This window comes from Modestobacter sp. VKM Ac-2977 (genome assembly GCF_026968045.1).
Taxonomy (GTDB): domain Bacteria; phylum Actinomycetota; class Actinomycetes; order Mycobacteriales; family Geodermatophilaceae; genus Modestobacter.
Map to the genome: position 1 here is coordinate 840782 of NZ_JAPVBQ010000002.1, position 115343 is coordinate 956124.

Genomic DNA, 115343 nt, shown 5'->3' on the forward strand with positions numbered 1-115343 from the left:
CCAGGGCGAGCTCGGCCCCGCCGTCGAGCGGCTGGTCGACCTCGACGCCGGCCGCACCACGGTGATCGACGACGTCGGCCTCACCCTCGATCCGGCCACCCTGCGGCAGGGCGGAGAGCGCCGTCCGGGCTGGGTGCAGGTGGAGCTGACGGCCGCAGGCCGGGTGCTGGCCGAGCACCGGGTGCCGGTGACGGTGCTGGCCGCCGCCCAGTGGCTGGCCGCACCCCTGCCGCTGGCCCTGGAGGTGCTCGCCGCCCACGTGCAGCCGCAGCACCCGGCGATCGCCGCGCTGGTCGCCGACGCTGCCACCCTCCTCCAGGAGGGCACCGACAGCGGGAGCATGACCGGCTACGCCGACGGGCCCGAGCGGGTCGACGAGGTGGTCGAGGCGCTCACCTGGGCGGTGCGCCGCCGCGAGGTCCGGCACGGTCAGCCGCCGGCCAGCTGGACCGGGTCCGGGCAGCACGTCCGCGACCCCGGTGAGGTCCTCGACGGCCGGACCGGCACCTGCCTGGACACCGTCGTCACCCTCGCCGCCGCACTGGAGCACGCCGGTCTTCGCCCGCTGCTGTGGGTGGTCGAGGGGCACGCCTTCCTGGGCTACTGGCGGGAGGAGCGCAGCGCCGAGACGGCTGCGACCACCGACGTCGCGGCGCTGGTGGAGCTGGTCGACCAGCGCGTGATCGGTCTGGTCGAGACCACCCTGCTGACCGACCGCGGCAACACCACGCCGGACCTGCACGGCCCGGCCTACACCGCCTGGTTGTCCGGTGACCTCTCCCGGGTCCTCGGCGTCACCGACGTCCACCGCGCCCGCCTCGCGGGCGTCCGCCCGCTCCCCGTCCACACCCCCTCCGCGGACGGCGCGGTGCAGGACGTCGGGGACGCGCCTGCCCCGGGCCGGGCGCCGGCCCTCCTCACCACCCCGACGGCGACCGGGACCGACCACCGCCCGTCTGCCCCGGCGCGGGTCCAGCAGTGGCAGGACGAGCTGCTCGACCTGAGTCCGCGCAACCAGCTGATCGACTGCACCGAGGGCTCCGGGCTCCCGCTCGCGGTGCCGCAGGACGCGCTGACGACGCTGGCGGAACTGGTCAGCGGCGGGGCCGCGCTGACCCTCCTGCCCAGTGACCGGGTCACCGGTGTGCAGGCCGAGCCCGGGGTGCGCACCGCCGGCGATCTGCCACCCCAGCAGCTGCTCCAGCAGCTCACCGAGCGTCGGGCGGTGCACGTCGACGTCCCCTCCGCCGGCTACCCGTCCCGGCTGCGCAGCCTCGCCCACCGGGCGCGCACGGTGGTCGAGCAGACCGGCGCCAACGGCCTGTACCTCGCCCTGGGCAGCCTGGTCTGGGAGCTCGACGGCCGCCCGCTGCGGTCACCGCTGGTGCTCGTCCCCGTCCTGCTCACCCTGCCGTCCCGCGGCGGCGAGTACCGGCTGACGGTCGACGAGGCCGGCAGCAGCCTGGCGAACGGCGCCCTGCTGGAGGAACTCCGCCGGGTGCACGGGTTGACCGTGCCCGGGCTGAGCGCCCTGGCCGACGACGGCGCCGATCTCGACCTGGCCACGGCGTTGCAGGCGCTGCGCGAGGCGCTGGCCGCCGCCTCGCTCCCCCACCGGGTGGTGGCGACCGCGGAGCTGGCCGTCCTGCCGGTCGCGGCGTACCGGCTGTGGCGTGACCTCGACGAGCACTGGGCGCAGCTCGCGACCAACCCGCTGGTCGCCCACCTGGTGCACGCCCCGACCGAGGCCTTCCTCGACCCGGTGCCCGCCTCCGCCGACCCGGTCGACCTGGACGAGCTCGCCGCGCAGTGCCCGGTGCCGGCGGACGCCGCCCAGCTGCACGCGATCGCCGAGGCCACCGCCGGGCGGACGTTCGTGCTCGAGGGCGCACCCGGCACCGGCAAGTCCCAGACCGTCACCAACCTGCTCACCCGGGCCGTCGCCGAGGGCAAGCGGGTCCTGTTCGTCGCCGGGAAGCGCGCCGCGCTCGACGTCGTCGCCCGCCGGCTCGACGCGGTCGGCATGGGCACGTTCGCGCTCGACCTGTACGACAAGGGCAGCCGGCCGGCCGTCGTCCGGGCCCAGGTCCGTGCCGCGCTGGAGCACGCGGTGGACGTCGACGCCCAGGGCCTGGCGGCCGACGCCGAGGAGCTGCGGTCGGCCCGGCGCAGCCTGCAGCACTACGCGGAGCGGCTGCACGCGGAGAACCCAGCGGGCCTGTCGCTCCACTCCGCCCGCACCGCCGTGCTGGCCGCCGCCCCCGACGTCGACCCGCTGCCGGTGACCGCCCGCTTCGCCGCTCGGGCCACCGCCGAGGTGGTCACCGAGGTGCACCGCGCACTGGCGTTGCTGCCGGACATCGCCGGCCTGGCCCGCCCGTCGGCCGGGCACGCGTGGGCCTTCATCGACACCATCGAACTCGACATCACCGAGGTGCAGCAGGCCGCGGTCGCCGTCGACGCCGCGATCCGGGAGCTGCCGGGCGAGGGTGGTCTGGCCGCGGTCCTCCGGGCCGCCCGCACCCCGGAGGACCTGGACGCCCTGGTGCACCTGCTCGGCGGCCCCCGGATCGGGCTGGCCGTGCTCGACGAGGTGCGCTCCTCGCGCTGGGCGACGGCCACCGACGACCTGCTCGGCGAGATCGCCGCGCTGGTCGCCGCGCCGCACCCCGGCCTGGACGCGCTCACCCCGGCCGCCCTCGACCTGCCGCTGGCCGACCTGTTCGTGCAGGCCCAGGAGGCCGCCGCGACGAGCTGGGTGGCGCGGCGCGGCAAGCTGGCCGCCGTCCGGGACCAGCTGACCCCGGCGCTGCGCCCGGGCGCCTCGATCAGGCCCGGCGAGGTCCCGGAGCTGACCGCCGAGCTGCGGCGGGTGCAGACCGCCGTCCGGGCCCTGGCCTCGCGGGCCGCCGGGACCCCGGGCCTGCAGGTGCCGCCCGGCTGGAACCCCTTCACCGAACCCGGCCGGTCGGTGTTCGACGCCGAGGTGCGCTGGCTGCGCCGCGCTGCCGCCACGGTCGACGGCAGCGCCGGCTTCCCCGCTGCCGTCCGCCGGTTCCTCGCCGCCGGCCCGGTGACCGACGCCTTCGGGGCACGCACCGTGGCCCGGCTGCGCGACGCGCTCCGCCAGCTGCTGACGGTCTGCGCCAGCAGCTCGGCGCAGGTGGGCGCGTGGAGCGGCGAGGACGGGGTGGTGCTGCGCTGGACGCTGACCCGACCGGAGCGCGGCGTCGAGTACGTGCATCCGATGTCCCTGCGCCGATGGGTCAGCCTGCTGGACACCCTCGAACCGCTGCGGCTGGCCGGGCTCACCGAGGCGCGGCTGCAGCTGCTGCACGGCGAGGTGCCAGCCGACGACGCGGTGCGTGCCTTCGACCGGGGGCTGGCCGAGGCCTCGGTCCTCGAGCGGCAGCAGGCCACCGGGCTGGACACCTTCGACGCCGGGCTGCACGAGCGCGCCGTCGCCCGCTTCGGCGCGGCGTCCCGCGCGGTGCGGTCGCACCTGGTCGAGGCCGTGCCGGCCGCGGTGCTGGCGGCCCGCCCGTTCGACGCCGCCAGCAACGGGCAGGTCGACGCCCTGCTGCGCGAGCTGGCCGAGCAGCGGCTGGGGGTGCGCGGCCTGCTCTCGGCCCACGGCGACCTGGTCACCGCCGTCCTCCCCTGCGTGCTGGCCACCCCGGAGTCGGTGGCGCGGTTCCTCCCCGCGGTCCCCGACCAGTTCGACCTCGTCGTGTTCGACGAGGCCTCGCAGCTCCGGGTCGCCGACGCCATCGGCGCACTGGGCCGGGCCCGGTCCGCGGTGGTGGTCGGGGACAGTGCGCAGCTGCCCCCGCTGCCCGCCGGCCTCGACGACGACGCCGACACCGACGCGCTCCACGCCGAGGCCAGCATCCTGTCCGAGTGCGTCCAGGTACAGGTGCCCCAGCGGCGGCTGACCTGGCACTACCGCAGCCAGGACGAGTCGCTGATCGCGTTCAGCAACGCCCGGTACTACGGCGGCCGGCTCTCCTCCTTCCCGGCGCCGGTGCACGGGCCGGCCTCCGCCGCCCCGGACGGCCACGGGATCTCCCTGGTGCAGGTCGAGGGCACCTTCGTGCGCTCCGGCCCCGGCCTGCGCACCAACCCCGTGGAGGCCCGCGCGGTCGTCGCCGAGGTGGTGCGCCGGTTCTCCTCGGCCGCCCCGGCGGTGCCGTCGATCGGGGTGGTCACCACGACCGCGCCGCAGCGGACGCTGATCGAGGAGCTGCTGCGCGACTCCGGCGACGAGCGCGTGGTCGACGCCCTGGACCGCAGCGACGGCGAGGGGCTCTTCGTCAAGGACCTGGGCCACGTGCAGGGCGACGAGCGGGACGTCGTCTTCTTCTCCCTCGGGTTCAGCCCCGATGCGCGGGGCCGGCTGCCCCTCGACCTCGGCCCGCTGAGCCGCAGCGGCGGCGAACGGTGGCTGAACGTGGCCATCACCCGCGCCCGCCGGCAGGTCGTCGTCGTCAGCTCCTTCGCCCCCGGGCAGCTGCACGCCGAGCAGACCACGTCGGTGGGGGTGGAGCACCTGCGCGCCTACCTCGACCTCGCCGCCGGCGGCACCGGCGCCCTCCCCCGCACCGGGACGCCGCTCGACCGGCACCGCGACGACGTGGCCGCCGCGCTGCGCGACCGGGGACTGGTGGTGCGCACCGACGTCGGCCTGTCGGGCTTCCGCATCGACCTGACCATCGCCCGCGAGTCGGCACCGGACGCCCCGGTGCTGGCCGTGCTGCTCGACGGCCCGGCCTGGGCGGCGCGCCGCACGGTCGGGGACCGCGACGACCTCCCGGTCGAGGTGCTCCGGGAGCTGCGCTGGCCGGCGGTGGAGCGGGTGTGGCTGCCGAGCTGGCTGGCCGACCGCGCGGCCGTGCTGACCGCGCTCGAGGCGGCGGTGGACGCAGCGTCCCCCGCCCCGGCCCCGGCAGCGGTCGAACCCCAGATCCAGGCCGAGGTCGAGGTCGAGGTCGAGGTCGAGGAGCCGCCCTACGACGGCCCGCTGGCCGACGTCATCCCGATCCGCCCGCTCGCGACGCGGGTGCCCCCGGCCCCCGAGCCCGACCCCGTCGTCGTCGAGCCGGTCGTCGTCGAGCCCGTCGAACCCGAGCCCGAGCCCGAGCCGGTCGCCGTCGCCGAACCGGCCGCCGTCCTGGAGCCGGTCGCCCCGCAGCCGGCGGAGACGGCGGCTTCGGCGGCGACGGCCCCGCCGAAGCGCACCACCGGGACGTCGCCGAAGGCGCCGGCCAAGGCCGCCCACACCCGTGCGCCGCTGGACGAGGAACAGCCGTTCATCGCCTGGACGCCGAAGCCCGCCGGCGAGAAGAAGCAGCTGGACCAGTTGAGCGACCCCGCCGTCGCCCGCCTGGTCCGCCGGGTGCTCACCGCCGGCCTCAAGGCGGAGGGGCCGGTGCACCGCGACCGGCTGACCCGGCTCACCGCCGCGGCGTTCGGGCTGTCCCGGGTGACCGAGGCCCGGCGGGACGCCCTGCTCGCCCTGCTGCCGGCCACCGCCGTCGACGGCGACTTCCTGTGGCCGGCGTCGATCGACCGGGCGACGTGGAGCTGGTTCCGCCGTCAGGCCACCAGCGCCGCGCGCCCCCTGGAGCACGTGGCGCCGCAGGAGATCGCCAACGCGATGGTGGCGCTGTGCCGGGCCGGCACCGGGCTGTCCCGCGACGAGCTGCAGCTCGGGACGCTCGAGCTCTTCGGCCACCGCCGGCGCACCGCGGCCCTGCTGCCCCTGCTGGACGCCGCCCTGGCCGGCGCCCTGGCCGCGGGTCGGCTCACCGAGCAGCCGTCCGGGCTGCTCACCGTCTGATCCGGTCCAGCGGGTTGTCCCGCACCCGGCCGGCGAAGCCCTCGGCGACGAACTGCCCGGCCAGGGACGAGGGCTTGCGGCGCGCTTGCTCGGTGAAGCAGCCGAGGAACTCCTCGGCCAGTCCCAGTCGCGGGTGGGCGTCCAGCACCTCGGCCCGGAAGTCGGCCGGCCAGTCCTCGGGACGGCGGCCGGAGACGTCGAGCCCGGTGCCCAGCTCGAGCAGGTGGCCCTCCGGGTCGGCCTCGACGTCCACCTCCCGGGCCATGTGGGCGACGATGACCTCGGCGGTGCGCCGACGGCGACCGACGTCCCACCCGGCGCCCGCGCCGAAGACCCAGGCGACGGCCCCGCCGGCCTCTTCGAACGGCACCGTGGCGCTGTCGAAGACCGGCACCAGCCCGATGTCGTGCAGCATCGCCGCGACGTAGAGCAGCTCGGCGTCGAAGGCGATCCCGCGCTCCCGGCCGCACTCGGCGGCCCAGAGGTGGACGCGGAGGCAGTGGTTCAGCAGCGCGGCCGAGTGGAAGGCCTGGGCCACCTCGAACGCGGAGGTGGCAGCGGCGGTGTCGGGGACGAGGTCGTCGAGGGGCACGGACGGCAGTCTGGCCGCCGATCGGGTGCCACGTCGTGGGCCCGGGCCGACCTGGCAGGAACGCCGCGATCGGCGGCGCGAACGACGCACGGTCGGTGACCTGGTCGGGCCGGCCGCGCGCGGCTGATCGAGCTGTCGAGCTCGATCAGCCGCAACGCCGGTGACGTCGGCCCGGACCCGTACGGGCCCCGGCCGCGCTCCGGCGAGCGGAGACGCTGGGTCAGCCGCGACGGCTGGTGCCGCTGCCGCCGCTCTTCTTGCCGCGCATCGAGGAGATGGCGCTCTTGATCTTGGCCTGGTTCTGCGGCTTCTTCGCCTCGGTCATGGCCTTCTTGGCGACAGCGCCCTTGGTGAGCTTGCTCATGAGTCCCATGGTGTTCTCCTTCGTCTCGTCCGACAGCTGTTCCTCCTGTCGTTGCCCGCCCAGCGCGCGCTCAACCGGCCCCCGGTGGTCTCGTTCAGCTGGACGCCGGCCGGCCCTCGTCGGCGTCCCGGGCGCCTGCGTCCTCGTCTGGGTCCTCGTCAGCGTCCTCGTCAGCGTCCTCGTCAGGATCCGGCGCGTCCCCCAGGCCGCTGTCCCGAGCCAACAGGTAGGTCGCCCCGCCCAGCAGCGCCCCGGCGATGACCGAGAGCACCACGACCACCGGTGGGCTGACGGGGCCCAGCGCCCAGGTGAGCAGCGACCGGGAGCGGGAGGTCGGGTCCGCCAGGACCACGCCCACGAAGACGCCGGCGAGCAGACCCGCGCCGGCCGCGAAGACGGCGGAGGCCCGGCCGGTCCACCCCAGGCGGGCGGCGAGCTCCCGGGCGGCCCGCACGATCCGGCCGGCCCGCAGCACCCGGAGCGCCCCGACCGCACGGACCAGCCGCAGCAGCTGCACCGGGCCGACCGCCAGCACGATGGCCACCAGCACGGCGAAGCTGAGCAGCAGCAGCCCCGCGTGCCCCCGGATCCAGGCCCGCTTGTCCTCGGCCACGACCAGCAGCACGACCACCTCGCCGACGAGGACGACGCCGCTGGCGACGTCCACCCAGCGCCCGGCCGTGCCCAGCGGACCGCCGGCGAAGGTGAGGAACATCGCCGGTACCGACGCCAGCGCCGCGACCAGCACCGGGAGCGCCAGCCGGCGTTCCCACCGCTCCTCCCGGCTCACGGCACACCTCGCACGGGGATCAGGACGACGGGGTCAGCGAACGCACCCGCTCGATGAGCTCGCCCTTGCAGACCTCCAGGAAGCCGTCGGGGTCCGGACCGGCGTTCATGAAGACGAGGTGGTCGAAGCCGGCGTCGACGTAGGGCTGCGCCTTGTCGACGAGCCGGTCCAGGTCGGGGCCGCAGGCGAACTGGCCCTGGATGTCCGCGGGCGTGACGGTCGCGCTGGCCGCGTCGAAGTTCACCGGGTTGGGCAGCTCGCTCATCACCGGCCAGCCGCTGAGGGCCCAGCGGCTGGTCTGCAGCGCGGCCTGCACGGCGGCGTCCTCGTCGGGCGCCCAGGCCATCGGCACCTCGGCGTACTTCGGGCCGCTGCCCCCGTGCTCGGCGTAGGCCTCGACGAGCTCGGACTTCGGCTCGGTGGCGAACAGCCCGCTGCCGTACTGGGCCGCGAGCTTGGAGGCCCCCGGCCCGCCGCTGGCGACCGCGATCACCGGGAGCTGGTCGGGCAGGTCGAAGACCCGGGCGTCCTCCAGCGTGAGGTACTCCCCCTCGTAGGACTGGTAGCCGCCCTGCCACAGCAGGTTGATGATCTCCAGCGCCTCGCGGAGCATGTGGTGCCGGATCCGGACGGCGGGCCAGCCGCCCCCGACCACGTGCTCGTTGAGCCGTTCACCGGCCCCGATGCCCAGGGTGAACCGGTTGTCCGACAGCAGCTGCACGGTGGCGGCGGCCTGGGCGATGATCGCCGGGTGGTACCGGATCATCGGGCAGGTCACGCCGGTGGCCAGGCCGATCCGCTCGGTCTTCGCCGCCATGCTGCCCAGCATCGACCAGGTGAACCCGCTGTGGCCCTGCTCCTCCAGCCACGGGTGGTAGTGGTCGCTCAGCTCGACGAAGTCGAAGCCGGCCTCCTCGGCCGCCACCGTCTGCTCGACGATCTCCATCGGGCTGAAGGCCTCGGTGGCGAGCTTGTAGCCGACCTGCATGGGGTGTCCCTCCGTCGTCACGTGCTGTCTCCGACGGCGGTGCCCGGGAGGTCGGCGGCGGAAACCGGCCGGTCAGCCGGCGACCAGGCCCCAGGGGTCGGCGGCCACCTCGTCGGCCTGGGCGCGGGTCAGCTCACCGACGTCCACCAGCCGGTCCAGCACGTGCTCCTGCCGGCCGGCGGCCCGATCCGGGTGCTGCACCGGGTCGTAGGCGCTCGGGGCCTGCAGCAGGCCGGCCAGCAGCGTGGCCTGCGCCCAGCTGAGCTCCTCGGGCGGCACGCCGAAGTACCCCTGCGCCGCGGCGGTGGCACCGGTGAAGCCGTGCCCGAAGTAGGCGTCGTCGAGGTACATCCGGAGCACGGCGTCCTCGCTCCAGGTGTGGTCCAGCTTCAGCGCCAGCACCACCGCGGAGACCCGGTCCAGGAACCCGTTCTCCCCGCCCTCGTAGACGTTCTTGGCCAGCTGCTGGTGCAGCGTCGACCCGCCCAGGTCGACGCCGGTCAGCGCACCGCGGGCCGCCCGCACGACACCGCGGGGGTCGACGCCCGGGTGGCTGCGGAAGTGGCTGTCCTCGGTGGCCAGCACGGCCGCCGACAGCCGCGCCGGCGGCGGGCCGGACAACGGCGGCGCTGCGGCGGCGGCCAGCCGGGCGTCCACCCGGTCCCGGGCGTCGCCGACGTCGGGGGTCAGCTGCCAGGCCACGGCCAGGGACAGCAGCCCGACGAGGGCGAGGGCGACCACGGCCCGGACCGCTCGGCGCAGCACCCGGCGCCCCCAGGACACCCGCCGTGGTGGCGGTGCGGGTGCCGGCGACCAGGTGGGCCGGGACGCGGTCGTCACCACGTCGGCCCACCGGTGGACGTCGGGGCGTGCGGTGCGGACATCGGGTGCTCCTCGGCTGGGGTGCGGTGCTCCCCCAGTCGACCGCAGGCCACCGCGGCGCGCATCGGCCCGCGCGCTGACCTCCGTCGTCCCACCTGCACCTCCGGGCGGACCCCGACCTCCGCTCCTGGGTGGACCCGGTCAGGCCGGGGCGGCCAGCCGGGTCAGCAGCCGGTCCAGGAACGGCACCTGGCCCTTGACCAGCTTGACCCGCGCCTCGGCGACCGGGAACCACCCGGCCCGGTCGATCTCCGGGAACTGCTGGACCCGGCCCGACCGGGGTGGCCACTCCAGGTCGAAGGTGTTGCTGGTGCAGGCTGCGGCGTCCAGGTCGCCCGCCGCGGCGAAGACGGTGAGCAGCTTGCCGCTGGTCACCCGCAGCTCACCGAGGTGGAGGAACTCCTGCGCCGGCACCGGCGAGCCGAGCTCCTCGGCGAACTCCCGGCGGGCCACGTCCAGCGGCTCCTCCCCCGGACCGTGCTCGCCCTTGGGGATCGACCACCCGCCGTCGTCCTTGCGCGCCCAGAACGGGCCACCCATGTGCCCGAGCAGCACCTCGACCTCACCGTCGCCGGCGACCCGGTGGAGCAGCACCCCGGCGCTGCGCGTGACTGGCACGCCCCGCAGCGTCGCACGGGGCCGGCCGGGTAATGCGGGTGCGGGTCCAGCCGGCGTCGCGTTGACTGCCCCGGCCGCGCGGCACCACCGACACCCCCGCAGTCCCACCAAGACGGCCATCGTGGTGGACGGGGCGGAACACACCGGAAGGGACCATGGAGACCATCAACGGACGGCTGCTGAGCTGGGCGTCCATCCTCGAGCCCAGCACCCGCGAGCAGGCCGAGCGCACCGCGGCGATGCCGTTCATCCACCCGTACCTGGCCTTGATGCCCGACGCCCACCTGGGCAAGGGCGCGACCGTCGGCTCGGTCATCCCGACTAAGGGCGCCATCATCCCGGCCGCGGTCGGGGTCGACATCGGCTGCGGGATGATGGCGGTGCGCACCCAGTTCAGCGCCGCCGACCTCACCGGCAAGGACCTCAGCGCGCTGCACGGGCAGATCTCCCGCTCGGTGCCGCTGTCGGCCGGCCGGTACAACAAGGAGGTGCGGCCCACCGCCGAGGCCCGGGTCGCCGAGCTCCGCGCGCTGCCCGGCGTCGCCCAGGCCGACGGCGCCGCCGGCAACTGGCCGCTGCAGCTGGGCTCGCTCGGCTCGGGCAACCACTTCATCGAGGTGTCGCTGGACGAGCAGGACCGGGTCTGGCTGTTCCTGCACTCCGGCTCCCGCGGGGTCGGCAACAAGCTCGCGTCGGTGCACATCCGCCGGGCCCAGGAGTGGTGCCGGGCGCAGGGCGTCGAGCTGGCCGACCGCGACCTGGCGTACCTGCCGGAGGGGACGCCGGAGTTCGACGCGTACCTGGAGGCGCTGCGCTGGGCGCAGCGGTTCGCCTGGCTGAACCGCGAGGAGATGATGGACCGGGTCGACGAGCAGCTGGGCCGGTTCCTGGAGGACGACGTCCAGCGGCTGGAGACGGTGCAGTGCCACCACAACTACACCGAGCGCGAGCGGCACGACGGGCGCGAGGTGTGGCTGTCCCGCAAGGGCGCGATCTCCGCGCGCCGGGGGCAGGCCGGGCTGATCCCCGGCTCGATGGGGACGGCGTCCTACGTCGTCTCCGGGCTGGGCAACGCGACGGCGCTGATGTCGGCTCCGCACGGGGCCGGCCGCAACCACTCGCGGAACGCCGCCCGCCGGCTGTTCAGCCGGGCGGACCTGGAGCAGCGGATGACCGGGATCGCCTGGGGGCACTCCGACGCGTTCCTGGACGAGCACCCGGATGCCTACAAGCCGATCGACCAGGTGATGGCCGACGCGGCCGACCTGGTGGAGGTCCGGCACACGCTCCGGCAGGTCGTCAACGTCAAGGGCGACTGAAGAAGGACCCCGTCAGCTGGTGACCAGACCCCAGTCGTCGGCGGCGATCTCGGCGGCCTCGCCGCTGCCCAGCACACCCTCGTCGACCAGTCGGCCCAGCACGTGCGCCTGCCGCTGGGCGGCGAGGGTCGGGTACACCAGCGGGTCGTAGGCGGTGGGCGCGGCGAACAGGCCGGCGAGCAGGGTCGCCTGCGCCCAGCTCAGCTGGTCGGGCGACACCCCGAAGTAGCCCTCGGTGGCCGCGGTCAGCCCGACGAAGCCGTGGCCGTAGTACCCGTTGTCCAGGTACATCCGCAGCAGCTCGTCCTTGCTGTACGCGGCGTCCAGCTTGAGCGCGAGGACCACGGCCTCGGCCTTCTGCACCGGGCCGTTCTCCCCGTCCAGGTACACGTTCTTGGCCAGCTGCTGCACCAGCGTCGACCCGCCCTGGTCGGTGCCCGACACCAGCCCCCAGAACGCCCGGACCGCCCCGGTCGGGCTCACCCCGAGGTGGCTGGCGAAGCCGGTGTCCTCGGTCGCGACCAGGGCCTGCACGAAGGCCGGTGCGGGCTCCACCTGCAGCGGGGGCGCACCGTTCTCGGCCAGGTGCGCCGCGACCCGCGCTCCGGCGTCGTCGACCGGCGGCGTCCGCGCCCAGCCGATGCCGACAACGGCCACGCCGAGGAACACCAGCACCAGGGCCAGCGCACCGAGGCGGCGCAGCACGCGCCGGGGCCACGGCCGCCGAGGAGGCGGTGGCTCGGCCGTCGCCCGGGCACGCTGCAGGGTGCCTGCTGACACCGGTCGACCGCCTTCCCGTCCGGCCGCACCGGGACCGGGACGGCACCGATCATGATCGGTGCCGTGGTCGGGTCCGGGGAGCCCGGACGGCGGCCGGAGCGGCCCTGGACGCCGGACTCCACCCTTCCGGGGGACGCACGGGGCGGGCGTCGCTCAGCGGACGGTCACTCCGGCAGCGGCCAGGGGCGCTCGTCACTGATGCCGAGCCCGGTGCTGCAGAGCCGGTCCGGGTCGATGTCCTGCGGGCGGAAGTAGACCGTCGAGGCGGTCACGTCGTCGCCGAAGTCCCGCGGGGAGTCCGCCGTCGGCGGGGCCACCAACGCCGGCTGCGTCGACTCGATCGAGAAGCGGATCACCCGGGTGAACTGGCAGTCGGTGGCGACCGACACGATGCTGAACTCGATCGGCGGGCGGTCGGTGCCGCGCACGATGTTGTCCAGCCCGCCCGCCCCGGTCGAGCCCTCGACGAGGTCGATCGCCCCGTCCTCGTCCTGCACCTCGGAGCTGTCGTTCTGGGCGTGGACGTGGCCGGAGACCGTCTGCCGGATCCGCCCGGGCAGGACCTCGCGCAGCTCCTCGGCGGCGACCGGCTCGTGGACGGCGAAGACGTCGATCGTCTCCAGGCCGTCGGCGGACTCCCCCGTCTCGGCGTCGATGCCGTCCAGCACGGCGGCGCCGTCGCCGAGGAGGGGGTCGTCACCGACGAGGGCGCCGTCCCCGGCTGCCACCGCGCCGTCCCCGGCTGCGACCGCGCCGTCGGCGGGGTCACGGTCGCCGCCCCAGAGGAGCACCTCGTCGTCGGCGGGGGCACCGTCGAGGACGATCTCCTCGCCCGCCGGGATCTCCTCGTCCTCCAGCACGCCGAGTGCCTCGCGGACCGCCTCCCGCTGCAGCGGCTCCACCACGTCGGCCGCATCGGCGCCGTACCGGCCGGGGCCGCCGTAGACCCGGGGGTCCGACAGGCCGGCGACGGTGAGTCCGTAGGCGTCCACGACGCCGGCGGTCACGGCGTAGCCGTCCTCGGTGGCGACCTTGGTGCCCAGCACGGTGACGCCGGGGACGGCGCGCATGACCTCGGCCGTGGCCGGGGAGTCGTGGTTGCCCGCCACCCAGAGCATCGGGGCGATGTCGGTGAGGGCGGCGATCGCCTCCAGGTAGGCCGGGGTCAGCTCCTGGCGGGTGCCGAACGCGCTCTCGTCGCCGGTGTTGATGATCAGGTCGACGTCGTAGTTGTCCGCGTAGCGCGCCACGAGCGGGTAGTTCGCCGACAGGTGCATGTCGGAGATGGTCATGATCTGCAGCGCCGTCTCCGGCGTCTGGTCGTCCTCGATCTGGGCCTGCAGCGCTGCCTGGATGCCGACCACCGAGCCGAGCACGTCCAGGGCCTTGTTGGACTGGCTGTAGTAGGCGTTCAACTCGCTGGGGAACAGCTGCGCCGCGGCGAGCGTGCCGGTCAGCTGCGAGTCCCGCACCCAGTTCGGGTTGTAGCTGAGCAGCCCGTACCCGGCGACGGCCACCGTGACGGCGGCGGCGCCCGCGGCCTGCAGCGACCGGTACCGGAGCTCGTGCGGGCGGCGCGACCGGCCCCGCAGGTAGCGGACCGACATGTTGATCGCGGCGGCGATGAGCAAGCCGGCGACGAGCCCCAGCAGGAGCTCGGCGATCAGCCAGGTGGCGATCCGCGGCAGCTGGGCGGTGAAGTCGGCCTGCAACCGCTCCACGAAGCCGGGCAGGTCCCCGCCGGCCAACTTGGTGAGCTGCAGGACGTCGACGTCGACCGGGCTGATGTGCACGCCGAAGGGCACCCCGCTGACCTCCGGGAACTCCCAGCTCCCCAGCGTGGTGTCGGCGCTGAGCCCCGGCCGGCTGAGCAGTGTGCCGCGCACCTCGAACGGCACGCCCTGCACGGTCGCCTCGTACGGGAACGCACGCAGCGCCGCAGCGGCGCAGACCAGCGGCAGGACCAGCCGCAGCGCCCACCGCAGCAGCCCCTGGACGACGCGGGAGACGACCGATCCGGTGCGCCGGGTGATCTGCTCCACCTCCTGGCGGCGGGTGAACGGGAGTGGGAGAGGGAGCTGGTCGCCGCCCCGGGTGCTGGACATCGGGATCGATTCTCTCGCGTGGTGCGGCGCGCCGCCCCCCTGCCCTGCCTCTCCGGCGCGTCCGGCAGGGGATCACCGAGCCGGGGAGGAGGCCGGAGGTGACACGCTCCCGGCCCGACGTGGGACGCTGGACCCTGACCGACGACGACGCGCTCGCTGACTCGCCGCCGACGAACGGGGCTCCCTTGGCACTGATCACCTGCCCCACCTGCAATTCCGAGGAGATCTCGGGCAAGCCGCAGCCGGACGGCCGGCTGCTGATCCACTGCGACGACTGCGGCGCCGAGTGGCTGCGCGGGGAGACCCGCCGCGACCCGGCCCGGCCCGCCGTCCAGTCCTTCGACTCCCTGCAGGCGGCCTTCCCGACCCCGGCCGACGTCCGTCCCGACGTGCGGGAGCGGGTGATGCTGCTGCAGTCGGAGTTCGCCATGGACCGGCCCGAGCCGGACCCGGACGTCGAGCCCTACCGCGAGCGGTACGCGGCGTTGTTCTCCCGCGAGAACCTGCCCTCGGCGACGCCGGAGCAGCTGCTGCACTTCGCCAACTCCACGACCGTCGCCGACCCGGGCAACGTGTCCGGCTTCAACCGGGCGTGGAAGACCGCCGGCCCGGACAAGGCGGCCGCGCAGGTGCGGCAGACGATCGAGCACCTGCTGTACGGGCCGGAGAGCCTGCGGCTCGAGGACCGGATGACCCAGCTGATCGACGGCAGCAAGAAGGGCCTGGGCTTCCCCTCGTTCAAGGAGGCGCTGCTGACCAAGGTCCTCTGCGTCGTGGAGCCCGAGCGCTTCCTGCCCGTGGTCCGGTACACCGCCGCGAACGGTGGGAAGAAGGAGCTGGCCAAGACGGTCTTCGAGCTGGACCTCCCGCCGGTGGAGAAGACGGCGTGGACCAGTGGCCGGCTGGCGGTCTGGAGCAACGACCTGCTCCGCTCACTGGTCGGCAACGACCTCCCAGACCTGCAGCAGGCGGCGCGCTTCCTGCAGTGGGCCAAGGACCGCCCGGTGATGTCCCGCAGCGACAGCTGACCGCCCGCAGCGACAGCCGACCGCCCCGCCCCGGCCTCCCGGGTGCGGGGCGGCCGGCGTTCAGCTGACGGCGACCGCGCCACCGGAGTTGGGCACCAGCTCGACCCAGGTGTTCCCCGGGGCCAGCCGGACCGGGTTGCCGTCGGCCCCGCGCAGCACCACGCGCTCCCCGACGCCGGTCTTGACCCAGGTGGCGGCCACCGTCTTGCCGCCGGTGGCGACGAGGGCCTCGCCCTCTCCGACCAGGACCGTCTCCGGCACCGGGTTGCCGGCCGGGTCGCGGGCCGCGGTCGCCAGGACGTCGACCCGCAGCACCACGACGTTGGTGGCGCCGAGCCGAGCGCCGTCGGCACCGACGGCCGGGGTGCTGCCCTCCGTCCGCAGCCATCGGGCGTCGGGCGGGCTCCAGGTCCACTGCGGGCGGCTGACCCCGGACAGGGTCAACGCGAGGTTCGTGGCCGGCGTGCCGGCGGTGACCGCGCTGGCCTCCTCGGCCGTGGCGGCCAGGTCGAACTGCGGAGGCGGCGCCGCCTGGTGGGCGGGGTCGGCCTGGGCGAGGAGGAGCAGCGGGTCGGCGTGCACGTTGTGCGGGGCCGGCCGGTCGCTCGTGCGGAAGAAGCCGTCGGCGCCGGCGTCGTTGCTGAGCACCTGCATCCCGGCGGCGGCGATCGCATCGACGTAGCCGGCCTGGCCCCCGGAGAAGGCGAACAGGCCGTGCAGTGGGGCGGCGATGGCGGGGTCCATCGGACGCACGGAACGGATCGGCCCGATCTGGGCCGGCAGGTTCGAGTGGTAGACCGCGACGTAGCGGGGGATGCCGCCCTCGACGACCTGCTCCCAGACCAGGTCCGCGGCGCCCAGGCCGGTCTGCGGTCGAGCGTCGGAGGAGTTCTCGACCTTGACGGCCAGTGCGGGGTGCGGGTCGACCGGGCCGCTCTCCAGCCCGGTGAGCGGCCAGAGCACCGGCGGGGGCGGAGGCGGCGGTGGGGGCGGGGTCGTCGCGGGGGTGCTCTGCGCCACGGGCGTCGTCCCCGCTGAGCTGCCACACGCCACCACCCCGGTCAGGGCCACCCCCACCAGCAGCGCGGCGGCGAGCGAACGCCGGGGGCGGTGACCGACCGCCGGACCGGCGTCGGCGGAGGAACGGGAACGGGTCACGGCGGGCGCTCCTCGGTCAGCGGGTGTCGGGGCCGCCCGGCGGGCGGCCGGACCACCGTAGGTCGGCGAGGGCCCGTGGTCGGGCTGCCGCACCGCGGACACCCCCGCTACCGCTCGATCGGTGTGTCGTCACGCGGCGTGTCCGTCCGACCCGGTGCGGTTCGTCCGCGAAGACCCGCCGTCGCCACCAGCGCGTTCGCTCCGGGCGGGGCACCGACATGCGGAACCGGCCGGGACCGGGACCCTCGGCCGGCTCTCGACGGGGACCCCCGGCCGTGCCTAGGTTGCCGTCACCGGCCGCCGCACGGGAACGGCGGCCGCTCCCCCGAGAGGACGTCGATGTCGCTCCGCACCCGCCGATCAGCGCTCACCCTGACCACCGCAGCGGCCACCTTCGCCGGCTCGGTGCTCATCGCTGCACCGGCCAGCGCCGGGGGCAACCCCCACCCCCACGGCTTCGCCCAGCGGGTGTCGACCGAGGAGGTCGCCGCGCACCTCGCCGCGTTCCAGGAGATCGCCGACGCGAACGGCGGGAACCGGGCCAGTGGCACCCCCGGGTACGACGCCTCGGCCGACTACGTGCAGGGGCTGCTGGAGGAAGCGGGCTACCAGGTCGAGCGGCAGTACTTCGACTTCGTCGCCTCGTCCACGACCGCTCAGGAACTGACCGTTGCCGGTGCGCCGGTCGACGTCGTCGCGATGGAGTACTCGCCGTCGGGCGAGGTCACCGCACCGCTCTCGGCGCTGGCCCGCGACGACGCGACGCCGGGCTGCGAGGCTGCCGACTACCCGGAGACGGTGGCCAGCACCGTCGTCCTCGTCTCCCGCGGCGCCTGCTCCTTCACGGTCAAGCAGCAGCTGGCCACCACGGCCGGCGCAGTGGGCGTCCTGGTCTACAACAACGTCCCCGACGAGCCGCTGAACGGCACCCTGGGCGAGGCCGTCCCCGGCGCCCCGGCCGGCGGGCTCACCCAGGCGGCCGGACAGGCACTGCTCGGCCAGGTGGGGCAGCAGGCCACCCTCGACATCCAGGTCGAGGTCACCGAGACCACCACCTCCAACGTCATCGCCCAGACCCCCTACGGCGACACCGACCAGGTGATCATGCTCGGCGCACACCTGGACTCGGTCGCCGATGGCCCGGGGATCAACGACAACGCCACCGGTTCTGCCGGCATCCTGCAGACGGCGCTCGAGCTCGCCGAGATCAAGCCGACGACCAACGCCGTGCGGTTCGCGTGGTGGGGTGCCGAGGAGTCCGGGCTGGTCGGCTCCTGGGAGTACGTGGAGTCGTTGACCGAGGCCGAGCGCGCCCAGATCGCCGGCTACCTGAACTTCGACATGATCGGGTCGCCGAATCACATCATCGGGGTCTACGACGCCGACCAGTCGACGTACACCGCACCGGTCGCGGTGCCGGAGGGATCGGCGTCGCTGGAGCAGGTGTTCACCGGCTACTTCGACCGCACCCGCCAGCCGTGGGTCGACACCGAGTTCTCCGGGCGGTCGGACTACCAGGGCTTCATCGAGTACGGCATCCCCGCCACCGGGCTGTTCACCGGCGCGGACGACATCAAGACCGCGGAGGAGGTCGCGCTCTTCGGCGGCACCGCCGGGATCCCGCACGACCCGAACTACCACTCCCCCGCCGACGACCTCAGCAACGTCGACCTGGCCGCACTGGGGATCAACAGCCAGGCGATCGCCTTCGCCACGCTCTCGCTCGCCCAGGACCCGACGCCGCTCGACCTGACCGACAACCACCCGGGCAAGGGGAAGGGCAAGGACAAGGGGAAGGGCAAGGACAAGGGGAAGGGCCACGACCGCGGGCACGGGGGCGGGGACGACCGGGGCCACGGCGTCGCTGCCTGATCCCTCCCGCGCCATCCACGGGGCCGGACACCCACTGGTGTCCGGCCCCGCTGTCGTGTCCGGCCCGGTCGTGACCGGGGGCCGGGTGGCATAGCGTGCGGGAGCCGTCGTCCCGGACGGCCGGAGGAGGGCACCGCATGACGATCACCCGGTCCGACGTCCGGCAGGCGGCCGCCCGGATCGCACCGTTCGTCCGCCGGACACCGGTCGTCGTGCTGGCCGGCTCCGGTCTGGGGCTGCCACACGACGTCGTCGTCAAGCTCGAGCAGCTCCAGCACTCCGGGTCGTTCAAGGCGCGCGGGGCGTTCAACACCCTGCTGTCCGCCGACGTCCCGGCGACGGGGGTCATCGCCGCCTCCGGCGGCAACCACGGCGCCGCCGTCGCGTACGCCGCCCAGCGGCTCGGGCACCGAGCGACGATCTTCGTCCCCGCCGCCGCACCGGCGGCCAAGCTGGAGCGGATCCGGCGTTACGGCGCCGACGTGGTGGCCGTCGGCCGGGACTACGCCGAGGCGCACCGGGCCAGCGTCGAGGAGGAGGGCCGCACCGGCGCCCTGCGGGTGCACGCCTACGACCAGCCCGAGGTGGTCGCCGGGCAGGGCACCGTCGCCCACGAGCTGAGCGAGCAGGCGCCCGACCTGGACACGGTGCTCATCGCCGTCGGCGGCGGTGGGCTGATCGCCGGCTGCGCCAGCTGGTACACCGACAGCCTGCGGGTGGTCGGGGTCGAGCCGGAGCGGGCGCCGACGCTGCACGCCGCCCGGGCGGCCGGGCACCCGGTGGACGTCGAGGTGGGTGGGCGGGCCGCCGACGCGCTGGGCGCCCGCCGGCTGGGCAGCATCGCCGCCGAGGTCGCCGACCGGTACGTCGACGACGCCGTGCTGGTGCCCGACGACGCGATCCGGGAGGCGCAGCGGCTGCTCTGGGAGGAGCTGCGGGTGCTCGCCGAACCCGGCGGGGCCACCGCGCTGGCCGCCCTGCTGTCCGGCGCACACGCCGCCGCCGCCGGGGACCGGGTGGGCGTCGTGGTGTGCGGGGCGAACCTCGATCCGGCGTCCTGGTCGGTGCTGCCCGAGACGGGGGTCTGACGTGCCGGTGCTGCTGCGCGGCCGGGTGCTGCCGGTCCTGGCCGACCCGATCCCGCGCGGCGCCGTCGTCATCGAGGGCGGCGTGATCACCTACGTCGGCCCCGCGGCCCGGGCCCCGCACCTGACCGGGGAGGTGACCGAGGTCGACGCCGGCGACGGCGCGGTGGTGCCGGGGCTGGTCGACGCCCACGTGCACCTGGTCGCCGACGGCGCCGCCGACTTCGCCGGCTCGGTGCTGCGGTCGGGCACCGAGCAGCTGGCCGCCACCGCTGCGGCCAACGCCCGGCGCACCCTCGCCGCCGGCACGGTCGCGGTGCGCGACCTCGGCGCGCCCGACGGGATCGCCGTCGCCCTCGGGCAGCAGATCGCCGCGGGCCGGGCGCCCGGCCCGGAGGTCACCGCGGCCGGCCGGGCGCTGACCGCTCCCGGCGGCCACATCCCCTACCTCGGCGTCGAGGTGCGTGGCGCCGGGGAGATGGCCGACGCCGCCCGCGTGGAGCTGTCCGCCGGCGCCGGCGGCATCAAGCTGGTCGCCACCGGCGGGGTGCTCACCCCGGGCGCCGCCCTCGGCAACGCCCCCTTCGCCGAGGCCGAGTTGGCCGCGGCGGCCGCGGTCGCCCGCGACCAGGGCCGGTGGGTCGCCGCCCATGCCATCGGGCACGAGGGCACCAGGCGGGCGCTGCGCGCCGGGGCGACCAGCGTCGAGCACGGCTACCTCCTCGACGACGAGACGGTCGAGCTGATGGCCACGACCGGGGCGGTGCTGGTGACCACCCAGGTCGCAGTGGCCCGCATGCTGCGCAACCGGCACCTGGTCGACCCGGCCGTGGTCGCCCGGGCCGAGGAGGTGCAGGAGGTCGCCATCACCTCGCTGCGGCGCGCGGCGCGGGCCGGCATCCCGATCGCCGGGGCCACCGACGCCGGCACCCCGTTCAACCCGCACGGCGGGGTGGCCGAGGAGGCGGCGCTGCTGGTCGCCGACATCGGGCTGACGACGGCGCAGGCGCTGCGGGCGGTCACCGCCACCGCCGCCCGCTGCCTGCTGCGGCCGGACCTGGGGCACCTGTCGGTCGGCGCCCCCGGACACGTCGTGGTCACCGGCGCCGATCCGCTGGACGACGTGACCGCCCTGACCGACGTCCGCGCCGTCGTCCTCGCCGGCCGGCTGGTCGACACCCCCGGGGGGACGACATGACCGCAGTGCACGTCGACGCGCAGCTGCTCGGCACCTACGTCGAGGAGCTGGGTGCCCTCGGCGAGACCCCCGACGGCATGTACCGCTTCATGTACGACGAGGCCTGGCAGCAGGCGCGGGACGCCCTGCTGCGATGGATCGACGACGCCGGCCTGGAGGGCCGGGTCGACGCGGTCGGGAACGTGTTCGGGCGGCTGCCGGGCTCCGGCGAGGGCGTCGTCCTCACCGGCTCGCACGTCGACACCGTCCCCTCCGGCGGGAAGTACGACGGCGCGCTCGGCGTGGTCGGCGGGCTGGCGGCGCTGGCCGCGCTGCGTGCCCAGCACGGCACCCCGGTGCGCACGCTGGAGGTGGTCGCCCTGTGCGAGGAGGAGAGCAGCCGCTTCCCGGCCAACTTCTTCGGCACCCGCGGGATGCTGGGCCTGGTCGCCCCGGACGAGCCGGACCGGCTCCGCGACCGGGACGGCGTGCTGCTCGCCGACGCCATGCGGCAGGCGGGCCTGGACCCGACGGCGGTGGCGAGCGCGGAGCGGCACGACCTCCGCGCCTTCCTGGAGCTGCACATCGAGCAGGGCCGGGTGCTGGCCGACGAGGGCGTCGACGTGGGCCTGGTGGAGGTCATCCCGGGCATCGCCTGGGAGACGGTCACCGTGCGCGGCCGGCAGGACCACGCCGGCGCCACCCCGATGGACCTGCGCCGGGACGCCCTCCAGGCCGCGGCGCAGATGGCCCGGGAGATCACCACAGCGGTCGAGCAGGAGGGCCGGCCGGCCGTGGTCACCACCGGGCGCTGGACCGTCGAACCGGGTCAGCCGAGCATCGTGCCGGGGTTGGCGCGGTTCTCCGTGGACCTCCGCCACCCCGACCTCGGGGTCCGGGACCGGCTGCTGGACACGGTGCACCGGATCTGCACGGCCGTGGCCGAGCGGCACGGGGTCGAGGTGGACGTCGTCCGGGACAAGGACGAGGAGCCGGCGACGATGGACGCCGACCTGCTGGAGGTGCTCCGCGGCTCCGCCGAGGAGTGTGGTGCCAGCTGGCGGCGGATGCCCAGCGGCGCCGGTCACGACAGCCAGCTGATGGCCTCCCGGGTGCCGACGGCGATGGTCTTCGTGCCCAGCGTCGAGGGCCGCTCGCACACCCCGGCCGAGTACACCTCACCGGAGGACTGCGCCCGCGGCGCCTCCGTCCTGGCCACCGCCCTCCACCACCTCGCCTACTGACGCCCCGGGTGGGGCCAAAATCGCGACTTTGGCCCCTACCGGGGTCGGGCGGTGGGGACGGCGGGGCCGGTGTCGGGGAGCTCGTCGCGGTGGACGACGCCGTCCTTGACCACCAGGACCACCCGGCCGGTCGCGGTGATGTCGGCGACCGGGTCACCGTCGACCACGACCAGGTCGGCGAGCTTGCCGACCTCGAGGGTGCCGAGCTCGTGCGCCAGCCCGAGGTTCTCCGCGGCCCCGCGGGTGGCGGCGATGAGCGTCTGCATCGGCGTCAGGCCGTGCTGCACCATCAGCGCGAGCTCGCGGGAGAGGTCGCCGTGCGGGTTGAACGGCGTGCCGGCGTCCGTGCCGGCGGCGATCTTCATCCCGGAGGCGACCGCGGCCGCGAAGCTCTCCCGCTGCTTGGCCGCCTCCCGCTCGGCCTTGTCCACCACCCACTCCGGGATGCCGGCGGCCATGCCGTTCCGGATGATCCCGTCGACGGCGAGGATCGTCGGCACCAGGAACGTGCCCTGGGCGACGGCGATGTCCAGCAGCTCGTCGTCGAGGTAGAAGCCGTGCTCGATGGAGTCGATGCCGGAGATCAGCGCGTTGTGGATGCCGGACCGGCCGATGGCGTGGGTGGTCACCCGGCGGCCGGAGTTGTGCGCCTCCTGGGCGACGACCGCGAGCTCCTCGGGCAGCAGCGCGGTCTGGGTCGGTGAGACGCCGGGGGTCAGCACGCCTCCGGTGGCCATCACCTTGATCACCGCGGCGCCGGCCTTGATCTCCGCGCGGGTGGCCTTGCGCACCTCGTCGGGGCCGTCGGCCTCGCGGCCGATGAAGTGCCCGTGCCCGCCGGTCATGGTGATCACCCGGCCGGCCGCCTGCACCCGCGGCCCGGGCACCAGGCCGCGGTCGATCGCCTTGGCCAGCTCGACCACCACGTCGTCGGCGGCGCCGCAGTCGCGCACGGTGGTGACGCCGGACATCAGCGTCTCCACCGCGCCGGCGGCCGCCCGGAGGGTGGCCAGCGGCACCGTGTCACCGGCGGTCTGCGCCATCAGGTCCGGGGCGCCGTCGGCGGTCAGGTGCACGTGGCAGTTGATCAGCCCGGGCAGCACGGTGCGGCCGCCGCCGTCGACGACGTTCTCCGGGGCGGTGCTCGGTGCGTCGGCGACCGGGCCGATCCAGACGATCCGGCGGCCCTCGACCACCAGCGCCTGCCCGGGGACGGGTGCGGAGCCGGTGCCGTCGACGACGGTGACGTTGCGGAGCAGGAAGCTGGCGGGGGTCATGCGGTGCCTTCCGGTCAGGTGGTCAGGCGGCCGAACAGGGTCAGGTCGACGTTGCCGCCGCTGGCGATCGAGACGACCCGGGCGCCCGGGGGCAGGTCGAGGACGCCGGTCATCAGCGCTGCCAGCGGGGCGGCGGCCGAGGGCTCCAGCAGCAGCTTGGTGCGGGAGACCGCCAGCGGCAGTGCCCGCAGGATGTCCTCGTCGCTGACCGTCACCACCTGCTCGACGAAGGCCTGCACGTGGTCGACGGTGACCTGCCCGCTCATCGGCGCAGCCAGGCCGTCGGCGACGCTGCGGGCGGTGGGGAGCCGCACCGGCCCCCCGGCGGCCAGGCTGCGGGTCATCACGTCGGCGGCCTCCGGCTCCACGCCGATCACCCGGACCCCCGGCGCCAACCGGGCCAGCGCCGCGGCGACCCCGGAGATCAGCCCACCCCCGCCGACCGGCACCAGCACCACCTCGGCGTCGGGCACGTCCTCGGCGATCTCCAGGCCGACGGTGCCGGTGCCGGCGACGACCGCGGGGTCGTCGAACGGGTGCACCGGCACCCGGCCGGTCTCGGCGACGGTGGCGGCGTAGGTCTCCAGCAGGTCGCCGTCGGTGAGGACGACGTCGGCCCCGTACCCGCGGCAGGCGGCGATCTTCGCCGGCACCGCGGTCGCCGGCATGACCACCGTGCCGGGCACGCCGACGCTGGCGGCCGCGTAGGCGACCGCGGCCCCGGCGTTGCCCGCGGACAGCGTGATCACCCCGCGGGCGCGCTCGTCGGGCGGCAGCGACAGCACCTTGTTCAGCGCCCCGCGGGCCTTGAAGCTGCCGGTCCGCTGGAACACCTCGGCCTTGAGGTCCAGCCGCACCCCCCACAGCTCCCCGAGGCTGGTGGAGCGGAGCACCGGGGTGCGGTGCACCCGGCCGGTGAGCCGGGTCGCCGCCGCCCGGACGTCGTCCAGGGTGACCAGCGGAGCCGCGTGCAGGTCGGCGGTCACCCGGCCGGCCCGTCGACGGTCCGCATCCGCGGGTCCAGGGCGTCACGCAGGCCGTCGCCGAGCAGGTTGAAGGCGAGGATGGCCAGGAAGATCGCGATCCCGGGGAACGTGGTGAGGTGCGGGGCGCTGAAGATGAACTGCCGCCCCTCCCCCAGCATCGTGCCCCACTCGGCGGTGGGTGACTGCACGCCCAGCCCGAGGAAGCCCAGGCCGGCGGCGAGCAGGATGCTCACCCCGATGCTGAGCGTGCCGTGCACCAGCACCGGGGTCAGCGAGTTGCGGAACACGTGCCGGGTGATGATCCGCAGGTTGCTGGCGCCCAGCGCCCGCGCCGCCTCGACGTAGGGCTCCTCGCGCAGGCTGAGCACCGAGGAGCGCACCAGCCGGATGATCACCGGGATCACGCTGATCCCGACCGCGATGATCACGTTCTGCAGGCTGACGCCCAGGACGGCGACCAGCGTGAGGGCCAGCAGGATGGAGGTGAAGGCGAACATCATGTCGGCGAACCGGGAGATCGCCAGGTCGGCCCAGCCGCCGTAGTAGCCGGCGATCATCCCCAGCGGGACGCCGATGACCAGGCCGATCGAGACGGCCAGGACGCCGATCAGCAGCGAGATCCGGGCGCCGTACATCAGCCGGGTGGCGATGTCCCGGCCCAGCTGGTCGGTGCCCAGCCAGTGTTCGGCCGACGGCCCCTCGATCGCCTCCGCGAGGTTCTGGGCGTTCGGGTCGTACGGCGAGATCAGCGGGGCGAAGATCGCCAGCACGACGAACGTGACGATGATGCCCAGCCCGATCATCGCCGGCGTGTGGTGCCGGAACCGGCCCCATGCCCTCATGACGCGGCCCTCATGCCGTGGCTCCCATCGTCAGTACCGGATCCGCGGGTCGACCACGACGTAGAGCACGTCGACGATCACGTTGAGCAGGATGAAGGCCGCGGCGTAGACCAGGACGATCCCCTGGACGACGGCGAAGTCGCGGGCACCGATCGAGTCGACCAGCAGCCGCCCGATGCCGGGCCAGCCGAACACCGTCTCGGTCAGCACCGCGCCACCGAGCAGGGCGCCGAACTGCAGGCTGATGACCGTCAGGATCGGGATGAACGCGTTGCGCAGCCCGTGCCGGATGATCACCGTGGTCGGCGGGGCGCCCTTGGCCTCGGCGGTGCGGACGTAGTCCTGACCGAGCACCTCGAGCATGCTGGCCCGGGTCATCCGGGAGATCAGCGCCGTGGAGAAGGCTGCCAGCGTCACCGCCGGCAGCACGATGCTCAGCGGCTCCCCGCTGCCCGCGGCCGGGAGCCAGCCGAGGGTGACCGCGAAGAGCAGGATGAGCAGCAGGCCCAGCCAGTAGACCGGCATGGACACGCCCATCATCGCCACGCTGGAGATCACGTGGTCGACGATCGAGTTGCGCCGGACGGCGGCGACCACCCCGGCGGTGACCCCGGCGATGGTGCCGATGATCGTCGCCACGACCGCCAGGATCAGCGTCGCCGGGAGCCGGACGGCGATCTCGCTGGACACCGGGGCCGAGGTGCGCGCCGAGGTGCCCAGGTCACCGGTCAGCACGCCGGTGATGAACGACCAGTACTGCGTCAGCAGGGACTGGTCGAGCCCCAGCTCGGCCCGGAGCCGGGCGACCTGCTCCTCGCTGGCGTTCAGCCCGGCCAGCACCCGCGCGGGGTCGCCGGGCAGCACGCGCAGCATCAGGAAGATCAGGATCGACACCCCGAAGAGGGTGATCAGCGACAGCAGCAGGGTGCGCACGATGTGCGCGGCGGTGCCCTTCATCCCCGTCCTCTCCCGTACCCGGACCGGCGGCCTGCGTGCACCGCCGGGCGGTGGCCGCCCCTGCCCGCAGGCAGGGGCGGCCGCCCGATGGTGGTCAGCTCTCCGGCCGCGCGTACATGGCGTCGAACTTCTCGACCGGGGTGGCGCCGATGCCGGTCAGGTCCGCGTCGTAGACGATCGGGAAGGACTGCGTCCAGAGGAAGATCCAGGGCGCGTCGTCCCAGATGATCTGCGAGGCGTCGCAGTACAGCTGCTCCCGGACGTCGGGGTCGGTCTCCACGTCCGCCTGGGCGAGGATCTCCTCGACCTCCGGGTTGGTGTAGAACGACGTCCCCAGACCGGCCGGCGGGTGCGTGGCCTGGCGGAACATCTGCATCTGGAAGTCCGCGTCGAGGTAGGCGGGTGCCCAGCCGAGCAGGTGCGCCTCCGGTGTGTTCTCCGTGACCGGTGCGTTCACCCGGGCGAGGAACGACGGGAAGTCACTGGTGGAGACGGTGACGTCCAGCCCGACCTCGCGCAGGTAGCCGGCGATGGCCTCGGCCGCCTGGGCGTCCTGCACGTACCGGCCGCTGGGGGTGAGCAGCTCGATGCTCGCCCCCACCGCACCGGCCTCCTCCAGCAGCTGCCGGGCCAGCTCCGGGTCGTACTCGTAGGAGCCGGTCTCGCAGTAGCCGAACAGGCTCGGGGCCATCGGTGCATCCAGCACCTCGGCGGCGCCGAAGAGCACGTTGTCGATGATCGCCTGCTTGTCGACCGCGTAGTTCATCGCCTGGCGGACCAGGGGGTTGGACGTCACCGGGTCGGTGTTGTCCAGCGCGATGAAGATGGTGCGGTCGCTCTCGGCGAGCAGCACCTCGACGTCCTCGTTGGCCTGCAGCGACTCGATGTCCGACACCGGCGGCAGGATGATCATGTCGACCTGGCCGGCGAGCAGCAGGCTCTCCCGGGTCGCCGCCTCGGGGACCACCCGGAAGACGACGGTCTCGTAGTAGGGCTCCTCACCCCAGTAGTCGTCGTACTTGGTGACGGTGAGGCTCTCCCCGGCGGTGTACTCGCCGAACTCGTACGGCCCGGTCCCGACCGGCCGGGTGTACTCCTGGTAGCTGTTGCCCTCCGCGTCGACCGAGGTCGGGGAGATGATCCCGGCGACCGTGGCCGACAGCGCGCTGACGAAGCCGGGCGAGGGCTGGCTGAGGGTGACCTCGACGGTGTTCTCGTCGACGGCGGTGGCCGACTCGAAGGCCGCGAACGCCGCGCCCTGCGGCACGGTCAGCTCCGGGTCGGTGATCCGCTCGAGGTTGTAGACGACGGCCTCGGCGTCGAACGGCGTCCCGTCCTGGAACGTGACGCCCTCGCGCAGCTCGAAGGTGAGCGTGAGGCCGTCCTCGGAGACCTCGTAGGACTCGGCGAGGACCCCGGCGATCTCGCCTTCGTCGTCGATCTCCACCAGCGTCTCGACCACGTAGTCGACCATGTTGGACACGGTCGTCGTGGTCTGCCCGGCCGGGTCGAACGTGTCCGGGTCGATGCCCACGGCGATGGAGAAGGTGGCGTCCCCGCCCTCCCCGTCGGCCGCGGGCGCTTCCGGGTCGCTGACGCTGCAGGCGCTGAGCAGCAGGCCCAGCGCCGCGGCGGCGGCCAGGGACCTGATCCGGGAGGGGCTGCGTCGTGCTCGGGTCGTGTTCATCGGCTTCCGCTCTGACGAGGTGACACGCAACGGGACGGACGGTGGGACGGTGTCGTCGGCGACGACGGGGCTGGGGAGGAGGCGGGACCGGTCACGCGATCACCGGCTTGACCTCGGCGAAGTGGCAGGCGCTGGGGTGGCCCGAGCCGGCGCGGTCGATCAGCGCCGGCTCCTCCTCGGCGCAGATCTGCTGGGCCTTGGGGCACCGGGTCCGGAAGTTGCAGCCGGACGGCGGGTTCGCCGGGCTGGGCACGTCGCCGGTGAGGATCATCCGTTCCCGGCTGCCGCGCTTGGTCGGGTCCGGGATGGGCACCGCGGACAGCAGCGCCTGGGTGTACGGGTGGGTGGGGCGGGCGTAGATGTCGGCCCGGTCGCCGATCTCGACGACCTTGCCCAGGTACATCACCGCGACCCGGGTGGAGATGTGCCGCACGACCGACAGGTCGTGGGCGATGAACACGTAGGCCAGGCCCAGCCGGTCCTGCAGCTCCTGGAGCAGGTTGACCACCTGGGCCTGGATCGAGACGTCGAGGGCCGAGACCGGCTCGTCGAGCACCAGGACCTGGGGGTCCAGCGCCAGCGCCCGGGCGATGCCGATCCGCTGCCGCTGCCCACCGGAGAACTCGTGCGGGTACCGGCTGGCCTGCTCGGCGCTGAGCCCCACCGACTCCAGCAGCTCGTCGACCCGGGCGCGCAGTTCGCTGCCGGAGGCCAGGCCGTGGATCTGCAGTGGCTCGGCGACGATGCCGCGCACCGTCATCCGCGGGTTCAGCGAGGTGTAGGGGTCCTGGAAGACGAACTGCATCTCCCGGCGGACCGCCTTCATCTGCGCCCGGCCGAAGCCGGTGATGTCCACGCCCTTGAAGTGCACCGAGCCGGACGTCGGCTCCAGCAGCTTGACCAGGGTGCGGCCGGTGGTGGTCTTCCCGCAGCCGGACTCCCCGACCAGGCCGAGGGTCTCCCCCGCGGTCAGCGTGAAGCTGACCCCGTCGACCGCGTAGACCGTGCCGACCTGCCGCCGGGTGACCCCGCCCCGGATCGGGAAGTGGGTCTTGAGGTCGGTGACCCGGAGGATCTCGGTGCCGTGCGCGGCGCGGGTGTGCAGGTCCTGGGGCGCGCCGGTCGGCTCCTGGGCAGCGCCTCTCGACGGCATGGCGACGGAGCTCATGCGCCGCCGCTCCCCAGCCGGGCGCCCATCTCGCGGTAGACGACGGCCATCTCGGCGGGGACCTCCTCGGTGAAGTGGCAGGCGGCGCGCGTGCCGTCGCCGGTGTCGTACAGCGGCGGCACCTCGGTGCGGCAGCGCTCGCGGCCCTTGGACACCCGGCAGCGCGGGTGGAAGGAGCAGCCGGGGGGCAGGTCGATCAGGTTCGGCGGCGAGCCGGGGATCGGGTCGAGTCGGGCCAGGTCGACGTCCAGCCGGGGCAGGCTGGTCATCAACCCGAGCGTGTACGGGTGCCGCGGGGCGGCGAAGATCGAGAAGACGTCGGCGACCTCGACCACCTTGCCGCCGTACATGACCACCACCCGGTCGGCGTGCTCGGCGATCAGGCCGAGGTCGTGGGTGATGAGGATGGTGGCGGCGTTGGTGCGTTCCTTCGCCGTCTTCAGCACGTCGAGCACCTGGGCCTGGATCGTCACGTCCAGGGCGGTGGTGGGCTCGTCGGCGATGAGCACCTTCGGGTCGTTGGCGATCGCCATCGCGATCATCGCCCGCTGCCGCATCCCGCCGGAGTGCTCGTGCGGGTACTGGTCGACGCGGCCCTCGGGGTTGGGGACGCCGACCATCGTCAGCAGCTCGACCGCCCGGGTGCGAGCGGCGTCCTTGCTCAGCTTCTTGTCGTGCAGCCGGAGCGCCTCGGAGATCTGGGCCCCGACGGTCAGCACCGGGTTCAGGCTGGTCATCGGGTCCTGGAAGATCATCCCGATCTCGCTGCCGCGCAGCCGCCGCAGTTCCTTGGCCGGCATGGTCAGCAGGTCGCGCCCCTCGAAGAGGATCTCCCCGCCGGTGATCCGCCCCGGGGGGCTCTGGATCAGGCCGAGGATCGACATCGCGGTGACGCTCTTGCCGGAGCCGGACTCACCGACCACGCCGAGGGTCTCGCCGGGGAACAGGTCCCAGCTGACGTCGTTGACGGCCTTCACGACGCCGGCGGGGGTGACGAATTCCGTCGTCAGGCCCCGGACGGAGAGAACAGGACTGCTCACAAACAGCGCCTCCTCGACCGATCAGTGGCTGAAAGCTAGATCACTGTGACCGGGTTTGGGTGACGGTCGTGTCACGACGGTGAGTCCGTGCATTCCGTGTGACCGGCCTCACACTCTGTGTGTCGAAGGCGGCAGCCTACTGCTCGCCGGGCACCGGATCGGACCAGACGTCCATCCGCACCGTGCCGGTCGCGCGCCCCTCGACGTCGAGCAGGTGACCCATCCGCTTGACCGCGCGCAGCACCACCAGCCGGTCGACCACGACGACGTCGGGCACCACGTGGGAGAGCTCCTGCTCGAAGCGGTGCACCTCCTCCAGCGAGGCCAGCCAGGCCACCACGAGCAGGCTCGGGGTGCCGGCCAGCGTCGTCGACAGGCGCACCTGGCGCAGCCGGCCCAGCCGGGCCGCGGCGTCGTCCAGCCGCCCGGCCGGGGCGTCGGCCGACAGCACGACCATCACCGGCAGCCCGGCCAGCGGCGCGGCCACCTCGGTGCGCAGCAGCACCGCGCCGGAGCTGATCAAGCGGTCGACCCGGCGGCGCGCGGTCGGCTGGCTGATCCCGGTCGCCCCGGCGAGGGCGGCGTAGGACGCGCGACCGTCCTCCCCCAGCGCCGACATCAGCTCCCGGTCGACCTCGTCGAGCACGGTCGGGCGGATCAGCTGCGGCGGCCCGCCGCTGGCCCCGGTCGAGGACAGCACGCCCAGCCGCCAGGTGCTGCCCTCGGCGTAGAGCCGGGTGGCGATCCGCGCCCGGGTGCCGGTGACCCCGGGCACCCGGTCCAGCCGCTCCAGCAGGTAGCGGCCCAGGGTGGGCAGGTCGACGGCGGCCACGGTCAGCATCAGGTCCCGGCCACCGGCGGTGATGTCCACCGACAGCGCGTGCGCGTCGCCGGCCAGCTCGTTGGCGACCCGGGTCTTCTCACTCGGCAGGCAGGTCACGTCGACGTAGGCCAGCACCTGGGCGTGGTGCGACCCCGGCCCGGGCGTGCCGGTGACCCAGGCGGCGCCGGCGGCGCGCAGCCGCTCCCACCGCCGGGACGCGGTGACCGCGTTGGTGCCGACCATCGCCGCCACCTCGGTCCACGGGGCGCGCGGGTCGCGCTGCAACGCCTCGACGAGGGCGAGGTCGTCCTCGTCCAGCACAACCGATCGAGTCACTTCAGGCGCCTCTCATGACGGATGACTGCAAATCCTGTCGGAGAACCTGCCGAACTCCTAACGTCCCGCCCACCGATCCGAGGAGGGCACGTGATCCGGTCAGGCGCGCTGCGCGAGGACGCCCGCGCGATGCAGGACGAACTGGTCCAGTTGCGGCACGCGCTGCACCGGCGGCCCGAGGTGGGGCTGCAGCTGCCCCGGACCCAGGAGACCGTGCTGACCGCACTCGACGGCCTGGGCCTGGAGCTCAGCACGGGCACCGCGCTGACCTCGGTGACGGCGGTGCTGCGCGGCGGCCGGCCCGGCCCGGCGGTGCTGCTGCGCGGTGACATGGACGCCCTCCCCGTGCAGGAACAGACCGGGGTGGAGTTCACCAGCCAGGTCGACGGCACGATGCACGCCTGCGGGCACGACCTGCACACCGCGATGCTGGTCGGCGCCGCACGGCTGCTGAGCGCCCACCGGGAGTCCCTCGCCGGCGACGTCGTCCTGATGTTCCAGCCGGGCGAGGAGGGCTGGGACGGCGCCGGGTACATGCTGCGCGAGGGCGTGCTGGACGCCGCCGGGTCCCGGGTCACCTCCGCCTACGGGATGCACGTAATGTCGGCGATGAGCCCCCGCGGGGAGTTCACCACCCGCCCGGGCACGCTGATGGCGGCCAGCGACGAGCTGCGGGTGACCGTGCGCGGCAGCGGCGGGCACGGCTCGGCCCCGCACCTGGCACGCGACCCGATCTCGGTGGCCGCTCAGCTGATCGGTGACCTGCAGACGATGGTCACCCGCCAGTTCGACGTCTTCGACCCGGTGGTGCTCACCGTCGGGCTGTTCTCCGCCGGCACGAAGCGCAACATCATCCCCGACGAGGCGACCTTCCAGGCGACCGTGCGCACCTTCTCGGCCGAGGCCCGGGAGCGGATGCGGATCGCCTCGGTGCGGCTGTGCGAGTCGGTCGCGGCCGGCTACGGGCTGGAGGCCGAGGCGCTGTACCTGGAGGAGTACCCCGTGACGGTCAACGACCCGGCGCACACGGCGTTCGCGGCCGGGGTGGCGCGGGAGGTCTTCGGCGAGGACCGGTACGCGCCGAAGCTGTTCCCGCAGTCGGGGTCCGAGGACTTCTCCCGGGTGCTGGCGGAGGTGCCCGGCTGCTACCTGTTCCTGGGCGCCGCCGTGGGCGAGGACCACGCCGACGCCCCGAACAACCACAGCCCGCGGGCCCGGTTCAGCGACGAGGTGCTCGCCGACGGCGCCCTGCTGCACGCCGAGCTGGCGCTGCGGGCACTGGAGCGCGACGCCGCCGCCTGACCCGCCGGCCGGGCCGAGGGCCGCGCGGGGCGACCCTCCCGCCCCAGTTGTCACACCCCCGCCCGGGCTCCCCGATCCGCGGGCCCGACGGAGGTAGAACGACTCCATGGGCGTCTCCCCGTGCCCGCAGCACACCGCGGCAGCCGATCTCCGGCTCTCCGTGGCCCTCGACTGCGTGCCGGTGGTCGGCGAGGCGCTGGCCCGCGCCGGCGTGTCCGTCGTCGCCGGCCTCACGCTGACCGGCGCCGGCGAGCCGGTGCACGGCGCGCGGGTGGTCGTCACGATCGCCACCCCCGACGGCCCGCTGGGCGACCCCGTCGAGCTGACCGTCGACGTCGAGCCCGGCCGGACGACGGTGTTCACCGACCTCGACCTGCGGCTGGACCCGGCCGTCCTCGCCGCCGTCGCCGAACCCGGCACGGCCACCGTCGAGGCCCGGGTCGAGCGCGATGGCCAGCTGCTGGGCTGCACCCGCACCGCCGTGCGGGTGCTCGCCGCCGGGCAGTGGCTGGCCGCGCCGACGCCGCTGGCCCTGGAACTGCTGGCCGCACACGTGCAGCCGGGCTCCCCCGCGGTGGCCGGGCTGGTCGGCGCGGCCGCCGACCTGCTGCGCCAGCGCACCGGTGACCCCACGGTCGGCGGGCACCCGACCGGCAGCGCACGCATCGACGGCACCGCACGCATCGACGGGACGCGCATCGACGAGACGGCCGCGGCGATCGTGGAGGCCATGCGGCGCCGGGCGATCCGGCCGCGCCCCGCGGTCGCGAGCTGGGCCGACGTCCCGCAGCGGGTGCGCACCCCCGACCAGGTGCTCGACGACCGGGCCGGCACCAGCCTGGACACCGTGCTCACCCTGGCCGCCGCGCTGGAGCACGCCGGGATCCGCCCGCTGCTGTGGATCGCCGCCGACGGCGCGACCTGCCCCGGCCACGCCTTCCTCGGCTACTGGCGCGTCGAACGCTGCGCCGAGAGCGCGGCCACCACCGAGGTCTCCGGGCTCGCCGAGCTGGTCGAGCAGGGCGCGATCGCGCTGGTCGAGACCACGATGCTGGGGATCGCCGCGGAGCCGGCGACCTTCGGGGACCTGCACCGCACGGCCGCCGCCGCCTGGCTCGCCGGTGACCTGCACCGGGTGCTCGGGGTCACCGACGTGCACCGCGCACGGCTGGACGGCGTCGACCCGCTCCCGCTGCCGGGGCTGCCCGACCGCAGCCCGACCGGGAGCCCGACCCGCGCGGGAGCCCGACCGGCGGGGACGGCGGCCGCGCTGCTGGACCTGGACCGGGCCGACGGCGGCGTCGTGCCGCTCACCGTGCCGCCCGGGCGGCTGACCGTCCTCGCCGAGCGGCTGGCCGCCGACGCCGCGCTCACCCTGGTGCCCACCGACCAGCTCGGTGCCGCGGCCCGGCGGCGTGGCATCCGGTCGGCCCGGGACCTGCCACCGCACCAGCTCGGCGAGCTGCTCGTCGAGCACGGCGGGCTGTACGCCGAGCTGGGCTCGGTCGACTACGCGCGCCGGCTGGCCGTGCTCGCCGACCGGGCGGCCGCGCTGGTCGAGGAGACCGGCACCGGTGACCTGTACCTGGCGCTGGGGTCGGTGACCTGGGAGCTCGACGGGCAGCCGGTGCGCTCGCCGCTGGTGCTGGCGCCGGTCCTCCTCTCCCGGGTGGCGAGCACCGGCGCCTACCGGCTGACCGCCGACCCGGCGGGGGCGATCGGCCCGAACGGGCACCTGCTGGCCGAGCTGCGCCGCCGTACCGGCGTGGCCGTCCCGGCTCTGGACGGCGGCGGCGACGGCGACCTGGACCTGGCCGTTGCCCTGCCGGCGCTGCGGCAGGAGCTGGCCCAGCGCGGGCTGCCGCACCGGGTCGAGCCGACCGCCGACCTGGCGGTGCTGCCCGCGGCGTCCGCCCGGATCCGGCAGGACGTCGACCAGCTCGGCGCGGCCGCCCTGCGCAACCCGCTGGTGCCGGTGCTGCTGCGCCCCGGCCAGCCCTTCGTCGACCCCGTGCCGGCACCCGGCAGCGCACTGGCCACCGACCTGGCCGAGCTCGCCGCGACCCTGCCGCTGCCCGCCGACACCGACCAGCTGCAGGCGATCACCGACGCCACCACCGGGCGGACCTTCGTGCTCGAGGGCGCGCCCGGCACCGGCAAGTCGCAGACGATCGCCAACCTGGTCGCCGCGGCCGCGGCCGGCGGTCAGCGGGTGCTGGTCCTCGCCGCCCAGCAGTCCGCGCTGGACGCGGTGTCCCGGCGGCTCGACGGCGTGGGGCTCGGCGGGCTGGTCACCGGCCTGCGCCGTCCCGCCGCCGTCCCGTCCGATGCCGGGGACCTCCCGGCGGTCGCCCCGCTCCCTGACGAGCTGCGGACGGCGCGGCGCGAGCTGGCCGACTACGCCGAGCGGCTGCACGCCCTCAACTCCGCCGGGCTGTCGCTGTACGCCGCGCGCGCCGGCGTGCTCTCCGCGGTGCCCGGCACCCCGGCGCTGCCGCTGGCGGCGACGTTCGTCGCGACCGCGTCGGCGCGCACCACCGCCAAGGTCCACCAGCTGCTGACCACCCTCCCCGAGGTCGCCGCGCGCACCCGGCCCCGGCCGCGGCACCCGTGGGGGTTCCTCGACTCCGCCGACGCCGACCCGGTGGCGGTGCACGCCGCGGTGCTCGCCGTCGACACGGCGCTGCGCGCGCTGCCGCCGGCCGGGCCGTTGGCGCGGGTGATCGCCGCGGCGCGGACCCCCGAGGACCTGGACGCGGTCGCCACCGTGCTGGCGGGCCCGGACGTGCCGCTCGCCGCGGTGGACGCCGTCCGCACCCCGGAGTGGGCGGAGGACGTCGCCGTCCTGCTCGCCGAGATCTCCGCCTTCGTCACCGCGGCGCACCCCGGGCTCGACGTGGCCCTGCCCGAGGCGCTGGACCTGCCGCTGGCCGGGATCGCCGAGGACGCCGAGCAGGCGGCGGTGTCCGGGCGGTTCGGCCGGGCCAAGCGGCTGGCGGCGGTGCTCACCGAGCTCACCCCGTCGCTGCGGCCGGACGCGCACGTCGAGCCGACCGACGTCCCGGTGCTGACCGCGGAGCTGCTCCAGGTGCAGGGAGCGGCCCGCGAACTGACCCTGCGCTGCTCGGAGGTGGCGGGGCTCGCGGTGCCGTGGAACTGGAACCCACTCACCGACCCGCAGCTGGTCGAGCGGCAGGTCGCCGCGTTGCGCCGGCTCGGCTCCGCGCTGGACGGCGACCCGGCCTTCACTCCCCCGCTGCGGCGCTTCCTGGACACCGCGCCGGCACCGGACCCGGCCCGGGCGGTGGCGGTCCGGAAGCTGCGGGCCGCGCTGACCGCCCTGCCGGTGGCCTGTCTGGGCTCGCTGGACCAGCTCGTCGCGTGGGCCGGGGACACCGGCCTGGTGCGGCTGTGGGACACGACGCAGGACGAGCGGGCCGTCGAGCAGTTCGGCGTCCCCTCGCTCGGGCACTGGCTGGACCTCCTGCGGCACCTGCACCTGCTGGAGGCCGCCGGGCTGGCCGAGGCGCGCGCCGCACTGCTGTCCGGAGCGGTGCCGGCCGACGACGCCGTCGCCGCCTTCGACCGCGGGGTGGCCGAGGCGTCGTTCGCCGAGCGCTCGGCGGCCGGTGGGCTCGGCGCCGCCGACGCGCGGGCCGCGGAGCAGGCGGTCCACCGGGCGCTCGCGGCGTCGGCGGCGGCCCGGACCCAGGCGGCCGCGTCCCTCGCCGGGGGCGACCGGACCCGGGCGGTGCTGGCCACCCCGGACGCCGTCGCCCGTTTCCTCCCCCCGACCGCCGGCTCGTTCGACCTGGTGGTGATCGAGGACGCGTCGTCGCTGCGGGTGCCCGACGCGCTCGGTGCACTGGGCCGGGCGAGCGCGGCGGTGGTGGTCGGCGACCGCCAGCAGCTGCCGCCGCGTGCTGCGGTCGACGAGGTCCCCGACGAGGGGCTGCTCGCCGCCTGCCTGCGCGCCGGGGTGCCGCGCCGGGAGCTGACCTGGCACCACCGCAGCGCCGACGAGTCGCTGGTCGCGTTCACCAACGCCGTGGCCCACGGCTCCCGGCTGAGAACGGTGCCCGGCCCGCCGGCCGGGCCGGCGATCTCGCTGGTGCAGGTGGACGGCGTCTTCCTGCGGGCGGGCGAGCAGCGGGGCACCAACCCGGCCGAGGCGGAGGCGGTGGTCGCCGAGCTGCGGCAGCGGTTCGCGGCGGCGGCGGAGTCGGTGCCCTCGGTCGCCGTGGTGACGCTGCACGCGCCGCAGCGCCGGCTGATCGAGGGCCTGCTGCGGGTGGGCCGGGACCGGGCGGCCGAGGCGCTGGACCGGGGCGAGCTGCGGGTGCGGGAGGTGGAGGCCGCGCAGGGCGAGGAGGCCGACGTCGTCCTGCTGTCGCTGGGGTGCGCGGCCGACGAGCGCGGCTGCCTGCCGCTGGACCTCGGGCCGCTGAACCGGGCCGGCGGTGAGCGACGGCTGACCGTGGCGGTGAGCCGGGCCCGCCGACAGGTGGTGGTGTTCGCGTCGTTCCCGCTGTCGCTGCTGCGGCCGGTGACGACGACCCAACCGGGGGTGCGTCGGCTGCGGACCTACCTGGAGCAGGCGGTGCACGGCACGGACACTGTCCCGCGGCGCGCCGGGGCGGTGCCGGACCCGCACCGGGAGGAGGTCGCCGCGGCGCTGCGGGGTCGCGGGCTCGTGGTGCGCACCGACGTCGGCATCTCCCCGTTCCGGGTCGACCTGACCGTCGCCCGGGCGGAGACGCCGGCGCGACCGGTGCTGGCGGTGCTGCTGGACAGCCCGGCGTGGGCGGAGCGGGCGCCGGTGGACCGCGAGCTGGCGTACCTGGAGCTGGCGGAGCTGCGCGGCTGGCCGGCGGTGGAGCGGGTGTGGCTGCCGGAGTGGCTGGCCGAGGAGGAGACGGTGCTCGACCGGCTGGTCACGGCCGTGGAGGGTGCTGCTCCGGTGGCGCCGCTGCTGCCACCGCTGCCGGCCCCGGTCGCCGAGATCCCCGAGCCGGAGGAGGAGATCGACCCGTTCGACCCGGACGCTCCGGACGTGGAGGACGAGGTGTCGACGGCGGAGCCGGTGCGCTGCGCGGCGCACCCGGTGGTGACGCCGGCGCTGCTGGCGGGTGAGGTGCCGTTCCGGGCGTGGACGCCGAAGCCGGTGGGCGAGCCGCAGATGCTGCGGCAGCTGGCGAACCCGGAGGCGGCCCGGTTGGTCCGGCGGGTGCTGGCGGCGGGGATCCGGGCGGAGGGGCCGATCCACCGCGAGCGGCTGGCCCGGTTGACGGCGTCGGCGTTCGGGGTGCCGCGGGTGAACGCGGCGCGGGTGGAGTCGATCCTGGCGCTGCTGCCGGAGCCGGGTGCGGAGTTCCTGTGGCCGGCGACGTCGGACCGGACGCCGCTGGACCCGGCGGGGTGGACGACGTTCCGGCGCCAGGCGGCGAGCACCGACCGGGCGCTGGAGCACGTGCCGCCGCAGGAGATCGGCAACGCGATGGTGGCGCTGTGCCGGTCGGTGGCCGGGATGACCCGCGACGACCTGTTCCAGCAGACGCTGGCGGTGTTCGGGCACCGCCGCCGGCACCCGGTGCTGATGCCGCCGCTGGAGCTGGCGCTGGCCCAGGCGGTGCGCGCCGGCCGGATCACCCGGCAGAGCGCGGGTCAATGGCTGACCGCGGTGGCGGACGGCGATGCGGACCTGCACGCGGTCCCCACCCCGCCCGTCCCGTCGAGCACGGTGGTGCAGGAACACCTGGACCAGCCCGCCGCCGGGTGATCAGGCCGGGCGCCGACGACGGCTGCGCAACTGTTCCCGGCCGCCTCCGCTGTCGGCGGGACATCCGCCCGGACCTGCACAGCCTGCGGACCCCGCCGTCCTGCTGACGGCGGGGCACGCGACTCCTGCAGCGCTACCGCAACGGTCCGATGAGGATCTCGGTGCCGTCGGGGCGGTAGGTGCGCCATCGTCCGCCGGGATCTCGCTGGACCCGGAAGCCGTGGTGGACCTTGGTGTGGTGCCGTTCGCACAGCAGAGCTGAGTTCTGCAGCGACGTCTCCCCGCCGTGCAGCCAGTGGATGAGGTGGTGGACATCGCACCACCAACTCGGGGCGCCGCAGCCGGCGAACACGCAGGACTTGTCCCGCCGTTCCACGGCCTTACGCAGGCCGGGGGTGACCACCCGGTGGTCCCGGCCCAGGTCCAGCGGCACCCCGTCGGGGCCCATGACGATCCGGGAGACGCTGCCGTCACAGGCCAGGTAGCGAGCCCGCGCCGCGGAGATCGTCGCCCCGAACCCGGTGCTCGCCGCCCCAGCACCGGTCGCGGGGTCGACCAGGTCGTCCAGGTCGATGCCCACCACCACGTGCGGCTTCACCGTCCGCAGGATCGGCAGGTTGCCCGACGCCAGCTGGTTGTCACACAACTGCACCAGCGCGTCGGCGTTCTGCTGCGCCCGGGTCCGCACATCGCCCTTCGGGCGGTCGGCCTGCACGATCGACTCGATCGCCGCCTGCACCTTCTCCCCACCCACGGCGTCGAGGTCGAACCGGCCGGTGATGCTGCCGTCGGAGTGCTTGGCGATGCTCAACCGGCGCCCCTCGGTGGGATCGGGCTCAGGACCGTCGGGGTCCAGCGCGTCCTCGAAGGCCTGCACCGCGGCGACCAGCGACTGGTGTGGTGACTCGGCCGCCACCAGCGCCCACACCTGATCAAACGCAGCCAGGTCGATGCCCTGCTCAGCCGCCCGGGCGACCTCGGACTCCCCCACCTTCTCGGCCACCACGTTCACCTGCGCCGCAGTGACCTGCCCGTCAGCGAAACCAGCCGCCAACGCAGGGAAGTGCTCCAACGCCCGACCCGACCGCAGGATCCGCGACGCCTCCACCGGCGACAACCGCGCGTGCCCGATCAACCACGACCGCGTGCTCTTCAACCCGTCGTGCTCGGCGGCCTGCGTGGTGTCCGCGCGGCGCACGGTGCGGGTCAGCTCCGCGGCGATCCGGTTCTGAACGGCCACCAACTCCGCGACCCGGTCCAGCACGCCGCCGTCCGTCAACCCGTGCAGCTCCTCGGCCGCCAAGGCGTCCAGAGCCGACATCAACTCGCTCACGGACCCCTCCCGCAGCATTCGAACGTGTGTACGAATACTACCGCCGACGGGAACCCTGAACAAGATGAATCAGCAGCTCAGGCGCTTGTCCACAGATGCTGACCACCCCTTGACGCCGCCGATCGAGGCGCGTCGACGATCCGCCGGGACACCAGCGCGGCAGACGTGATCAGTGACCAGCGTCGTCCCGGGGAGCTGGTCGACGGGAGGGCCGACTGACGGACGCCCCCTGCAGCGGGCCGTGTCGCCTCGAACACGAAACGTGCCCACCCGCCGTCCGACCAGAAATCGGTTTCTCGGCGGGAACGGCCGGCGAGAGCCGACCTCGCCGGCGACCCGCTCCGGCGTCGCGCGACGTCAGCTCGGCGAGTCGTCCGCGCCGCCCGGGCGTGTTGCAGCCCCACGGGGTGTCGGAACCGCAACGGGCGGCACTTTGTGACAAATCCGTGACAGCCCTACCGTCATCCGCGCCTGCCGGCCCCTGAGTCGCCACACACGGTGACACCGGCGAGCACCGCCGAACCGGGCAACCGCCGCAACATCGCCGCGGACGCCCGGACCGGGGACCCATCGCAGTTCTGGGGTGAAGCGCGACGGCACGCGAGTGCCGGAGCGCCGGGCGAGTTCCCCGCCCGAACCCGTCAGCTAACTCGGTAGGCGGTCGAGGAGAACAAGGAGAACCCGTCGTCCATGACGACCACTCGCACGTCCCCTGCCCGTCGCCCCTCCCGTTCCGGTCGCCGGGCACTGATCGCGCTGTTCGCCAGCGCGGGCGTCGCCCTCACCCCGATGGCCGCCCAGGCCTCGGTCGGCGGCGGTGGAGCGGCCGCCCCAGCACCCGTCGCGGCACCGGTGGCCCCGGTCGCGGCCCCCAACGCAGCTGCCCAGATCATCGTCGACACTGCGCTCGCCCAGCAGGGCAAGCCCTACGTCTGGGCCGGGGCCGGCCCGAACGTCTACGACTGCTCCGGGCTGACGCAGTACTCCTACGCGGCCGCCGGCATCACGCTGCCGCACTCCTCCCGCATGCAGTCGACGATGGGCGTGCCCGTGGCCCGCGCCGACCTGCAGCCCGGTGACCTGGTCTTCTTCTACGACCCGGTCGGCCACGTCGGCATCTACATCGGCAACGGCCTGATGGTGCACGCGCCCACCGCCGGGGACGTCGTCCGCACCATCAACGTCGACGCCATGTGGGGCTACAACTCCGCGCGTCGTCTGGTCTGACACCGCCCGGGGTGTTGCGACCCCGTGACGATCGGCGCTGCCTCTTGCCCGGTTCCGCCCCGCCCACGAGGTTGGGACGTGCGAGGTAGCGAGTCCCGGCCCCGTACGGCCCGGTCGTCCGCAGGGGCGGCCGACGAACTGCCGGAGGGTGTGGCGCAGTGCCGCGCCACACCCTCCCGCAGCTGGTCAGGGCACCAGACACGAGAGGAACCTCACCGATGCTCACGTTGACCCCCCATGCAGCAACCGCGATCCGCGGGATCCTCGACCAGTCCGAGATCCCCGAGCAGGGCGGCCTGCGCATCGCCAACGACCCGACCGGCCAGTCGCTGGCGCTGAGCCTGGCAGCCGTGCCGGCCGAGGACGACCAGGTGCTGGACCAGTCCGGCGCCCGGGTGTTCCTGGACGAGAAGGCCGCGACGGTCCTCGACGACAAGGTCCTGGACGCGCAGGCCGACCCGACCGGCGGGGTCCAGTTCGGGATCGCCGAGTCCGGCGCCTGAGCTCCCCAGCACCACCACGTCCGCCCCGTTCCGGTCCGCCGGAGCGGGGCGGACGTCGTCCTGGGCCAGACGTACGCGAGCGCCCCGCTCCCGAAGGAGAACGGGGCGTTCGCCGGCACGGAGGGACCGGGGGCGCGGCCCCGACCCCTCCGCGCGGGTCAGTCGAGCAGCGGCTCGCCGTTGCGGACGAGCTGCCAGTTCTCCACGTAGAAGTCGGCCGGGTCGATCACGCCGCGCTCCTGGGCCCACTCGATGAGCAGCTGGCGGATCTCCAACTGCTCGTTGTAGACCACCGGCGCCGTGGAGACGTGCGGGAACCCGCCGCCGCCGGAGCGCCGGTAGTTGTTCACCGCGACGACGAACCGCGCGTCGTCGGCCACCGGCTCACCGTCGATCTCCAGCCGGGTGACCCGCTCGCCGACCGGCCGGGACACGTCCAGGTCGTAGTCGACGCCGGAGAGCACGTCGTAGTTGTAGTCCGGCGTCCCGTCCGCGTTGGTGATCGTCTCCGGGTCGACGGGCCCGGTGTCCGGCACCTGGGTGAAGTAGCTCGCCGACTCCTCCAGGTAGTCGCGCACCTGGGCGCCGGTCATCTGCACCGCCTCCAGGGTGTTGTCGAAGACGTAGAGCCCGGCGATGTCCCGGATGGTGACGTCGCCCTCCGGGAAGACCGCCTCCCGGCTGAACGGCGCAGCGATCGACAGCACCGGCAGGTCGGCCCACTCGGTGCCCCCGAGCGCAGCGTCGACGGTCTCGGTCTGCACCTGCTGGATGAAGTCGAGGATCGGGGTGTCGGAGTACCGGCTGGTCAGCGTGGTCAGCTCCTCGGTGGAGGTGGCCACGACCTGGTTGACGTAGTCGACCGTCGCCTGGTGCGCCTCGTCGGTGACGGCGAGGACATCGGGGTCCTCCGGGTAGTCCCTGGTGCGCAGCGCGGTGGCCGTGGCCTCGGTGACGTCCCACTGGCCGCGGGTCTTGGTCAGCTCGAAGTCGACCTGGCTGACCGTGGCGCCCCAGCGGTAGGGCTGGGTGAGCAGCACCTCCTCGCCGGTGACCTCGTTGACCACGACCTGGGACGGGGCGTCGCGGTGCGTGTGGCCGACGACCATCGCGTCGATGCCGGGCACCGTGCGGGCGATGACGTCGGAGGGGTTCTCCGTGCCGACGGCCGGGTCGTCGTAGGACGACGTCCCGCCGACCCGGCGTGCGCGAGGACGACGACGACGTCGGCCTGCTCGGCGACGACCGGCACCCACTCCTCCGCCGTCTCGACCATGTCGCGGAACTCGAGCTGGCCCTCGACGTTGTTGCGGTCCCAGATCGCCGAGCCCGGCGTGGTGAGGCCGATGATGCCGACGGTGACCGGCTTGGCGCCGCGCACCTCCATCCGCTCCAACGTGTACGGCGGCAGGTACGGCTCGCCGGTCTCCACGTCGATGACGTTGGCGCCGAGCACCGGGTGGTCGACGTCGTCGACGTAGCCGGCGAGGGTGTCCAGGCCGTAGTTGAACTCGTGGTTGCCGACGACCTGGGCGTCGTATCCGATGACGTCGTAGGCCGCCGCGATCGGGTGCTCGGCCTCCGGCGGCTTCTGGGCGGCGAGGTAGGTGAGCGGCGTGCCCTGCAGGAAGTCGCCGTTGTCGACGACGAAGACGCTGTCCGCCCCCTTCTCGGCGCGCACCGAGTCGACGACCGAGGAGACCCGGGCCAGGCCCGTCGCGTCACCGGCGCTGTCGGTGTACGGCGCGTCGCGGAAGTAGTCCCAGTCCTGCGCGCGGCCGTGGACGTCGGTGGTGGCCAGCATGGTGAGCTCGAGGCTCTGCCCCTTGCCGTGCCCGCCACCGTGCCCGCCACCGTGCCCGCCACCGTGCCCGCCACCGTGCCCCTTGCCATGGCCGTGACCGTGACCGGTCCCATGGCCATGGCCATGGCCATGGCCGTTGTCGTTGTCGTGACCACCCGGGCTCGCCGCCGCGGGGGTCACCGCCCCGACGCTCATCGCCAGCACCGCTGCCGCGACCGTCACCGTCGTCCGTCTGCGCACGCGATCTCCCCCGAGCTCGTCAGCCGCCCCTGCTGGGCCGGCTGTGCGGTTGCTGAGCCAACGTAACGAGGGATGCCGACAAGTCGACATCGATCACGAGGTGTTCACGCAGGCAGCACCGGGTGGACCGACCCGACCTCAGCGGGCGGCGGCGCGCGCGGCCAGTTGTCCCGGGGAGAAGGCCAGGTCCAGCGCCTCCCGGGCGGCGCCGAGCACGGCGGCCTGCTGGCCGACGCGGCTGACCGCGATCTCCAGGCCGTCGGTGATCATCGGCGGGCACTGCGCGTAGATCGCCGAGCGCACCCCGGCGACGAAGGCCTCGGCGCTGCTCAGGTGCCCGCCGATCACCAGCCGCTCGGGGTTGAAGAAGTTGAGGATGGTCGAGAGCACGGTGCCGGTGCTGCCGCCGGCCTCGCGCAGCAGCTGGGTGGTCAACGGGTGGGCGTCCCGGGCCAGGTCGAGCATCCCCTCGGTGTCCGAGGAGGGCACGCCGCGCTCGGCGAGCTGCTCGACCAGCGCGGCGCCGCTGGCCACCGCGTCCAGGCAGCCGACCCGCCCGCACGAGCAGGGCACCGGCGGGGCGCCGGGCACGGTGGTGTGGCTGATGTCCCCGGCGAACCCGCCGCTCCCCCGGTGCAGCACCCCGCCGGCGACGACGCCGCAGCCGATGCCGGAGCCGACCTTCACGAACACCATCTGCTCGGCCGGCGCCCCGCCGGCGGCGTGCTCGCCGAGCGCCATCAGGTTCGCGTCGTTCTGCACGATCACCGGCACCGGCAGCCACTGCCGCACGATCGCGGCGACGTCGGCGCCGTTCCAGCCGGGCATCCGCGCCGGGGAGACGACCAGGCCGGTGCGCGCGCTGACCGGCCCGGGCACGCCGACGCACATGGCCAGCAAGGGCGGGGCGTCGTCCAGCCCGGCGACCGCCTCCTCCACCGCGGTCACCACGGTGCGCAGCACCGCCTCCGGACCATCGGAGACCGCGATGGGCAGGTGTCGCTCGGCGACCTGCCGGCCGGCGGCGTCCAGGACGGCGATCGCCGCGTGCCGTTCCCCCAGGCTGACCGCGACCACCAGGCCGGCCGCGCCACGCATCTCCAGCCGGCGCGGCGGCCGTCCGCCGGCCGAGGGCCCGGTGCCGGTCTCCACCAGCCAGCCGCGCCGGATCAGCATCTCCACCCGTGCGGCGGCGGTGGTCGCCGAGAGCCCCGTCTCGCGGGCGACGTCGGCCCGCGAGGTGGCGCGGCCGAGCCGGACCAGCGAGAGGACCTCGCTCGGGGAGGTGGCCGACCGGTCGCCGGCGGGGGTGGGCATGCCGGTCAGTGAAGCAACGGCCGCCGTTCGAAGCAACGGTCACTTAGTCCGGAAGTGGAAATACTTGATGGACTTCTAGTTGTAACGATCGTCACTTAGCCTTCGTCCATCGTTCAGCGCCGACCGAGAGGAGCCCGACCATGACCACGCCGATGGTCATCCTGCGCGGCGTCGACAAGCACTTCGGCGAGCTGCACGTGCTCCGCTCGATCGACCTGGAGGTCGCCCCGCGAGAGGTCGTCGTGGTCATCGGGCCGTCGGGGTCCGGCAAGTCGACGCTCTGCCGCACGATCAACCGGCTCGAGCCGATCGACTCCGGCGAGATCCGGGTCGACGGCCAGCCGCTGCCCGCGGAGGGTGCCCAGCTCGCCCAGCTCCGCGCCGACGTCGGCATGGTCTTCCAGTCGTTCAACCTGTTCGGCCACCTGAGCGTGCTGGACAACGTGATGCTGGCGCCGCTGAAGGTCCGCAAGGTCGGCAAGGCCACCGCCCGCACCGAGGCGATGGCGCTGCTGGAGCGGGTGGGCATCGCCGACAAGGCCGATCGCTTCCCCGCCCAGCTCTCCGGCGGCCAGCAGCAGCGCGCCGCGATCGCCCGCTCGCTGGCGATGCACCCGAAGCTGATGCTCTTCGACGAGCCGACCTCGGCGCTGGACCCCGAGATGGTCAACGAGGTGCTCGAGGTGATGACCTCGCTGGCTGCCGACGGCATGACGATGGTCGTGGTGACCCACGAGATGGGCTTCGCCCGCCGCGCTGCCGACCGCGTCGTCTTCATGGACGCCGGTCAGATCGTCGAGGTCGCCCCACCGGCGGGGTTCTTCGACGCCACCCGGAGCGAGCGCGCCCGCTCGTTCCTCTCCAACGTGCTGGCCCACTGACGGCCGAGCGCACCCCCGGGCGGACCCGCCCACCCCACGCCCGGCGCCGCTCCCCCGGCCGGGCTGATCAGAAAGGCAAGGCATGAGTGACATCCGCCTTCCCAGGCGCCGCTTCCCGCTGATCACTGCCGTGCTGGCCACCGCCTCGGTGGCGGTCGCCGGGTGCGGCTCGTCCGACTCCTCGTCCGACGCCGTCCCGAACGGCGGCGGCGACGACGCCGCGGCCTCCGGCCTGGAGGCCGTCTACGAGGACGCGCCGGTCGCCGACGACGCCGCGATCCTCCCCGACTCGACGATGGCCGAGATCAAGGAGCGGGGCGTGCTGCGCGTCGCCGCCGCCCTCGACGCGCCGCTGCTCTCCCAGCAGGACCCGAGCAGTCCCGAGGACGTCGAGGGCTTCGACATCGACCTGGCGAAGATGCTGGCCATCTACATCCTGGGCGAGCCGAACATCGAGATCGTGCCGCCGGCGTCGGAGACCCGGGAGGCGCTGCTGCAGAACGGCACCGTCGACGCCGTCTTCAACACGTACACGATCACCGAGGAGCGGGCCGAGCAGATCGACTTCGCCGGCCCGTACTTCACCTCGGGGCTGGCCGTCGCGACCCGGGCGGACAACGAGGACATCGACAGCGTCGAGGACCTCAACGGCAAGGACGTCATCGTCGGCGCGAACACCCCCGCGGTCACCGCGGTGCCCGAGGTGGCCCCCGACGCCGAGGTGACCAGCTTCGCCACCGACCCGCAGGCGGTGCAGGCGCTCCTGCAGGGCCGCGGCGACGCCTACGTGCAGGACTACACCCTGCTGCTGGCCGCGGCGGCGAACAACCCGGACATCAAGATCGCCGTCCAGCCGTTCACCGAGGAGCCGTACGGCATCGGGCTCCCGCCGGAGGACGCGGAGTACAAGGAGTTCGTCAACGACTGGCTGGAGCAGATCCAGGAGGACGGCTCCTGGTCCGAGATCTGGGAGGCGACCCTCGGGACGGTCGTCGAGGGCGACGCCCCGACGCCGCCGGAGATCGGCTCGGTGCCGGGCTCCTGACCCGGCACCCCTGAGGCAGCAGCGCCAGCGGAGGACGACGACGTGACTGCAGTGATCGAGAACCTGGACCCCTTGCTGAGGGCACTGGGGACGACCGTGCTGATCCTGGTGATCTCCGCGGCCGGCTCCCTGGTGCTCGGGGTGCTGATCACCGTGGCTCGGGTGAGCCCCATCCCGGTGCTGCGCGGGGCCGCATGGGCCTACGTGCAGGTGTTCGTCAACGTCCCTCTGCTGGCGCTGCTGCTGCTGGCCGTCTTCGCACTGCCCGACGCCGGGCTGCTGATGCCGCTGACCACCACGGTGATCGTCGTGCTCACCGTCTACGAGGCGGCGTACGTGGCCGAGGCGGTGCGCAGCGGGATCAACACCGTCGCGTCCGGGCAGGTCGAGGCCGCCCGGGCGCTGGGGCTCCGGCTGTCGCAGACGCTGCGGCACGTCGTCGTCCCGCAGGCGGTGCGCGCCGTCGTCCAGCCGCTGGGCAACGTGATGATCGCGCTGCTGATGAACACCGCCCTGGCCGCCACGGTCGGCGTCGTCGAGCTGACCTCGGCGGTGAACAAGGTGAACCTGGTCGCTGCCCAGCCGATCCCGATCTTCACCGCCGCCGGCCTCACCTACATGGCGCTCGCGCTGGCCATCGGGCTGGCCGCCGGGCGGATCGAGAAGAAGGTGGCGATCCACCGATGAGCCACAGCGGTGCGTTCCTCTACGACGCCCCCGGACCCCGTGCCCGGCGGCGGATCCTGCTCGGCTCGGTGGTCAGCGCCCTGGTGCTGGCCGGTGTGTTCGCGCTCGCGCTGGTGCAGTTCGGCCGGACCGGGCAGCTGGACGCCGACCGGTGGACGCCGTTCCTCGACTGGCCGATCTGGTCCTACCTGCTGGTCGGGCTGCGCGGCACCGCGCTGGCGGCCGCGCTGGTCGCCGTCCTGGCCGGGACGTTCGGGGTGCTGCTGGCCATCGGCCGGCTGTCGCGGAACCGGCCGCTGCGCTGGCTGTCGACCGGCTACATCGAGGTGGCCCGCACCATCCCGGTGCTGCTGCTGATCTACCTCATGCTCTTCGGGCTGCCGGCGTACGGGATCAACCTGCCGGTGCTCTGGAAGCTCGTCGTGCCGCTCACCATCGCCAACGCCGCGGTGGTCGCGGAGATCGTCCGGGCCGGGGTGCTCGCCCTGCCGCGCGGACAGATGGAGGCGGCGCTGAGCCTGGGCATCCGGCGCAGCCAGGCGATGCGGTTCGTCGTCCTGCCCCAGGCGCTGCGGCACGTGACGCCGTCGCTGGTCACCCAGCTGGTGAGCCTGATCAAGGACACCTCGCTGGGCTACGTCGTCGCCTTCACCGAACTGCTGTACCGGGCGCAGGTGCTCAGCGCCTACAACCGGCTGCTCATCCAGACCTTCCTCGTGGTTGCGCTGGTCTACCTGGTGTTCAACGGCGCGCTGTCCTACCTGGCCGCACGGCTGCGCACCCGGGTCCGCCGCCAGGTGGCGCCGCCGTCCGGGCCCGCCGAGCAGGCCGCCGATCGTGAACTGGAGACCCCCGTTGTCCGCTGAACTCGCCGTGGTCCGCCGCTCGGGCCTGGTGGAGAGCCGGCACCTCGGCTCGCTGCTCGCCCTGGACGCCGACGGCTCCGTCGCACTGTCGCTGGGCGACCCCGACGCCACGATCCTGCCGCGTTCCACGACCAAGCCGTTGCAGGCGCTGGCCTGCCTGACCGCCGGCGCCCCGCTGACCGGGCCGGAGCTGGCGATCGCCGCCGGCAGCCACACCGGCGAGGACGCGCACGTCGCCGTGGTGCGCGCGCTGCTGGAGCGGGCAGGGCTGGACGAGTCGGCGCTGCAGTGCCCGGTCGACTGGCCCGAGGACGAGCCGACCCGCGTGGCGCTCATCCGGGCCGGCGCCGAGCGGAGCACGGTGCGGATGAACTGCTCGGGCAAGCACGCGGCGATGCTGCTGGCCTGCACGGTCAACGGCTGGCCGACCGCCTCCTACCTGGACCCGGCGCACCCGCTGCAGCAGCACGTGCGCGCGGTGACCGCGGAGTGGACTGGTGCGCCGGTGCGGCACGACGCGATCGACGGCTGCGGCGCCCCGCTGTTCGGTTCCTCCGTGCGCGGGCTGGCCACCGCCTTCCGTTCGCTGTCGCTGGCGACGGAAGGGCCGGCTGCCGAGGTCGCCTCCGCGATGCGGACGCACCCCTTCTTCGTCGGCGGCACCGGGCACCAGAACTCCGCGGTGATGGAGCTCGTGCCGGGTGCGGTGGCCAAGGGCGGCGCGGAGGGCGTGATCGGCGTGGCCGGGCCGGACGGCCAGGCGGTGGCGATGAAGGTGGTCGACGGCAACCCGCGGGCGACGACGCTGCTGGCGCTGACCGTGCTGGGCGGGCTGGGCGTCGACGTGGCTGCAGCCGCTGACCTGATGACCGTCCCGGTGCTCGGTGGTGGGGTGCCGGTCGGTGCGATCGAGCCGGGTGCCGACGTCCTGGCCTGGCTGGAGGGCCGGTGACCGCGGTCGAGATCTGCCTCGACGACGTCGCCGGCGCGGTCATCGCCGAGGAGTGCGGTGCGGACCGGGTCGAGGTGTGTGCGGCGCTGTCCGAGGGTGGGACGACGCCGTCCATCGGGCTGGTGTCGGCGATCCTCGCCGAGGTGTCGCGGATCGGCGTCCAGGTGCTGATCCGGCCGCGGGCCGGGGACTTCGTCTACTCCCCCGCCGAGGTCGACGTGATGCTCGCCGACATCGCCGCCGTCCGCGCGCTGCCCGCATCGGCGCAGGTCGGGTTCGTGGTCGGGGCGCTGACCGCGGACGGCGCGATCGACACCGCCGTGCTGTCCCAGCTGGTCGAGGCTGCCGGGCCGTGCCCGGTGACGTTCCACCGGGCGTTCGACACCCTCCCCGACCTCCCCGCTGCGCTGCCCACGCTGATCTCCGCGGGGGTGTCCCGGGTGCTCACCTCGGGTGGCGCACCGACGGCTGCGGCCGGGGCTGACGTGCTGCGCTCGTTGGTGGAGCTGGCCGGCGACCGGATCACCGTGCTCGCCGGCGGGTCGGTGCGCGGGTCGAACGTCGCCTCGCTCGTCGCGGAGACCGGAGTGCCGGAGGTGCACCTGCGGGCGGCCTCGCCGGTCGTCTCCTCGGCCGCCGGCTCGGCCACCGGCGTCGACTACGCCGTCCCGCGGCTGGCGACCTCCGCCGAGCCGATCCGGGCCGTGCTCGAGGCGCTCGCCTCGTGACGACTCCTCCTGCGGTGCTGGCGATCGACGTCGGCGGCACGTCGATGAAGGGCGCGGTCGTCACCCGGGACGGTCGTCCGGCGGTGGTCGAGCGCTGGCCCACCGACCCGGCGACGGACACCGTCGCCGCCATCGCCGGCCACCTGCGCTCGCTGGCCGGCGCCGCGCGTGAGCAGGGCCTGGAGGTGGTGGGCGCCGGCGTGGTGACCCCCGGGATGCTCGACGAGGCGAGCGGAACCGTCGTCTACGCGTCGAACCTCGACTGGCGCGACGTGCCGCTGCGGGCGCTGCTGGCCGAGGCGACCGGGCTGCCGGTGGTGACCGGCCACGACGTGCGGACGGCGGGACTGGCCGAGCAGCTGCTCGGCGCGGCGCGCGGCGTCGAGGACTTCGTCCTGGTGACCATCGGCACCGGCGTCGCCGCGGCGCTGGTGACCGGCGGTCGGCCGGTGACCGGGGACGGCGGGGCGGCCGGGGAACTCGGCCACATCCCGATGGTGCCCGGCGGCGAGGCGTGCACGTGCGGGCAGCAGGGGTGCCTGGAGGTGTACGCGTCGGGTGCCGGCCTGGCCCGCCGCTACGCGGCTCTCTCCGGCGTCTCGCTGCCGGCGGAGGACGTCGTCGCCCGGCTGGGTCGCGACGCGGACGCCGACCGGGTGTGGGCCGAGGCGATGCAGGTGCTCGCCCAGGGGCTGGTGACCGCGACGCTGTTGCTGGACCCGACGACGATCGTGCTCGGCGGCGGCTTCACTGCCGCCGGCGACGCCCTGCTGGAACCGGTCCGAGCCGGACTGGCGGCGGGGTTGGCGTGGCGCTCCGCGCCGCCGGTGCGGGTGGCTGAGCTGGGCAGCGAGGCCGGCTGGATCGGCGCCGCCGCCCTCGCCCTCCGCTCCGCCGGCCACGCCGATGCCCTCCAGACCTGGACCCCGCACGCCCTCCTCGGCGCCCCCATCCCCTGAGGGGCCGAAGTCGCGACTTCGGCCCCTCAGGTCAGCGGGTCAGGACTCGCAGCCGATGCCGTCGTTGTCATTGCCGTCGAACTTCGGCTGCCACCCCGGGTCACCCGGTCGGATCGGTGCAGCGCCAGCTGCCTTCACCGCTGTGCAGTTTTCGTAGTAGACGCTCGGGGCCGGCGCGGGAGCCGGCGCGGGAGCCGGGGCGGGAGCCGGGGCGGGAGCCGGGGCCGGAGCAGGGACCGGCGCCGGAACGACGACCGGCGCGGGTGCCGGCTTGGGCGCCGACTTGGGCTTGGGTGCCGGGGCCGGGGCCGGGGCGGCCGTGGTCGGTGCCGGCACGTTCGCGACGACGCCGCCGGGCAGCGGCTCGTTCGGGCAGGTGCTGAGCACGGTGGCGACGGCGTTGCGCTCCGCCTGTGTCATCCAGAGCCCGTAGGTGACCTTCACCGCGACCTGGCGGGCGACGTAGGCGCAGCGGTAGCCCTTGTTCGGCGGCAGCCAGGTGGCGGCGTCGCCGTCCCCCTTCTGCATGTTCAGCGGCCCGTCCACGGCCAGCAGGTTCAGCGGGTCGTTGCCGAAGGCGGTGCGCCGGGCGGCGTCCCAGCCCTGGGCCCCGGTCTGCCAGCTGTTCGACAACGCGACGACGTGGTCGATCTGGACGTCGCTGCTGGTGTCCTGACCGCGCTGGAAGCCGATCGTGCGCCCCGAGTACGGGTCGGCCAGCGAACCGGTGAGCACCACGCAGTCGCGGGTGCCGGGCTTGAACGTCTCGCCGGTCAGGTCGCGGGCGAGCATGTCGTTGCGGGTGTCGCAGCCATTGCGGTCGGTGTCGACCCAGCCGGAACCGAACAGGTCACGGTCGTAGCCGGTCTTCGGCGCGCGCCCCTTCACCGGGACGGCGGCCAGCGCGGCGAGGGCCGTGGTCGGCCGCGCGGAGACGATGGCGGCGTCGGCGTCCGTGTCGGTGAGCAGGCCGGTGGCGGTAGAACCGGCCGTCGCGGCGGCTGCAGCCTCCTCGGTCTCGGCTCGCACCAGCGCGGCCTCGGCGGCGGCGATGGCGGCCTCCTCGTCGGCTGCCGCCGACGTGCTCGGCGCTGCGCTCGCCGTCGTCGCGGCGCTGGTCGGCACCGACTCGGTCGGCGGCAGCGCCGCGCCGCCCGCGGCCAGGACGACGACGCCGGCCGCAGCCACCCCGGCGCCCATGGCGCGCGAGCCGATCAGCGCCCAACGGGCCCGCCCGACGACGACCGCAGCGACGCCGACGAAGAGCACGGCGAGCCCCGCCATGACCAGCGCGCCTCCGAAGCCGCCTGACGCTGCGCCGATGACGAGGAAGAGCAGGACGGCAGCGGCGACGACCGCACGGACGGCGGTCACCCGGTTGATCGGCCGCTTCTCGGCCGTCCCGCCGGAGAAGATGCCGAGCACCTCGGCCGGGTCGACGGCGTCGAACGGGAACTCGACGTCCTTGCGTCGGACCACGGCACCCGGCACCGCCGCGGCCCTGTCGCGCACGTCCGCGCCGACGGCGGTGAGCTGCCGCGCGTCGACGTGCAGGGTGACGGCCTGGCCCCACCGCGGCTCGTAGACCAGCCGCAGGTTGCGCTTCGGGCCCCAGCCACCGGACTCGGAGACGGTGAACCCGAGGTCGATGGCCTGCTGCACGACCGGGCGGACAGGCGTGTCCGGGTTCTTCGACTCCCATCGCTGCAGCAGTTGCTCGACGGCGGACTCGGACCCTGCTGACATGCGCTGACCCCCGTGGACGTGTGATCTCGCGGCCATCCTGGGTGCGCGCAGCCACCCCTCCCAGGTCAGACAGGCCGGAGCGGTCCCCTCAGCCTCACTCGCCCCAACGCTCCCTCCCTGACCTGCAGAGACGGCCATGACCACGCTTCCGCCGCCGGCTGTCATCTCAGGTCGAACGGGCCGGAGGCGATGAGTTCCAGACCTCGGCGGCGTCCCCACCTCTGCCCGGCGGTGCACGTCGGGCGGGAGGGAACGTCATGAGCGAGACGACGACGGACACCGTCACCCGGGTCGCCGCGACGATCGTGGCGGTGACGGACCTGCAGCGGGCGCTGCAGGTCTACGTGGCGCTCGGCGACGGGCGCACGAGCTGCCGGTGACGGCCGTGCTCCGCGACACGATCGGCACGCAGGCCGGCGACACCGTCGAGGTGCACCTGACCGAGCGGATCACCACAGCCCACCCCATCGGCTCACGGACGCGAGCGACGAGCGGCTGATCCCCCGACCAGCGTCGACTCAGATCGGGACGACGGTGACCCGACGCTCGGCGTGCTCGACGAGTGCACTGAGGTCCTTCGGGTCGCTGGTCAGGACGACCGGGTCGGGTCGATCGGCGGCGTACGCGGCCACGATGGCGTCGGTCGCGCTGATCGTGGCGGCCCGCCCGGTCGCGGTGCGCAGCCGAGCCGCCGACCGCGCAGTCACCTCGTCGGCCGGACGGACCTGGCAGGCACGGAGCAGTCGGTTGGCGTGGAAGTCGCGCCGAGGGTCACCCGTCAGGGCTTCGGTGAGCACCGGTGCAGGGACTTCTGCCGGCCACAGCCCCCGTTCCCGCAGGGCGATCAACCGAGCACGCTGCCCGGCCAGGCCGCTGACGCCGCCGGCATCCAGGACGAGCGTCACGCCGACCGGGCCGGGCTCGACCCGTCCTCCCGCTGGTCGGCGACCAGGTCACCGACCCAGACCCGGGCCGCCGCGACCTCATCCTCCGCAACCGGTCCGTGGACCCGCTCCAGATCCGCCAGGTATGCATCGAGCGCCGCCACCTTGGCACGACGATCCAGTTCCTCGGCCAGCGCAGCCGTGGTGAGCGCCGAGACGTTCAGGTCAGCAGCGCGTGCCCGCTCGAGCACCTCGTCCGGGACGGTGATGTTCACACGAGCCATGCGCACAGAATACGCATCCCGCGGCCTTGTTCCGGTCGGCGTCCACAGCTGAGTCGGGCGTGGGTCTCCCCGGACAGCTGAACGCCCGAAGGGCCGAAGTCGCGACTTCGGCCCCTCGGGGATCAGGCCCAGCAGGGGTCGGCGGGGAGGCGGGGATTGAGGAGGTGGGCGACCAGTGCGGTCCAGCCGGTCTGGTGGGTGGCGCCCAGACCCTCGCCGGTGTCGCCGTCGAAGAACTCGCTGAACGTCGGGTGCTCGCGCCACAGCGGTGAGTCGCTGGACTCGATCCGGTCGCCGTCGGCCGGGCGCTTGCCGTCCACCGGGCGGAACAGCCGGGTGAGGCTGTTGTCGATCAGGTCCGCGGCCTCCACCAGGGTGCACTGCGTGCCCGACCCGGTGGGGATCTCGATGGTGAACGAGTCGCCGTAGTGCCGGCCCAGCGTGCGCAGCTTGTCGGCCAGCAGCACGTTGACCGGGAACCAGACCGGTCCGCGCCAGTTGGAGTTGCCGCCGAACAGCCCGGTGCGCGACTCCCCGGGCTCGTACTCGATCGAGACGTCGCGGCCACCGACGTTGGCGAACACCTGGCCGGTCGACTTCGACAGCGACCGGATGCCGAACGGGGAGAGGAACTCCTCGGTGTCGAACATCCGCTGCAGGATCCGCTGCAGCCGCTCCTTGCCGACCAGGGACAGCAGCATCCAAGCAGTTCACTGTGCTGGTCTGCGGCCTACCGGAGTATCCAGCAGCCAGCGCCCGCCAAGTCGCACCGAGCTCCGTCGAACGAAGATGCCAGGCAACCGACCGAGCCCACAGGCCGCCATCGTCATCGTTCACAGACATGAGTTGCCGTGAAAGCAATTGATGATCGCACGCTCGACACATCTGCCCTTGCAACGTCTACAGCAGGCGCGTCACAATCACCGAGCCTGCCAAGGCGGCCAGCGGCAGCCAGGGGCGTACCGACTTCACGTCACATCGGGACGTGCGAGGAGCCACCTGATCATGAGTCCACCAGCAGCCGCCGGAGGAGAGCCACCGCAGGGCCCGCCGATCCCCGGAGTCCGTCAAGGATCAACGGACGTACCCGGCGAGAATTCGGACGATGCGCCACTAGCCGAGACGACAGAGGGCTCTACGGCCGCAGATCCGTCCGCAGTCAACCAGCACGAGACCCCGCCCCCCGAACCTGAACCGTTACGTCGCGACGGAGCCAGCCTACTGAAGACCGTCGCGCGTGAATTCAGAAGGACCCCTGTGGGAACTATAGGAGCCCTGGCCGCACTCATCGCCCTAATTCCGTTGACAGGATCCCTTATACGGATCGCTACCGATGACTACGTCGACATAGATCGATCGCCGGTAAGCTTCGCGACCGGCCAGGCCAGCGTGATGAGCATGGTCTTCCCCGACTCAGCGACGGATCTAAACTCCCGTCCTTCCTTCTCGAAGGACTACGAGGCATTCTTCGACTGGGCCGCCGACCACGGGGGCGTACCCGCGGAGGATTTTGATCTCAGCTTCACCATTCGCAGCGACAAAGACGAATCCACGCTCGTAACCGACGTTCGAGTCGTCGTGGTGAAACGAGAACCGGCGCTAGGCGGCCGTTGGATAGGCGTGGACGCAGGCGGGCAACCGCCACACCGAAGCCTGCACGCCAACCTCGACAACACCCCGCCCACCGTGACCCGCTCTCCGGGCTGGGACTACCCACTGTCGGTGTCGAGCAGCGAGCAGGAACTGTTCACCGTGACAGCAACAACGCAAGACTGCTACTGCCACTGGCGAGTAGAAGTGGACGTCATCGCTCCCAACGGCGAAAAGGTGACCGTTCGCGTCGATGACCACGGCGACCCCTTCAAGGTCACGGGCACCAGTCGGGCGGGCGATCGCATGACGGTGGAGTAGGCAGGAGGCGGCGAAGTGATGCATCCCCGTCTTCAACAAATCGGCCCAGTTCGGCTGGTAGCTGTCGGACTGCTCGTCATGGTGATGACACTCGCGTCCTTGGTTTTGCGTTCAGATCCGTCCGACGGCGAGGTATCCATCGACAATACGTCGCAGGTGGCGAACGCGGAATTTGCACGCGTCGGCTTCCGCGTGGCCGAAGAGCTCGCGCGCATCGGGTCGAGCATCGGTCTCAAGTGGCACGAGGACGGCGCGACCACTTCGCTCGCCAGTGACACAGATGAGGCAAGTGTCATCGACGAACTCACCGCTCCTCAACTGAGGATTTCACGATACTCAGACGGAGCCGGTGCAGGGGATTGGGAAGACCTCACTATAACCGGCACTGCGCCGGTCGGGCTCGGTCGAGTGTGTTCGATCGCCTTGACTTTCGTCATCGACGAGTCGAGTCAGCTAACAGTCGGAAGTTTCACGGCTGACGATGTCGTCGACGCGTTCACCACAGCTTCAAGCCAGCTGACACTGGTGGCTGTCGCGATGGGTGACAATGTGGAGTTGCGTGACGCCGCAAGCGTTCAATGGATCTCGCGTGACGCACGGCTTGGATCGTTCACGACGGAGGTCGACGGCCTGGAAGTCCCCGTCAACGACGCCCTATCCGAACAATATGCCAGGGTAGAGCAATCGCTGATGGATTGCATCGGAGCGTCGTTTCGTGACCCTTCGTCGCAACGTAACCAAGACCTAATCGGCAGAGAGGATCGCGCGCAGAGCACGTGCCAGTCAGCCTGTCTGGTTACTGGAGTCGTAAAGGTCAACCACCCCGACTGGGGGAACATCGACCTTATCAGTGCAATACCGCAGGACTCGGACGACCGGTCGGGATACTTAGCGGCCCTGGACAGCGCTGGCGAACTGTTGTGGAGGTACCGGGGCAACGACTTGTTGGGCTTGATTCCCGCAGCAGGGGTGCGGGATAACACGGGAAACGCATTCTTTCAATACCAGACGAGGGATCGTCTGGAGTCGCCCAACACTGGCGTCGTTGTCATCGGCCCGATCGAGGCTGGCCTCACGGATCTGGGATCCTTACCGCGCGAACCTGGGAATAGGGGCCGCTTTCCGGTCGCAAGCCTTATAGACGTCGATCGCGACTCGACTCTGGAGATTTCCGCACAGGTCTGCGACTCGAAGTGCAGTAGTCGCATGAACTATTACTGGAATGGGGGCGATTACACGCGCTCGTGGGGCAGAGACGCAGGCTCCTATGGTCCCTGGATAGCAGTTGCCGCCGACGGTCCCCTTGCTCCCGGGGCTTTCATGCACCCAACCAGAGAGGAACCCTCACAGAACGTCGCTTCTCCCGAGCAGGCAGAGCCGTATCCTGTTGAGGCCGTCCCATGGCATCTTTACGCTTCTCTAGACTGCAGCGGAGGGACCGGTCGAGTTGTTGCCCAAGCACTTGACGTTGTGGGGCATACAGCAGCTTCCTCACACCAAGACCTGACGGGGGACGGTTATGACGAAGTCTTCGTGACGGCGGAGTGCGAACCGTGGACGTCAGGGTGGCCCCAGAAGCTGTTGGTCTTCGATGGTCGACGGTCCACAGCTGTTCCACGACTCTTGGGAGTTCTCCTCAGCGAGGAGGACGGCGTCGACGGTCGCGGCTTGCGCAACATCGGAATCGCTCGGATCAGTGGACGAGTGGTCGTTACCGAGTCCCTTGGATATGAATCCTCAGACCCCAATGCAGTCCCGTCGTGGACGGTGCGCGACCGTTTCACATGGGATGGCAGTCAATTCGTTCGCGGCGAGCGCTGGGCGGATCTGTCGGAATAGGCAACTCGACACCACACGGCCGACTACGGAGCGCGGAGCGGGATGCCACACACTCTTCTCGGGACTGCTGTGACTCACCTCTACGTCGAGTAGCTCGTGAGTCCGTCGCACGCCGTCACACATTGCACCTGGCGCGGCAACCAACGACGGCTCTTGGGGTTCGACCGCCCGGGCGTCAGACCCAGCGGGGGTCGGCGGGGAGGCGGGGATTGAGGAGGTGGGCGACCAGTGCGGTCCAGCCGGTCTGGTGGGTGGCGCCCAGACCCTCGCCGGTGTCGCCGTCGAAGAACTCGCTGAACGTCGGGTGCTCGCGCCACAGCGGTGAGTCGCTGGACTCGATCCGGTCGCCGTCGGCCGGGCGCTTGCCGTCCACCGGGCGGAACAGCCGGGTGAGGCTGTTGTCGATCAGGTCCGCGGCCTCCACCAGGGTGCACTGCGTGCCCGACCCGGTGGGGATCTCGATGGTGAACGAGTCGCCGTAGTGCCGGCCCAGCGTGCGCAGCTTGTCGGCCAGCAGCACGTTGACCGGGAACCAGACCGGTCCGCGCCAGTTGGAGTTGCCGCCGAACAGCCCGGTGCGCGACTCCCCGGGCTCGTACTCGATCGAGACGTCGCGGCCACCGACGTTGGCGAACACCTGGCCGGTCGACTTCGACAGCGACCGGATGCCGAACGGGGAGAGGAACTCCTCGGTGTCGAACATCCGCTGCAGGATCCGCTGCAGCCGCTCCTTGCCGACCAGTGAGAGCAGCAACCTGCGGCCCTCCGGTGCCCGCCGGCTGCGCAGCGGGCCCATCAGCTCCGGCCGGCGCTTCTGCAGCCAGCGCACCCGCTCGGCGACGTCGGGCAACCGCTCGGCGACCCAGGCCGGGATCTCGGTGGCGCCCAGGATCGGCAGCAGGCCGACCATCGAGCGCACCCGCAGCGACTCCGTCGTCCCGTCCGGTGCGACCAGGACGTCGTAGAAGAAGCCGTCGTCCTCGTGCCACAGCGACACCTCGTGCGAACCGAAGGCGTTCATCGCCTCGGAGATGGCGAGGAAGTGCTCGAAGAACTTGGTGACGACGCCGTCCCACGCCCGGTCGAACTGCGACAGCTCGAGGGCGATCTTGAGCATCTGCTGGCAGTAGAACGCCATCCAGCTGGTGGCGTCCGACTGCTCCAGCCGGTAGCCGGGCGGCAGCGGTGCGGACCGGTCGAACAGCGCGATGTTGTCCATCCCGAGGAACCCGCCCTCGAAGACGTTCGACCCGTCGGCGTCCTTGCGGTTGACCCACCAGGAGAAGTTCATCAGCAGCTTGGTGAACACCCGGATGAGGAACTGCTGGTCGCGGTAGCCGTCGAGCCGGTAGACGTGCCAGGCCGCCCAGGCGTGCACCGGCGGGTTGACGTCACCGAACGCCCATTCGTAGGCCGGCAGCTGACCGTTGGGGTGCATCGCCCACTCGCGGCACATGAGCACGAGCTGTTCCTTGGCGAAGTCGGGGTCGACGTGCGCCAGCGGGAGCGTGTGGAAGGCGGTGTCCCACGCGGCGAACCACGGGTACTCCCACTCATCGGGCATGGAGATCACGTCGGCGAGCGCGACGTGCCGCCAGCTGGTGTTGCGCTGTCCCTTGGCCCGACGTTCCGCCGGTGCGGGGACGTCGGGGTCGCCGTCCAGCCAGCGGGCGACGTCGAAGCGGTACAGCTGCTTGGTCCAGAGCAGACCGGCGTAGGCGCGGCGGGCCACGTGCCGGTCGTCGTCGGAGAGCCCGGGGTGGATGACGCCGGCGTAGAACTCGTCGGCCTCGGCCTTCCGGAGGCCGAGGACCTCGTCGAACTGCGCACCGAACATCTGCTGCTCGGGCTCGGCCTGGGTCAGCCGGAGCTTCACGGTGACGGTCTCACCGGGCTCCACGGCGTCCCACTGGTACCAGAACGCGGCCTTCGTGCCGGTCCGGTCGGGGTTCACCGCGGACTTGTCCTCATGGACGACGCGGCGGTCGATGCCGTCCTTGGTGTACTCGCTGGCGTTGCTCTCGGCGCCGAACAGCGCGACGGCGTTGGTCTCGTTGTCGCAGCTCAGGACGTCGGGGCTGCCATCGGCGGCGAGCACCCAGCGACCGAGGTAGCCGTGCTCGGCGACGACCGCCGCGACCTCCTCGTCCTGGGCGGTGAGCGTGGGCTTGCGGTCGTCGAGGCCCCAGGACCAGGTGTTGCGGAACCAGACCTGCGGGAGCAGGTGCAGCGGTGCGGCCTCGGGGCCGTGGTTGGTGGCGGTGACGGTGATGCAGACGTCGTCCGGGCCGGCCTTGGCGTACGTCATCTGGACGTCGAAGAACCGGTCCTCGTCGAGCACCCCGGTGTCGGCGAGCTCGTACTCCCGCTCCAGCCGGGTGCGCTTCGCGTTCTCCTCACGGAGCTGCGCGTACGGGAACTCGGCCTGCGGGTAGCGGTAGAGCCACTGCATCCAGGAGTGCGTGGGCGTGCCGTCGGTGGGCCACCAGTGCTCCTTGGCGTCCTCGCCGTGGTTGCCCTCGCCGTTGGTCAGGCCGAACAGCCGCTCCTTGAGGACCGGGTCCTTGCCGTTCCACATGGCCACGGAGAAGTTGAGGAAGCCGTAGCGGTCGCAGATGCCACCCAGGCCGTCCTCGCCCCAGCGGTAGGTGCGGGCGACCGCGTGGTCGAAGGTGAAGGAGGCCCAGGCGTCGCCGTCGGCGGAGTAGTCCTCGCGGACGGTCCCCCACTGCCGGCCGGCCAGGTACGGCCCCCACATCCGCCAGGGAGCGGCCATGTCGGCCGACTCGGCCAGGCGCGCGTGCTCGGCGCTGCAGGGTCGGTCAGTGTCTCGGGGAGCGGGCGCCGGGTCCGGGTCTCGGAGCGGGGCGCCGGGATCTGCGGCAGACACGACCTCCACAGTGCCACGGCTGGGTTGCGTGCTCGTGTCGTACGCGGCCGTCCGAGACCAGGCTCACCGCCCGGCGCCTCGCCCGTCGCTCCTGTCCCTGCCTGCGGACCACGAGGACGGCAGCGGCGTCCGACCGGACGCCGCTGCCGGCAGCCGGCTCAGTGGCGGCCGGTGCCACCCTTGCCGCCGCTGCGCTTGGCCTGGAAGTCGGCGAAGGCCTTCTTGATCTTGGCCTGGTTGTGCGGCTTGCGGGCCTCCTGGACGACCTTGGACGCGACGCCCGAGATCAGGAGCTTGCGGATCATGCCTGCCATGGTGGTCTCCTCTGTCGAAGTGGCCGCCGCACTGGTGATGCGCCGGCGCGCCTGTCGAGGGTGCCCCAGGGAGTCGGGTTCCACGCAAGGCATGCTCCCGAGACCCGGCGCCGTCCCGTCACGCACCGCCCAGGCCGGCCGCACGGGCGCGGGCGACCGCGGCCGACCGGTCGGCGGTGCGGGGACAGTCGTCCTGCTGGCACGCCGCTCCCGTCAGGCGGGGCGGGCGACCTGCAGGAGGAGGTGGTCCGCGCCGTCGGTGCGGAGGCCGGCGAGCAGGTCGGGCAGCGGGACCGGCCGGCCGTAGCGCCAGCCCTGCGCGAACGTGCACCCCATGGCCCGGACCGCGGCCTCCTGCTCGGCGGTCTCCACCCCCTCGGCGACCACGTCGAGGCCCAGCCCGCGGCACATCGTCACCAGGCTCTGCAGCATCTGCGCCCGGCGCGGCGAGGAGCTGACGGTCTCGACGAACGAGCGGTCGAGCTTGAGGACGTCGGCCGGCAACGTGTCCAGCCGGCTGAGCGAGGAGTAGCCGGTGCCGAAGTCGTCGATGGACACCACCACCCCCACGGCGCGCAGCGCGTGCAGCGTGGCGACGGCCGCCGGCGACTCGCCCTCCAGCATGCTCTCGGTCACCTCGAGGGCGAGGTGCCGCGCGGGGAAGCCGGTCGCGGCGAGCACGTCCTGCACCCGCTGCGCACAGCCCGGGTCGTTGAGCTCGCGGCCGGAGACGTTGACGCCCAGGGTGACCTGCTCACCGGCACGGGTGCGAACACCGGCCAGCTCGGCACAGGCAGTGCGCAGCACGTGCGACCCGAGGGCGAAGATCAGGCCGTTCTGCTCGGCGACCGCGACGAACTCCTCCGGCGGCACGGGCCCGCGTTCGGGGTGGGTCCAGCGGGCCAGCGCCTCGACGCCGACGACGACGCCGTCCGGCAGGGCGACGATCGGCTGGTAGTGCACCACCACCTCACCGGCGGCGAGCGCGGCCGCGAGGTCCCGGGCGAGTGCGGAGCCGTTGCCGCCCTCGAGCTCGCACCGGCCGCGGCCGGCGGCCTTGGCGTCGTAGAGCGCGCGGTCGGCCCGGCGCATCAGCTCGGCGGCGCCCTCGTCGGGGCGGTGCTCGGCAACACCGCAGGAGATCCCGATCTCCGGGTGCTCCTCGGCGATCCGGCGCACCAGGGTGAGCGCCTCGGCACCACCGACGCCGGGCAGCAGCAGGGCGAACTCGTCGCCGCCGTGCCGGGCGAAGACGGCGGTCGGCGGCAGTTCCCGGCGCCACACGTCGGCGATCCGGCAGAGCACCCGGTCCCCGGCCTCGTGACCGGCGGTGTCGTTGATCTGCTTGAAGTGATCGAGGTCGATCAGGGCGGCCGAGAGCGCCTCACCGGTGCGGGCCGACGCGGTGCGCAGCTCGTGCAGGGCGTCGTCGAAGCCGCGGCGGTTGGCCAGCCCGGTGAGCGGGTCACGGCTGGCGCTCGACGCCCGGATGACCAGGCCGCGGACGACGGTGCCGAGCGCGACGATGACCGCGTCGAGGCCCAGCGCGATCGCTCCGGGGACGTCGCCCTGGGCGAGCAGGGCGGCGGTCACCGCGGTGATCCCGAACGCCATGTGCAGCCAGGCCAGCGGGAGGCTGAAGAAGAAGCAGGCGTCGACGGCGACGAAGGCCATGAGCGTGGCGGCGGCCATCGCGGTGGCGGCGTCCGGGCTGACCGTCACCGCGACGGCGACCAGCCCGGCGGCCGACGCGACCGGCCAGTGGAACACCCGGCGCGGCCAGTGACTCCCCCAGCGGAACGTCACGGCGCCGCAGGTCAGGACGACGAGGGCCAGGCCGAAGATCGCCCAGCGCCCCTCGGTGCCGGCGTCCGGACCGAAGACGGCGAGCATCCCGGCGGCCCCGGCCGCGACGTAGAAGGTCGCGAGGACGCGCGCCATCATCCGGGGTGTAGCCACCGCGGGCGCCGTCGACCAGGTCACCAGGTTGTGGTCGGTCCGCGAGAGCCCGATGTTGACGGTGCCGGCGGGACTGGCCGGTTCAGCTACCTCTGGGGGGTGAGGCCGCGCGCGTCGGCCGGGACGCCGGTCACCCTGGGCACGGCGGTGCGAGCCGGAGCTCATGGTGCCGGCACAGGTACGGGCTCTACGGTGGGCCGCGGTCGATCCGACGACGGGAGGGGCGCGGCACGATGTCAGATGCCTCGTCCCCCACCGAGGGGCTGGCCGACGGGTTCGGGCACCGCCGCGTGCACCCGCTGGAGGCCGGCGACCCGCCGCAGATCGGTCCCTACCAGCTGCTGTGCCGACTGCCGCGCGGCGGGCAGGGCGCCGACGTCTTCGTCGGCCGGAGCGATGCCGCCGACCCGCTGGTGGTCGTCAAGTGCCTGCCGGCCGGTGCCGGGGAGCTGGTCCGGAGGCGGTTCGCCCGCGAGGTCGAGAACGCCGCCCGCATCCGCAGCCCCCGGGTGGCCCAGATCGTCGACCAGGACCTCGACGCGGCCAGCCCCTACTACGTGCAGGAGTACGTCGCCGGGACGCCGCTGGACGAGTTCCTCGCCTCCCGGGAGGGCGGACTCAACGCCGAGGAACTGCGCCGGATCGCCATCGGGCTGCTCCGGGCACTGCGGGACGCGCACGCGGCCTCGGTGGTCCACCGCGACGTGAAGCCGGCCAACATCATCATCACCGAGCGGGACGTCGTCCTCGTCGACTTCGGCATCAGCCGCTACCTCGGATCCGAGGGGCCCGCCGGCACGGTCACCACCACGCTGGCCGGCCTGGGCTCGAAGCTGTTCGCCAGCCCCGAGCAGCTCCAGGGGCTGCCACTGACCCAGGCCAGCGACGTCTTCAGCTGGGGCATGGTGGTCGCGTACGCCGCCGCGGCCCGGCACCCGGTCGACCCGGACGACGAACTGCGCCCCGCCGACTACTGGCTGGAACTGCAGCACGGCCGGATCGACCTCGCCGCCGTCCCGCCCAACCTGCTCGACCCGGTGTCGCACGCGCTGCGGGTCGCGCCGGAGCGGCGGCCCTCGATCGCGGAGCTGGCCCGCGAGGTCGAGCAGCAGACCCGCTGGCTGGAGCAGCCCTCGGAGATCCCGGCTCCCCGGTCGGCCCTGCAGGACCTGCGGTCGACCGCCGCCGTCCGGGAGGCGGTCCGCTACCACCTCTCCCGGCTGGAGCGGGCGATCGCCGACACCCCCACCGGCTTCGCGGCCGCGATCGGGGTCGCCGTCCTGCTCGGGCTGGTGACCGCGATGGTCCTCGTCGGCCTCACCTACGTCATCGTCTGATCCGAGGAGGCGTCGTGTCCGGTCTGTACCAGCGGGCGAGGGCCCAGCAAGCGCTGGAGGCCCGCCGTCACCGCTACCTGCAGCGGCAGCGGGTGCTGCTGCTGGTGTTCGCCCTCACGACGGTGCTCGGCTACCTCGCGCTGGTGGGCTGAGGTGGCGAAGAAGGAGCTCGTCTGCCCGCGGTGCCTGGAGTCCTTCCCGGTGCCGCTGCTGCGCAGTCCCCGCGGCGGGCTCGAGCCGATGCCGGTCCAGCGGCGCTCGGCGTGGCAGCGCTTCGGCGAGGGACGGTGGGGTGGCCAACCGGCGCCGGGCCCGTCGTCCCCGGCGAGGGCGGCGGCCTCCGACGCGGTCGACGCCGTACCGGTCTGCCCGAACGGTCACCGCCTGCCGCCGGACTACGCCACGCGGCCGACCGTCGTCGTCGGCGTCGTGGGGCTCACCGGCGCCTCCAAGAGCACCTTCCTGACGGTGCTGATCGACGCGCTGCACGCCGGGGCGCTCGCGCCGTTGGGCATCTCGGTCGAGCTCGACGAGTACAGCGCCGACCGGTTCGAGCGGCACTACCACCAGCCGCTGCTGGTCGACCACCGGCAGCTGCCGCTGACCCCGCCGCTGCTCGAGCAGGGCGAGTCTCCAGAGCCGCTGACGCTGGTGCTGCGGCGGACGACGCAGGGCGGGCCGGAGCGGACGATGAACCTCGTCCTGTTCGACGCCTCCGGGGAGCAGCTCTACCGGAAGGAGGACCTGGGCCGGTTCAGCAAGTTCCTCTACGAGGCCAGCGCAGTGCTCGTCGTCCTCTCCCCCGGCATGTTCCCCGGGCTGCAGGCGGTGGCCGACCCCGGCGAGGGCGCGCTGGGCATGGCCCGGCCCACCCAGATGCTGGTCAATCTGGCCGACCTGCTGCGCTCCTCCCGCGGGCTGCGCCCGGACGGCTTCCTGCAGGGGGTCTCCACCGGGGTGATCCTGAGCAAGGCCGACAAGCTGCTTGCCCGGCCGGACTTCCCGGCCGACACGCTGCGCAACCCGGAGATCAGCCTCGGCGGACTGCCGCGGCTGTTCGAGGACGTGCGGGACAACAGCGCCCGCCTCGTCGACTTCCTGGAGGCCAACGGCGGCAGCAACCTGTTGACCACGTTGCTGACCCGGCTGCCGGACCCGACCGTGCACGCCGTCTCGGCGACCGGCTCGGAGGCGAGCGAGGGCGCCTACCCCTCGATCAGCCCGGTGGGGTGCCTGGAACCGCTGCTGGTGCTGCTGGCACGGCACGGCCTCCTGCCCAGCGAGGGCCTGGACGACGACGCATCTCCCCGCGCCGCCGGTGATCGGCTGGGCCGATGACCACCTGCGCGCAGCTGGTCTACACGTCGGCGAGCCGGACCCTGGAGGGACCGGGCTTCGGCGTCGTCCAGCTGTCCCCGGACTGGCCCGCGGAGGTCGGCGACAGCCGTGCGACGCTCGGCCCGCTGATCGGGCTGGGCGCCGGGGAGTCCTGCGGTCTGCTGCACACCGCCGGCGGGCGGATCGCCTACCGCAAGGTGCCGGCCGGGACCGACGCCTTCGGCCGGCTGGGCAACTACCTGGTGCACCTGCTCTGGGACGGCGACGGCCGGGTCACGCCTCGGGACGTGCTGACGTTCCGCAGCAGCGGCGGGTTCCTCGACGAGCTGCCCGGAGACGCCGAGCCCTCCCGGGAGGCGCCGGCGGTGGAGGTGCCATCGGCCCGCCGGTCGCTGTCGGCCCTGACCGACGACGACGTCGATGCCCTCGTGCCCTGCGTGGCGGCGGTGCTCGCTGCGGTGGCCGCCGGTGCGGGGGTGGTCGGGCTGCCGGCCCGGACGGCGGCGGGGCGCGACGTCGCCGAGGCGGTCTTCGACGTGCTGCCGCGGGCGCTGGCCTCGGCCGTCGCCCTGCACGTGGGGACGGCGTCCGCCTCGGGCGACGCTGCTCCGGTGCGGGTGCACGTGGGGGCGGACGTGCCCGACGACGTCGTGCCCGACGGGCAGGACACCGCACGGGCGCGGGCGCTGCTGGAGGCGGCAGCGAAGAAGGAGCTGTGCTCGGACAACGTGCGCAAACTGGAGACCCTCGACCGGTGGCTGTTCACCGACACCTGGACCGGGATGGACCCCGCGTCGCTGACCCCGCCCCAGTTGGTCGGCGTGCTGGAGTCGGAGAAGGCCGGGTGGTGGCTGTCCTCCCGGGACGCCGTGGACGTCGCCTGCGCGGTGGCTGCGTCGTCCCCGGAGGTCGAAACGGCGCTGCGGACGGCGCTCGCCCAGCACCCCGATGCCTGGGACCGGCTGCGCGACCGGGAGCTCGACGCCGCGCTGACCGCCGTCTTCGGCGGCGCGGCCAAGGAGGCCGTACCGACCGGCTTCACCGGGCTGACCCGGGCGGAGTTGTGCGAGGCCTTCGTCGACGAATTGGCTCGCGGCCGCCGACTGACCGAGGTCGGTGGGGCCGCGGCCGCGCTCGTCGAGGAGTCGGTGACGCTCGCCCAGCCCCTGGCGCTGCTGGAACTGACCGACGACCTCGCCGGACTGGCGCGGCTGGCCACCAGCCGGCCGGTGGTGCGGGACGTGCTGGTGCAGGAGTGGGCGGGGGTCGACGAGTGGCCGGCGAGTTCGGCATCGCTGTTCGGGCACCTGCTGCTGGAGGACCCCGACTGGTTCCTGACCCTCGCTGGCTCCGCCCCGCCGTCCCTGGTGCGGTCGGCCCTGCCCTGGGCGGCGGAGCGGCTGACGGCGTCGATGGTGGAACGGCTGGCGGTCACCGTGGCCGCCAGCGAGCTGGCGGGGCAGGGCTGGGCACTGCGGGACGTGCTGTTCCGCTCGGGGTTGGCCGACGAGGAGGTCGCCGCGATCGTGGCCCGCAACTTCCTGATGCTGGCCGGGGACGACGGCTGGCCGGGTGAGGTGGCCCGGCTCGCCGCCGGCACTCTCGGCGGGGGTGCCGGCGGGGAGGCGTCCGAGGGACGCCGGAAGACCGGCATGTGGCCGCGGCGCCGCCGGTAGCCCTCACGTCCGGCAACCGACCACCGCAGCTCGCCGGCGCCGGTCAGCGACACCTGGTCGACGCAAGCTTGTGCTCTGGCTGTACTGGCGCACCAAAGCACAAGCGTCGGGGAACAGGGTGTCGGTGGGCACTCGTGCGCCCATGCACTGGGGGTCGCTCTCCTCATGCCTGCGTTCCGTCTCCGGGCGGGCCGGGCTGTCGACCGTCAGACAGCGGGGACGCACCCTCCCGCGCCCAGCCGGCTCAGGCCGGTGAGGTCGCCGGCGGCGAAGTCGAGGACGGCGGAGGTCGTCGGGTACATGAGCTGGGTCGGGTCGTCGACGTGGTCCAGGCCCACCAGGTGCGCGAACTCGTGCAGCACGATCGCGCGGGCGACCGCCTGACCGCCCGGTCGGCTGAGGATCTCGGTGAACTGGGCGGCGTCGAGCTCGACCAGGCCGGTGACGTAGACCCCCGGCCCCTCGCCGGACGAGACGGCGAGACTGCCGGCCAGGCCCGCGACCTCGGCGGCGAGGTCGGGCTGTTCGGCGACCGTGTCCCAGGTGACGAGCACGGGCGCCCAACGGTCGCCGTAGCGCTCGGGCTGGAAGGGAACGCGCTGGTCACTCGGGGGCTCGTCGGTGGCACCGTCATCGACGAACTGCAGCCCGGTGATCGCCGAGATCTGGGCGACCGCATCGGTAATGAGCAGGTCCCCGCCGACTGGCTCGTTGTCCGGACGGACGACGTAGTGCACCGGCCGGCACGGGTCGTAGGCGATCGGCGTGACCCCGTCGTCCTGCAGCTGCGCGAACTGGTGGGTTCCGCCGTCCGGAGGAGGTGCCAAGGGGGTGCCCAGCGGCCCGCCGGCCGCCTCGATGCCAGCCGTCGGTGCAGTGCGGTCGGTGGCCGTCGCCTCGAGGCCGGGCAGCAGCTCGACGGCCACGGCGGCGGACGCCACGATGGCGACCACCACCAGCGCTCCCCCGATGCCCGTCCACGTGCGCCGCTTCCGCGTGCGGCGGACGGGTGGCTGCGCGGGCGTCCAGGCACGCCACGCCTCGGCCGGGCTGGTCCGACCGACGGACTCGTCGAGGACCCACTGCGGGACCCGACCCGTCGGTGAGGTGCGCAGCCCGGTGGGTGCGTGCGCCCGGTCGTCGTGCTGGCGCACTGCTCCCCCATCGTCGGCCGATCGTGTTCCGCTGCTGTTCGTAGCCGACCGCCGGCCCCGCGTGGAGCCCTCGTCGCCCGCACGGGTGAGCACGGATGCGGTGCCACCGGCGGCATCATGCGGTGCATGGCCATCACCCTTCGCCTCGACGACCAGGAGATCCAAGCGCTGCGCCGCAGGGCTGAGGTCGATGGCCGGTCGATGCAGGAGGTCGCTCGCCAGGCGGTGCGCGACTACATCGAGCGCGCCAACAGGCGGGACCTCCTCAACCGGGTGCTCGACACCGAGCTCCCCCGCTACGCCGAAGCCATCGAACGCCTCGGCCAGTGGTCTGCCTCGACCTCGACGACCTGCTCCACGTGACTACCGGCCGCGCCTTCACTTGATCAGCGGCGACTCAACCGCCTGCGCAATCGTTGCTCCAGCAACGTCAAGGGGGGTCGAATCGCCCTCACTCGGCCCAGGAGTTCCCTTGTCGTTGGCGAGACAACGACAAGCCGAGCCGGCCGGGCGTGACCGTCACGCCGTCACCTCGACCAGGAGTCACGAGCCCGGGCACGGCATCGGCGTCCAGCTCTTGCCGCCGGGCGCGTAGCTCCGGCAGCCGGTGTAGCCACTCGGGTTGGAGCTGCCGGACGTCTGCGGCGGAGCTGCCGTCCTCGGTGCGCTCGACGAGATCCGGGACGAGCTGGGCGACTGCGCGCGGGCCCGGGTCGCGGCCGCAGCAGCCTCCTCGGCAGCCTTTCGCGCGGCCTCCTCCTCGGCCGCCTTGCGGGCGGCCTCCTCGGCGGCCTGGCGCGCCGCCTCCTCTGCGGCCTGGCGCGCGGCCTCCTCCGCGGCTCGCCGGGCCTCTTCCTCCTGTCGCTGCTGCTCGGCCACCCGAGCCGAGTCGTTGTCCGCGACGGCGGCGTCCAGGTCTGTGCGGACGCGCTCCACCCGGCTCTGCAGACCGCTCAGCCCGCGGCCGGCGAACGGCAGCAGTGGGAAAGCGCGCGGGTCCCGGTCCAGGAGAGCGGTGAGCGCCCGCGCCGTGGTCAGCGCAGCGACCAGCTCACCGGAGTGGAAATCGAACGCGGCCAGCTCGGTCGGTGCAACGGGCTGTTCGGCGACCGTGTCGGCCGCCGTCTGCTCCAGGGCGGCCACCTGCGCGGGGACGGTGCACGTCACATCGGAGGCGTAGAGCCCCCGGCCCGCCTCCCTCGCCTCGTCATGCGCCTGCCGCACGGGCGGGTAGAACTGCGTGTTCGACCCGACCACCAGCGCCACGCCCAGGCCCTGCCGGGCGATGTCGGCGTTCACCAGGTCGTCGCCGAGGAAGACCGCGGCCAGTTCGCGGCCGTACCGGTCGTACTTCTCCTCGTCGTGCTCGAGCCGTACCTCGGTGCCGACGGGGAGGCGGCCCTTCAGGTACTGGGTCGCCTCCGGGGCGAGGCACTCGACCGGCTTGCTCGGGTCCACCGACTCCGGAGTGTCCACGTTGAGCAGTCGAACCCGACGGGTCTCGCCGTCGTACCGGACGTCGATGGTGTCGCCGTCCACCACCTTGGTCACCGTCGCGGTGACGGGTCCGCTGACAGCCTCGTGGACGGCTCCCGCCCCGACCACCAGGGCCGCGGCGGTCACCGTCGCAGCGATCTTGTGGGTGGCTACGACAGCGAACAGGCTCTGCATGCTTCCTCCGACGGCCAGGCGACAGGTGTCACCGCTGGGCACGCTAAGGAGTCGGTAGGTCACCGGATGGCCGTCAGGTCCGAGTCACCCTCAGAAGGAGCAGCGACCGCGAGCGGCGTCCCCCGAACCGGTGAGAGGCGGCGTGCCCCGCTGGTCACCGCCACGGGCTCGGCGTGCGCCCGGTGGGGAGTTCTGGCGACAGGGATCCGGACCGATCTCGTCCGCCGGTGCACCACCCGTCACACCTGTTCCCGGCAGACGTCGTTGCGTCGCCTCTGACCGGTAGACAGGGCGCATGACTGACCTGGACCTCCAGCCGACGGCGATCGACGGGGCGGCGACCGGGGCGCGGGTCACCGTCGAGGTCACCGCGGTCCCCGTGCTCAGCTACGCGCTGGCACACAACGGCATCGCCGTCGTCTCCCAGCTGGTGCTCACCGGGCACGGCGAGCCGGTGCGGCACGCCAGCGTGCACGTGGGCATCCGGGACGCCGCGGGCCCGATCGGCGAGGCCGTGGAGCTGTTCGCCGACGTCGACCCCGGGCACACCACGGTGCTCACCGACGTGGGGCTGCGGCTGGACCCGGCCGCGATGCTGCAGGTCGAGGAGCGCCGTCCCGGCTGGCTGTCGGTCCTGGTGGAGAAGGACGGCGAGGTGCTCGGCCGGGCGCGCGTGCCGGTGCAGGTCCTGGCCGCGGCGCAGTGGCTGGCCACTCCGTTGGAGCTGGCGATGGAGATGCTCGCCGCCCACGTGCAGCCGAACCACCCGTCGATCACCGCGCTGGTCGCCGAGGCCGCCGAGGCGCTGGGCACGGAGACCGGCAGCCCGTCGATCCAGGGCTACCAGGCCGGCCCCGAGCGGGTGGACGCGATCGCGGCCGCGATCTGCGCTGCGGTGCAGGCCCGCGCCGTCCGGTACAGCGAGCCACCGGCCAGCTGGGCGGACATAGGGCAGAAGGTGCGCACGCCCGGCGAGGTGCTCGACGAGCGGGTCGGCACCTGCCTGGACCTGGTCGTCGTCCTGGCCGCCGCGCTCGAGCAGGCCGGCATCCGGCCGCTGCTCTGGCTGGTCGATGGGCACGCCTTCCTCGGGTACTGGCGCGAGGAGCTGTCGGCGCAGAGCTCGGCGACCACCGACGTCGCCAGCCTGGTGAACCTGGTCGACCTGGGGCTGATCCGACTGGTGGAGACCACGATGCTCACCACCCGCAGCGAACCGGTCGGCTTCGACGAGCTGCACCGCCCGCCGTACGCCGCCTGGCTCACCGGCGACCTCGACCGGGTGATCGGCGTCGTCGACGTCTACCGCGCCCGGCGCGACGGCGTCCTCCCGCTGCCGGCCCGCACCCGGGACGCCGACGGCACCGTGCAGGTGGTCGAGTACCGGCCGGCCGTGCACAGCAGCCCGGTCCGCCCGATCGACAGCGGGACGGCGGCGGACCACGAGGCCCGGGAGACGGCCCCGCCGCGGATCGCGCAGTGGAAGAACGCGCTGCTGGACCTGAGCCTGCGCAACCGGCTGATCAACTACACGCCACGCGCCGGGATCGCGCTGACCGTGCCCGATGCGCACCTCGGTGCGTTGGAGGACCTGGTCAACGGCGGGACGGCGCTGACCCTGCTGCCCAGCGACCAACTGGCCGCCGTCCAGCGCGAGCGGGGGCTGCGGTCGGCCCGGGAGCTGCCGCCGGAGCTGCTGGCCGAGCTGCTGCTGGACCGCCGGGGGCTGTACGTCGACGTCCCGGAGAGCTCGTACCTGACCCGGATGCGGGCGCTGGCCTACAAGGCGAAGACGGTGCTGGAGGAGACCGGCGCCAACAACCTGTACCTGGCCCTGGGCAGCCTCGCCTGGGAGCTGGACGGCCGCCCGCTGCGCTCACCGCTGATCCTGGTGCCGGTCGTGCTGAAGGCTCATTCCCGGTCCGGCGCGTACCGGCTGACCGTGGACGAGTCGGGCACCAGCACGCCCAACTACTGCCTGCTGGAGAAGCTGCGCCAGCTGCACGGCCTGAACGTGCCGGGGCTGGCCGAACCGACCGAGGACGGCGCCGGGATCGACCTGGACGCTGCGCTCCAGGCAATGCGGGTCGCGCTGGTCGAGCAGGGGCTGCCGTACCGGGTGGAGCCGACCGCCGACCTGGCGATCCTGGCGTTCGCAAAGTTCCGGCTGTGGAAGGACCTCGACGAGCACTGGGCGACGCTGAGCGAGAACCCGCTGGTTGCCCACCTGGTGCACTCCCCCACCGACCCATTCGACGACCCGGTCGCCGAGGACGGCTCGGTCGACCTGGACGAGCTCGCGGCCGCCGTACCGGTGCCTGCGGACGCCTCGCAGCTGACCGCGGTCGCCGAGGCCGCCGCCGGCCGGACGTTCGTGCTCGAGGGCCCGCCGGGGACCGGCAAGTCGCAGACCATCACCAACCTGCTGGCCCGCGCGGTCGCCGACGGCAAGCGGGTGCTGTTCGTCGCCGAGAAGCGCGCCGCGCTGGACGTCGTCGCCCGGCGGCTGGACGCGGTCGGGATGGGCCCGTTCGCCCTCGACCTGCACGACAAGGGCAGCCGGCCGGCCGTGGTGCGGGCGCAGATCCGCGCGGCGCTGGAGCATGCGGTGCAGGTCGACGAGCAGGGGCTGTCCGCCGACGGCGAGGACCTCCGGTCGGCCCGGCGCTCGCTGGCCCGGTACGCCACCCGGCTGCACGAGCCGAACGCCGCGGGCCTGTCGCTGTACAGCGCGCACACCGGCGCGCTCAGCGTCGGCGACTCGGTGCCGCCGCTGCCCGTCTCGCCGGCTGCGGTCGGCGGGTTGACGGCCGAGGACGTCGCGGCGGTGCGGCGCGCACTGGCCGGGCTGCCGGACGTCGCCGACCTGGCCCGGCCGCGGCCGGGCCACCCGTGGGGCTTCGTGGACGTCGCGGACGTCGACGTGCCGGCCGCCGCGACCGCCGCTGCTGCGGTCGATGCCGCCGTCGCCGAGCTGCTGGGGTCCGCGCGGCTGGCGCCGGTGCTGGACGCGGTGACCACGCCTGCCGACCTGGCGGGGCTGGCCCGGGTGCTGGACGGTCCGCCGGTCGACCTGACGGTGCTGGACGAGACCCGGTCGGCACGCTGGCGCACCGAGACGGCCGCACTGTCGGCCGACGTCGCCGCCTTCCGCACGGCGCAGCACCCGGGCCTGGACGCAGCGACGCCGGCCGCCCTGGACCTGCCGCTAGCCGAAATTTCTGCCGCCGGGGAGGCCGCCGCGCAGTCGGGCTTCTTCGGCCGCAAGAAGCGGCTGATCGCCGTCCGCGACCGGTTGGCTTCCGTACTGACCGGCGAGGTGGCGCCGAAGGCGGTGCCGGCGCTGACGTCGGCGCTGCTCGCCGCGCAGACGGCGGCGCGGGCCCTGGCCGCCCGCGCCGCCGCGATTCCCGGGCTGCAGGTGCCCAGTGACTGGAACCCGCTGACCGATCCGGGCCTGGTCGAGCGGGAGGTCGACTGGCTCCGGCTGGCCGGCGCGGTGGTCGAGGGCAGCGACGGCTTCCCCGGGGCGCTGCGCGCGCTCCTGGCCCAAGGACCAGCGACCAATCCGTCCGCCGCGGCGGCGGTCGGCCGCGCGGAGGAGGCGGTGCAGCAGCTGCTGACCGTCTGCCGGTCGACGCCGGAGCAGCTCTCGGCGTGGGCGGGCAGCGACGGGTTGTTCGCCCGGTGGCAGGCGACCCGCGCCGAGCGGGCGGTCACGGCGCCTGTGGTCCCGTCACTGCGCCGGTGGCTGGACCTGATCGCCGCGGTGGAGCCGCTGCGCTCGGCCGGGCTGGGTGAGGCCCGGGGGGCGCTGCTGTCCGGCGCGGTGCCGGCCGACGACGCCGTCCGCTCCTTCGAGCTCGGGCTGGCCGGCGCCGCGATGACCGAACGGGAGGAGGCCACCGGGCTGGCCGCCTTCGACGCGCCGGTGCACGAGCGGGCGATCACCCGGTTCTCCGCGGCGTCCCGGGCAGTGCGCCGGCACCTGACCGCGGCCCTGCCGGCATCGGTGGTGGCGGCGCGGTCGTTCGACGTCACCGCCCGCGGTGGCCAGGTCGGCGCGCTGCAGCGGGAACTGAACCGGCAGCGCGGCGGGCTCGGGGTGCGCGGGCTGATCGCCGAGTACGGCGAGCTGGTCACCGCCGTGATGCCGTGCGTGCTGGTCAGCCCCGACTCGGTGGCCCGCTTCTTCCCGGCCCGGGCCGGCCTGTTCGACCTGGTGGTGTTCGACGAGGCGTCGCAGATCCGGGTCGCCGACGCGGTCGGCGCGTTGGGCCGGGCGGACGCTGCGGTCGTGGTCGGGGACAGCAAGCAGATGCCGCCGACGTCGTTCGCGGAGCCGACGACGGACGACGACGCGCTGCCGGAGGACCTGGCCACCGCGGTGGAGGACGAGGAGTCGATCCTGTCGGAGTGCGTGCAGGCGCGGGTGCCGCGGCAGTGGCTGTCGTGGCACTACCGCAGCCAGGACGAGTCGCTGATCGCCTTCAGCAACGTCCAGTACTACGAGAACCGGCTGTCCTCGTTCCCGGCGCCGGTGCACGGGCCGGCCTCCTCGGCTCCGGACGGCCGCGGGGTCTCGCTGGTGCGGGTGGCCGGCACGTTCCACCGCTCGGGGGCGGGCAAGCTGCTGCGCACCAACCCGGTGGAGGCCGAGGCGATCGTGGCGGAGATCCGCCGGCGCTTCGCGCTCTCACCCGACGAGCCGTCCTCGATCGGCGTGGTCACGTTCAACGCCCAGCAGCGGGCGCTGATCGATGCACTGCTGCGGGACGCCGGAGACGAGCGGCTGGTCGAGGCGCTGGACCGCACCGACGGCGAGGGGTTGTTCGTCAAGAACCTGGAGAACGTGCAGGGCGACGAGCGGGACGCCGTGCTCTTCTCGACCGCGTTCAGCGCCAACGACCGGGGCCAGCTGCCGCTGAACTTCGGGCCGCTGAACAAGGTGGGTGGTGAACGCCGGCTGAACGTGGCGATCACCCGCGCCCGACGGCAGGTCGTCGTCTTCTCCTCCTTCGACCCGGCCGATCTGCGGGCGGAGCAGACATCGTCGGTGGGGATCAAGCACCTGCGCGCGTACCTGGACCTGGCGGCGCACGGCACCGACGCGCTGCCGCGGGACGCACGGTTCGCCTCGCTGCCCGACCGGCACCGCGACTCCGTCGCTGAAGCTCTGCGTGCCCGTGGACTGGTCGTGCGGACCGACGTGGGGCTGTCGGAGTTCAAGGTGGACCTGGCCGTGTCGCTGGCCTCGGCGCCGGACGTGCCGGTGCTGGCGGTGCTGCTCGACGGCCCGGCGTGGGCGCGGCGGCGGACGGTCGGTGACCGCGACGGGCTGCCGGTGGAGGTGCTCGGCGGGATGCTGCGCTGGCCGGCGGTGGAGCGAGTGTGGCTGCCGGCCTGGCTGGCTGACCGGGACGAGGTGGTGGCGCGGCTGGTCGCCGCCGCCCAGACCCCGGTCGCTCCCCCGCCCGCGGCCGAGCCGCTTTCCGTCCCGGCGGTCGCGCCGGCTCCGGTCGCTCCGGAGGCCGATCTCCCGGCTGCGGTGCTGCACGGCGAGGAGCCGTTCCTGCCGTGGACGCCGGACCCGGCGGGTGAGCGCAGCCTGCTCGACCAGCTGGGCAACCGGCGGGTGGCCGAGCGGGTGGGGCGGGTGCTGCAGGCTGGCGCCGAGGCCGAAGGGCCGATCCACCTCGACCGGCTGGCACGGCTCACGGCCGGCGCGTTCGGTCTCGGACGTGTGGCGCAGGCGCGCAAGGACGCGCTGGCGGCGCTGGTTCCTGCGTCGGTCCGGGTCGGTGACGTCGTGTGGCCCGCTGGGCTGGACCGATCGTCGTGGACCGGTTTCCGCCGCGATCCGGCGGCGACCCGACCGATGGAGCAGCTGGCGCCGGAGGAGATCGGCAACGCGATGGTCGCGCTGTGCCGGGCCAGTGCCGGGATGACCAGGGACGAGCTGTTCGCGCAGACGCTAGAGGTCTTCGGCTATCGCCGCCGCACGCCGGCCCAGGTCGCCGTCCTGGAGTCGGCCTTGGCCGCTGCCGCGTCTGCCGGCCGGCTGACGGCCACGGCGTCCGGCCTGCTCACCGCCTGACAGCGCGCCGGTCCCGCCCACCTTGCGGAGGCGGGGCCGGCGCCGCCACTACTTCTTCTTGGGCTTGGGCTTGGGCTTGGTGGACGCCTACCGGGTGGACCGTCGACTTGAGGCCGGTGAGGAAGCTCCTGAGCCGACTTACTTCCATCACCAACGGCAAGGCCAGCCGTTCCACAGCGACCACGTCTACGTGCCTGCGGCCGGCATGCTCGGCGCAACGGTCGAGGTGGACGACTTCGACGCGTGGATCGCCTCGGGTCCCAGTGACCACGTGCCGCTGGCGTCACCGTTTAGTCGTGAATCAGTCGGTCAGACGCTCGATATGGCGACATCTCGCCCGTACGAGCTTGGAGATGGCGGGTCGTCTGCTTTGAGCGTGCAGCCGCACGATGATTCCTCGACGGCCACGACCGGTCAGGGGCCGACCGGCCGACGTACTCGCGTACTTGTGGCCGGTCGGCGGATCAAGCTGTCCTCATCATGGGGGCACCTGGGCAGATAGCTGAAGCCCTCAGGCGTATCCGGGTCGTAGTGCACAACGAGTCCCTCGACCCGGAGCTTCTCTTTCCACGCCTGCAGCCTTTTGAGGGCAACGTCGCGCATCTCTAAGCCGTCCAGGCGCCGGCACTCCATGCGCAGCATTCCTAACGGATAGGTGTTCCGATGCTCGGCCCGGACCTGCCATGGGATCAGTTGGTCATTCATCGCCTGTCGGCGCCCTAGCCCTCGCCGCTGACGGAAGTTCCCCCAGGCCGTCGGGCCGATCTCGATGTCATAAATCCGCCGGTAGTACTCCGACATCCAGGCGTAGGTGCGTCCCTCTGCGAACCATCGCAGGACTTCTTTCTCGTTTTGAATCTTGCTAGCTGGCATGAGAGTCCCTCTCTTTCGCAGATTCGCCATCTGTGTAAGGCAGAGTGAACAATCGGAGCTCGAGCTCGTCGGCAGCCACCAGCTCGGCCGACCAACGGCGCGTCAGCCGCAGATGCCGGCCGAACGTCGCCGCAGGCGCCGGTGGTCTCGGTGAGTGATGTCCACCCGCAGATACGCTTGAGTCGACGAGCGACGCGGGCGTCGAGGATCGAACATCCGCATGCTGTTGCTCCCCGTGTGCGCGCTCGACTCCGCCGTCGATACGGAACGGACCCTGCCATCTCCCCGTGACGTTTCGAGGCAGCAGGAGCAATGAGTCACCGGATGGGGTGGACGCCTGCCCCACGCAGCACACGGGCCACATGCGGAAGATCGACGTGCCGTCCAAGCCCGATCAGGGACAGGCGGATGTCACGCCGGGGCCGGGCTCGATGGCTCGACAGAGTCCTGGCCCACGGTGAACGCCTTGTCCGCGAGGGAACCGACCGCCCACGTGGCGGTTGCATCCATGCCCCCGCCGATGGCTCCACCAACGAGGGGAACACCCTTGGCGAGGGTGATCACCGCCCGCTTGGTGCCGTACTTGGCGACGAGCATGAAGCCGACCTTCTTGTTGATCTGACGGATCACCGTGATGGGGATCCGCTTGATCACGGTCATGCTCACCTGGCTTCCCACCTTGATCCCGACCTGCTTGAGCACCTCTGTGCCCGCATTGCCGACCAGGCAGAGGAGCACGGCGGTGCGAACTTCCTCGCTGTCGAGGTCATGCCCGTGCGCAGCGGCGATGGCGCCGGCCAGGTGGGTCTGCACCAGGTAGGACGCACCGACGTTCGCGGGGAGGGTGAGGGGCATGGCGATGAAGCCACCGAGGTTGGTGACGAAGCCCTGCGCGCCAGCGGCAGCAGCGTGGTTGCGGACAAGGGCGCTCACCGCCTGGTCGGTCGTTCGTCCCGACGACGCCTCGGCCGCCGACTCAGCCGCGCTCTTGAACGGGCCGAAGCCGTTGATCCCGACCTTGAGCAGCTGCTCAACGAGGTCCTGTCCCGCTCGCGCCAACGTCGAACTCTGGTCTTCAACGGTCATTGAGACTTCGCTCCGAGCTGTGAGGAATGGTCCGGCGTCGGTAATCGTCACTGCCGGACCGACGGACCAGGCGCAGTGACGTGTCGCCGGAACTGAGCAAGAAGGGGCTGCGGGGACGTGTGTCAACGATGGCTGAGGGTGCATCCGCAGTATCGGGCGGCCACCCCGCTGACAATCCCGCGAGGATCAGTCAGTGGGCTGACCACGCAGCTCAGTCACCCAGCGCCGTCACGTGTCGCTCGAGGCCCTGATGAACGAGAGGCGCTGGGCCGGGAGGTCGACCTTGGAAGCTTTCCAGCCAGCGTCCCGAATCGCTCGGGCGATCGCGCTGCCCTCGTAGCCGTACCAGTGCGCAGGGTGCAGGCGAGCCGAGGGTGGCAGTGCGGTGCCGGCGATCTGCTCGACCTGTTCGAAGTCGAGCGGCAACTCGTCCCCGTCTTGAGCCTTCAGCCACCAGTACAGCAGCCGGTATTTGCCCGTGTGAGGAGCGATGCTGGGGTCTTCGTCTTCGGCCACCTGCTCGTCCGCGGCCGCCGCGGGTCGTGGCTCCACCTCGGCTTCGGCGAGTGGCACGGACGAAACGCCGGCGGGACGCGGCCAGAGGGCCAGCAGCCTGTCTGTCAGTGCTGAGGTGCGCGCACGGATGTCGTCTTCGGTCCACGCGTCAGGGTGCTCAGCCACGACCTTGGCATTCAGCTTCAGCGCGCTGTGCTCGAGCAGGTAGTCACGCTTACCGTTCCCCGCCCCATCGACCCAGGGCCGGTTGGACAGCGCGGGGTTGAGCCGACCGCTGACGAGGGTCAGGTTGCCCAGCTGGTGCACCAGACGCTCGCGCTCGACTGCGCCCGCGACGTCGTCCGGGTCCATCGGCCAGTTCGCCTGCCAGGACTGCGGGAGGACGTGCTCGATCGTCAGGTTCCGCGGTGCTGACTGGCCCTCGCCGTAGGCGGTGCGGAGGTCGTCCTCCAGCGCCTCGAGGATCATGCGCAGTCGGGCGCGCAGGAGGCTGGTGTACACCGGCCCCGTCTCGAGTGAGGACTTGACCAGGCCGTCGTCAGGCCACAGCCGGGCGGCGGCCGTCTGCTCAGCCAGGAAGCTCACCGCAGTGTCGCCGGCGGTCGTCGGACCGCCCTTGTCCAACGCCCTGAGCAGCTCGAGGACCGCCAGGTTGACGTTCTTGCCCGTCAGCCGGGCCAGGGTCCGGCGGACCAGCCACGACTCGATGGCGTTGAGTGCCTTGTCCCGTTGCTCTACGGGGAGCTGGTCCACCGGCCACCGTAGGAGCCAGAGGAGGACTGGAGTCACGGCGTTGGTGTCCAGAGCCTTGATGACGCGGTAGTAGAAGCGGCCGGGCACCGAGTCAGCGGGCAAGGCTTCCAGTGACGAGAAGACCTCTGCGTCCCTGGCCAGCTCAGCCAAGAGATTGGGAATGCTCGCGGCTCCGACAGCGACGTGATCCCGGAAGTCGGCGAAGATCCGGTCACTCGGGACCTCGCGGAGGAGCTTCATGGCGAGCCAGTAGTTGAGGAAGACGTCGATGCGCGGGCGGAACAGCCGCCCCTGCGCCGTCAGCTCACGCCAGTAGTCGCTGTCCAGTTGGCGCCAATGTGCGGCGTAGAGCGCAGGGACGTCGAGCTGCTGTGCCTGTGCGACCTGGAAGACGAGGTTCTTCACCAGGTCGGCGGCGAGCAGCGGGGACCCGCGGTGGTTCAAGGTCTCAAAGATGACCTGGGCATTGTCGCCGGGCTCGAGGTCGATGATGACCAGCTTCAAGTGGGCGTGCAGTGCCTGCGCGAGCGCCCTGAGCCGCGCCGCTGCCTTGTCCGGGTCGCCCGCGGGTTCGCACCAGTCAGTGATCTGCTGGACGAAGAAGTCGTGTCCTTGGGCGATGCGTGAGGACGCCAGGTCGGCAGGCACCGACGTTTCATTGTCCATGGCCGCCCGGAACGCTGCCTGGTCCCGGTCTGTCGGCCACACCTTGAAGATCTCGTCCGGGTGCTGAGTCACCTGCGGCTGGTTGAGCACCAGGACCTTGAGGGTCTCGGCGTCCAAAGAAGTGCCGTGCTGCTCTGTCACCTCCTGCGCGGCGTCGAGGAGCAGCTGCAATGTGGTCAGGCGTTGCTGCCCGTCGATGACGTGCCGAACCTGGATGAAGCCAGATGCGTTGGCCTGCTGATCGACCACGATCGCCCCGAGGAAGTGCGGGGGCACCGGAGGAGCTCCGTACCCGGGCGGTGTCTCGAGCACCTTCTCCGCCAGAGCTCGCACGTCTTCCCAGAGCGGCGCCCACTGCTCGTCGCGCTTCCACACGTACGGCCGCTGGAAGAGCGGGACGACGTAGCGGATGTGACTGCCGAAGAGGGCAGCCGGCGTGAGCGTTTGGGCCTTCACGGGATCTCCTGACGTGGTCGAGCCGTCGCTGATCATGGCTCCAGACAGGCGGCCGAGGACGTCAACCTAAGTCACATCAGGGGCTGGACCGAGGACGCGCCGTCATTGAGCGCGCCGAGGCAGGGAACGGACCCAACGGGGACCGGAGGACTCTTCGTGGTGATCGAGTCACGGGATGCTTGCTCTTGCCGCCATCGCGGGCTTGCATGACCTCAGCTCCGCGGTCGCGGTGTCGAGCATTTGGTCCGCGTTCCAGCACGGGGGAATCGAATGGCAGCACCAGTTCTCGAAGGCCAGTCCCTGGCTGCGGTGCAGCACCGTGGTAGCCATGTGCAGATCATCGCGAGCGCCGGCTCAGGAAAGACGGAGGTCGTCGCACAACGGGTCGCCGCGCTGCTGGCCGAAGGGACGCCCGCCAGCAGCATCGTCGCCTTCACCTTCACCGAGCGCGCGGCCGCCTCGCTCAAGCAACGCGTCAGCGAGCGCGTCGCCGAGCGACTGGGACCCCAGGCGTTGGACCAACTCGGTGGCCTCTACGTCGGCACCATCCACGCCTACTGCTTCCGCTTGCTGCAGACGTACGTGCCGCGCTACGAGACGTTCGACGTACTGGACGAGAACCAGCTGACCGCCTTCCTCGTTCGCGAGGCGACCCGCCTGGACATCAAGACCATCGACGGCACGCTCTTCAAGTCGATTCGCACCTTCCTCGACAACCTGGACGTCGTCGAAAACGAGCTGCTTTTACCCAGCCAGCTCGACGCCCCTTTCCGCAGCGTCCTCGAGCGGTACTACGCCTCGCTCGAGAAGTACCGGCTCCTCACCTACGGGCAACAGATCGCTCGCGCCGTGACCGAGCTCGACCGCCCTGAGGTACTGCAAACCGTCCTGGCGAACCTGCGACACCTCATCGTCGACGAATACCAGGACGTCAACCCGGCTCAGGAAGCGCTCATCCAACGTCTGGCCGGCCCGGACGTGAACCTGGTCGTGGTGGGAGACGACGATCAGGCCATCTACGGCTGGCGCGGATCCGACGTCGGCAACATCACCTCGTTCGCCCAGCGGTACCCAAACGTCGCGACTTTCTCGATCACTACCAACCGGCGCAGCCGGCCGACGATCGTCGAGTCCGCTGACCAATTCGCCCAGTCGATCCCAGGCCGGCTCGCCAAAGCCATGGCGCCCACCCGGCCGACCCTAGGCAGCGCCGAGGTCGTCAAGTGGCATGCCGAGTACGAGGAAGAAGAGGCGGCCGAGATCGCCGAGGCGATCTTCTACCTGCACAAGAACGGCCTGGCGTACCGGGACATCGCCATCCTGGTTCGCGGCCGAGCCAGCTACCCAGCGCTGTTGACCGCGCTCGAGGACGCTCGGATCCCCGTCCAACCGGCCGGCCGGACCGGGCTGTTCGCTCGGCCAGAGGCAGAGGTTTTGGGCAAGACCTACTGCTGGCTCGTCGATCACGACTACCGGCCGGCCGGCTTCGGCGTGCAGTCCCAGGTCATCACCGAGGACGGGCTCGTGGCCGACTACGAGGCCGCCTTCACCCTCCCCAGCTCGGCGGTCGGCGCACTGCGGCGGCTCTTGCACGAGTGGAAGAGCGCCGTCCACCAGCAGGAACGGCGCGTCGACCTCGTTCGCGACTTCTACCAACTCGTGGACGTACTCGGCTGCAAGCACTGGGACCACGACGACATGCACGCCGTCACCCGCCTGGGCACCTTGGCTCGCTTCACGACCTTGCTGGCTGACTACGAGTCCGTGCGGCGCCGGGCGCGCCCTGACGACGCGACGCCGGGTGAACAGGTCGGTGGTCAGGACCGCGGGCTCTGGTACTACAAGAACCTCGCCATCCACATCACGAACTACGCGAACGGCGCCTACGAGGGCTTCGACGGCGAACCGGACATCAACACGGACGCCGTAGACCTCACCACGGTGCACAGCGCCAAGGGCCTCGAGTGGCCCGCCGTCTTCGTCCCGTCCCTCACCAAGTCCCGCTTCCCCTCGTCTCGAACCGGACGTCCTCAGCCCTGGCTGATCGACCGCACGCTCTTCGACGCCGACCGCTACGAGGGTTCGGACGCCGACGAGCGGCGACTCTTCTACGTAGCAATGACTCGCGCCCGAGACTGGCTGTCCTTGTCGCGTCATGAGCGAGTCACCAAGAACCGAGTCAGGTCGTCTCCCTACTGGGACGAGATTCCTAACCACCTCGTCATGACGCTCCCGATCTCGGTTCCCACCCTGACGTCATCAGCGGCCGACGGCGAAGCACTCCTACAGGTGACGTTCAGCGAGCTCGCCGCCTACGACGTCTGCGGGTTGGCGTACCGGCTCCGCAATGTCCTCGGCTTCCAGCCGACACTGGCCCCCGAGCTCGGGTACGGCAAAGCGGTGCACCACGTGATGCGGACGATCGCCGAGCACACGAAGAAGACGGGTGCTGCACCCGATACCGCGACGGTCGAGCAGATCCTGGACGACGAGTTGTTCCTCCCGGCCGCCAACAAACCGGCGCACCGCCTGATGAAGGGCGCCGCGCGGCGGCTGGTCAACCGCTACATCGCGGACCACGAATCGGACCTGCAGCGCGTATGGATGACGGAGCGCCCGTTCGAACTTCACCTCGGCGATGCCGTGGTGTCCGGCCGGGCCGACGTGATCCTCGACCAGGAGGGTGGCGTGACCACCGGCCTGGCGATCGTTGACTACAAGACGTCGACCGGCGAGGAAGGAATCTACGACCTGCAGCTGCAGGTATATGCCGACGCAGGACGTCGCGAGGGTCTGGACGTGCGCGGCGCTTACGTGCACGACTTGAAGCGGGGCGCCCGAGAGCCCGTCGACGTGGGGTCATCAGCCATCACGACAGCAGAGACCAAGGTGAACGAGGTGCTGCACGGCATGCGCCAGCGCCAGTACGCCCCCAAGCCGGGGACGCCGTGCCGCAGCTGCGACGTGAAGGTGCTGTGCAAATCGGCTGTGTGACCGATGGGTGGAGCGGACCATCCCGCTCCACCCATCGATCAGCCGTTGTTGGTCAGACCTGGAAGACCTTCATGACCTCGTCGCCGTAGTCGTTGATCACCTTCACCGCGATCTTGCCGGTGTCGGGCTTGTCGAACGGCCGAGACTCGGTGCGGTACAGCGACTCCCAGGCATCCGGCTCGATCTCCGCCTTGAGCGCCGCCTTGAGCCGTTTGTACGGGTCGTTGCCGCCGGTGAAGTAGCAGTGGCGGACGAAGAACGACTCTTCGTTGTAGTTCGTGTCGACCATCCACAGCGCGATCTGGCTGGTGTCGTCGCTGCGGATCTCACCGGTGGTCGGGTCGAAGACGTCGACACCCTTGAGGTCGACGACGACCTGACCGTCGTCGGTCGAGCGCAGCTCGATGTCCGGCTCGCCGAAGACGGTGAACAGGTTGCCGGCGCCGGTCTTGGCGAGGTCCTCCCCCATCAAGAGGTCGACGTTCATGCGCACGAGCAGCACACGGATCCGGCCGACAGTGCGCTCACCGGCGACCGATGCGAAGCCCTCGTCGGTGCTCTCGACCGTGACGCCGTCGGACTCGGTGACCTCGGTGGCCTGTGCATCGAAGGCAAAGCCGAGCACGCACAGTAGGTCCACGTCACCGGCGCGGATGGCCGCACGAGCGGCCGACTTGATGAAGGTCGGCGAAACGGTCCCGTACTGGGGACCGATCGCGATGCCGACCCGGCTCGGCGCCGCTTCCTCACCCTCGGCCGCCTCGGCGCGCTCGCCGATGGCCTGGATGTAGGGATTCGCGTACGGCTCAAGTCCAGCGAAGTGGATGCGCTCCTTGCGCTTGCCGTTCTGGATCCCCGCCTTGGCGAGGTTGTCGAGGATCGACTGCTCGAACGTTGGCGCCGACGCGTCAGCGGCAGCGGTCTGCTCGCTGATCGTCTCTCGATGCTCGACATCGTCTGGTCCACCGGCGAACGCCAACGACCGGTGCGGCGACAAACTTTCTACTGTGAACGGTCCGGTAACTCTTACCTTCGACTTGTCCTCGTACGGCCTGTCGTACAGCACCTCGAAGTCCGCGTGCCGCTTGACGGCCGCATCAATGTCCGCCCGCGACAGGCCCTCTCGAATGTCCGGGTTGTTCGCGATCGACTTTAGGGTGATGTGCTGCACCCGCTCGTACACGAAACCGTGCCGGATGTCATTTGTTACCTCAGAGACGGGTAGCGACTTGCCAGTAACCTGCTGTTCCTTAGCCCGCCCCTCAGCCGAGTCTGCGACGAAGTAGTAAGGGAACCGGGCTGTCATCAGACGCTGACGAGCGAGCGCGAGGGCCACACGGGAGGTGTCAATCGTCATCCACCGCCGCCCCCACTGCTCTGCAACGTAGGAAGTCGTACCCGAACCGCAAGTGGGGTCGAGGACGAGATCGCCGGGATCCGTGCACATCAGCATGCACCGTTCGACGACCTTCGGCGAGGTCTGGACGACGTACGTCTTCGCGTCCGCGTAGCCGCTAATGACCGTGTCGTCCCAAACGTTGGTGTACGGCGCCCAGGGAAAGTCGTGCGCTAGCCGGACATATCGCAGTCGCTTACCGACTGGAATCATTCTTCCAGCAATCGTCAAGCGATCGCGGCCGGGCCGGTTTGTCTTCCAATGCGTGTTGGGAGCAAGCGAGTATGAGTTTCCATTGAAGTCGTACGACCCGCTATCTTCGGTTATCCCACTGGATGACATATCCCCGGGCATGAAGAATTGCGCGCCCGCGGGAAGGGCAACCTTTCCCGACTTCTCGTCGGCCGTTGCAGAACGGAAGGCGCCATCCGCCAAGAGGACGCGCGTGTACTGCTCCCGCAGCGTCTTCTCCGCGCGGGGCTTGAGCAGATTGCGGTACTTGGCTACACCGCGGTCTTTGGCGTACCAGAGCAGAGTGTCGCTGACCACGTCGAGGAAGTCGGATGCTCGGCCACTAGTCGTGAAGTAGTCGATCGAAGCGATGAAGTTCTCTCGACCGAAAGTTTCGTCTAGCAGGCTGCGCACCAGATGAACGTTCTCGTCGCCTATCTGCACAAACACGCTGCCCGAATCGGTGAGCAGCTCCCGCGCCACTACAAGCCGATCTTGGAGGTATGTCAGGTACGAGTTGATACCTCGCTCCCAGGTGTCTCGAAAAGCGCGAATCTGCTCAGCTTCACGAGAGGCGTGGTCGAGCTTGCCGTCCTTGACATTTCGATCCCGAGCGGACGCCTGAAAGTTTGATCCGAACCTGATCCCATACGGAGGGTCGATATAGATCATCTGCACCTGGCCGCGAAGAGCCTCACGGTCAGCGAGCGAGGCCATCACCTGCAGCGAATCGCCGAGGATCATGCGATTCGACCAGTTCGCCTGGTGCTGGTAGTAATCGATCATGTCAAGGTCATCAAGGCCGTCAAAGCTCTCGAAGAGTGAAAGTTCGGGCTCGCCTTCACCCAGCGCAGCGGTATTCCGCAGGTTCTCGACTAGCACCCGAGGATCGATCTTCTCCTGGATGTAGATCGGCGGAGCATCGACCGTCAGGTCGGTGCCGGCGGCCGGGTCGCCTTCCGGGTACTTGCCCTTCCAGATAAGTTGCGGGTCCAGACTCGGGTCCCGAGCCAGGGCGACCGTACGAACCGCGTCGAGCTCCGGCGTCCCGAAGTCCTCGACCGCGTCGGCTGTCGGCAGGTTGACTCGGGTGTCCCGGTGCTCGATCGCCTCGACCGGCGTCGGCATCTTCGGACCGTTCGGCTTACGCACCACGTGTGACCTCGTCATAGTCGAGCAGATCGGGATCGCCGACGATGGGATCGTCGGCGTAGAGCGAGTCGATGGCCTCGGACAGTCGGGCGCGAACGCCCAGCATGGTGGTGATTTCCACGTAGCCCCAACGCCCGAAGCCGCCGTGGTTGTTGACCGCCACGCACCACTGGTCGCGCGCAGTGTCGGCCTTCGCCTTGGTCGAACCGGGACTCTTCTGGCCGCCGGAGACCTCGATGATGAGCGTCCGCACCACGTCGTCCTCGCGTGACTCCAGCCGGACCAGGAAGTCAGGGACATAGGAGTGAGTCCGGCCCTTGTGCACATACGGGATCACGAAACCGAGATGGTCGTTCTTCACGTACGACAGGACGTCCCGGTGCAGCTCGCACTCGTCCGCGAGCAATTGCTCCCACGTGTTGCCGTCCTTGCCATCCAGCGTGACGTGGCTAACCTCCGACTTATCCGCCGGCACGACCGCCTTGCGGGTTGGGAAGGCGATCTCGGCCGTCGATCCGACCGGATCAAAGCGCCGGATCATTGGGCGCAGTCGCTCGCGACGGTTGCCCACCTGGACCGCGATCGCCCCGTAGATGGCCTCCGCAGCCTCGGCCTGGCCCTCAGTTGAGGTCAGCAGGTGTCCAATTGCGTAGCCAGGGGCGATGTCGACGCACTGCTCGAGCCACTGCTGCGCAATCTCCACCAGCTGAGGAAACAGCCACGGTCGCGGGTCATCCCCCAGCGCAGTGAGGTGTGTCCGCAGAAGCCGGGCCGCGAGGCGGTAGGCAACCTCCTGCCGGCGTCGTCCCTGCGCCTCATCGTCGGTGACGATCTCACCCTTGCCGACGACGCCCTCGACGTCCGTACGCGTCGGCACGGTGCTCGGGCCGATGGGGAAGTGTTCCGCCGTTGACGCGTCGAACATAAGCCGCTCGTCCGGGATCTCGACTCGGTACCCATCCAGCTTGGGGAACTCGATCCGCAGGTGCTCACGTCCCGGCAGTGACTCCACCATGATCGCCGGCGGGCGCGGCAATGGGTCAGGACCGGTCTTGTCACTCGGGATGAAGGCGAAGGGGATGCCGTAGACGTTGGCGTACTCGGGCTCGAACTTGCCGTCCTCGCCTAGCGCGTACGACCGCCGGCGAAGTCCACGTCCAACCACCTGCTCACACAGGAGCTGGCTGCCGAATGCGCGGATGCCGAGGATGTGGGTCACCGTGTTGGCGTCCCAGCCCTCGGTCAGCATCGCAACGCTGACGACGCAGCGCACACCTTCGCCCAGCTTGCCCTTCTTACCGACGGTGTTCATGACCTCCCGCAGGAGGTCCTCGTCGGTGAGGGACTCGGCATCCGCGCCCGGGTTGCGGCGCCGGAAGTCCGCCTTGAACGCTTCGATCTCGGCGGCCGCGGCCTGCTTGAAGTCAGGCTTCATGGCCTCGCCGGATTCAAGCTGTGCGGAGTCGACGAGGATGGTCCGCGGTCGAGTCAGGAATTGGCCGTCCTTGGCATTGCTGAAGCGCGCCAGCTCTCCTGGGACGAGTACACCGCCGTCCGTCTCCTTCCCGGCGATGTAGTCATAGACCAGCTTGGAGACGACCGTGTTGGGGCAGACGACGATGAACACGGGCGGCGGCTCACCGTGCTGGGCGAGCGTCGTCTCCCAGTGATCGAAGGCCTTGTTGTAGCTGCTGTAGAGGCTCTTCAACGCGCCTTCCAGCTCAGCCGGCGGCACCCACCCGTGCAGGGACTCGGTGGACGACAGCCTCTTCTTGGGGAGTTGCGCGCCGACGTAGTCCCAGAGCCGCAGGTAGGTGACCAGATTGCCGGTCGCGTCGTCGTCCACCGGGGTGCGCGGAATCTTCACGATGCCCGACTCGATGGCGTCCATGAGGGAGAAGTCGCTGACCACCCACGGGAAGATGTAGCCCTCGGAGTAGCCGGACCCCCCGAGGTAAAACGGCGTCGCTGACAGGTCGAAGATCGTCTTGATGCCGACCTTGCGCTGGATCGCCTGCAGACCCTTGAACCAGACGCGCGCCGTCTCCAGGTCTTCCTTGGTCTGTGACGCGGGAGCGCCCTTGGCGGCCGGGATCGGCTTGTCCTGGTAGCAGTGGTGCGCTTCGTCGTTGAACACGACGATCTGCTCGTTCCGGCCGGCGAAGTTGCGCAGGACTCGGGCCACCATGGCCTCTGGCGTCTCCTTGAAGGGATCCTCCGCCTTACCGGCGAGGAGGATCTTCTTCGTGTTGGCGGCGACGCCCTTGATCTCCTTGGCGTCGCGCAGTAGGAAGGAGTGGTAGTTGGTGATCACGATCTGCGCCTGCTGCACCGCGGCGCGCAGGTCCGACGGCAGCAGGTCGCGCTCGTCGTAGTAGTTGCCGGGGTGCCCGGGCTGGAGCACCTGGAGGCGATCCCGGATGGTGATGCCGGGTGCCACAATCAAAAACCGCTTGGCGAAGCGCGCGTCCCGCGGACTGAGCACCTTGTTGGCCGTCTGCCAGGCGATGAGCATGGCCATCACGACGGTCTTGCCGGATCCGGTCGCCATCTTCAGTGCGACCCGCGGCAGCCCTGAGTTGTGGTCGCCGTTGGCTTCGTCGATCTGACGACGCCAGTCCGCGTAACCGTGCCGGCCGGCGACCTCAGCGAGGAAGATCGCGGTCTCGGCCGCCTCTCGCTGCGCGAACAGGACGCGGTTCTCGCGGTCCGGATCGGCCCAGTGCTGCAGCAACTTACGGCTGGTGGGCGTGACCCGCTCGTAGTCGCGATGCCGCCACCGCTCGACCTCACGGCGGAGGTCGTTGACGAAGCTGTTGCGCTCGCGCCGCTCGCCGGTCAGATCGAAGTCGATGGCGTCTTGGACGAAGCCCGTAGCGCTGACGTTGCCCTTGCGGGCCGTTGGGATCGGGATGTACGACTCGCTGGGGCGGCGGCCCTCGATGATCGTGTTGGTGCGGCCGCTGGAACCCATCTCGTAGTAGCGCCCCGGCGGGTCGTACGGCCCGTTGAGAATCGGGCTTGTTTCCAGCGTCTCAGTCACCGGCGACCGCGCTCCTCTGCCATTGCACTCCCCCGTCGTTCCGCTGACACCCTAAGTGCCTGCTCCAGCGCGGCCAGTCATCTGGCAGCGGTAGCTCCGTTGTGGTGCCATGTCCCGCGGGTGAAGCTGCCAAGGATCCGTTGGTGGGTCTGTCGCGGAAGCGAGCGGGGGCCTGGTTCCCCGAACGGAGTCCCAGGACGCGGCGGCGCCGTCACCAGGAGGTCATCGAGCCCCGCGCGCGCGACCATGAGCAGTCCATGCGTTGCGCGGGTGCAGGTGACAGCAAGGCGACCGAAGGCCGAGTTGAAGTCGTCGAGCTTGGACGCCCCAGACAATGGATGGACGGCAACGGTCAACCGGTTGGTCTGGCCCTGCCAGGAGTCGACGGTCGAGGCTTGGATCACGCCGTCGGGGAGCGAGAGCTTCTCCGTGAGCCGGTCCGCGATCTCCGCCGCGTCGTCCACCGCTTGGTTGCGCGTCGCCAGAATGACGATCAGTGGATCGCCCGTGGGCGTCCAAGATTCGACTCGGCGGACTCCGTCCTTCGGTTGACCGGTGTCGTCGTACTCCCGCTCGTTGACCGCAAAGCCTCCCTCGAGCAACGGGAACAGCAACTCCTCCAGGACCCCCAGGAGTGGCGGGTCGATGTCGGCAGCATCCGGTTCGTCCAGGCCCTCGACCTCCAACAGCGTTGGCCGGCCTGTAGCCACTGCGCTCCACACGTCCGCCGCGGGGCCGGCCAGGAGGGGGAGCTCGAGGGATCGGTCGCCGGGGGCGGCCACACAGTCGAGTTCCTCCCAGTCGTTGTAAAAGGCTCGCCAGAGGGGCAACTGCGCAGCCGTGGGCCGCCACACCGCCGGCAGGTCGACGACGAAGGTCGTCGGCTTGTCCTCGTATGCCGTCGGCCACGCCCGGTAGGGGTTGTAGCCGGGATCGCCGCGCCAGGGATTTCGACCGGGGTCGAGCGGAGGCAGCTGGCCCACGTCGCCGACGCCAACGACGAGCGGCGCCAAGCCTTCGACTGCATTGAAGCGGTGCATAGCGAGCTGCCAGGCCTCGTCGACCAATAGCACGTCGAAGATGCGGTCGCCATTGGCCGCGGCGCCGAGGTGGTTCATCAGCCGGCCGCGCTCGCCGAAGGCTCCCAGCTTGTGCGACGTCCCGAGCACGACCTCCGCCGAGGCTGGGATCTCGGTGGTTCTAACCGCAATGGTGACCTTCGCTTGCACCTCCGGCGGCACTTGGGCCTGACGGTCCTTCGCGACGAAGAGGCACACGCGGTCTGCTCCCAGCTCGTCACCGAGCCGGCCCGCCAAGGGAAAGACCTGCTTGTTGGCGAAGGCGGTGATGGCTACTCGGGCACACGCCTGGTGCTCGAGTGCTTCTTTGACCATCCGGACGAGAGCGAACGACTTTCCTGCGCCAGCTGCGGCTCTGAGCAGGACCTTGTCGTGCTCGCCACCTCCGCTCAACGCGTCCGTGAGCGCGGCCACAGCTTGCTCAGCAGCCGCGAAGTTGCCGGCCGCTGCGGCACCGTGATGGCGGTCGCCGATGACCTCATGGATCGGCGCAGTGAAGTGGATGCTCATGCGCGCCTACTCGATGTCGTCGAGGGTCAGATCGGCCGGTACGGCCGTGCCGTCGTCGGCCGTCACGAGTTGAGGGCCGTTGATTCCGACGTCGAACCGGTCCTCGTCGATGAGCGGCGGCCACGTCTGCGGGTTCAGCTCTCCCCGAGCCCGGCGAGCGGCGAGCGTGTCCGACCATTCCGCCTCGGCGTCCTCATGCGGCCGGCAGCACCACCGGTGTTGGGGCGGATCGGAGGCGAACGACGAGGGGGTGCAGGTGGACTTGGGAGCTGCTCGTTCGTCGAGCTTGGGTCGGTCGATGGCGATCTCGTGACCTGAGCGGAAGGTCTTGAACCAGGACGCGTCGGCCAGGATGAGCCGGTCGCCCACCTGGAGCTGCACTGATACTCCCGGTGACCATCGCAGCCCTTCGGCGTCGGCCTCCCGGGTGAGGGGACCGATCGGCAGCTGTCCGAACTTGAAGCTCCCCTTCTGGGTCTGCACGGTGGTGTTCGCCTCTTCGACCACCGGTGCGTCGTTGACGTGCAGGACGACGACCGAGGATCCCTCGACCAGCCGCCGAGAGCGGACTCGGAGCCGGAGGGGGGTGGTGGTCAGCACCGTCGCCTCTGCCAGCTCACGAACACCCGCGTCCTGTGCCCGCTCCAACGCGCAGTCGGTATCGGCGAGCATGGTCAGCTGGCTGGCGCACCTGTTGTCGGCGTCCAGCATGTCGACCTGGGCGTTCCGCCAGGCGGGGAAAGTCCGGGAGAACCGCACCAGATCCGAGGCGTGCAGCGCGACCCGTCTGCCCCACACCTCCTGCGCGTCCATCTCCAGAACCCGGTGGACAGCTCGGAGCTTGGAGATGGGGAGCGCGTCGAGGACTGCGGTCGCCTGCTCGTGCACGCTGATCCGGTAGTCGATCGCAGCGTGCACCAGTTGCCGATAAGCAGCCTCGTCCGTCGTCCGGCGCCGGTGCGCCGCATGAATCTCGTCGGAGGCTTCATTGGAGAGCCGAGCCCCGGGCGTGTGCAGCTGCTGGGCGATCTCATCGGAGATGTCGCGGTGCTGGACCGGCTGGCTCGCCCCAGCCCAACGGACGAGGTAGTCAAGACGCCCGCTGTCGCTGGACGGGCCGCCGGCGACGACGTGGGTCGCGAGCACCCCGCGGAGGTCGACGATGGCGCTACGGAGAGACATCGCCCGAGCCCGGTCTGCCTCCAGCAAGAAGCTCACCGCGAGTCGCTCGTCATCGCCGAGCGCCGCGGGCACCTCAGCCAGCTCCCCGTCGAAAGTCAGCGGCGATCGCCCCGTGTCGAGGTCGTGTTGCCAGCGCAACCGGCTGAGCTCCACGCCGGCCAGCGAGTCCGCCATGGAGACCAGGAGGTCTGCGGTCGGCTTGTCCGGGACGACGAGGTGCACCGGCCCAGCTCCGGCGTGGCGGACCTCTCGCAGCGCCGCACCGATCACGCCCATGACCGCCGTCCGGGTCTGCAGCGCCTGCGGCTCGAGGAAGGTGAGTCGCCGCCACGCCCCAGGTCCGCTGGCGCCGACCTGTTGGACGGCAATCCCGTGCACACCAAGGGCCGCGGCATCGGACTTCGCCAGGACGACGTTGATGGCGCCCGGCAATCCCACCGGGTCGACGCGGCGTCGAGTCGTCCACTCAGGGAGCCCGCTGGCCGTCGCCCGGATGTTCGCCAAGACCTGGGGCGATGCCATAGCGACCACACCCGTGCCGTCCACGAGGCCACGCACCGCCGGGCGTGTCAGCCGCTCCACGCCGAGCTCGATCAGGAGGGCGTCTGGCGTTGCTGCCTGGCGGAGTTCGTCGCGGCAGTACGTGAAGAGGTTGCAGGTGGGGCACGAACTCGGGTCGTACTCGGCCTCGAGGTGCTGGACGTACCCGGTCGGATCATTCGTGTCGGTGGCGTAGGTGTCATGTGCGGCCAACGCATCGGTGCGCTCTCTTGCGCGTGCCCTGACCTCGGCCCGGTGGTCATCGAGCCTCTCGACGACAGCCTCGGGCTGGAGGAAGGCGTTGCGGGGAACAGCCAACGCACCCCACTCGTGCACGACCATCCCAGCGGGCAACTTGCTCCACGCCTTAGCGGACTCAGCTCCGAGCGCCACTTGCAGGAAGCCCTTGAGCAACCGAGCGTCGTCGATGCGCGAACGCACCCGCTCGTAGTCCTTGGCATCCCCCATGATCAGCCACGAGCCAGCACCATCGCCGTCGACCACCCGCGGGCAGACGATGGCGAAGTCTGGCTTGGTCGGCGTGGCGCCAGCCTGCCCCTCCAAGCCAACGAAGGGGACTGCGAGCTCGGTGAGCATCGTGGCGTGTCCCTCGGCGGCGCGAGCGTGAGCCGCTGCCAGTTCAGCGGCCGTGATGTCGACCAGGACCTTGCCCGATCGCCGCCGGACGCCTCCAGGCCGCGGCAGCCCGAGCTGGCCAACCGCCTTGGTGAGCAGCTCGGAGACGAACCGATCCGAGTGGACGAGCCGCTCGAAGGTCATGGCGCGCATCCATCGCGCCTCGGGGATGCCAGCACTGACATCGGGAGCACCAAGGTCCGAGGCGAGCTTCTTGCGGCTCACCTTGGTGATCAGCGGATCCGTGCGCCGAAATCGCTCGCAGCCGGCGTGCGCGGATGCGGCAACGGCACTGCTACCGCCTCCGGTGCTGAGCGAGCCCATCGGTCCCCCGTAGTCATACGAGTACGCGGCTATCCGCGTCCGTTACGCAAACTAATCACATGACGGCGATCCTCGACCGCGATTCGAGTTGGTGTCGGCCCCAATGGGACTGCTGTTGCAGTGGGGACGGCTGTGCTTCGCGATCATTTGATCTAGCGATGAGGGTATTTTGCGATCGAAGTATGCCCGCCGGCGCGTCATTGTCCGGGCGTGGTGACCGGATCCCAAGAACCGTCCCGGGGCCGTCAAGCCCCCGCAAAGGCGAGGTCTGGCCAAACGCCAACGACTTCTCGTCGAGGACTCTCAGCGCTGCGACGGCGTCCCAGTGATCGACTTGGCCGAACATGTCTGGCGACACGCCCCCGACGATGGGTGCGCCACAGTGACCACTGATTGGACGCAGGACCCATCCGGTGTCAGCGCAGGTCGTCGCAACCCTCTCAACCACATCAGCAAACGAGCCGGCTCGGCTACCAGGTTCACTATTGAGCCGCGGCCGCTAGAAGCTAAAGTTTGCGGGGAGCCACTCGTACTCATCAAAATAGTGGGCGTAGCGGCGATGGAACATTTCCGGTTTCGGCACCGCCCTGGCTGCACATGGTCGCAGTTCCGTCAAGGTTCCTTCGATGAAAGCACGTGCGGTTGGGTCTGTCTGCGCCGCCTCCAGCACGTCTGGGTGAAATACGATGTATCGCTCAACAGGGTGTACAGCGACTAGGTAACGGTCGAAAGCCAGGTGGTGATTCGCGCACAGGGACAACCCGTTCCACGGCCGATCAAGTGACCCATGTGCGGATGCCGGATAAATGTGCGCACCCTGCACGAGGTGCAAACCCACGCCGCACATCGCGCACCTCCCGTCGTACGCGTCAAGGACCCGTCTCGCGAATCTCGCGTCACGTACCAGCGAGTAGGTCGCGCGTCGGGCGCGCAGGGCCGACGGACTGCTGTCCGGGACGGCCGCTCCTTCCGGCTCCTCGAGCAGCCCGGACGCCTCGACGGCCGTCTGTACTAGTAGCTGCTCGAGCTCAATTTCTTCGACATCCGCCAAGATTGCGGCCGGGAGTAACGCCGGCACCATGCAGCGGATCGATTCCCCCGAATCGCTGACATGTGTCGCCCACCCCGTCGCCTGAGCATCCATCAGCGTGCTGACAGGGGCGAACGCCGACCATCGCGTCATGAGACCGTCACGACGATCGGCGTCGTAGGTAACAATGATCGGCCGACTTACACGCAGGCGATCGTCCTGATCCCACAGAGCAAGTAGGACGGACGCCCGACCGTCGACTCCGACAAGGGGACGATTCTGGCCGGGATTCTGGAAGCGGCGCTCAACGTCATCGCGGCGTCTGCCACCCGAGCCAAGACTTCCCACGAAGAGCGCCAAACGAAGCTGCATTCGTTCTACATGAAGCGTTGCCAACGCGGGCCAGCCGTCTCGAACGTCCTCAATTTCCAGGACGTCATGTCCCACCAAGGCGGCAACGTGAAGGATCCGATCGATGCGGGCTGTCATGTCACACCCAACGTCGCTTCGGCGCATGTCTTAGGTGGCACTGCGGCAGGCTCTCACGCTGACCACGACGACATGAGTATTGACCGAACGATGGCGAGGGTGTCGACCTTGGGCCCTGTCCACCTCAAGATCACGAGTCGAGATGAAGCGTAGCTACGAGGGGGTGAGGTACACCCGGGTTGCCGTCGATGTCGGGGTGCACCGACAGGTCGAACCTGCGTACGGGACCGGCCACTTGAAGGTCCTCAACAGTCCCGGCGACCAACCAGCAGTGGCCAGTTCGATCACCCGACAGAAGCCGCCGGGGACAGGAGCAGGTGCAGGCAAGACGCTCGGGCGACGATCCAGCTGTCCGTCTACCACTGAGCAAGCTCCTAGCGGCCATACGCGCGCAGCCGCGCAGTCCTTCCGGTACCGACCCGATGGGTGACCTGAGAGCAGCCGGTAGGGAACGTCGACGTCTGAGTCCACCTCACAGACATCGGAGCCGGCTCGGTACCGACGCTGGTACAGCTGTTGACGCCAGGGACTGGGCGGTCGCCCGCCAGGAGCCTCGGCGGTGAGCCTCCGGGTTCTGTCAGAGGGGCCTGAGACACTCGCTTCGTGACTCAGGGCGTAGCGATCAGTCTCTTCTCGGGCGCCGGCGGGCTGGATCTAGGTGTCGAAGCCGCGGGCTGGGAGGTCCGAGCCGCCGTCGAACGCAACGCGGACGCGGCCGCCACCATGGAGAAGAACTTCCCTACGCTTGCGTCCCCTGTCATCCAAGAGGACATCCTTGACGTCCCAACCAAGGACATCCTTCGGGCAGCGGGTCTGACTGGAAGCGAGCGACCTGATCTCCTGGTGGGCGGGCCGCCGTGTACCCCGTTCAGCAAGAGCGGGTTCCACCTTGAGTGGAAGCGTGCTGGCCTCGACCCGGACGCGAGCCTGCTGCAGGCCTACACACGTGTGTTGGCCGAGGCTAAGCCGCGAGCGTTCCTCCTGGAGAACGTCTACGCGCTCACGTACAACAACCGGGCATCCCGTCCAGCGTTCGAGCGGCTCCTCCGCGAGATCAACGATGCGGGTTACGACTATCGATGGAAGGTGCTGAACGCCGCTGACTACGGCGTCGCCCAGGCGCGGCCACGGCTCTTCGTCATCGGCGTGCAAAAGGGACTGCCGGTACCCACCCACCCCGACGCCAGCCACGGGGGCAAGTGGGAGCGTCGCGCGACCGGTCACTCGGATCGTGCGCACGTATCCGCGGGAGAAGCGTTGGCGGGACTCATATGCGACCCAGAACCGGGAGAGAAGGTGCAGGGGAAGTTTGGTCACTTACTAGAAGAGATTCCTCCAGGCGGCAACTACCTGCACTACACCGCTGAAAAGGGGCACCCGGATCCTCAGTTCGCATGGCGCAGTAAGTTCTGGTCCTTCCTTCTGAAGCTCGACCCGACCCGTCCGGCGCCGACAATCCAGGCTCAACCCGGTCCGTACGTTGGTCCGTTCCACTGGGAGAATCGCCGGCTTCGGGTAGGAGAGATCAAGAGACTGTTCGGCTTCCCGGACGACTTCGAGCTGGTGGGAGCACGAGGCAGCGTGCAGGCACAGTTGGGTAACTGCGTCCCGCCCCCCCTGGCCGCGCAGGTGGCTGCCGTGCTCGTCCCCTAGCCGCCCACAGAAAGCCCGTTGGGCCGTGCTCGCTGCGCCGACACCCATCGCGCCGGCCCGTTGACTATGCGAGGCAGCCGGCAAGAGCGTGGAACGACACTCCGACGTCCGCGTCAGTCGCGGACAGGAGCGACGCCCAGGTTGGTGGCGACCGGAAAGCGCTGGCTGTTCGCTTCCAACTTGGCCCGAGCCGCAGCAGTGAGGTCGACACCGGCCACATCGGCCAGCCGCACCAGGTAGAGCAGGACGTCCGCCAGCTCTTCCCCCAACCGTGTACGCAGGTGACTGCCCTCCACTGTCCCGCCTGCTTCCTCAGCGGGCAGCCACTGCACGAGCTCGGCGACCTCTCCCACCTCGCCTACCAGCGCGAGCGTGAGGGACTTCAGGTCGTGGAAGCGACCCCAGTCGCGGACCTCGGTGAACTCACGCATCCGGGCGGTCAGGTCAGCCAGGTCGCTCACCGATGGAGTATCGGTCACCGGAGGTGACCGGCATCCCGTCTAGGGTGACGACTACGCGGTTCGACTGGCTTCCGATCCCTGGACATGCCCCCACCCGCACGTTGATTCGTGCTGCCCGGGGACAGGTCCTTGCCACTTCTTCGCACGTCCGGCCATGGCCTCAAGACGCTCGCTCACACCGGCTCGCTGGCGTCCACGCTGGCGACTCAGATGTCGCACCGCATGAACCGCTCGCCCTCAGCCGGCGAGATGCGCTCCTGGGACGCCAGCCTCACCGCTCTCGCCGCCGACCTCGAGCAAGCCGGGCTGGGCGGCGTCGAAGTGTTGCTCGAGTACCAGCTCCCCCTGTCCAGCAAGCGGGTCGACGTCATCCTGGCCGGCGAACACCCGCGCCGCGGCGGACCGTCCTACGTCGTCCTCGAGCTGAAGCAGTGGACACAGGCAACCCTGTTCGAGGACGAGCCGGAGCTCGTCGTCCAGCCGACGTACGGCAACCGCCCCGTGCTGCACCCGGTCGCCCAAGTGCGCTACTACGGCGAGTACCTGCTCGACTTCCTCGGCGTCCTGCACGGCACGACCGACGTCCTCGCCGGAACCGCCTACCTGCACAACGCGACCGATGACCGCGTCAGTGCGCTTCGCGGCTACCCCCAGGACGAGCTGGGCCGCCTGTTCACCGGACGCGAGCGCGGCGACTTCCACGACTTCCTCCGGTACCGCCTCTCCCCCAGCAACGCATCGGTCCACGCCGACCGGTTGCTGCGGTCCTCTGTCGCCCCGAGCAAGCAGCTGCTCGCCGTCGCGGCGGAGGAGATCCGTACGCGCGAACAGTTCGTGCTCCTCGACGAGCAGCGAGTCGCCTTCGACCTGGTGCTCCATGAGGTGGAGAAGGCCCGCGGAGGCGACCACAAGTCGGTCGTCATCGTCTCGGGCGGGCCTGGCAGCGGGAAGAGCGTCATCGCGCTCTCCCTGCTCGGTGAACTCAGCCGAGGTGGCGTCCGCGTCGCGCACGCCACCGGCTCTCGGTCGTTCACCCAGACGCTGCGGAAGGTGGCCGGCCGCCGAGCGCCGCGCACGGCCGCTCTGTTCCGGTACTTCAACCAGTTCATGGACGTCGCCAAGAACAGTCTCGACGTCCTCATCGCGGACGAGGCGCACCGACTGCGGGAGACATCGGCCAACCGTTGGACGAAGGCCGAGCTGCGCAGCGACAGGCGGCAGATCGACGAGCTGATCGACGCAGCCTTCGTGTCGGTGTTCCTGCTCGATCAGAACCAGGTCGTGCGCCCCGGGGAGATGGGCACGGTCCAGGACATCGAGAAGCACGCGCGCGAACGCGGCATCGGCGTCCACGAGATCGACCTGGCGACCCAGTACCGCAGCGGTGGCAGCGCCGAGTACGTCGAATGGGTCGAGCGGCTGCTCGGTCTAGCTCCGGGGGGTCCGGAGAAGTGGTCCGGGGACGAACGCTTCGAGGTCCGGACGGCGCCGTCGCCGTCGGCCATGGAAACAGCCTTGGCTGAGAAGCTGGCGCAGCACCAGAACGCCCGGATGGCTGCCGGCTACTGCTGGCCGTGGAGCGACCCCAGGTCCGACGGGTCACTCGTCTTGGACGTGACGATCGGCGACTGGTCCCGTCCGTGGAACCTCAAGGGTGAGCGCTCGGTCGGTGACGCCCCGCCGGCCGCCCTGTGGGCCAGTGACGACCGCGGCTTCGGCCAGGTCGGCTGCGTCTACACCGCGCAGGGCTTTGAGTACGAGTGGAACGGCGTCCTGCTCGGCCCCGACCTGGTGTGGCGCACAGACCGGTGGGTCGCGGTCCGCAGTGCCAACCGAGACCCGGACTTCCGCAACAGGCAGCGGGTCAGTGATGCGGACTTCGACGTGCTCGTGCGCAACGTCTACAAGGTGCTGCTGACGCGCGGTCTCCGTGGCGTCTACCTGCACTCGACCGATCCGGAGACGCAGCAGCTGCTGGACGACCTCGTCAACTGAACTGCTTCGCGTTGACAGCGCTCGGTGGCGCCGCGAACAGCCCGCTCTCAGAGTCGGTCGATCCAGGTGTCCTCGTCGCGGCCGTCCCACGCCGACGTCGATCCCGTCTGCGCCGCTGGCTCGGGAGTCAGGTGGGTCAGCACGCGCAGTGCTTCTGCGCGGGTCAGCGAACGCAGGGACTCGACGGGCCTCCCGGCGACAGACTCGATCGCTTCTTGTCGCTCGGCCATGGTCACCAGCCCGCGAGCAGCCAGGGCTTCTCTGATTGCATCGACCAGCCAGTCTGCGATCGATGGCTCAGCGGGGACTGGCTGAACCGGCTCATCCGGTTGGTCCTCGCCGAAGAGTGAGAGGTCGCCTGACACGGCGCCATGCTAGGAGGACATGCCTGGCGCGCACGCCGCGACCGGACGCGCACCACTCGCACCCCTGGCGCCAGGTGGCGGGTGATGCTCCCGGTGGCTCAGGAGTCGGCGTGCTGAAATCCGGATCGAGTTTCGGCACATGTGCGACTCGGATTTGGGTTCGGGTGGTCATAGCGTTCCCTCGCCCAGCAACCGCACATGAGGGATCCCTGTGAAGCGTCACACCAGCATCGCGTTCCTCCTGGCCGCCGGCCTACCGCTCCTCGCCGCCTGCGGCGGAGGGGACGAGGCGGTCGCCAGCCCGGCGACCGTCACCGTCACGAACGAGGCACCGGCTCCCGCTCCTGCACCGGTTCCGACCACCGTGTCGCCTACGACGCCTGCGGAGGCACCGGTTGCGCCGGCGACTACCGCAGCAGTGGTCGACTTCCCCATGCCCGACATGACCGGGCAGGTGCTGCAGGACGCGCAGGATGCAATGCAGACCCTCGGCGTCATGTACAGCACGTCGCACGACGCCCTGGGCAGCCGCATGCAGCTCCTGGACCGGGATTGGCTGGTCTGCGACCAGAACATCCCAGCTGGTCAGCAGGTCACCGGCGAGGTCGAGGGGCAGATCGACTTCGGTGTCGTCAAGCTGTCGGAGAGCTGCCCCTGACGTCCTCCGGTGCCGTCTGACATCCAGACGGCACCGGGTCGCGCACAATGATCGATGAACACCTCCGTCGAGTGACGTCCTCATTCCGGCGTTCCGACTCCCCGAGCACCTGGCCGAAGAAGCAAGGTGAGCTGCCTCAGGTATCAACGGCGTCACGGTGCACTCCGCCTACGGGTGAGCCATCGCCGTCATCAACGCGCCTCCTGGCTCGACAACGATCTTCGTACCCGGCGAGCGGAACTGCTCCGTAACCGCTGGAAGGACTTGGCCCTCGTCCTGATGGCCCTGGTTGTGTCCGCAGCCGGCATGAGCTTGGCGGTACGCCACTCCCCGTTGCTGACGGGCGTCGTGATCGGCGTCTACGTCGGCGCAACCGCGGTTGCGACCATCGTCCTGCTCTCGGTCGTCGATGGGACTTTCCACCCGCGTCTCGGCCGGCTCGTTGAGCGCAGCGTCGGCACAGATCTCCGGCGGGTACCCGGAATCCACGGCGTGGTTAGCGACGTCTCGTTCGAGCACGGGAACGTCGATCACGTCGTCCTGACGTCGCGCGGATGTCTGGCCGTCGAGGTCAAGAGCTCGTTCTCCCGGCGTCGGGACCTGGCCAAGGTCGCCGACCTCGCCGGCAAAGTCACGCAGACGCAATACGGCGCACAACGGGTGCAGCTACTGCTGCACAGCAGGGGCGTCGACGTCCCGGTACGGCCCGTCCTGCTGTTCACCGGTCCAGGGGCACCGTTCATGCCTCCCGTCGTCCACTACGACGACGTAACCATCACCTGCTCCACCGATCCGACGACCTGGCTCGAGAGCGCAATTCATGCCGGCGACCAGCTCGACCTGGACACAGCCCGGCGCGCAGCTGATGAGCTGCTGGCCTACCGAGAGCAGCGCACCGACTACGAGCAGGCTCGCACTCAGCTACGGGCCGAGAAGCCGCACTGATCATCTTCTTGGCAGCTTGGTCTCGCGGCGATCCGAGGGCGCGGCGGGCGACGTCACGATGCGAACACGAGTGCCAGCCGCCGAAGGGCGTGCAGTCCAGCACTCCCGTCGGAAGCTGTCAGCGAGCAGGACATCCCACGGGTGCTCAGCCATTGCGGGCAGCCAGCCGGCCTGCACCAATCACGACCGACCCCCGGCCCTGGCCGCCTCGCGCCAGCGCGTCCGCGCGGCCCTCACGTGGTCGTACAGCGGATGGGCGGAGTTGTCCGCCCGGTTGAGCGGCGGCTCCAGCCTGGCGATCACCGCGGCCTCCTCCATCCACGGCTCCGGGTGCACGACCCAGGTGAGCCGCAGCCGCTCCGCCATCCACTCCGACAGCCGCAGCTCGTCGGCGTTGACCAGCACCGGCCGCGTTGTCCACCGGCTCTGCCAGCCCTGCTGCTCGCTGAGCAGCGCCGCAAGCGAGCGCCGCAGCGTCGAGGAGCCGGTCGTCCCGCGGATGTGGTCGCCCACCACCCGGCTGCGCAGCGTCGCCTTCGACGCCGCGCCGTTCGGTGCGATTCCGACGTACAGCAGCTGGGCGTCGACCGTGGGGTGGCGCGGACCGGAGATCCCCGGTAGCGCACCGAACGGCGCCCACCACGCGTACAGCCCCGGCGCTGCCGGCACGTGCGCCCGCGCCGTCTCCAGGTCCACCGGGTCAGCGCGCAGCGCGTTGGCGACGTCGTCCACGGCGCCAGTCAACGCCCCACCCGACCGGGGTGCACCTGGCCCGGCGCGAACGCCCCATCGGTTATCGTCGGGGCAGTTCCTGAACGTCTCGTGTGTAACTACCTGCTTGCGGAGCAAGGCGGCACGCCCGATCCCCGCAGCAGAGGTCATGTTCCACACGCGCTCTTCCAGCAGCGAGCTCATCCGGCACGCCGGGCTCTCCTACTTCCCGCTCGCCTTCATCGCGCGGCTCCCGTTCGCGATGATGGTGGTCGGCGTCCTGACCCTCGTGGTCGCCGAGCGCGGCTCGGTGACTCTCGGTGGGCTCAACTCCGCCGCCGCCGGCATCGGCACCGCGCTCGCCGGGCCGCTGCTCGGCGCGGCCTCCGACCGGCTCGGCCAGCGGCGGGTGCTCGTCCCGGTCGGGCTGGTCAACGCGACCCTGCTCGGCGCCTTCCCGTTCGTCGTCGCCAGCAGCACCCCGGCCCTCGCCCTGCTCGCCATGTCGGTGCTGATCGGGGCGTCGGCGCCGCAGATCGCCCCGATGTCGCGCACCCGGCTGGTCGCCATCATCAAGCGCTCGGTCCAGCGCAACCGGCGTGAGCGGGTGCTGAACGGGACGATGGCCTACGAGTCCGCCGCCGACGAGACCGTCTTCATCGTCGGCCCCTTCCTCGTCGGGCTGCTCGCCACCGCCGTCGCCCCCTGGCTGGCCATCGCCGGCGCCTCGGCGCTGACGTTCGTCTTCGTCACCTGGTTCGCGCTGCACCCCACCGGGCGGCTGCACCCCGGGGCGCAGGACGCCCGCCACGAGCAGGCCCCCGCCCGGGAGCTCGCCCGCTTCCCGCTGGTCACCGTGGTGACCGGCACCCTCGGCATCGGCCTCTTCTTCGGCGCCACCCTCACCTCGCTCACCGGCTTCCTCGCCGCCGACGGTAGCGGCGACCGCGCGGGTCTCCTCTACGGCGTCATGGGCATCGGCTCGGCTGCGCTGGCGCTGGGGTCGGCGGCGTTCCCGGAGCGGTTCAGCCTGCGGGCGCGGTGGCTGGTGTTCGGGTCGCTGATGCTCGCCGCCGCGATCGCCTACGCCATCGCCCGGTCGGAGCTGACGCTGATCGTCGCCCTCGCCGTCCTCGGCTGTGGCATCGGGCCGACGCTGGTCAGCCAGTACAGCCTCGCCGCCAAGTTCAGCCCGATCGGCCGCTCGGCGACCACCATGACCATGCTCGGCTCCGCGGTCGTCGTCGGCCAGGCGGTCTCCTCCGCGGTCACCGGCGTCGTCGTCGACCGGCTCGGCTCGGGCACCGGGCTCGCCGTCCCCGCGATCGCCGCCGCGTTCGTGGTCGCCGCCGGGGTCGCGCACGCCGTCGCCACGCCGCGGGTTCACGCCGGCCCCACGCCCGACCCCGACCGCCGGCCGGAGCCGGTCTCCAGCTGAGGCGCAGGAGCACGGCGCACGCACAGCGCCGCCATACCCGGGGCACGGACCGCCGGCCGAGAGTCGTCGGTGTCGCCGTCCCCCGCATGCCAGGAGCGCCCGTGCCACCCAGCACCCCACCCCGAGCTACGAGGGGCGCCCGCTGCCCGGCCCCGAGGACGAGGTCGTCGACCAGGACCTCGGCTTCGACCTGGGCACCCTGATCAGCCGCCGGGGGGTGGCGACCGAGAGTTGGTCGTACCGCCCCCGGCCCTCAGGAGCTCCCGTGTCCGCGCAGCCCGGCCCACGCTACGAGGGGCGACCGCTCCCCCGCCCGTCGACGACGGTCGTCGACCAGGGCCTCGGCTTCAACACGCCAAACACAGCTGAGCGACTGCCTTTCCCGTCGCACTTCTCGAATTCACGTTGACGCCAGCTCGTAGATTGACTCCACCACCGCCGCAGTCCGCACTGCCCCGACGTCAATGCTCGGCTGGGGCTAGTAGCTAGAGCGGTCGCAAGGGAGCCATGGCATTGTAGCGACGAATTTGCACGTCGGAAGATCCGCCACTGCTACTCACTGCCACGAAACCACCCAAATGAATGTCCGCATGTGGGGTCAAAAGATCAACCGACAACTCATCGACAGAGACGTCAGACACCTCAAGCACCCCCGCCTCATAAGTGGCCGACACTCTGGCGGTCACGATGCCGCGGGCATCCATTTCGGGAAACTCCATGTCGACCAGTTCGTACTCCAAGTCGGCCGCCACATAAACCGTCCCGGGCGGCTCTGTGGCGAAATAATCGAAGTTCGCATCCACCTCAGGGCCAAGATCGAACGTGGTAACGCTCAGCATTGCTCGGTCTATCGCCAGACGGGCACTTGCGCGAAGTTGCTCCTCGACGATTTCTTTATCTTCCGGATCTTCCTCTTGTCCCCAGTGCCGCAGCAGGCTCTCAATGTCGGCGTGCACCTCAATCGACAAGCCGGCCGCCTGGACTTGAGCGGATAAAGAGTCCGCCAGAGCCGAGCGGTCGGCATTCAGAAACCCGCTATCGTTAGTCACAAACTTCACATCATCAGTCTCGGCAAGAATCAACACTTCCTGCCACAGCAATGAGTCTTTGAACTGCTGGTTCTTCGGCTTACTCGGCGGGTCGCCCGACAAAACCATCTCACCAGCCCTCTGGAATTGCTCCGGAGAGGCGTCGCTCAATTCAATCAAGTCGCCGAACTCCTCCAGGCGTTGCACAAACTCCGCAGCCATGTCGACGGACTCGAAGGCTCCGACCTCGGGAGCCTCACCGACGAGCTGCCTAATTTCGCCCAGACCCTTTTCGGCTGCCTGAACAGCGCGTTCAAGCTTCTCGACCAGGTGTCGAGAGCTCTCTCTCATCACAACGTAGGGGAGAGCCAACACTCCACCGTTGATAGAAATGTTATGCATTAGCAGCGTCGCTAATGAGTGGCGCAGCATAGGCATGCGGTCCATCTGATTTGTATCTAGAACGACCTTCACGGTCCTGTTGCACGCCCTATCCATCGACTGGCCATCAACGAGTGACTGTTCGTCAACCGACCTGCTCAGTCTGATGATGCGAGTACGCGGACACAAGGGCTACGTACGACCACCAGGGCTTGCGGGCATCTGGTGCTATGCGTTCAGCGGGCCGACGTGCGGGCCGTCGTCCCGGTCGACCGTGACGTCACCTCGCCGGCGTTCAACGAGGTTAGGCGACAGATCGCCGAGCTGGTGCACACGGCGCCCGTGGCCGCGTGACGCACAGGGCGTCGGCCGCTCATCCACCACCATGACGATGCTCGGCTCCGCGGTCGTCGTCGGCCAGGCGGTCTCCTCCGCGGTGACCGGCGTCGTCGTCGACCGGCTCGGCTCGGGGCACCGGGCTCGCCGTCCCCGCGATCACCGCCGCGTTCGCGGTCGCCGCCGGCGTCGCGCACGCCGCCTCCACGCCCCGAGTCGACCAGCAGCCGGAGCCGGTCCCCGCCTGAGAGGCCACAGTCGCGACTTTGGCCCTCAGGAGGGCGTCGGCGAGACTGCCGGGCGTGGACCTCGAGGCCTTCTACCTGCCGCTCGGCGACAACCGCTTCTCCCCCACCCGGGCCACCGAGAGCCCCTGGGAGACCAGCGCCCAGCACGGCGGACCGCCGTCCGCGCTGCTGGCGCACCTGGCCACCAGCGCCGCGGGTGAGCACCTGCGGGCGGCGCGGATCAGCGTCGACTTCTTCGGAGCCATCCCCCGCCGCGAGCTGACCGTCGAGGTCTCCCCCGTCCGTCCGGGCCGCCGGATCGACCTCACCGAGGCCGCGATGACCGTCGAGGGCCGCACCGTCGCCGTCGCCCGGGTGTGGTCGATCGCCACCGGGCCGACACCGCCGGTGGTCACCGAGCTGAGCCCGCCGCCCGCCGTCCCGGAGGTGTCCAGCTCGTTCCTCCCACACCTCCCCGACTGGGGCTTCGGGCAGGCCCTCGACTGGCGCTACACCGCCGGCTCACCGGACGAGACCGGCCCGGCCGACGTCTGGACCCGGGTCCTGGCCCCGCTCATCGCCGGCCAAGAGCTCACCGCCCTGGACCGCACGCTCGTCGCCGCCGACGCCGCCAACGGCCTCTCCGCCGAGCTGCCGATCAGCAGCTGGCTGTCCATCCCGCCGGGCATGACCACCCACCTGAATCGCGAGCCGGACGGCGAGTGGGTGCACCTGTCAGCCCGCAGCTCCATCGCCGCCGACGGCATCGGACTGTGCCTCGGCATGCTCTCCGACGCCGCCGGCGCGATCGGCCAGGTCGCCCAGCCCCTGCTCGTCCGCGAACGCTGACAGGGACAACAGCGCAGACCCCCCGGCGCACCCGATCCGAGTGACACCCCGGCCGTTGTTTTCACTTAAGCGCGGATCTGAGAATAAGGTGGCTTCGTGTTCTCAGCCGGATCGCCCTGGCCAGCGCTGTCCGACCGCGAGGTGCCCTGGCACCCGCGGCTGCCGTCCGACGTCGTCCCCAGGTCGGTTCGACTGCGCCACTCGGGCCCCTACCGGGCAGCCGTGGTCCCGCTGATCGCCACCGCGATGCCCACCCTCGACGCGGCCACCTCGGCGCTGGCCGACGAGGCCTCTCGGGAGATCGCCAGGTTCGACGCCGAGCTCGGCGGCGAGATCGCCCCGTTCGCCACCGTCCTGCTCCGCAGCGAGTCGGCGTCCTCCTCGCAGATCGAGCAGCTCACCGCCGGCGCCCGGGCCATCGCCGTCGCCGAACTCGGGGACGGCGCCAGTCGCAATGCGGCGTCCATCCTCGGCAACGTCCGGGCGATGCGGGCGGCACTCGACCTGGCCGGCGACCTGAGCCCGAGCACGATCCTGGCGATGCACGCCGCCCTGCTCGACGAGGTCGAGCCCGCCATCGCCGGGCGGTGGCGCACCGACCAGGTCTGGATCGGCGGGGACTCCTACGGGCCGCACGGCGCGGCCTTCATCCCGCCGGTCGCCGACGACGTGCCGGCGCTGGTCGACGACCTGGTCGCCTTCGCGCACCGGGAGGACGTCCCGGTGCTGGTGCTCGCCGCGGTCAGCCACGCTCAGTTCGAGACGATCCACCCCTTTCCCGACGGCAACGGCCGTACCGGACGGGCGCTGATCCACGCGCTGCTGCGCCGGTACGAGCTCACCCGTGCCGTCACGGTCCCGGTTTCTGCTGGGCTGCTCAGTGAGGTCGACGGCTACTTCGCGGCACTCACCGCCTACCGCGAGGGCGACATCGACCCGATCGTGTCGGCCCTGTCCACCGGCGCCCTGTCCGCCGTGGTCAACGCCCGGCAGCTGGTCGCCGACCTGCACCAGGTGCGCGCCGGCTGGGACGGCGTCATCCTCGCCCGCCGCGACTCGGCGGCGTGGCGCGTGGCGGACCTCCTCGTACGCCAGCCGGTGCTCGACGCCGCCACCATCGCCCGCGAGGTCGACATCTCCACTGGCAACGCCCTGCGCGCCCTTGAGCCGCTCGTGGCCGCCGGCGTGGTCACCGAGTTCACCGGCCGGGCTCGCAACCGGCTCTGGCAGGCAACCGAGGTGCTCACCGCGGTGGACGCCTTCGCTGCCCGCGCCGGGCGCCGCCGAGCTGCCGGCTGAGAAGGAACTAGACCCCGAGGTGGGCCAGGGCCTGCAGGAGCAGGTGGCTCTGCCCGTTCGCCAGCTCGGCCAGCAGCGCAGGCTCCCGGACCTCCTGCGGGGTGAACCAGGTCAGCTCCAGCGCGTCCTGCTGCGGCGCGCAGTCGCCCTCGACCGGGACGACGTAGGCCAGCGACACCGCGTGCTGCCGCGGGTCGTGGAACGGCGTCACCCCCGGCGTCGGGAAGTACTCGGCGATGGTGAACGGCTGCGGGGCGGGCGGCACCCGGGGCAGCGCCAGCGGCCCGAGGTCCTTCTCCAGGTGCCGGAGCAGCGCCGAGCGCACCCGCTCGTGGTACAGCACCCGGCCCGACACCAGCGCCCGCTTGACCAGCCCGTCGCTGCCGGCCCGCAACAGCAGACCGACCGAGGTCACCACTCCCTGGTCGTCGACCCGCACCGGCACCGCGTCGATGTAGAGGATGGGCAGCCGCTCGCGCGCGGCGTCCATCTCCTCACCGGAGAGCCAGCCAGCGTCGTTCCTCGTCGTCGCCTCGGTCATGGGTCACTGTCTAACCGATGCGGGTGCGGCCGCGGTGCGGCGGGTTCCCATGGCGCGTCGCCCGGTCACGGCCGGGGCTCGGACTGCCGAGTACCGGTTGCATGAGCACCCGAACCGACGACGCGCTCAACAGCTGGCTCGCCGACCTGACCGGCGGCGAGACCTCGATGCGCCGACTCCGCAAGCGGCTGACCGAGGAGGGCAACCTCGTCGCCGACCCCTGCCCCACCTGCCAGCACCCGGCCACCGCGGACTTCGCGCACACCGGCCACTGGGTCGCCGACCCCGCCACCTGAGCAGGCTCAGCGCCCCCGACTCACGACCTCCTCGAACTGCGCCGGCGTCAGCGGCGGCCCGGGGAGCTCGCCGTCGGTCGGGCGCAGGCCATCCAGCGCGATCGTCACCACCCGCCGCCAGATCTCCGGGGCGACGTCCCGCGACCGGGTGGTGACCGCGCCGACCATCACCGGGATCAGCGCGACGTCCAGCGCGGTCACCTCCGGCCGCACCTGCCCGCACTCCTTCGCCCGGTCCAGCAGCGCCCCGACCACCGGTGCGATCCGGGACGTCGCCGCGCCGGCCCGGGCCCGCGCCTGCGGCCCGAGCATGAACTCCTGCAGCCCCCGGTCGCCGGCCTGCAGTTCCACCACCTGCACCAGGAACCGCCGCAGTCCCTCGCCCGGGTCGTCGGCCGCGAGCGCCTCGTCGGCGAGCCGGCCGACGAGGGCGAGCTGGTCCTCGAACAGGGCCAGCATCAGGTCCTCGCGGGTCGGGAAGCGCCGGTAGACCGTGCCGACGCCGACGTCGGCGGCCCGCGCCACCTCGTTGTGCGTGACGGCCCGGCCGGTCTCGGCGAACAGCCGCCGTGCCGCGGCGAGCACGCGCTCCCGGTTGCGCGCGGCGTCCCGGCGCAGCGGCGTCGACCCGGTCATCGCGCGGCGAGCACCTCTCGTGCCGTCGTCCAGTTCCGCGGACCGTAGCGGTCGTTGTCCAGCGGCCCGAGCTCGGCGTCCCCACTGAACATGCTGTGCAGGTACTGCATCCCCTGCCACACCGGGAAGGGCGCCTCGTCGTCCCGGGACACCGCGCGACCCACCTTGGCCATCCCGGCGATCAGACCGGGCGTGCCGGCCCAGGTCGGCCGGAACCGCCGCCCGGTCAGCTCGGTCATCGTCGCGGCCAGCTGCCGCACGGTGACGGTGTCGCCGGCGACCTCCAGGTACCGCGGGGCGGCGTCGTCCAGGGCGGCGTCCGCGGTGAACGCGGCGGTGTCGTCCTTGGTGGTGAAGTCCAGCGGCTGGTCGGCGTCGCCCCAGTACAGGACCCGGTCCCGGCCGGACAGCACGATCGGCGCCTGGCCGGTGAGCAGGTCGGCGAAGGCGCCGTTGAGCACCGACGTCGCCCGGATCGGCGCGCGGTCGAGCACCCGGGCGAAGTCCCGGCGGAGCTCGAAGTTCCGGTTGGACCCGGGCGCCACGCGCCGGTAGTCGGCGGAGAAGTCCGAGGGGATGAACCGCGGGACGCCGGCGGCCACCGCGGCCTCCAGCAGCCGGGTCTGCACGCCGACCATCACGTCCCGCAGTCCGTTGAGGGTGGAGAGGACGACGTCGGCCCCCTCGCTCACCCGCCGCAGGTCGGCCGGGTCGTCGTGGTCGGCCTCGACGACGGTGGCACCGAGCCCCGCCAGCCGCGCGGTCTTCTCCGGGCCGGCGCCGGTGCGGACCAGCGCCCGGACGTCGGCCCCTCTCGCGACCAGGGCCCGGATCGTGCGGGCACCGAGGTCACCACTGGCGCCGGCGAGCAGGACTGTGGTCATGCGGGTCTCCTCGACCAAGGAAGCGGATAACTGTGTCCGCTTGTTGTGGCCGACCGTACACGGCGTGGACCGGTGCCCCCACCGACCCGTCAGGCGGCCAGCGGCCGCAGCGCCGCGATCAGCTCCGCCACCGGCTGCGGCCGGCCGAACAACCAGCCCTGCGCCAGCGGGCAGCCCAGCTCGGTGAGGGTCGCGGCCTGCTCGGCCGTCTCCACCCCCTCGGCGACCAGCATCAGCTCCAGCGCGTCGGCCAGCGCCATCACGCTGCGCAGCAGCCGACCCCGCCGGCTGGACGTGGTGATCGTGGAGACGAACGAGTTGTCCAGCTTCAGGTAGTCGGTGGGCAGCGTGTCCAGCCGGGCCAGCGCCGAGTAGCCGGTGCCGAAGTCGTCGATCGCCACCTGCAGCCCGTGCTCGCGCAGCACGTGCAGCGCACGCACCGAACGGGTCGACTCCGCCTCGACCAGGCTCTCGGTCACCTCCACCACGGTCCGCTCGGCCGGCCAGCCGGTCTCGGCCAGCGTGGCGAGCACCCGAGCCGGGAACGTCTCGTCGTCCAGCTCGAGACCGGACACGTTGATCGTCAGGAACAGCTGCCGGCCGGTCGCCTCGCACAGTGCCCGCGCGTCCCGGCACGCCGCCGCCCAGACGACCGCTCCCAGCTCCCCGATCAGCCCCTCCCGCTCGGCGACCGGGACGAACTCCACCGGGGTCACCGGCCCGCGCTCGCGATGGGTCCAGCGCACCAGCGCCTCGACGCCGGCCACCTCGCCGTCCGCCAGCGTCACGATCGGCTGGAAGTGCACGGACAGCCCGCCGCCGACAGGGTCGGCCAGCGCGGCCGCCAGGTCGCGGCCCAGTGGGCTCCGGCCGCCGGCGTCCAGCTCGCTGCGCCCGCGGCCCAGCGACTTGACCCGGTACAGCGCCGAGTCCGCCCGCCGCATCAGCGCAGCCGGCGAATCGTCCGGCTCCATCGCCGCCACCCCGACGGACGTGCCGATCCGGGGCAGCGCAGCCCGCAGCCGCTCCGCGGTGGCCAGGGCCGCCTCGCCGTCCTGACCGGGCAGCAGCAGGGAGAACTCGTCGCCACCGTGCCGGGCGAGGACGGCGCCGGGCGGCAGCATCGGGACCCAGGTGGCCGCCACGGTCCGCAGCAACTCGTCGCCGGCCGCGTGCCCCCGCGAGTCGTTGACCGCTTTGAAGTGGTCCAGGTCGAACAGCGCCGCCGACAGCGGCTCGCCACCGCGCAGCGCGCCGCGCACCGCGACGTCCAGGGCCTCGTCGAACCCACGCCGGTTCACCAGCCCGGTCAGCGCGTCCTCCTGCGCACTGGCGGCCCGCTGCGCCAGCACACCGATCGCCCCCGCCGAGCCGAGCACGAGCAGGCCGAGGACGGCGGCGGCACCGGTCGGCACGTCGCCCCGCAGCACGACCACGACCGTGCCGATGACCAGCAGCTCGCCCAGGAAGCCGACGGCCCACACGAGTGGGAAGAAGAGGAAGGAGTTCATCGATGCGAACGCCATCAGCGCCAGCACGGCCACCGCGCCGGTGGCCGACGGTGAGGCGAGCGCGAACACCCCGATGCCGGCGGAGCCCAGGGCCAGCAACCAGCGGTAGGAGGCCATCGGCACCCGGCTGCCCCAGCGCATGACCGCCAGACCGAGCACCGTGGTGACCGGCGCGAGGGTGAGGACGGCGGGGTCGTAGACGGCCAGCCCGCCCGGGGTGCCCAGCACCAGGGCCACCGCCGCGAGCCCGCCGACTGCGGTCAGCAGCCCGGCGGTCCGGGCGACCACGCGGGGGGTGGCCAGCTCAGGCGCCATCCGACCGATCCGCATGCAAGGTGATCGAACGCCGGGCTCCGGAACTTCAACGCCCCGCGCCTGAAGAGCCCCCGATTCCCCTCCGGCGGGTGAGAGGCGGCGGTCGGCGACCAGCCCGGAGCTCAGGGCCCGGTCGCCGGCGGGGCCGTCGCGACCGGCGGGGTGCCAGGGCGGACCGCCAGCCCCGGGACGACGGCGGTCAGCCCGTTCTGCAGCTGCCGCATGCCGACCATCATCCGGGTCTTCACCGTGCCCAGCGGAGCTCCGGTGCGCTGGGCGATCTCCCGCTGCGTGCAACCACCCCAGTAGGCCAGCACCAGCGCCTCCCGCTGCACCGCGGGCAGCTCCGCCAGGGCCGTGCGCACCCGCGCGTCGGCCATCCGGCCGGCGACCAGTTCGGCGACGTCGAGCGGCGACTCCTCCCGGAACCGCGCGGCCACGGCGTCGAGGCGACGCTGCTGCGAGGACTCGTGCCGGACGGCGTCCACCGCCTTGTGGTGCACCAGCGCCAGGAACCAGGAGCGGAACGAGCCGCGCGCCCCGTCATAGGCGGCTGGGTTCCGCCAGTAGGCGACGAAGGCCTCCTGGACGACGTCCTCGGCGAGCCGGTCGTCGACGAGGATGCGCCGGGCCAGCGCCAGCGCAGGGGCGGTGTGCTGGTCCAGCAGGTCGGCGATGGATTCCGGGGCGGTGCGGCCGGGCGCGGGAACGACGCTGTTCGACACCCCCGATTAATGGTGCACAACCTGATCGCCCAAACGGTCCTTCACCCGGAGGAGTGAGCGCGGTCACCCGCCCGGGGAAACGCAGACCGCCGACCCGGGCGGACCCGGATCGGCGGTCAGGTGGAGCAGGAGAGGGATCAGCGGTCCTCGGTCACCGGCTGCAGCAGCTCGGCGGCGGGCCGGGGCGCGGGCACCGCCGTCGTCCCGAACAGGCTCACGCCCGACGGTGCGGCCATCATCGCCTCGAGCTCGCCGGTGTCCAGCGTCGGCTCGATCGGCTCCAGGGTCGGCTCGAAGGTCGCCGGGTCGGCACCGCCGCGGCCGGGTGCGATCCGCCGTAGCAGGCCGCGCAGCGAACGGGCCTCCTTGCGGCGGGCCTTGCGCTCGGCCGCCCGGGCGGCCTCCTCGCGGGCGGCGAGGTCGCGGTCCAGGATCTCCCGCGCGATCCGGTCGGTCTCGGCCGCCACGATCAGGTCGGCCCGGGCCTGCTGCGCCCGCTGGCGGCCGTCGCGCCGGATCTCCTCCGCCTCCACCTCCTCGTCGTCGCGCACCTTCACCAGCCGGTCATAGGCCGTCGGCAGGGAGAAGTTCAGCAGCGTCTTCATCAGCACCGGGAGGATCTCCACGCTGAGGAACAGCAGGAAGAGCATCACGTGGGCCAGGTGCGCCATCGGCCGCTCCTCCGACAGCCGGTCGATCGCCTCCAGCCGGGCCAGGATGCCGTCGCTCTGACTGTTCTCCGCGTCGAACGCGGCCTGCTCGGCCAGTCGCGCGTCGGTCAGCCGGCTCAGCTCGGCCTGGTCGGTCACCAGCGCGGCCTTGGCCAGCGCCACACTGCGGGCCGCGGCACCGACGGCGTCCTTCTCGGCCGTGGTGCGGGTTTGCAGCAGCGCCGCCTCGGCGGCGTCCAGCTCGGCCTTCGCCGTCTCCCGCACCGCCGCCTGCTGACCGGCCGCCGCTGCAGCGGCGAAGTACGCCGCGCCCTGGCCCTCGTCGCCGGACCCACAGGTGCCGTCGAGCTCGCACTGCGCCTTGGCCTGCAGCTCGTCGTACCGGCCCGACGCCGCGTCGTAGACGGCCTTCTTGCTGTCCCGCTCGGCCTGCGCCGCGCCCACCCGCGGGTCGGCGTTCGGGTCGGTCGCGCCGCCGCTGGCGACCACGGCCTGGTCCTCGGCGATCGACCGGGTGAGCACCGGCATCTGCGCGTACCGGGCGTCGGCGTCCAGCTCGTCGGTGAACTGTTCGGCCGCCTCCGCCTGCAGCGTCACGATCGTGGCGTCGACCTCCTTGCTGAACACCTGCAGCGTCAGCGGCGTCGAGATGACCGTGCCCAGGACGACGGCCAGCGCCAGCCGCGGCACCGCCAGCCCCACGTTGCGCCACCAGGACGAGTCGTGGCCCATCCCGACCAGCAGCATCCGGTCCAGGTTGAGGATCACCAGCCCCCAGCCGAGGCCGATCAGGACGGCGACCCACCACCAGGCGCCCAGCGCCATGTGGACGGCGAACGCCATCGACAGTGCGGCCAGCGCACCGGTGCTGACCAGCACGCCACCGAGGGCGACGTACTTCGACCGGGCGCCAGGGGCGACCCGCAGCAGATCGAGCCGGGCACCGGCCAGTACGGCCAACCGATCACCGGCAGAACGGGGGCGGGACCTCATCCGGGGATTCCTCTCGCAGAACGACCAGATGAGCTATCGGTCGCCCGCGACCGAGCCGGTACCGGTCAGCGACTGTGAGACATCTCCGACCGCCCGGACACCGACCTCGCATTGCCCGCCCCGTGTGCGCTCTGCCCGTGCTGCGGCACGAGCAGAGTGCCGGAACAGCGTGCACTGCGCGGACCGAGCCGGCCGAACCGCTGGCCGGAGTTCGAGGCGCCACGATCCGACAGGCGGACACCCCGCTCCCCACCGACCGTCAAGGACACGATGTGCCAGTCCTGCGCGGTCTTGGTATCGGAACATGTCGGTCCGTAAAAGGCTGTCGGGCGTGAGACTGAGGTCACTCAACGACCACTCCACGGGGGAAACCATGCGTCTTCGCAGCACTGCAGTCGCCACTGTCCTGTTCGCCGGCATCTCGATCCCGATGGCCGGCACCGCGCTGGCCGCGGACGTCTACAACTGCGACGACTACGCCTACCAGGAGGACGCGCAGGCCGTCTTCGACCAGGACACCACCGACCCGAACCAGCTGGACGACGACGACGACAGCCTCGCCTGCGAGACGCTGCCGAGTCGGGGCACCAGCGCGGCAGGTGACACCGACGACGACGATGACGCACAGGTCACCACCCGCCCCAGCGGCTCGGTCGCCGCGGGTGACGGCAGCTCGGCCGCGGAAGCCAGCGCGCTGCCCTACGTCCTCGGCGGACTCGCCTTCGCCGGTGCCAGTGGCGCCGCCGTCGCTGCGCGCCGCAGCTCCCGCACGAGCGCCTGACCGACCGAGCTCCCGACAGAGCGTGCAGCACCGCGCACCCCTGGCCGCCCGCCCGGACCTCACGGAGGTCCGGACGGGCGGCCCGGTGCGCATCGAGGGGGTCTATCCCCCGCTCCTCGCCCCCGCCCCGCACGTGGGCGCGGCCGGCATCCCGGACGCCGACCACCCGCGCGTCACCCGGTACGACCGCTCCCGACACCGCGCCCCGAAGGCCCACCGCCCGGCAGCGGCCCGGGCGTGGGCCGGGGCATCCGCCGTCCTCGCCGCAGCCGGCGTCGCGGCCGTCGTCCTGCTGCCCCAGGACCAGCCCATGCCGGCCCGCCTCGACGTCCCCGTCGCGGCTCCCGCGCCGGCCGCCGCGTCCGCGCCGGTGGCGGCACCTGTGCCTGCGTCCCCCACTCCGGCGCTCCAGCTGCCGCCGAGCGAACCCGTGCGGGTGCAGATCCCGGCGCTCGGCGTGCGATCGCAGGTCATGGCGCTGGGGCTGGAGCGGGACGGCTCCATGGAGGTCCCGCCCGGCGGCTACCCCGTCGGCTGGTACGAGGGCAGCCCCACGCCCGGGCAGCTGGGGCCCGCCGTCCTCGCCGGGCACGTCGACTGGGGCGGCGAACCCGGGGCCTTCCACGGGCTCCGCGAACTGCTGCCCGGCGACGAGATCGTCGTCGAGCGCGCCGACGGCACCACGGTCACCTTCGGAGTCGACGCCGTCGAGGAGCACCCCAAGGAGGCGTTCCCCACCGATGCCGTCTACGCCGACATCGGCCACGCCGGCCTGCGGTTGATCACCTGCGGCGGCAGCTTCGACGAGGACACCGGCGACTACACGGACAACGTCATCGTCTTCGCCCGCCTGAGTTCCGTCGGCTGAGCGCCGCCGGCCCGTGCCGCAGACCCCTGCTGTCGGTCGCGGCACTGCTGGAGCAGGCGCTGCCCTGGGCCGACCGCCGCCCCGCCGTCGTCGCTTGTGACCCCTGGCTGGGGCCCGGGTCGCCACAGCTGGCCCGACTT

At 71.9% G+C, this 115343-nt stretch carries 87 protein-coding genes and 1 riboswitch (1 of these 88 cut by a window edge); of the genes, 39 read left to right on the top strand and 48 right to left on the bottom strand.

The window, feature by feature from the left end:
- On the top strand, window positions 1-5839 hold the 3' portion of the coding sequence (locus O2V63_RS11650; protein ID WP_269167683.1) for a DUF4011 domain-containing protein. Its footprint begins 203 nt before the window's first position; 5839 of the gene's 6042 nt are visible here — the last part of the coding sequence; the start codon falls outside the window, past its left edge; the stop codon is at window positions 5837-5839.
- Here the strand turns inward: O2V63_RS11650 and O2V63_RS11655 are convergent.
- The 6 genes from O2V63_RS11655 to O2V63_RS11680 form a co-directional block, all read right to left on the bottom strand.
- Complete coding sequence (locus tag O2V63_RS11655; RefSeq protein WP_269167684.1) at window positions 5829-6431, bottom strand: HD domain-containing protein; 603 nt, start codon at window positions 6429-6431, stop codon at window positions 5829-5831. The two genes, O2V63_RS11650 and O2V63_RS11655, sit on opposite strands and share 11 nt — an antisense overlap.
- 220 nt (window positions 6432-6651) lie before the next feature.
- Window positions 6652-6795, bottom strand: a complete 144-nt coding sequence (locus O2V63_RS11660; RefSeq protein WP_269167685.1) for a hypothetical protein — start codon at window positions 6793-6795, stop codon at window positions 6652-6654.
- A 94-nt stretch (window positions 6796-6889) separates the two neighbouring features.
- Window positions 6890-7585, bottom strand: a complete 696-nt coding sequence (locus tag O2V63_RS11665) for a hypothetical protein (RefSeq protein ID WP_269167686.1) — start codon at window positions 7583-7585, stop codon at window positions 6890-6892.
- Between the two features lie 19 nt (window positions 7586-7604).
- On the bottom strand, window positions 7605-8573 hold the full coding sequence (locus tag O2V63_RS11670; protein ID WP_269167687.1) for a TIGR03557 family F420-dependent LLM class oxidoreductase: 969 nt from the start codon (window positions 8571-8573) through the stop codon (window positions 7605-7607).
- Window positions 8574-8645: 72 nt separating this feature from the next.
- Entirely contained in the window at window positions 8646-9416 is a 771-nt protein-coding gene (locus O2V63_RS11675; protein ID WP_269167688.1) for a biosynthetic peptidoglycan transglycosylase, read from the bottom strand.
- A 180-nt stretch (window positions 9417-9596) separates the two neighbouring features.
- Window positions 9597-10073, bottom strand: a complete 477-nt coding sequence (locus O2V63_RS11680; RefSeq protein ID WP_269167689.1) for an NUDIX domain-containing protein — start codon at window positions 10071-10073, stop codon at window positions 9597-9599.
- 155 nt (window positions 10074-10228) lie between these two features.
- Between O2V63_RS11680 and O2V63_RS11685 the strand changes: the two genes are divergently transcribed.
- A complete protein-coding gene (locus O2V63_RS11685; protein ID WP_269167690.1) occupies window positions 10229-11392 on the top strand; it encodes an RtcB family protein in 1164 nt (387 codons plus the stop codon).
- Between the two features lie 12 nt (window positions 11393-11404).
- Here O2V63_RS11685 and O2V63_RS11690 read toward each other — a convergent pair whose 3' ends face one another.
- Both O2V63_RS11690 and O2V63_RS11695 read right to left on the bottom strand, forming a co-directional pair.
- Window positions 11405-12172 (bottom strand): biosynthetic peptidoglycan transglycosylase, encoded by a 768-nt coding sequence (locus tag O2V63_RS11690; protein ID WP_269167691.1) that lies wholly within the window; start codon window positions 12170-12172, stop codon window positions 11405-11407.
- A 164-nt stretch (window positions 12173-12336) separates the two neighbouring features.
- Window positions 12337-14277: a metallophosphoesterase gene (locus tag O2V63_RS11695; protein ID WP_269167692.1), complete on the bottom strand. Its 1941-nt coding sequence runs from the start codon at window positions 14275-14277 to the stop codon at window positions 12337-12339.
- Window positions 14278-14375: 98 nt separating this feature from the next.
- Here O2V63_RS11695 and O2V63_RS11700 point away from each other — a divergent pair, with 98 nt between their 5' ends.
- The gene (locus O2V63_RS11700) at window positions 14376-15305 is read left to right on the top strand and encodes a hypothetical protein (RefSeq protein ID WP_269167693.1); all 930 of its coding nucleotides are present in this window, start codon (window positions 14376-14378) and stop codon (window positions 15303-15305) included.
- A gap of 60 nt (window positions 15306-15365) precedes the next feature.
- On the opposite strand, the gene O2V63_RS11705 is transcribed toward O2V63_RS11700, so the two are convergent.
- Window positions 15366-16463 (bottom strand): DUF3048 domain-containing protein, encoded by a 1098-nt coding sequence (locus O2V63_RS11705; RefSeq protein WP_269167694.1) that lies wholly within the window; start codon window positions 16461-16463, stop codon window positions 15366-15368.
- 339 nt (window positions 16464-16802) lie between these two features.
- On the opposite strand from O2V63_RS11705, the gene O2V63_RS11710 reads away from it, so the two are divergent.
- The 4 genes from O2V63_RS11710 to O2V63_RS11725 all read left to right on the top strand — a co-directional run bounded on the left by O2V63_RS11710 (window position 16803) and on the right by O2V63_RS11725 (window position 21841).
- Complete coding sequence (locus O2V63_RS11710) at window positions 16803-18335, top strand: M28 family peptidase (RefSeq protein WP_269167695.1); 1533 nt, start codon at window positions 16803-16805, stop codon at window positions 18333-18335.
- A 137-nt stretch (window positions 18336-18472) separates the two neighbouring features.
- Window positions 18473-19423: a threonine/serine dehydratase gene (locus O2V63_RS11715; protein ID WP_269167696.1), complete on the top strand. Its 951-nt coding sequence runs from the start codon at window positions 18473-18475 to the stop codon at window positions 19421-19423.
- 1 nt (window position 19424) lies between these two features.
- The gene (locus O2V63_RS11720; RefSeq protein WP_269167697.1) at window positions 19425-20618 is read left to right on the top strand and encodes an amidohydrolase family protein; all 1194 of its coding nucleotides are present in this window, start codon (window positions 19425-19427) and stop codon (window positions 20616-20618) included.
- Window positions 20615-21841, top strand: a complete 1227-nt coding sequence (locus O2V63_RS11725; protein ID WP_269167699.1) for a M20 family metallo-hydrolase — start codon at window positions 20615-20617, stop codon at window positions 21839-21841. Before O2V63_RS11720 ends, O2V63_RS11725 begins: the two co-directional genes overlap by 4 nt.
- A 35-nt stretch (window positions 21842-21876) precedes the next feature.
- On the opposite strand, the gene O2V63_RS11730 is transcribed toward O2V63_RS11725, so the two are convergent.
- From O2V63_RS11730 to O2V63_RS11765, 8 genes are all read right to left on the bottom strand, one after another.
- Window positions 21877-23118 carry a metal-dependent hydrolase family protein gene (locus O2V63_RS11730; RefSeq protein WP_269167700.1) on the bottom strand — a complete coding sequence of 414 codons (1242 nt, stop codon included), beginning with the start codon at window positions 23116-23118 and terminating at the stop codon, window positions 21877-21879.
- 14 nt (window positions 23119-23132) lie between these two features.
- Window positions 23133-24104 (bottom strand): threonine/serine dehydratase, encoded by a 972-nt coding sequence (locus tag O2V63_RS11735; RefSeq protein WP_269167701.1) that lies wholly within the window; start codon window positions 24102-24104, stop codon window positions 23133-23135.
- A complete protein-coding gene (locus tag O2V63_RS11740; protein ID WP_269167702.1) occupies window positions 24101-24946 on the bottom strand; it encodes an ABC transporter permease in 846 nt (281 codons plus the stop codon). Before O2V63_RS11740 ends, O2V63_RS11735 begins: the two co-directional genes overlap by 4 nt.
- A gap of 30 nt (window positions 24947-24976) precedes the next feature.
- Window positions 24977-25903 carry an ABC transporter permease gene (locus tag O2V63_RS11745; RefSeq protein ID WP_269167703.1) on the bottom strand — a complete coding sequence of 309 codons (927 nt, stop codon included), beginning with the start codon at window positions 25901-25903 and terminating at the stop codon, window positions 24977-24979.
- Window positions 25904-25997: 94 nt separating this feature from the next.
- On the bottom strand, window positions 25998-27590 hold the full coding sequence (locus tag O2V63_RS11750) for an ABC transporter substrate-binding protein (RefSeq protein ID WP_269167704.1): 1593 nt from the start codon (window positions 27588-27590) through the stop codon (window positions 25998-26000).
- Between the two features lie 91 nt (window positions 27591-27681).
- On the bottom strand, window positions 27682-28758 hold the full coding sequence (locus tag O2V63_RS11755) for an ABC transporter ATP-binding protein (protein ID WP_269167705.1): 1077 nt from the start codon (window positions 28756-28758) through the stop codon (window positions 27682-27684).
- On the bottom strand, window positions 28755-29798 hold the full coding sequence (locus tag O2V63_RS11760) for an ABC transporter ATP-binding protein (RefSeq protein ID WP_269167706.1): 1044 nt from the start codon (window positions 29796-29798) through the stop codon (window positions 28755-28757). The genes O2V63_RS11755 and O2V63_RS11760 overlap by 4 nt, the downstream gene beginning before the upstream one ends.
- A gap of 136 nt (window positions 29799-29934) precedes the next feature.
- On the bottom strand, window positions 29935-30957 hold the full coding sequence (locus O2V63_RS11765) for an Lrp/AsnC family transcriptional regulator (protein ID WP_269167707.1): 1023 nt from the start codon (window positions 30955-30957) through the stop codon (window positions 29935-29937).
- A gap of 90 nt (window positions 30958-31047) precedes the next feature.
- Between O2V63_RS11765 and O2V63_RS11770 the strand changes: the two genes are divergently transcribed.
- Window positions 31048-32259, top strand: a complete 1212-nt coding sequence (locus O2V63_RS11770) for a M20 metallopeptidase family protein (protein WP_269167708.1) — start codon at window positions 31048-31050, stop codon at window positions 32257-32259.
- A 106-nt stretch (window positions 32260-32365) separates the two neighbouring features.
- Entirely contained in the window at window positions 32366-38038 is a 5673-nt protein-coding gene (locus O2V63_RS11775; RefSeq protein ID WP_269167709.1) for a DUF4011 domain-containing protein, read from the top strand.
- A gap of 133 nt (window positions 38039-38171) precedes the next feature.
- Here O2V63_RS11775 and O2V63_RS11780 read toward each other — a convergent pair whose 3' ends face one another.
- The gene (locus tag O2V63_RS11780) at window positions 38172-39371 is read right to left on the bottom strand and encodes an HNH endonuclease signature motif containing protein (RefSeq protein WP_269167710.1); all 1200 of its coding nucleotides are present in this window, start codon (window positions 39369-39371) and stop codon (window positions 38172-38174) included.
- 532 nt (window positions 39372-39903) lie between these two features.
- Window positions 39904-40045, top strand: a riboswitch (cyclic di-AMP (ydaO/yuaA leader).
- Between the two features lie 16 nt (window positions 40046-40061).
- Here O2V63_RS11780 and O2V63_RS11785 point away from each other — a divergent pair.
- On the top strand, window positions 40062-40598 hold the full coding sequence (locus tag O2V63_RS11785) for a C40 family peptidase (protein ID WP_331253838.1): 537 nt from the start codon (window positions 40062-40064) through the stop codon (window positions 40596-40598).
- A gap of 218 nt (window positions 40599-40816) precedes the next feature.
- Window positions 40817-41101: a HesB/IscA family protein gene (locus tag O2V63_RS11790; RefSeq protein ID WP_269167711.1), complete on the top strand. Its 285-nt coding sequence runs from the start codon at window positions 40817-40819 to the stop codon at window positions 41099-41101.
- Between the two features lie 158 nt (window positions 41102-41259).
- On the opposite strand, the gene O2V63_RS11795 is transcribed toward O2V63_RS11790, so the two are convergent.
- From O2V63_RS11795 to O2V63_RS11805, 3 genes are all read right to left on the bottom strand, one after another.
- Entirely contained in the window at window positions 41260-42168 is a 909-nt protein-coding gene (locus tag O2V63_RS11795; RefSeq protein ID WP_269167712.1) for a bifunctional metallophosphatase/5'-nucleotidase, read from the bottom strand.
- Window positions 42081-42905: a hypothetical protein gene (locus O2V63_RS11800; RefSeq protein ID WP_269167713.1), complete on the bottom strand. Its 825-nt coding sequence runs from the start codon at window positions 42903-42905 to the stop codon at window positions 42081-42083. Before O2V63_RS11800 ends, O2V63_RS11795 begins: the two co-directional genes overlap by 88 nt.
- 378 nt (window positions 42906-43283) lie before the next feature.
- On the bottom strand, window positions 43284-44462 hold the full coding sequence (locus tag O2V63_RS11805; RefSeq protein ID WP_269167714.1) for an ROK family transcriptional regulator: 1179 nt from the start codon (window positions 44460-44462) through the stop codon (window positions 43284-43286).
- A gap of 140 nt (window positions 44463-44602) precedes the next feature.
- On the opposite strand from O2V63_RS11805, the gene O2V63_RS11810 reads away from it, so the two are divergent.
- The 7 genes from O2V63_RS11810 to O2V63_RS11840 all read left to right on the top strand — a co-directional run bounded on the left by O2V63_RS11810 (window position 44603) and on the right by O2V63_RS11840 (window position 50580).
- Window positions 44603-45343, top strand: a complete 741-nt coding sequence (locus tag O2V63_RS11810; protein WP_269167715.1) for an amino acid ABC transporter ATP-binding protein — start codon at window positions 44603-44605, stop codon at window positions 45341-45343.
- A gap of 82 nt (window positions 45344-45425) precedes the next feature.
- Window positions 45426-46388 (top strand): glutamate ABC transporter substrate-binding protein, encoded by a 963-nt coding sequence (locus O2V63_RS11815; RefSeq protein ID WP_269167716.1) that lies wholly within the window; start codon window positions 45426-45428, stop codon window positions 46386-46388.
- 42 nt (window positions 46389-46430) lie between these two features.
- Window positions 46431-47075 (top strand): amino acid ABC transporter permease, encoded by a 645-nt coding sequence (locus O2V63_RS11820; protein ID WP_269167717.1) that lies wholly within the window; start codon window positions 46431-46433, stop codon window positions 47073-47075.
- Window positions 47072-47941 (top strand): amino acid ABC transporter permease, encoded by an 870-nt coding sequence (locus O2V63_RS11825; protein ID WP_269167718.1) that lies wholly within the window; start codon window positions 47072-47074, stop codon window positions 47939-47941. The genes O2V63_RS11820 and O2V63_RS11825 overlap by 4 nt, the downstream gene beginning before the upstream one ends.
- The gene (locus O2V63_RS11830) at window positions 47931-48893 is read left to right on the top strand and encodes an asparaginase (RefSeq protein WP_269167719.1); all 963 of its coding nucleotides are present in this window, start codon (window positions 47931-47933) and stop codon (window positions 48891-48893) included. Before O2V63_RS11825 ends, O2V63_RS11830 begins: the two co-directional genes overlap by 11 nt.
- Window positions 48890-49621, top strand: coding sequence for a copper homeostasis protein CutC (locus O2V63_RS11835; RefSeq protein ID WP_269167720.1), 732 nt, complete (start codon window positions 48890-48892; stop codon window positions 49619-49621). The genes O2V63_RS11830 and O2V63_RS11835 overlap by 4 nt, the downstream gene beginning before the upstream one ends.
- Window positions 49618-50580: an ROK family protein gene (locus tag O2V63_RS11840; RefSeq protein ID WP_269167721.1), complete on the top strand. Its 963-nt coding sequence runs from the start codon at window positions 49618-49620 to the stop codon at window positions 50578-50580. Before O2V63_RS11835 ends, O2V63_RS11840 begins: the two co-directional genes overlap by 4 nt.
- Window positions 50581-50619: 39 nt before the next feature.
- Here the strand turns inward: O2V63_RS11840 and O2V63_RS11845 are convergent, their stop codons facing one another.
- A complete protein-coding gene (locus tag O2V63_RS11845; RefSeq protein WP_269167722.1) occupies window positions 50620-52326 on the bottom strand; it encodes a GmrSD restriction endonuclease domain-containing protein in 1707 nt (568 codons plus the stop codon).
- A 257-nt stretch (window positions 52327-52583) separates the two neighbouring features.
- Here O2V63_RS11845 and O2V63_RS11850 point away from each other — a divergent pair, with 257 nt between their 5' ends.
- Both O2V63_RS11850 and O2V63_RS11855 read left to right on the top strand, forming a co-directional pair.
- On the top strand, window positions 52584-52706 hold the full coding sequence (locus O2V63_RS11850) for a hypothetical protein (protein ID WP_269167723.1): 123 nt from the start codon (window positions 52584-52586) through the stop codon (window positions 52704-52706).
- Window positions 52703-52825 carry a hypothetical protein gene (locus tag O2V63_RS11855; protein WP_269167724.1) on the top strand — a complete coding sequence of 41 codons (123 nt, stop codon included), beginning with the start codon at window positions 52703-52705 and terminating at the stop codon, window positions 52823-52825. Before O2V63_RS11850 ends, O2V63_RS11855 begins: the two co-directional genes overlap by 4 nt.
- A 19-nt stretch (window positions 52826-52844) precedes the next feature.
- Here the strand turns inward: O2V63_RS11855 and O2V63_RS11860 are convergent, their stop codons facing one another.
- The 3 genes from O2V63_RS11860 to O2V63_RS11870 all read right to left on the bottom strand — a co-directional run bounded on the left by O2V63_RS11860 (window position 52845) and on the right by O2V63_RS11870 (window position 54195).
- A complete protein-coding gene (locus tag O2V63_RS11860) occupies window positions 52845-53231 on the bottom strand; it encodes a type II toxin-antitoxin system VapC family toxin (RefSeq protein WP_269167725.1) in 387 nt (128 codons plus the stop codon).
- Entirely contained in the window at window positions 53228-53494 is a 267-nt protein-coding gene (locus tag O2V63_RS11865; RefSeq protein WP_269167726.1) for a type II toxin-antitoxin system CcdA family antitoxin, read from the bottom strand. The genes O2V63_RS11860 and O2V63_RS11865 overlap by 4 nt, the downstream gene beginning before the upstream one ends.
- Window positions 53495-53616: 122 nt before the next feature.
- Window positions 53617-54195, bottom strand: coding sequence for an MGH1-like glycoside hydrolase domain-containing protein (locus tag O2V63_RS11870; RefSeq protein ID WP_269167727.1), 579 nt, complete (start codon window positions 54193-54195; stop codon window positions 53617-53619).
- A gap of 697 nt (window positions 54196-54892) precedes the next feature.
- Here O2V63_RS11870 and O2V63_RS11875 point away from each other — a divergent pair.
- Together O2V63_RS11875 and O2V63_RS11880 are read left to right on the top strand one after the other, a co-directional pair.
- Window positions 54893-55405, top strand: coding sequence for a hypothetical protein (locus O2V63_RS11875; RefSeq protein ID WP_269167728.1), 513 nt, complete (start codon window positions 54893-54895; stop codon window positions 55403-55405).
- Window positions 55406-55561: 156 nt separating this feature from the next.
- Window positions 55562-57244 carry a hypothetical protein gene (locus tag O2V63_RS11880; RefSeq protein WP_269167729.1) on the top strand — a complete coding sequence of 561 codons (1683 nt, stop codon included), beginning with the start codon at window positions 55562-55564 and terminating at the stop codon, window positions 57242-57244.
- 175 nt (window positions 57245-57419) lie between these two features.
- On the opposite strand, the gene O2V63_RS11885 is transcribed toward O2V63_RS11880, so the two are convergent.
- From O2V63_RS11885 to O2V63_RS11895, 3 genes are all read right to left on the bottom strand, one after another.
- On the bottom strand, window positions 57420-60020 hold the full coding sequence (locus tag O2V63_RS11885; protein WP_269167730.1) for an MGH1-like glycoside hydrolase domain-containing protein: 2601 nt from the start codon (window positions 60018-60020) through the stop codon (window positions 57420-57422).
- Between the two features lie 272 nt (window positions 60021-60292).
- Window positions 60293-60439 carry a hypothetical protein gene (locus O2V63_RS11890; protein ID WP_269167731.1) on the bottom strand — a complete coding sequence of 49 codons (147 nt, stop codon included), beginning with the start codon at window positions 60437-60439 and terminating at the stop codon, window positions 60293-60295.
- 222 nt (window positions 60440-60661) lie between these two features.
- The gene (locus tag O2V63_RS11895) at window positions 60662-62389 is read right to left on the bottom strand and encodes a putative bifunctional diguanylate cyclase/phosphodiesterase (RefSeq protein WP_269167732.1); all 1728 of its coding nucleotides are present in this window, start codon (window positions 62387-62389) and stop codon (window positions 60662-60664) included.
- A gap of 251 nt (window positions 62390-62640) precedes the next feature.
- Here O2V63_RS11895 and O2V63_RS11900 point away from each other — a divergent pair, with 251 nt between their 5' ends.
- The 4 genes from O2V63_RS11900 to O2V63_RS11915 are packed head-to-tail and all read left to right on the top strand — an operon-like array spanning window position 62641 to window position 66758.
- Complete coding sequence (locus O2V63_RS11900) at window positions 62641-63744, top strand: serine/threonine-protein kinase (RefSeq protein ID WP_269167733.1); 1104 nt, start codon at window positions 62641-62643, stop codon at window positions 63742-63744.
- Window positions 63745-63758: 14 nt separating this feature from the next.
- A complete protein-coding gene (locus O2V63_RS11905; RefSeq protein ID WP_269167734.1) occupies window positions 63759-63896 on the top strand; it encodes a hypothetical protein in 138 nt (45 codons plus the stop codon).
- 1 nt (window position 63897) lies between these two features.
- Window positions 63898-65082 carry a TRAFAC clade GTPase domain-containing protein gene (locus O2V63_RS11910; RefSeq protein WP_269167735.1) on the top strand — a complete coding sequence of 395 codons (1185 nt, stop codon included), beginning with the start codon at window positions 63898-63900 and terminating at the stop codon, window positions 65080-65082.
- Window positions 65079-66758 carry a hypothetical protein gene (locus O2V63_RS11915; RefSeq protein ID WP_269167736.1) on the top strand — a complete coding sequence of 560 codons (1680 nt, stop codon included), beginning with the start codon at window positions 65079-65081 and terminating at the stop codon, window positions 66756-66758. The genes O2V63_RS11910 and O2V63_RS11915 overlap by 4 nt, the downstream gene beginning before the upstream one ends.
- A gap of 206 nt (window positions 66759-66964) precedes the next feature.
- Here the strand turns inward: O2V63_RS11915 and O2V63_RS11920 are convergent, their stop codons facing one another.
- A complete protein-coding gene (locus O2V63_RS11920; protein WP_269167737.1) occupies window positions 66965-67912 on the bottom strand; it encodes a matrixin family metalloprotease in 948 nt (315 codons plus the stop codon).
- A gap of 126 nt (window positions 67913-68038) precedes the next feature.
- Here O2V63_RS11920 and O2V63_RS11925 point away from each other — a divergent pair, with 126 nt between their 5' ends.
- Window positions 68039-68275, top strand: coding sequence for a ribbon-helix-helix protein, CopG family (locus O2V63_RS11925; protein WP_269167738.1), 237 nt, complete (start codon window positions 68039-68041; stop codon window positions 68273-68275).
- Window positions 68276-68455: 180 nt separating this feature from the next.
- On the opposite strand, the gene O2V63_RS11930 is transcribed toward O2V63_RS11925, so the two are convergent.
- Entirely contained in the window at window positions 68456-69583 is a 1128-nt protein-coding gene (locus O2V63_RS11930) for a thermonuclease family protein (RefSeq protein WP_269167739.1), read from the bottom strand.
- 295 nt (window positions 69584-69878) lie between these two features.
- Here O2V63_RS11930 and O2V63_RS11935 point away from each other — a divergent pair, with 295 nt between their 5' ends.
- Entirely contained in the window at window positions 69879-75680 is a 5802-nt protein-coding gene (locus tag O2V63_RS11935; protein WP_269167740.1) for a DUF4011 domain-containing protein, read from the top strand.
- 414 nt (window positions 75681-76094) lie between these two features.
- Here O2V63_RS11935 and O2V63_RS11940 read toward each other — a convergent pair whose 3' ends face one another.
- The 3 genes from O2V63_RS11940 to O2V63_RS11950 all read right to left on the bottom strand — a co-directional run bounded on the left by O2V63_RS11940 (window position 76095) and on the right by O2V63_RS11950 (window position 80030).
- Window positions 76095-76553, bottom strand: coding sequence for a hypothetical protein (locus O2V63_RS11940; protein WP_269167741.1), 459 nt, complete (start codon window positions 76551-76553; stop codon window positions 76095-76097).
- A 411-nt stretch (window positions 76554-76964) separates the two neighbouring features.
- Window positions 76965-77639 carry an EcsC family protein gene (locus tag O2V63_RS11945; RefSeq protein ID WP_269167742.1) on the bottom strand — a complete coding sequence of 225 codons (675 nt, stop codon included), beginning with the start codon at window positions 77637-77639 and terminating at the stop codon, window positions 76965-76967.
- A 228-nt stretch (window positions 77640-77867) separates the two neighbouring features.
- Window positions 77868-80030: a DUF262 domain-containing protein gene (locus tag O2V63_RS11950; RefSeq protein WP_269167743.1), complete on the bottom strand. Its 2163-nt coding sequence runs from the start codon at window positions 80028-80030 to the stop codon at window positions 77868-77870.
- A gap of 270 nt (window positions 80031-80300) precedes the next feature.
- Here O2V63_RS11950 and O2V63_RS11955 point away from each other — a divergent pair, with 270 nt between their 5' ends.
- Window positions 80301-83024: an ATP-dependent helicase gene (locus O2V63_RS11955; RefSeq protein WP_269167744.1), complete on the top strand. Its 2724-nt coding sequence runs from the start codon at window positions 80301-80303 to the stop codon at window positions 83022-83024.
- Window positions 83025-83076: 52 nt separating this feature from the next.
- Here O2V63_RS11955 and O2V63_RS11960 read toward each other — a convergent pair whose 3' ends face one another.
- The 5 genes from O2V63_RS11960 to O2V63_RS11980 all read right to left on the bottom strand — a co-directional run bounded on the left by O2V63_RS11960 (window position 83077) and on the right by O2V63_RS11980 (window position 94636).
- Window positions 83077-85806: a site-specific DNA-methyltransferase gene (locus tag O2V63_RS11960; protein ID WP_269167745.1), complete on the bottom strand. Its 2730-nt coding sequence runs from the start codon at window positions 85804-85806 to the stop codon at window positions 83077-83079.
- Window positions 85796-88846, bottom strand: coding sequence for a BPTD_3080 family restriction endonuclease (locus tag O2V63_RS11965; protein ID WP_269167746.1), 3051 nt, complete (start codon window positions 88844-88846; stop codon window positions 85796-85798). The genes O2V63_RS11960 and O2V63_RS11965 overlap by 11 nt, the downstream gene beginning before the upstream one ends.
- A 77-nt stretch (window positions 88847-88923) precedes the next feature.
- The gene (locus tag O2V63_RS11970) at window positions 88924-90435 is read right to left on the bottom strand and encodes an AAA family ATPase (protein ID WP_269167747.1); all 1512 of its coding nucleotides are present in this window, start codon (window positions 90433-90435) and stop codon (window positions 88924-88926) included.
- Between the two features lie 6 nt (window positions 90436-90441).
- Window positions 90442-93117 (bottom strand): hypothetical protein, encoded by a 2676-nt coding sequence (locus tag O2V63_RS11975; RefSeq protein WP_269167748.1) that lies wholly within the window; start codon window positions 93115-93117, stop codon window positions 90442-90444.
- Window positions 93118-93616: 499 nt separating this feature from the next.
- A complete protein-coding gene (locus tag O2V63_RS11980; protein ID WP_269167749.1) occupies window positions 93617-94636 on the bottom strand; it encodes an HNH endonuclease in 1020 nt (339 codons plus the stop codon).
- A gap of 603 nt (window positions 94637-95239) precedes the next feature.
- On the opposite strand from O2V63_RS11980, the gene O2V63_RS11985 reads away from it, so the two are divergent.
- Window positions 95240-96289 carry a DNA cytosine methyltransferase gene (locus O2V63_RS11985; protein ID WP_269167750.1) on the top strand — a complete coding sequence of 350 codons (1050 nt, stop codon included), beginning with the start codon at window positions 95240-95242 and terminating at the stop codon, window positions 96287-96289.
- A gap of 113 nt (window positions 96290-96402) precedes the next feature.
- Here the strand turns inward: O2V63_RS11985 and O2V63_RS11990 are convergent, their stop codons facing one another.
- Window positions 96403-96750: a nucleotide pyrophosphohydrolase gene (locus tag O2V63_RS11990; RefSeq protein WP_269167751.1), complete on the bottom strand. Its 348-nt coding sequence runs from the start codon at window positions 96748-96750 to the stop codon at window positions 96403-96405.
- 222 nt (window positions 96751-96972) lie between these two features.
- Between O2V63_RS11990 and O2V63_RS11995 the strand changes: the two genes are divergently transcribed.
- Window positions 96973-98745: a DUF2075 domain-containing protein gene (locus O2V63_RS11995; RefSeq protein ID WP_269167752.1), complete on the top strand. Its 1773-nt coding sequence runs from the start codon at window positions 96973-96975 to the stop codon at window positions 98743-98745.
- Window positions 98746-98792: 47 nt separating this feature from the next.
- Here O2V63_RS11995 and O2V63_RS12000 read toward each other — a convergent pair whose 3' ends face one another.
- Entirely contained in the window at window positions 98793-99110 is a 318-nt protein-coding gene (locus O2V63_RS12000) for a hypothetical protein (RefSeq protein WP_269167753.1), read from the bottom strand.
- Window positions 99111-99543: 433 nt separating this feature from the next.
- On the opposite strand from O2V63_RS12000, the gene O2V63_RS12005 reads away from it, so the two are divergent.
- Window positions 99544-99768, top strand: coding sequence for a hypothetical protein (locus O2V63_RS12005; RefSeq protein ID WP_269167754.1), 225 nt, complete (start codon window positions 99544-99546; stop codon window positions 99766-99768).
- Between the two features lie 174 nt (window positions 99769-99942).
- Window positions 99943-100713, top strand: a complete 771-nt coding sequence (locus tag O2V63_RS12010) for a nuclease-related domain-containing protein (protein ID WP_269167755.1) — start codon at window positions 99943-99945, stop codon at window positions 100711-100713.
- A gap of 180 nt (window positions 100714-100893) precedes the next feature.
- On the opposite strand, the gene O2V63_RS12015 is transcribed toward O2V63_RS12010, so the two are convergent.
- On the bottom strand, window positions 100894-101445 hold the full coding sequence (locus O2V63_RS12015) for a GIY-YIG nuclease family protein (protein ID WP_269167756.1): 552 nt from the start codon (window positions 101443-101445) through the stop codon (window positions 100894-100896).
- 148 nt (window positions 101446-101593) lie between these two features.
- Between O2V63_RS12015 and O2V63_RS12020 the strand changes: the two genes are divergently transcribed.
- Window positions 101594-102862 carry an MFS transporter gene (locus O2V63_RS12020; protein ID WP_269167757.1) on the top strand — a complete coding sequence of 423 codons (1269 nt, stop codon included), beginning with the start codon at window positions 101594-101596 and terminating at the stop codon, window positions 102860-102862.
- A 485-nt stretch (window positions 102863-103347) separates the two neighbouring features.
- Here O2V63_RS12020 and O2V63_RS12025 read toward each other — a convergent pair whose 3' ends face one another.
- Window positions 103348-104388 carry a PIN domain-containing protein gene (locus tag O2V63_RS12025; RefSeq protein WP_269167758.1) on the bottom strand — a complete coding sequence of 347 codons (1041 nt, stop codon included), beginning with the start codon at window positions 104386-104388 and terminating at the stop codon, window positions 103348-103350.
- A gap of 521 nt (window positions 104389-104909) precedes the next feature.
- On the opposite strand from O2V63_RS12025, the gene O2V63_RS12030 reads away from it, so the two are divergent.
- Window positions 104910-105683: a thioesterase family protein gene (locus O2V63_RS12030; protein WP_269167759.1), complete on the top strand. Its 774-nt coding sequence runs from the start codon at window positions 104910-104912 to the stop codon at window positions 105681-105683.
- A 96-nt stretch (window positions 105684-105779) separates the two neighbouring features.
- The gene (locus O2V63_RS12035; protein WP_269167760.1) at window positions 105780-106982 is read left to right on the top strand and encodes a Fic family protein; all 1203 of its coding nucleotides are present in this window, start codon (window positions 105780-105782) and stop codon (window positions 106980-106982) included.
- A 7-nt stretch (window positions 106983-106989) separates the two neighbouring features.
- Here O2V63_RS12035 and O2V63_RS12040 read toward each other — a convergent pair whose 3' ends face one another.
- Window positions 106990-107523: an NUDIX hydrolase family protein gene (locus O2V63_RS12040; protein ID WP_269167761.1), complete on the bottom strand. Its 534-nt coding sequence runs from the start codon at window positions 107521-107523 to the stop codon at window positions 106990-106992.
- Window positions 107524-107624: 101 nt separating this feature from the next.
- On the opposite strand from O2V63_RS12040, the gene O2V63_RS12045 reads away from it, so the two are divergent.
- A complete protein-coding gene (locus tag O2V63_RS12045) occupies window positions 107625-107819 on the top strand; it encodes a hypothetical protein (RefSeq protein ID WP_269167762.1) in 195 nt (64 codons plus the stop codon).
- 6 nt (window positions 107820-107825) lie between these two features.
- Here O2V63_RS12045 and O2V63_RS12050 read toward each other — a convergent pair whose 3' ends face one another.
- The 5 genes from O2V63_RS12050 to O2V63_RS12070 all read right to left on the bottom strand — a co-directional run bounded on the left by O2V63_RS12050 (window position 107826) and on the right by O2V63_RS12070 (window position 113521).
- Window positions 107826-108455 carry a TetR/AcrR family transcriptional regulator gene (locus O2V63_RS12050; protein ID WP_269167763.1) on the bottom strand — a complete coding sequence of 210 codons (630 nt, stop codon included), beginning with the start codon at window positions 108453-108455 and terminating at the stop codon, window positions 107826-107828.
- A complete protein-coding gene (locus O2V63_RS12055) occupies window positions 108452-109339 on the bottom strand; it encodes an NmrA family NAD(P)-binding protein (protein ID WP_269167764.1) in 888 nt (295 codons plus the stop codon). The genes O2V63_RS12050 and O2V63_RS12055 overlap by 4 nt, the downstream gene beginning before the upstream one ends.
- An 89-nt stretch (window positions 109340-109428) precedes the next feature.
- The gene (locus O2V63_RS12060; RefSeq protein WP_269167765.1) at window positions 109429-111180 is read right to left on the bottom strand and encodes a putative bifunctional diguanylate cyclase/phosphodiesterase; all 1752 of its coding nucleotides are present in this window, start codon (window positions 111178-111180) and stop codon (window positions 109429-109431) included.
- A 107-nt stretch (window positions 111181-111287) separates the two neighbouring features.
- Complete coding sequence (locus tag O2V63_RS12065) at window positions 111288-111890, bottom strand: sigma-70 family RNA polymerase sigma factor (RefSeq protein WP_269167766.1); 603 nt, start codon at window positions 111888-111890, stop codon at window positions 111288-111290.
- Between the two features lie 137 nt (window positions 111891-112027).
- On the bottom strand, window positions 112028-113521 hold the full coding sequence (locus O2V63_RS12070; RefSeq protein WP_269167767.1) for a DUF4407 domain-containing protein: 1494 nt from the start codon (window positions 113519-113521) through the stop codon (window positions 112028-112030).
- A 406-nt stretch (window positions 113522-113927) separates the two neighbouring features.
- Between O2V63_RS12070 and O2V63_RS12075 the strand changes: the two genes are divergently transcribed.
- On the top strand, window positions 113928-114335 hold the full coding sequence (locus O2V63_RS12075) for a hypothetical protein (protein ID WP_269167768.1): 408 nt from the start codon (window positions 113928-113930) through the stop codon (window positions 114333-114335).
- 22 nt (window positions 114336-114357) lie between these two features.
- Entirely contained in the window at window positions 114358-115203 is an 846-nt protein-coding gene (locus tag O2V63_RS12080) for a class F sortase (protein ID WP_269167769.1), read from the top strand.
- Window positions 115204-115343 lie beyond the last annotated feature (140 nt).

Coding starts and splice junctions, on each gene's coding strand:
- O2V63_RS11825 (WP_269167718.1), top strand. CDS start 47,072: ATGAGCCACAGCGGTGCGTTCCTCTACGACGCCCCCGGACCCCGTGCC.
- O2V63_RS11815 (WP_269167716.1), top strand. CDS start 45,426: ATGAGTGACATCCGCCTTCCCAGGCGCCGCTTCCCGCTGATCACTGCC.
- O2V63_RS12020 (WP_269167757.1), top strand. CDS start 101,594: ATGTTCCACACGCGCTCTTCCAGCAGCGAGCTCATCCGGCACGCCGGG.
- O2V63_RS11875 (WP_269167728.1), top strand. CDS start 54,893: ATGGTCTTCCCCGACTCAGCGACGGATCTAAACTCCCGTCCTTCCTTC.
- O2V63_RS11685 (WP_269167690.1), top strand. CDS start 10,229: ATGGAGACCATCAACGGACGGCTGCTGAGCTGGGCGTCCATCCTCGAG.
- O2V63_RS11715 (WP_269167696.1), top strand. CDS start 18,473: ATGACGATCACCCGGTCCGACGTCCGGCAGGCGGCCGCCCGGATCGCA.
- O2V63_RS11845 (WP_269167722.1), bottom strand. CDS start 52,326: ATGTCAGCAGGGTCCGAGTCCGCCGTCGAGCAACTGCTGCAGCGATGG.
- O2V63_RS11805 (WP_269167714.1), bottom strand. CDS start 44,462: ATGCCCACCCCCGCCGGCGACCGGTCGGCCACCTCCCCGAGCGAGGTC.
- O2V63_RS11895 (WP_269167732.1), bottom strand. CDS start 62,389: ATGGCGCGCGTCCTCGCGACCTTCTACGTCGCGGCCGGGGCCGCCGGG.
- O2V63_RS11810 (WP_269167715.1), top strand. CDS start 44,603: ATGACCACGCCGATGGTCATCCTGCGCGGCGTCGACAAGCACTTCGGC.
- O2V63_RS11740 (WP_269167702.1), bottom strand. CDS start 24,946: ATGAGGGCATGGGGCCGGTTCCGGCACCACACGCCGGCGATGATCGGG.
- O2V63_RS11670 (WP_269167687.1), bottom strand. CDS start 8,573: ATGCAGGTCGGCTACAAGCTCGCCACCGAGGCCTTCAGCCCGATGGAG.
- O2V63_RS11995 (WP_269167752.1), top strand. CDS start 96,973: ATGAACCGCTCGCCCTCAGCCGGCGAGATGCGCTCCTGGGACGCCAGC.
- O2V63_RS11955 (WP_269167744.1), top strand. CDS start 80,301: ATGGCAGCACCAGTTCTCGAAGGCCAGTCCCTGGCTGCGGTGCAGCAC.
- O2V63_RS11900 (WP_269167733.1), top strand. CDS start 62,641: ATGTCAGATGCCTCGTCCCCCACCGAGGGGCTGGCCGACGGGTTCGGG.
- O2V63_RS12045 (WP_269167762.1), top strand. CDS start 107,625: ATGAGCACCCGAACCGACGACGCGCTCAACAGCTGGCTCGCCGACCTG.
- O2V63_RS12075 (WP_269167768.1), top strand. CDS start 113,928: ATGCGTCTTCGCAGCACTGCAGTCGCCACTGTCCTGTTCGCCGGCATC.
- O2V63_RS11695 (WP_269167692.1), bottom strand. CDS start 14,277: ATGTCCAGCACCCGGGGCGGCGACCAGCTCCCTCTCCCACTCCCGTTC.
- O2V63_RS11915 (WP_269167736.1), top strand. CDS start 65,079: ATGACCACCTGCGCGCAGCTGGTCTACACGTCGGCGAGCCGGACCCTG.
- O2V63_RS11790 (WP_269167711.1), top strand. CDS start 40,817: ATGCTCACGTTGACCCCCCATGCAGCAACCGCGATCCGCGGGATCCTC.
- O2V63_RS11980 (WP_269167749.1), bottom strand. CDS start 94,636: ATGACAGCCCGCATCGATCGGATCCTTCACGTTGCCGCCTTGGTGGGA.
- O2V63_RS11925 (WP_269167738.1), top strand. CDS start 68,039: ATGGCCATCACCCTTCGCCTCGACGACCAGGAGATCCAAGCGCTGCGC.
- O2V63_RS11940 (WP_269167741.1), bottom strand. CDS start 76,553: ATGCCAGCTAGCAAGATTCAAAACGAGAAAGAAGTCCTGCGATGGTTC.
- O2V63_RS11945 (WP_269167742.1), bottom strand. CDS start 77,639: ATGACCGTTGAAGACCAGAGTTCGACGTTGGCGCGAGCGGGACAGGAC.
- O2V63_RS11745 (WP_269167703.1), bottom strand. CDS start 25,903: ATGAAGGGCACCGCCGCGCACATCGTGCGCACCCTGCTGCTGTCGCTG.
- O2V63_RS11660 (WP_269167685.1), bottom strand. CDS start 6,795: ATGAGCAAGCTCACCAAGGGCGCTGTCGCCAAGAAGGCCATGACCGAG.
- O2V63_RS12040 (WP_269167761.1), bottom strand. CDS start 107,523: ATGACCGAGGCGACGACGAGGAACGACGCTGGCTGGCTCTCCGGTGAG.
- O2V63_RS12055 (WP_269167764.1), bottom strand. CDS start 109,339: ATGACCACAGTCCTGCTCGCCGGCGCCAGTGGTGACCTCGGTGCCCGC.
- O2V63_RS12025 (WP_269167758.1), bottom strand. CDS start 104,388: ATGGATAGGGCGTGCAACAGGACCGTGAAGGTCGTTCTAGATACAAAT.
- O2V63_RS11930 (WP_269167739.1), bottom strand. CDS start 69,583: ATGCAGAGCCTGTTCGCTGTCGTAGCCACCCACAAGATCGCTGCGACG.
- O2V63_RS11890 (WP_269167731.1), bottom strand. CDS start 60,439: ATGATCCGCAAGCTCCTGATCTCGGGCGTCGCGTCCAAGGTCGTCCAG.
- O2V63_RS11865 (WP_269167726.1), bottom strand. CDS start 53,494: ATGGCTCGTGTGAACATCACCGTCCCGGACGAGGTGCTCGAGCGGGCA.
- O2V63_RS11870 (WP_269167727.1), bottom strand. CDS start 54,195: ATGCTGCTGTCCCTGGTCGGCAAGGAGCGGCTGCAGCGGATCCTGCAG.
- O2V63_RS11750 (WP_269167704.1), bottom strand. CDS start 27,590: ATGAACACGACCCGAGCACGACGCAGCCCCTCCCGGATCAGGTCCCTG.
- O2V63_RS11975 (WP_269167748.1), bottom strand. CDS start 93,117: ATGGGCTCGCTCAGCACCGGAGGCGGTAGCAGTGCCGTTGCCGCATCC.
- O2V63_RS11800 (WP_269167713.1), bottom strand. CDS start 42,905: ATGCTGGCCACCACCGACGTCCACGGCCGCGCGCAGGACTGGGACTAC.
- O2V63_RS11935 (WP_269167740.1), top strand. CDS start 69,879: ATGACTGACCTGGACCTCCAGCCGACGGCGATCGACGGGGCGGCGACC.
- O2V63_RS11970 (WP_269167747.1), bottom strand. CDS start 90,435: ATGAGCATCCACTTCACTGCGCCGATCCATGAGGTCATCGGCGACCGC.
- O2V63_RS12060 (WP_269167765.1), bottom strand. CDS start 111,180: ATGCGGATCGGTCGGATGGCGCCTGAGCTGGCCACCCCCCGCGTGGTC.
- O2V63_RS11730 (WP_269167700.1), bottom strand. CDS start 23,118: ATGACCCCCGCCAGCTTCCTGCTCCGCAACGTCACCGTCGTCGACGGC.
- O2V63_RS11785 (WP_331253838.1), top strand. CDS start 40,062: ATGACGACCACTCGCACGTCCCCTGCCCGTCGCCCCTCCCGTTCCGGT.
- O2V63_RS11775 (WP_269167709.1), top strand. CDS start 32,366: ATGGGCGTCTCCCCGTGCCCGCAGCACACCGCGGCAGCCGATCTCCGG.
- O2V63_RS11850 (WP_269167723.1), top strand. CDS start 52,584: ATGAGCGAGACGACGACGGACACCGTCACCCGGGTCGCCGCGACGATC.
- O2V63_RS11710 (WP_269167695.1), top strand. CDS start 16,803: ATGTCGCTCCGCACCCGCCGATCAGCGCTCACCCTGACCACCGCAGCG.
- O2V63_RS12005 (WP_269167754.1), top strand. CDS start 99,544: ATGCCCGACATGACCGGGCAGGTGCTGCAGGACGCGCAGGATGCAATG.
- O2V63_RS11725 (WP_269167699.1), top strand. CDS start 20,615: ATGACCGCAGTGCACGTCGACGCGCAGCTGCTCGGCACCTACGTCGAG.
- O2V63_RS11755 (WP_269167705.1), bottom strand. CDS start 28,758: ATGAGCTCCGTCGCCATGCCGTCGAGAGGCGCTGCCCAGGAGCCGACC.
- O2V63_RS11885 (WP_269167730.1), bottom strand. CDS start 60,020: ATGGCCGCTCCCTGGCGGATGTGGGGGCCGTACCTGGCCGGCCGGCAG.
- O2V63_RS12050 (WP_269167763.1), bottom strand. CDS start 108,455: ATGACCGGGTCGACGCCGCTGCGCCGGGACGCCGCGCGCAACCGGGAG.